Source organism: Mesorhizobium sp. GW821-FHT04C10 (genome assembly GCF_059420305.1).
On the sequence record NZ_JBWKTL010000001.1, the window covers coordinates 2,207,996 to 2,321,471 of the forward strand.

105 protein-coding genes and 1 tRNA gene (2 of these 106 cut by a window edge) are annotated in these 113,476 nt (G+C 63.2%); 47 read left to right on the plus strand and 59 right to left on the minus strand.

Going from position 1 to position 113,476, the window contains the following annotated elements:
• The 8 genes from AC07UC_RS10685 to AC07UC_RS10720 form a co-directional block, all read left to right on the plus strand.
• On the plus strand, positions 1-29 hold the 3' end of the coding sequence (locus AC07UC_RS10685; protein ID WP_140771919.1) for an amino acid permease. The gene continues 1,531 nt to the left of window position 1, outside the view; 29 of the gene's 1,560 nt are visible here — the last part of the coding sequence; its start codon lies beyond the left edge, outside the window; its stop codon occupies positions 27-29.
• Between the two features lie 87 nt (positions 30-116).
• Positions 117-1,487 (plus strand): glutamine synthetase family protein, encoded by a 1,371-nt coding sequence (locus AC07UC_RS10690; RefSeq protein ID WP_056577936.1) that lies wholly within the window; start codon positions 117-119, stop codon positions 1,485-1,487.
• Between the two features lie 178 nt (positions 1,488-1,665).
• Positions 1,666-3,054, plus strand: coding sequence for an aldehyde dehydrogenase family protein (locus tag AC07UC_RS10695; protein WP_494905583.1), 1,389 nt, complete (start codon positions 1,666-1,668; stop codon positions 3,052-3,054).
• An 18-nt stretch (positions 3,055-3,072) separates the two neighbouring features.
• The gene (locus tag AC07UC_RS10700; protein WP_494905585.1) at positions 3,073-4,245 is read left to right on the plus strand and encodes an iron-containing alcohol dehydrogenase; all 1,173 of its coding nucleotides are present in this window, start codon (positions 3,073-3,075) and stop codon (positions 4,243-4,245) included.
• A gap of 242 nt (positions 4,246-4,487) precedes the next feature.
• The gene (locus tag AC07UC_RS10705; RefSeq protein WP_140771915.1) at positions 4,488-5,594 is read left to right on the plus strand and encodes an ABC transporter substrate-binding protein; all 1,107 of its coding nucleotides are present in this window, start codon (positions 4,488-4,490) and stop codon (positions 5,592-5,594) included.
• Positions 5,595-5,658: 64 nt separating this feature from the next.
• Entirely contained in the window at positions 5,659-6,576 is a 918-nt protein-coding gene (locus AC07UC_RS10710; protein WP_140771913.1) for an ABC transporter permease, read from the plus strand.
• Entirely contained in the window at positions 6,573-7,364 is a 792-nt protein-coding gene (locus AC07UC_RS10715; protein WP_140771912.1) for an ABC transporter permease, read from the plus strand. Before AC07UC_RS10710 ends, AC07UC_RS10715 begins: the two co-directional genes overlap by 4 nt.
• A gap of 16 nt (positions 7,365-7,380) precedes the next feature.
• The gene (locus tag AC07UC_RS10720) at positions 7,381-8,445 is read left to right on the plus strand and encodes an ABC transporter ATP-binding protein (RefSeq protein WP_140771910.1); all 1,065 of its coding nucleotides are present in this window, start codon (positions 7,381-7,383) and stop codon (positions 8,443-8,445) included.
• 20 nt (positions 8,446-8,465) lie between these two features.
• On the opposite strand, the gene AC07UC_RS10725 is transcribed toward AC07UC_RS10720, so the two are convergent.
• Positions 8,466-9,092, minus strand: a complete 627-nt coding sequence (locus tag AC07UC_RS10725) for a glutathione S-transferase family protein (protein ID WP_494905586.1) — start codon at positions 9,090-9,092, stop codon at positions 8,466-8,468.
• 123 nt (positions 9,093-9,215) lie between these two features.
• On the opposite strand from AC07UC_RS10725, the gene AC07UC_RS10730 reads away from it, so the two are divergent.
• The 4 genes from AC07UC_RS10730 (at position 9,216) to AC07UC_RS10745 (ending at position 13,796) form a co-directional block, all read left to right on the plus strand.
• Positions 9,216-10,769, plus strand: coding sequence for a cation:proton antiporter (locus tag AC07UC_RS10730; RefSeq protein WP_494905587.1), 1,554 nt, complete (start codon positions 9,216-9,218; stop codon positions 10,767-10,769).
• Positions 10,770-10,987: 218 nt separating this feature from the next.
• A complete protein-coding gene (locus tag AC07UC_RS10735) occupies positions 10,988-11,686 on the plus strand; it encodes a DUF2441 domain-containing protein (RefSeq protein ID WP_494905589.1) in 699 nt (232 codons plus the stop codon).
• Positions 11,687-12,034: 348 nt separating this feature from the next.
• Positions 12,035-12,943 (plus strand): endonuclease/exonuclease/phosphatase family protein, encoded by a 909-nt coding sequence (locus AC07UC_RS10740; protein ID WP_202325960.1) that lies wholly within the window; start codon positions 12,035-12,037, stop codon positions 12,941-12,943.
• 7 nt (positions 12,944-12,950) lie between these two features.
• Positions 12,951-13,796, plus strand: coding sequence for an EamA family transporter (locus AC07UC_RS10745; protein WP_202325961.1), 846 nt, complete (start codon positions 12,951-12,953; stop codon positions 13,794-13,796).
• Positions 13,797-13,802: 6 nt separating this feature from the next.
• On the opposite strand, the gene AC07UC_RS10750 is transcribed toward AC07UC_RS10745, so the two are convergent.
• The 14 genes from AC07UC_RS10750 to AC07UC_RS10815 all read right to left on the minus strand — a co-directional run bounded on the left by AC07UC_RS10750 (position 13,803) and on the right by AC07UC_RS10815 (position 29,903).
• Entirely contained in the window at positions 13,803-15,020 is a 1,218-nt protein-coding gene (locus AC07UC_RS10750) for an MFS transporter (protein WP_140771901.1), read from the minus strand.
• An 89-nt stretch (positions 15,021-15,109) separates the two neighbouring features.
• A complete protein-coding gene (locus tag AC07UC_RS10755; RefSeq protein WP_172348672.1) occupies positions 15,110-15,427 on the minus strand; it encodes a Dabb family protein in 318 nt (105 codons plus the stop codon).
• An 11-nt stretch (positions 15,428-15,438) separates the two neighbouring features.
• Positions 15,439-17,067, minus strand: coding sequence for a GMC family oxidoreductase (locus AC07UC_RS10760; RefSeq protein WP_494905591.1), 1,629 nt, complete (start codon positions 17,065-17,067; stop codon positions 15,439-15,441).
• A gap of 11 nt (positions 17,068-17,078) precedes the next feature.
• Positions 17,079-17,840 (minus strand): 3-ketoacyl-ACP reductase, encoded by a 762-nt coding sequence (locus AC07UC_RS10765; protein WP_494905593.1) that lies wholly within the window; start codon positions 17,838-17,840, stop codon positions 17,079-17,081.
• Positions 17,837-19,351, minus strand: coding sequence for a GMC oxidoreductase (locus AC07UC_RS10770; protein ID WP_494905595.1), 1,515 nt, complete (start codon positions 19,349-19,351; stop codon positions 17,837-17,839). The genes AC07UC_RS10765 and AC07UC_RS10770 overlap by 4 nt, the downstream gene beginning before the upstream one ends.
• Positions 19,352-19,439: 88 nt before the next feature.
• The gene (locus AC07UC_RS10775) at positions 19,440-20,555 is read right to left on the minus strand and encodes an ABC transporter ATP-binding protein (RefSeq protein ID WP_494905597.1); all 1,116 of its coding nucleotides are present in this window, start codon (positions 20,553-20,555) and stop codon (positions 19,440-19,442) included.
• Between the two features lie 21 nt (positions 20,556-20,576).
• Positions 20,577-21,521, minus strand: coding sequence for a carbohydrate ABC transporter permease (locus AC07UC_RS10780; protein ID WP_140771888.1), 945 nt, complete (start codon positions 21,519-21,521; stop codon positions 20,577-20,579).
• Positions 21,518-22,474, minus strand: a complete 957-nt coding sequence (locus tag AC07UC_RS10785; protein ID WP_140771886.1) for a carbohydrate ABC transporter permease — start codon at positions 22,472-22,474, stop codon at positions 21,518-21,520. The genes AC07UC_RS10780 and AC07UC_RS10785 overlap by 4 nt, the downstream gene beginning before the upstream one ends.
• A 153-nt stretch (positions 22,475-22,627) precedes the next feature.
• The gene (locus AC07UC_RS10790; protein WP_056595179.1) at positions 22,628-23,881 is read right to left on the minus strand and encodes an ABC transporter substrate-binding protein; all 1,254 of its coding nucleotides are present in this window, start codon (positions 23,879-23,881) and stop codon (positions 22,628-22,630) included.
• Between the two features lie 58 nt (positions 23,882-23,939).
• On the minus strand, positions 23,940-25,451 hold the full coding sequence (locus AC07UC_RS10795) for an aldehyde dehydrogenase family protein (RefSeq protein WP_494905600.1): 1,512 nt from the start codon (positions 25,449-25,451) through the stop codon (positions 23,940-23,942).
• A 13-nt stretch (positions 25,452-25,464) separates the two neighbouring features.
• Complete coding sequence (locus AC07UC_RS10800) at positions 25,465-26,241, minus strand: enoyl-CoA hydratase/isomerase family protein (protein ID WP_494905602.1); 777 nt, start codon at positions 26,239-26,241, stop codon at positions 25,465-25,467.
• On the minus strand, positions 26,234-27,835 hold the full coding sequence (locus AC07UC_RS10805) for an acyl CoA:acetate/3-ketoacid CoA transferase (protein WP_494905604.1): 1,602 nt from the start codon (positions 27,833-27,835) through the stop codon (positions 26,234-26,236). Before AC07UC_RS10805 ends, AC07UC_RS10800 begins: the two co-directional genes overlap by 8 nt.
• A complete protein-coding gene (locus AC07UC_RS10810; RefSeq protein ID WP_494905606.1) occupies positions 27,832-28,848 on the minus strand; it encodes a Gfo/Idh/MocA family protein in 1,017 nt (338 codons plus the stop codon). Before AC07UC_RS10810 ends, AC07UC_RS10805 begins: the two co-directional genes overlap by 4 nt.
• Positions 28,845-29,903, minus strand: coding sequence for a LacI family DNA-binding transcriptional regulator (locus AC07UC_RS10815; RefSeq protein WP_140771878.1), 1,059 nt, complete (start codon positions 29,901-29,903; stop codon positions 28,845-28,847). The genes AC07UC_RS10810 and AC07UC_RS10815 overlap by 4 nt, the downstream gene beginning before the upstream one ends.
• A 239-nt stretch (positions 29,904-30,142) precedes the next feature.
• Here AC07UC_RS10815 and AC07UC_RS10820 point away from each other — a divergent pair, with 239 nt between their 5' ends.
• From AC07UC_RS10820 to AC07UC_RS10840, 5 genes are all read left to right on the plus strand, one after another.
• On the plus strand, positions 30,143-31,297 hold the full coding sequence (locus AC07UC_RS10820; RefSeq protein WP_494905608.1) for a dihydrodipicolinate synthase family protein: 1,155 nt from the start codon (positions 30,143-30,145) through the stop codon (positions 31,295-31,297).
• Between the two features lie 99 nt (positions 31,298-31,396).
• Complete coding sequence (gmd, locus tag AC07UC_RS10825; RefSeq protein WP_140771874.1) at positions 31,397-32,458, plus strand: GDP-mannose 4,6-dehydratase; 1,062 nt, start codon at positions 31,397-31,399, stop codon at positions 32,456-32,458.
• Positions 32,459-32,471: 13 nt separating this feature from the next.
• The gene (fcl, locus tag AC07UC_RS10830) at positions 32,472-33,446 is read left to right on the plus strand and encodes a GDP-L-fucose synthase (RefSeq protein WP_202325973.1); all 975 of its coding nucleotides are present in this window, start codon (positions 32,472-32,474) and stop codon (positions 33,444-33,446) included.
• Positions 33,447-33,452: 6 nt separating this feature from the next.
• Positions 33,453-34,889 (plus strand): O-fucosyltransferase family protein, encoded by a 1,437-nt coding sequence (locus AC07UC_RS10835; protein WP_494905611.1) that lies wholly within the window; start codon positions 33,453-33,455, stop codon positions 34,887-34,889.
• Between the two features lie 101 nt (positions 34,890-34,990).
• Complete coding sequence (locus tag AC07UC_RS10840; RefSeq protein WP_494905613.1) at positions 34,991-36,409, plus strand: tetratricopeptide repeat protein; 1,419 nt, start codon at positions 34,991-34,993, stop codon at positions 36,407-36,409.
• A gap of 137 nt (positions 36,410-36,546) precedes the next feature.
• Here AC07UC_RS10840 and AC07UC_RS10845 read toward each other — a convergent pair whose 3' ends face one another.
• The 3 genes from AC07UC_RS10845 to cpdR form a co-directional block, all read right to left on the minus strand.
• Positions 36,547-37,788 carry a sulfatase-like hydrolase/transferase gene (locus tag AC07UC_RS10845; protein WP_494905615.1) on the minus strand — a complete coding sequence of 414 codons (1,242 nt, stop codon included), beginning with the start codon at positions 37,786-37,788 and terminating at the stop codon, positions 36,547-36,549.
• Positions 37,789-39,268: 1,480 nt separating this feature from the next.
• Positions 39,269-39,343, minus strand: a tRNA-Val gene (locus AC07UC_RS10850).
• Positions 39,344-39,448: 105 nt separating this feature from the next.
• A complete protein-coding gene (cpdR, locus tag AC07UC_RS10855; protein WP_006199474.1) occupies positions 39,449-39,811 on the minus strand; it encodes a cell cycle two-component system response regulator CpdR in 363 nt (120 codons plus the stop codon).
• A 163-nt stretch (positions 39,812-39,974) separates the two neighbouring features.
• Between cpdR and AC07UC_RS10860 the strand changes: the two genes are divergently transcribed.
• Positions 39,975-40,916 carry an N-formylglutamate amidohydrolase gene (locus AC07UC_RS10860; protein ID WP_140771865.1) on the plus strand — a complete coding sequence of 314 codons (942 nt, stop codon included), beginning with the start codon at positions 39,975-39,977 and terminating at the stop codon, positions 40,914-40,916.
• A gap of 368 nt (positions 40,917-41,284) precedes the next feature.
• Positions 41,285-42,058 (plus strand): histidinol-phosphatase, encoded by a 774-nt coding sequence (gene hisN, locus AC07UC_RS10865; protein ID WP_494905619.1) that lies wholly within the window; start codon positions 41,285-41,287, stop codon positions 42,056-42,058.
• 6 nt (positions 42,059-42,064) lie between these two features.
• Here the strand turns inward: hisN and AC07UC_RS10870 are convergent, their stop codons facing one another.
• The 4 genes from AC07UC_RS10870 to AC07UC_RS10885 form a co-directional block, all read right to left on the minus strand.
• Positions 42,065-42,895: a helix-turn-helix transcriptional regulator gene (locus AC07UC_RS10870; protein WP_494905621.1), complete on the minus strand. Its 831-nt coding sequence runs from the start codon at positions 42,893-42,895 to the stop codon at positions 42,065-42,067.
• Positions 42,896-43,002: 107 nt separating this feature from the next.
• A complete protein-coding gene (locus tag AC07UC_RS10875) occupies positions 43,003-43,248 on the minus strand; it encodes a DUF1127 domain-containing protein (protein ID WP_494905623.1) in 246 nt (81 codons plus the stop codon).
• Positions 43,249-43,251: 3 nt separating this feature from the next.
• Positions 43,252-43,407, minus strand: a complete 156-nt coding sequence (locus tag AC07UC_RS10880) for a hypothetical protein (RefSeq protein WP_171883282.1) — start codon at positions 43,405-43,407, stop codon at positions 43,252-43,254.
• Positions 43,408-43,570: 163 nt separating this feature from the next.
• Entirely contained in the window at positions 43,571-44,548 is a 978-nt protein-coding gene (locus AC07UC_RS10885) for an alpha/beta fold hydrolase (protein ID WP_140771856.1), read from the minus strand.
• A gap of 530 nt (positions 44,549-45,078) precedes the next feature.
• On the opposite strand from AC07UC_RS10885, the gene AC07UC_RS10890 reads away from it, so the two are divergent.
• Positions 45,079-45,546: an Hsp20 family protein gene (locus AC07UC_RS10890; protein ID WP_013893124.1), complete on the plus strand. Its 468-nt coding sequence runs from the start codon at positions 45,079-45,081 to the stop codon at positions 45,544-45,546.
• Between the two features lie 68 nt (positions 45,547-45,614).
• Here AC07UC_RS10890 and AC07UC_RS10895 read toward each other — a convergent pair whose 3' ends face one another.
• Positions 45,615-46,667, minus strand: a complete 1,053-nt coding sequence (locus tag AC07UC_RS10895) for a threonine aldolase family protein (protein ID WP_494905626.1) — start codon at positions 46,665-46,667, stop codon at positions 45,615-45,617.
• Positions 46,668-47,159: 492 nt separating this feature from the next.
• On the opposite strand from AC07UC_RS10895, the gene gltB reads away from it, so the two are divergent.
• Entirely contained in the window at positions 47,160-51,890 is a 4,731-nt protein-coding gene (gene gltB, locus AC07UC_RS10900) for a glutamate synthase large subunit (protein ID WP_140771852.1), read from the plus strand.
• A gap of 143 nt (positions 51,891-52,033) precedes the next feature.
• Positions 52,034-53,488: a glutamate synthase subunit beta gene (locus AC07UC_RS10905; RefSeq protein ID WP_494905629.1), complete on the plus strand. Its 1,455-nt coding sequence runs from the start codon at positions 52,034-52,036 to the stop codon at positions 53,486-53,488.
• A gap of 154 nt (positions 53,489-53,642) precedes the next feature.
• Here the strand turns inward: AC07UC_RS10905 and AC07UC_RS10910 are convergent, their stop codons facing one another.
• The gene (locus AC07UC_RS10910; RefSeq protein ID WP_494905631.1) at positions 53,643-54,878 is read right to left on the minus strand and encodes an SGNH/GDSL hydrolase family protein; all 1,236 of its coding nucleotides are present in this window, start codon (positions 54,876-54,878) and stop codon (positions 53,643-53,645) included.
• A 124-nt stretch (positions 54,879-55,002) separates the two neighbouring features.
• On the minus strand, positions 55,003-56,226 hold the full coding sequence (locus AC07UC_RS10915; protein ID WP_494905633.1) for a lytic murein transglycosylase: 1,224 nt from the start codon (positions 56,224-56,226) through the stop codon (positions 55,003-55,005).
• A 211-nt stretch (positions 56,227-56,437) separates the two neighbouring features.
• On the opposite strand from AC07UC_RS10915, the gene galU reads away from it, so the two are divergent.
• On the plus strand, positions 56,438-57,343 hold the full coding sequence (galU, locus tag AC07UC_RS10920; protein ID WP_027030893.1) for a UTP--glucose-1-phosphate uridylyltransferase GalU: 906 nt from the start codon (positions 56,438-56,440) through the stop codon (positions 57,341-57,343).
• 156 nt (positions 57,344-57,499) lie between these two features.
• Here galU and AC07UC_RS10925 read toward each other — a convergent pair whose 3' ends face one another.
• Complete coding sequence (locus AC07UC_RS10925) at positions 57,500-59,281, minus strand: outer membrane beta-barrel protein (protein WP_494905635.1); 1,782 nt, start codon at positions 59,279-59,281, stop codon at positions 57,500-57,502.
• Between the two features lie 196 nt (positions 59,282-59,477).
• On the opposite strand from AC07UC_RS10925, the gene AC07UC_RS10930 reads away from it, so the two are divergent.
• On the plus strand, positions 59,478-60,479 hold the full coding sequence (locus AC07UC_RS10930) for a KpsF/GutQ family sugar-phosphate isomerase (RefSeq protein ID WP_494905637.1): 1,002 nt from the start codon (positions 59,478-59,480) through the stop codon (positions 60,477-60,479).
• Between the two features lie 283 nt (positions 60,480-60,762).
• On the opposite strand, the gene AC07UC_RS10935 is transcribed toward AC07UC_RS10930, so the two are convergent.
• From AC07UC_RS10935 to AC07UC_RS10970, 8 genes are all read right to left on the minus strand, one after another.
• Positions 60,763-61,227 carry an NfeD family protein gene (locus tag AC07UC_RS10935; RefSeq protein ID WP_056577499.1) on the minus strand — a complete coding sequence of 155 codons (465 nt, stop codon included), beginning with the start codon at positions 61,225-61,227 and terminating at the stop codon, positions 60,763-60,765.
• 20 nt (positions 61,228-61,247) lie between these two features.
• Positions 61,248-62,198: an SPFH domain-containing protein gene (locus tag AC07UC_RS10940; RefSeq protein WP_140771840.1), complete on the minus strand. Its 951-nt coding sequence runs from the start codon at positions 62,196-62,198 to the stop codon at positions 61,248-61,250.
• 121 nt (positions 62,199-62,319) lie between these two features.
• Positions 62,320-63,531 (minus strand): NAD(P)/FAD-dependent oxidoreductase, encoded by a 1,212-nt coding sequence (locus AC07UC_RS10945; protein WP_494905639.1) that lies wholly within the window; start codon positions 63,529-63,531, stop codon positions 62,320-62,322.
• Between the two features lie 155 nt (positions 63,532-63,686).
• Positions 63,687-64,751: a ferrochelatase gene (gene hemH / locus AC07UC_RS10950; protein ID WP_494905641.1), complete on the minus strand. Its 1,065-nt coding sequence runs from the start codon at positions 64,749-64,751 to the stop codon at positions 63,687-63,689.
• Positions 64,752-64,889: 138 nt separating this feature from the next.
• Complete coding sequence (locus tag AC07UC_RS10955) at positions 64,890-67,001, minus strand: 5'-nucleotidase C-terminal domain-containing protein (RefSeq protein WP_494905643.1); 2,112 nt, start codon at positions 66,999-67,001, stop codon at positions 64,890-64,892.
• Between the two features lie 261 nt (positions 67,002-67,262).
• Complete coding sequence (gene omp10 / locus AC07UC_RS10960; protein WP_056577483.1) at positions 67,263-67,640, minus strand: outer membrane lipoprotein Omp10; 378 nt, start codon at positions 67,638-67,640, stop codon at positions 67,263-67,265.
• A 182-nt stretch (positions 67,641-67,822) separates the two neighbouring features.
• A complete protein-coding gene (locus AC07UC_RS10965; RefSeq protein ID WP_140771832.1) occupies positions 67,823-69,268 on the minus strand; it encodes a homospermidine synthase in 1,446 nt (481 codons plus the stop codon).
• Between the two features lie 185 nt (positions 69,269-69,453).
• Entirely contained in the window at positions 69,454-70,200 is a 747-nt protein-coding gene (locus tag AC07UC_RS10970; protein ID WP_494905646.1) for an SDR family NAD(P)-dependent oxidoreductase, read from the minus strand.
• Between the two features lie 107 nt (positions 70,201-70,307).
• On the opposite strand from AC07UC_RS10970, the gene AC07UC_RS10975 reads away from it, so the two are divergent.
• Positions 70,308-71,186 carry a LysR family transcriptional regulator gene (locus AC07UC_RS10975; RefSeq protein ID WP_202325990.1) on the plus strand — a complete coding sequence of 293 codons (879 nt, stop codon included), beginning with the start codon at positions 70,308-70,310 and terminating at the stop codon, positions 71,184-71,186.
• A gap of 6 nt (positions 71,187-71,192) precedes the next feature.
• Here AC07UC_RS10975 and AC07UC_RS10980 read toward each other — a convergent pair whose 3' ends face one another.
• The 6 genes from AC07UC_RS10980 to AC07UC_RS11005 all read right to left on the minus strand — a co-directional run bounded on the left by AC07UC_RS10980 (position 71,193) and on the right by AC07UC_RS11005 (position 77,315).
• Positions 71,193-72,125, minus strand: a complete 933-nt coding sequence (locus AC07UC_RS10980) for a heme-dependent oxidative N-demethylase family protein (protein WP_494905648.1) — start codon at positions 72,123-72,125, stop codon at positions 71,193-71,195.
• Positions 72,122-72,409: a YciI family protein gene (locus AC07UC_RS10985; RefSeq protein ID WP_494905650.1), complete on the minus strand. Its 288-nt coding sequence runs from the start codon at positions 72,407-72,409 to the stop codon at positions 72,122-72,124. The genes AC07UC_RS10980 and AC07UC_RS10985 overlap by 4 nt, the downstream gene beginning before the upstream one ends.
• 13 nt (positions 72,410-72,422) lie before the next feature.
• Positions 72,423-73,085, minus strand: a complete 663-nt coding sequence (locus tag AC07UC_RS10990) for an aminotransferase class IV family protein (protein WP_140771823.1) — start codon at positions 73,083-73,085, stop codon at positions 72,423-72,425.
• The gene (locus AC07UC_RS10995) at positions 73,034-74,191 is read right to left on the minus strand and encodes an aminodeoxychorismate synthase component I (RefSeq protein WP_494908920.1); all 1,158 of its coding nucleotides are present in this window, start codon (positions 74,189-74,191) and stop codon (positions 73,034-73,036) included. The genes AC07UC_RS10990 and AC07UC_RS10995 overlap by 52 nt, the downstream gene beginning before the upstream one ends.
• 157 nt (positions 74,192-74,348) lie before the next feature.
• Positions 74,349-75,116: a helix-hairpin-helix domain-containing protein gene (locus tag AC07UC_RS11000; protein WP_494905652.1), complete on the minus strand. Its 768-nt coding sequence runs from the start codon at positions 75,114-75,116 to the stop codon at positions 74,349-74,351.
• Positions 75,117-75,476: 360 nt separating this feature from the next.
• A complete protein-coding gene (locus AC07UC_RS11005; RefSeq protein WP_494905654.1) occupies positions 75,477-77,315 on the minus strand; it encodes a M3 family oligoendopeptidase in 1,839 nt (612 codons plus the stop codon).
• A 172-nt stretch (positions 77,316-77,487) separates the two neighbouring features.
• On the opposite strand from AC07UC_RS11005, the gene AC07UC_RS11010 reads away from it, so the two are divergent.
• From AC07UC_RS11010 to AC07UC_RS11020, 3 genes are all read left to right on the plus strand, one after another.
• Positions 77,488-79,014, plus strand: coding sequence for a sigma-54-dependent transcriptional regulator (locus tag AC07UC_RS11010; protein ID WP_494905656.1), 1,527 nt, complete (start codon positions 77,488-77,490; stop codon positions 79,012-79,014).
• Positions 79,015-79,516: 502 nt separating this feature from the next.
• On the plus strand, positions 79,517-81,331 hold the full coding sequence (locus AC07UC_RS11015; protein ID WP_244735343.1) for a peptidoglycan L,D-endopeptidase MepK: 1,815 nt from the start codon (positions 79,517-79,519) through the stop codon (positions 81,329-81,331).
• A gap of 177 nt (positions 81,332-81,508) precedes the next feature.
• Entirely contained in the window at positions 81,509-81,685 is a 177-nt protein-coding gene (locus tag AC07UC_RS11020) for a hypothetical protein (protein WP_494905658.1), read from the plus strand.
• A 102-nt stretch (positions 81,686-81,787) separates the two neighbouring features.
• On the opposite strand, the gene AC07UC_RS11025 is transcribed toward AC07UC_RS11020, so the two are convergent.
• The gene (locus AC07UC_RS11025) at positions 81,788-82,681 is read right to left on the minus strand and encodes an AraC family transcriptional regulator (RefSeq protein WP_494905660.1); all 894 of its coding nucleotides are present in this window, start codon (positions 82,679-82,681) and stop codon (positions 81,788-81,790) included.
• A gap of 130 nt (positions 82,682-82,811) precedes the next feature.
• Here AC07UC_RS11025 and AC07UC_RS11030 point away from each other — a divergent pair, with 130 nt between their 5' ends.
• Positions 82,812-83,561, plus strand: coding sequence for an SDR family NAD(P)-dependent oxidoreductase (locus AC07UC_RS11030; protein WP_494905662.1), 750 nt, complete (start codon positions 82,812-82,814; stop codon positions 83,559-83,561).
• Between the two features lie 4 nt (positions 83,562-83,565).
• Here AC07UC_RS11030 and AC07UC_RS11035 read toward each other — a convergent pair whose 3' ends face one another.
• On the minus strand, positions 83,566-84,204 hold the full coding sequence (locus AC07UC_RS11035) for a 2-dehydro-3-deoxy-phosphogluconate aldolase (protein WP_494905664.1): 639 nt from the start codon (positions 84,202-84,204) through the stop codon (positions 83,566-83,568).
• A gap of 228 nt (positions 84,205-84,432) precedes the next feature.
• Here AC07UC_RS11035 and trhO point away from each other — a divergent pair, with 228 nt between their 5' ends.
• The 5 genes from trhO to AC07UC_RS11060 all read left to right on the plus strand — a co-directional run bounded on the left by trhO (position 84,433) and on the right by AC07UC_RS11060 (position 88,311).
• Entirely contained in the window at positions 84,433-85,362 is a 930-nt protein-coding gene (trhO, locus tag AC07UC_RS11040) for an oxygen-dependent tRNA uridine(34) hydroxylase TrhO (RefSeq protein WP_494905666.1), read from the plus strand.
• A gap of 118 nt (positions 85,363-85,480) precedes the next feature.
• Positions 85,481-86,221, plus strand: a complete 741-nt coding sequence (locus tag AC07UC_RS11045) for a tellurite resistance TerB family protein (RefSeq protein WP_494905668.1) — start codon at positions 85,481-85,483, stop codon at positions 86,219-86,221.
• 407 nt (positions 86,222-86,628) lie between these two features.
• On the plus strand, positions 86,629-86,814 hold the full coding sequence (locus tag AC07UC_RS11050; RefSeq protein WP_128363691.1) for a hypothetical protein: 186 nt from the start codon (positions 86,629-86,631) through the stop codon (positions 86,812-86,814).
• 13 nt (positions 86,815-86,827) lie between these two features.
• Positions 86,828-87,442 (plus strand): Fic family protein, encoded by a 615-nt coding sequence (locus AC07UC_RS11055; protein ID WP_494905670.1) that lies wholly within the window; start codon positions 86,828-86,830, stop codon positions 87,440-87,442.
• Positions 87,443-87,555: 113 nt separating this feature from the next.
• Positions 87,556-88,311 carry an SDR family oxidoreductase gene (locus AC07UC_RS11060; RefSeq protein ID WP_494905672.1) on the plus strand — a complete coding sequence of 252 codons (756 nt, stop codon included), beginning with the start codon at positions 87,556-87,558 and terminating at the stop codon, positions 88,309-88,311.
• 30 nt (positions 88,312-88,341) lie between these two features.
• On the opposite strand, the gene AC07UC_RS11065 is transcribed toward AC07UC_RS11060, so the two are convergent.
• Both AC07UC_RS11065 and AC07UC_RS11070 read right to left on the minus strand, forming a co-directional pair.
• Positions 88,342-88,716 carry a YciI family protein gene (locus tag AC07UC_RS11065; protein ID WP_202326003.1) on the minus strand — a complete coding sequence of 125 codons (375 nt, stop codon included), beginning with the start codon at positions 88,714-88,716 and terminating at the stop codon, positions 88,342-88,344.
• A gap of 152 nt (positions 88,717-88,868) precedes the next feature.
• Positions 88,869-90,053: a pyridoxal phosphate-dependent aminotransferase gene (locus tag AC07UC_RS11070; RefSeq protein WP_494905674.1), complete on the minus strand. Its 1,185-nt coding sequence runs from the start codon at positions 90,051-90,053 to the stop codon at positions 88,869-88,871.
• Positions 90,054-90,136: 83 nt separating this feature from the next.
• Between AC07UC_RS11070 and AC07UC_RS11075 the strand changes: the two genes are divergently transcribed.
• The 4 genes from AC07UC_RS11075 to denD all read left to right on the plus strand — a co-directional run bounded on the left by AC07UC_RS11075 (position 90,137) and on the right by denD (position 93,119).
• Positions 90,137-90,823, plus strand: coding sequence for a GNAT family N-acetyltransferase (locus tag AC07UC_RS11075; protein ID WP_140771802.1), 687 nt, complete (start codon positions 90,137-90,139; stop codon positions 90,821-90,823).
• A 32-nt stretch (positions 90,824-90,855) separates the two neighbouring features.
• Complete coding sequence (locus tag AC07UC_RS11080) at positions 90,856-91,827, plus strand: cation diffusion facilitator family transporter (protein ID WP_494905677.1); 972 nt, start codon at positions 90,856-90,858, stop codon at positions 91,825-91,827.
• An 89-nt stretch (positions 91,828-91,916) separates the two neighbouring features.
• Positions 91,917-92,129 carry a hypothetical protein gene (locus AC07UC_RS11085; RefSeq protein WP_140772773.1) on the plus strand — a complete coding sequence of 71 codons (213 nt, stop codon included), beginning with the start codon at positions 91,917-91,919 and terminating at the stop codon, positions 92,127-92,129.
• Between the two features lie 12 nt (positions 92,130-92,141).
• Complete coding sequence (gene denD / locus AC07UC_RS11090) at positions 92,142-93,119, plus strand: D-erythronate dehydrogenase (RefSeq protein ID WP_494905679.1); 978 nt, start codon at positions 92,142-92,144, stop codon at positions 93,117-93,119.
• 36 nt (positions 93,120-93,155) lie between these two features.
• On the opposite strand, the gene AC07UC_RS11095 is transcribed toward denD, so the two are convergent.
• The 4 genes from AC07UC_RS11095 to AC07UC_RS11110 form a co-directional block, all read right to left on the minus strand.
• A complete protein-coding gene (locus tag AC07UC_RS11095) occupies positions 93,156-94,370 on the minus strand; it encodes a nickel/cobalt transporter (protein WP_494905682.1) in 1,215 nt (404 codons plus the stop codon).
• Complete coding sequence (locus tag AC07UC_RS11100) at positions 94,367-95,035, minus strand: DUF1007 family protein (protein ID WP_140771796.1); 669 nt, start codon at positions 95,033-95,035, stop codon at positions 94,367-94,369. Before AC07UC_RS11100 ends, AC07UC_RS11095 begins: the two co-directional genes overlap by 4 nt.
• A 257-nt stretch (positions 95,036-95,292) precedes the next feature.
• Positions 95,293-96,192 (minus strand): LysR family transcriptional regulator, encoded by a 900-nt coding sequence (locus tag AC07UC_RS11105; RefSeq protein WP_140771795.1) that lies wholly within the window; start codon positions 96,190-96,192, stop codon positions 95,293-95,295.
• Between the two features lie 3 nt (positions 96,193-96,195).
• Positions 96,196-97,392, minus strand: a complete 1,197-nt coding sequence (locus AC07UC_RS11110) for an amidase (protein ID WP_494905684.1) — start codon at positions 97,390-97,392, stop codon at positions 96,196-96,198.
• 541 nt (positions 97,393-97,933) lie between these two features.
• On the opposite strand from AC07UC_RS11110, the gene odc2 reads away from it, so the two are divergent.
• Positions 97,934-99,067, plus strand: coding sequence for an ornithine/lysine decarboxylase (gene odc2, locus AC07UC_RS11115; RefSeq protein ID WP_056578400.1), 1,134 nt, complete (start codon positions 97,934-97,936; stop codon positions 99,065-99,067).
• A gap of 152 nt (positions 99,068-99,219) precedes the next feature.
• Positions 99,220-99,789, plus strand: a complete 570-nt coding sequence (locus AC07UC_RS11120) for a GNAT family N-acetyltransferase (protein ID WP_494905685.1) — start codon at positions 99,220-99,222, stop codon at positions 99,787-99,789.
• Positions 99,790-99,874: 85 nt separating this feature from the next.
• Here AC07UC_RS11120 and AC07UC_RS11125 read toward each other — a convergent pair whose 3' ends face one another.
• From AC07UC_RS11125 to AC07UC_RS11140, 4 genes are all read right to left on the minus strand, one after another.
• Positions 99,875-100,159, minus strand: a complete 285-nt coding sequence (locus AC07UC_RS11125) for an SCP2 sterol-binding domain-containing protein (protein ID WP_013529756.1) — start codon at positions 100,157-100,159, stop codon at positions 99,875-99,877.
• A 194-nt stretch (positions 100,160-100,353) separates the two neighbouring features.
• On the minus strand, positions 100,354-100,875 hold the full coding sequence (locus AC07UC_RS11130) for a hypothetical protein (RefSeq protein ID WP_140771792.1): 522 nt from the start codon (positions 100,873-100,875) through the stop codon (positions 100,354-100,356).
• 130 nt (positions 100,876-101,005) lie between these two features.
• Positions 101,006-101,431 (minus strand): hypothetical protein, encoded by a 426-nt coding sequence (locus tag AC07UC_RS11135; RefSeq protein WP_140771791.1) that lies wholly within the window; start codon positions 101,429-101,431, stop codon positions 101,006-101,008.
• A gap of 13 nt (positions 101,432-101,444) precedes the next feature.
• A complete protein-coding gene (locus AC07UC_RS11140) occupies positions 101,445-102,014 on the minus strand; it encodes a rod-binding protein (protein WP_181179797.1) in 570 nt (189 codons plus the stop codon).
• A gap of 242 nt (positions 102,015-102,256) precedes the next feature.
• On the opposite strand from AC07UC_RS11140, the gene AC07UC_RS11145 reads away from it, so the two are divergent.
• Positions 102,257-103,042, plus strand: coding sequence for a DUF1295 domain-containing protein (locus AC07UC_RS11145; protein ID WP_494908921.1), 786 nt, complete (start codon positions 102,257-102,259; stop codon positions 103,040-103,042).
• On the plus strand, positions 103,039-104,067 hold the full coding sequence (locus tag AC07UC_RS11150) for an SAM-dependent methyltransferase (protein ID WP_494905686.1): 1,029 nt from the start codon (positions 103,039-103,041) through the stop codon (positions 104,065-104,067). Before AC07UC_RS11145 ends, AC07UC_RS11150 begins: the two co-directional genes overlap by 4 nt.
• Here AC07UC_RS11150 and AC07UC_RS11155 read toward each other — a convergent pair.
• Entirely contained in the window at positions 104,036-104,650 is a 615-nt protein-coding gene (locus tag AC07UC_RS11155; RefSeq protein ID WP_494905687.1) for a hypothetical protein, read from the minus strand. The two genes, AC07UC_RS11150 and AC07UC_RS11155, sit on opposite strands and share 32 nt — an antisense overlap.
• A gap of 9 nt (positions 104,651-104,659) precedes the next feature.
• A complete protein-coding gene (locus AC07UC_RS11160; RefSeq protein WP_181179857.1) occupies positions 104,660-105,070 on the minus strand; it encodes a DUF2177 family protein in 411 nt (136 codons plus the stop codon).
• A gap of 125 nt (positions 105,071-105,195) precedes the next feature.
• Between AC07UC_RS11160 and AC07UC_RS11165 the strand changes: the two genes are divergently transcribed.
• The 3 genes from AC07UC_RS11165 to AC07UC_RS11175 all read left to right on the plus strand — a co-directional run bounded on the left by AC07UC_RS11165 (position 105,196) and on the right by AC07UC_RS11175 (position 107,930).
• A complete protein-coding gene (locus tag AC07UC_RS11165; RefSeq protein WP_246683029.1) occupies positions 105,196-105,579 on the plus strand; it encodes a DUF2147 domain-containing protein in 384 nt (127 codons plus the stop codon).
• A gap of 155 nt (positions 105,580-105,734) precedes the next feature.
• Positions 105,735-107,081, plus strand: coding sequence for an NAD(P)/FAD-dependent oxidoreductase (locus AC07UC_RS11170; protein ID WP_494905688.1), 1,347 nt, complete (start codon positions 105,735-105,737; stop codon positions 107,079-107,081).
• Between the two features lie 15 nt (positions 107,082-107,096).
• Positions 107,097-107,930 carry a DUF1365 domain-containing protein gene (locus AC07UC_RS11175; protein ID WP_494905690.1) on the plus strand — a complete coding sequence of 278 codons (834 nt, stop codon included), beginning with the start codon at positions 107,097-107,099 and terminating at the stop codon, positions 107,928-107,930.
• Here the strand turns inward: AC07UC_RS11175 and AC07UC_RS11180 are convergent.
• The 4 genes from AC07UC_RS11180 to flhA all read right to left on the minus strand — a co-directional run bounded on the left by AC07UC_RS11180 (position 107,927) and on the right by flhA (position 111,837).
• Positions 107,927-108,532 carry a GNAT family N-acetyltransferase gene (locus tag AC07UC_RS11180; RefSeq protein WP_494905692.1) on the minus strand — a complete coding sequence of 202 codons (606 nt, stop codon included), beginning with the start codon at positions 108,530-108,532 and terminating at the stop codon, positions 107,927-107,929. The two genes, AC07UC_RS11175 and AC07UC_RS11180, sit on opposite strands and share 4 nt — an antisense overlap.
• Positions 108,533-108,615: 83 nt before the next feature.
• Entirely contained in the window at positions 108,616-108,999 is a 384-nt protein-coding gene (locus AC07UC_RS11185; RefSeq protein WP_494905693.1) for a hypothetical protein, read from the minus strand.
• Between the two features lies 1 nt (position 109,000).
• A complete protein-coding gene (fliR, locus tag AC07UC_RS11190) occupies positions 109,001-109,753 on the minus strand; it encodes a flagellar biosynthetic protein FliR (protein WP_140771778.1) in 753 nt (250 codons plus the stop codon).
• On the minus strand, positions 109,750-111,837 hold the full coding sequence (gene flhA / locus AC07UC_RS11195; RefSeq protein WP_140771776.1) for a flagellar biosynthesis protein FlhA: 2,088 nt from the start codon (positions 111,835-111,837) through the stop codon (positions 109,750-109,752). The genes fliR and flhA overlap by 4 nt, the downstream gene beginning before the upstream one ends.
• A gap of 172 nt (positions 111,838-112,009) precedes the next feature.
• Here flhA and AC07UC_RS11200 point away from each other — a divergent pair, with 172 nt between their 5' ends.
• Positions 112,010-112,309: a putative quinol monooxygenase gene (locus AC07UC_RS11200; protein ID WP_140771774.1), complete on the plus strand. Its 300-nt coding sequence runs from the start codon at positions 112,010-112,012 to the stop codon at positions 112,307-112,309.
• Between the two features lie 39 nt (positions 112,310-112,348).
• Here AC07UC_RS11200 and AC07UC_RS11205 read toward each other — a convergent pair whose 3' ends face one another.
• A complete protein-coding gene (locus tag AC07UC_RS11205; RefSeq protein WP_494905694.1) occupies positions 112,349-112,822 on the minus strand; it encodes a MarR family winged helix-turn-helix transcriptional regulator in 474 nt (157 codons plus the stop codon).
• A 62-nt stretch (positions 112,823-112,884) separates the two neighbouring features.
• Here AC07UC_RS11205 and AC07UC_RS11210 point away from each other — a divergent pair, with 62 nt between their 5' ends.
• Positions 112,885-113,476, plus strand: partial view of an NAD-dependent epimerase/dehydratase family protein gene (locus tag AC07UC_RS11210; RefSeq protein WP_494905695.1) — the 5' portion only. It continues 137 nt past the right edge of the window; 592 of the gene's 729 nt are visible here — the first part of the coding sequence; the start codon lies at positions 112,885-112,887; its stop codon lies off the right edge, out of view.

The window sequence follows — 113,476 nt, forward strand, 5'->3', positions numbered from 1 at the left end:
AGGCGGTCGGCGAAACCGGCGGTCACTGATCTCGACCATCAAGGCCATGGCCGGCATCGTGCCGGCCATGGTTTCGTTTATCCCTTTCAACGACCAAGCACTGGAGCGCCAAAGGAATGGCCGGAAATTTCTCGTTCGATCAGTTGAAGAAAGCGGTCTCCAGCGGCGAGATCGACACGGTGCTGGCCTGCATCGTCGACATGCAGGGCCGGTTGGCGGGAAAACGGTTCCTGGCGCAGTACTTCGTCGATTCCGCGCATGACGAAACGCATGGCTGCAACTATCTCCTGGCCGCCGACATCGATATGGAGCCGGTGCCCGGCTACAAGGCGGCGAGCTGGTCGAAGGGCTATGGCGATTTCGTCATGAAGCCGGACCTTGCCACGCTGCGGCGCATCCCGTGGCTGGAAAAAACCGCGCTGGTGATCTGTGACGTACTTGACCACCACACCCATGACGACCTGCCGCATTCGCCGCGCGCGATCCTGAAGAAGCAGGTCAAGCGGCTGCAGGAGCGCGGCTATATCGGCTACTTCGCTTCCGAGCTCGAATTCTATCTGTTCAACGAGACCTACGATTCCGCTCGCAAGAAGCACTGGCAGGGCCTCGATACCGCTTCGCCCTATATCGGTGACTACCAGATCGGCATCACCACCAAGGAAGAAGGTGTCATGCGCCGGCTTCGCAACGAGATGGAAGCGGCCGGTATCCCGATCGAGAACTCCAAGGGCGAATGGGGCCCGGGCCAGGAAGAGATCAATGTGCGCTACGCCGAAGCGCTCGACATGGCCGACCGGCACGTCATCCTGAAGAACGGCGCCAAGGAGATCGCCGAGTCCGAAGGCAAGGCGATCTCGTTCATGTCCAAATACAATTACGGGCTCGCCGGCAATTCCAGCCACATCCACAATTCGCTGTGGAGCGCTGACGGCAAGACGCCGCTGTTCTTCGACAAGAAGGCCGACTGGACGCTGTCGACGCTCGGCCAGCAATGGGCGGCCGGACAACTGAAATATGCCAAGGAATTCACCTGGTTCCTGGCGCCCTACATCAACTCGTACAAGCGGTTCCAGGCCGGCACCTTCGCGCCGACCAAGATCATGTGGAGCGAGGACAACCGCACCGCCGGCTTCCGCCTGTGCGGCGAGGGCACCAAGGGCATCCGCATGGAGTGCCGCATCGGCGGCGCCGACCTGAACCCCTACCTCGCCTTCGCGGCGCTGATCGCCGCCGGCCTTGCCGGCATCGATGAGAAGCTGGAGTTGCAGAAGCCTTTCGTCGGCGATGCCTATCAGGCATCTCGCTTGCCGGAGATCCCGAAGACGTTGCGCGACGCCACCGAGACGCTGGCCAAGTCGAAGATGCTGAAGCAGGCGCTCGGCGAGGACGTGCTCGAGCATTATGTCCACACGGCAAAATGGGAGCAGTTCGAATACGACCGCCGCATTACGGATTGGGAACTGCACAGAGGGTTCGAGCGGTACTAGGTTAGCAGCCAACGCCCGGCGCTGCCCCTCACTCTTTCCCGGCGAGAATGGGAAAGGGTGCGCCAGCGTTGGAGCGCTTCCCTTCCTCGCCACTGCGGGAGAAGGTGCCGGCAGGCGGATGGGGTTAGCGCCAAGCCATGTGATTTTCGATTGTTGTAAAAGTGCGAGGACTTAAAAAATGACCGAAACGGTCAAACTCATTACCCCCATAGACGGCTCGATCTATGCCGAGCGGCCCGTGGCAACGGACCAGGCGATCAATGCCGCTGTCGAGCGCGCCAAGGCGGCGCAGGAGAAATGGGCCGAGACGCCGATCGTCGAGCGCGGCAAGTATATGCTGGCGATGCTCGAAGCGCTGGTGGCGATGACCGATGAGATCGTGCCCGAGATCGCCTGGCAGATGGGGCGTCCGGTGCGCTATGGCGGCGAGTTCGGCGGCGTCAAGGAACGCACCAATTACATGGTCGAGATCGCCGAGGCGGCGCTGAAATCCGTGCCGGCATCCAACCCGAAGGATGGCTTTCGGCGCTATGTGAAGAAGGATCCGCTCGGTGTGGTCATGGTGATCGCGCCGTGGAACTATCCCTATCTGACCGCCGTCAACACGATCGTGCCGGCGCTGATGGCCGGCAACGCCGTCATCCTCAAGCATGCGGCGCAGACGCTGCTGGTCGGCGAGCGCTTCAGCCAAGCCTTCGACAAGGCCGGCCTGCCCAAGGGCGTGTTCCAGAACATCGTGCTCAACCATGTCCAGACCGAGAAGCTGCTCGGCTCGGGCAAGATCGACCATGTCAATTTCACCGGTTCGGTCGGCGGCGGCCGCGCCATTGAAAAGGCGGCGGCGGGCACCTTCATGACGCTCGGCCTTGAGCTTGGCGGCAAGGATCCGGCCTATGTGCTGCCCGACGCCAAGCTGGATCACGCTGTCGCCAACCTGGTCGACGGCGCCTTCTACAATTCCGGCCAGTGCTGCTGCGGCATCGAGCGCGTCTATGTGCACGAGAAGGTCTATGACGAGTTCGTCGAGGGCTTCATCGCCGAGACCAAGAACTATGTCGTCGGCAATCCGCTGGAGCAGGCCACCACGATGGGGCCGATGGCGCAGGCGCGCTTTGCCGACCTGATCCGCGAGCAGAAGGCCGAGGCACTGCGCAAGGGCGCCAAGGCGCACATCAACATGAAGGTGGCTAACGACAAGGCAGGCTCGCCCTATCTGGCGCCGGAGGTGCTGACGCAAGTCGACCACCAGATGAGCGTCATGCGCGAGGAGAGCTTTGGCCCGATCGTCGGTATCATGAAGGTGCGCAATGACGAGGAAGCGATCGCGCTGATGAACGACAGCCCCTATGGGCTGACGGCCTCGATCTGGACCAGGGATACCGAGCATGCGGTGGCGATCGGCAACCGGGTCGAGACCGGCACTGTGTTCATGAACCGCTGCGACTATCTCGATCCGGCCCTGGTCTGGACCGGTGTCAAGGACACCGGCAAGGGTGCGGCACTGTCAGCCATCGGCTACGACAATCTGACCCGGCCGAAATCCTTCCACCTGCGCGAAGCCATCTGATTTTTCGAAAGACAAGCAATGTCCAAGCTGATCTCCAAATGGAACTACCCCACCACCGTCCGCTTCGGCGCCGGGCGCATCAAGGAATTGCCGGAGGTGTTGGCGGCCACCGGCATCAAGCGGCCGCTCTTCGTCACCGATCCCGGCCTGGCGAAACTGCCGGTCGTCGCCTCGACGCTGAAGATTCTCGACGATGCCAAGGTGCCCTACGGCGTGTTCTCGGAGGTGAGGCCGAACCCGGTCGAGTCCAACCTCACCGCCGGCATTGCCGTGTTCAAAAAGGGCAAGCATGACGGCGTCATCGCCTTCGGCGGCGGTTCGGCGCTCGATCTCGGCAAGCTGATCGCCTTCCAGGCTGGCCAGACGCGGCCGGTATGGGATTTCGAGGATGTCGGCGACTGGTGGACGCGCGCCAACTCCGACACCATCGCTCCGATCATAGCGGTTCCGACCACGGCTGGCACCGGATCGGAAGTCGGCCGCGCCGGCGTCATCACCAATGAGGAGACGCACACCAAGAAGGTCATCTTCCATCCGAAGCTGCTGCCTGCGATCGTGATCGCCGATCCGGAGCTGTCGGTTGGGATGCCTGGCTTCATCACCGCCGGCACCGGCATGGATGCGCTTGCCCACTGCCTCGAAGCCTATTGTGCGCCGGGCTACCATCCGATGGCCGACGGCATCGCGGTGGAAGGCATTCGCCTGGTGTTCGAGAACCTGCCGAAGGCCTTCGCCAACGGCAAGGACCTCGTCGCGCGCGCCCATATGATGAGTGCGGCCGCCATGGGCGCCACCGCCTTCCAGAAGGGGCTGGGCGCCATCCACTCGCTGTCGCATCCGGTCGGCGCGCTCTACGATACCCATCACGGCATGACCAATGCCGTGTTCATACCCTATGTGCTGGCCTTCAATCGCGACTCGATCGAGGAGCGTATTGCCCGGCTCGCCGCCTATTGCGGCATCAAGGGAGGCTTCGATGGCTTTGCCAAGGCCATCATCAAGCTGCGCAAGGAGTTGAAGGTGCCGCACGCGCTGCCGGGCCTGATCAAGGGCCTCGACATGGACAAGAAGCGCAAGGCGCTGATCGCGGACATGGCGGTGGTCGATCCGACGGCCGGCGGCAACCCGGTCAAGCTGACAAAGAAGGCGGCGCTGACGCTGCTGGAAAACGCCATCGCCGGCACGATCTGACGGCGTGTGACTGCCAGAAAATTGATCTGGAAAATCAGGGCAAACCAAGGGGGAAGGATGAAATGCAAGGCACAAGGTGATTAGCCGGAAAAATAAGTGACGGCTAATTGCTACAGTCGGTTAAAAAGAGTTAACTTTTTCTGCTGCCGGCCAAGGGTTTCACAAAGCTTTCATCTGGCTGTCACATGAAAACGATACCGCATCGCAGGCGTTCAACAGCGTCAGTTCAACGGAGAGAACACATGTTCAAATTCACGGGGAAGGTGCTTTCCCTTTCGGCCGCGACCCTCATGGTGTCGTCGGTGATTTCGTCCGCGGCTTCGCTGGACGATCTCGTCAAGGCCGCGAAGGCCGAGGGCCAGCTCACCACCATCGCGCTGCCGCACGACTGGTGCGGCTACGGCGACGTCATCGCCGGCTTCAAGGCGAAGTATCCGGAAATCACCATCAACGAGCTCAACCCCGATGCCGGCTCCGGCGACGAGGTCGAGGCAATCAAGGCCAACAAGGACAACAAGGGCCCGCAGGCACCCGACGTCATCGACGTTGGCCTGTCCTTCGGCCCGACCGCCAAGGCCGATGGCCTGCTGCTGCCTTACAAGGTGTCGACCTGGGACTCGATCCCGGATAGCGCCAAGGATGCAGATGGCGCCTGGTACGGTGACTATTACGGCGTTCTCTCGTTCATGGTGAACAAGGACCTGGTCAAGGAATCGCCCAAGGACTGGGCCGATCTCCTGAAGCCGGAATTCGCCAATTCGGTGGCGCTTGCCGGTGATCCGCGCGCTTCCAACCAGGCCATCCAGGCCGTCTACGCTGCTGGCCTTTCCGGTGGCGCGGCTGCTGGTGAAGCCGCCGGCACCGCTGGCCTCGACTTCTTCAAGAAGCTCAACGCCGCCGGCAATTTCGTTCCGGTCGTCGGCAAGCCGGCAACGCTCGCCCAGGGCCAGACCCCGATCCTGATCAACTGGGACTACAATGCGCTCGCCGGCCGCGATACGCTGAAGGGCAACCCGCCCGTCGACGTCATCGTGCCGAAGACCGGCGTGGTCGCCGGTGTCTACGTGCAGGCGATCAGCGCCTTTGCGCCGCATCCGAACGCAGCCAAGCTGTGGATGGAATACCTCTATTCCGACGAAGGCCAGATCGGCTGGCTGAAGGGCTATTGCCACCCGATCCGCTTCAACGATCTCGCCAAGAACGGCAAGATCCCCGCGGACGTGCTGGCCAAGCTGCCGCCGGCGGAATCCTATGCCTCGGCCGCGTTCCCGACGCTCGACGAGCAGGGCAAGGCCAAGGAAGCGATCAGCAAGAACTGGGACGCCGTTGTCGGCGCCAACGTCAAGTAAGACTTGAAATCCACCGGGCGGCCGCGAGGCCGCCCGGCTTTCCCTCGAAGACGGTAGCCGGCGCATGACCGATCTTACGCTTTCAAATCAGGCACTTGCCACCAAACCCGCGCCGCCGAACGAGGCGACCGCCTTCCGCCTGCCGACGCAATGGATCGGCGTGGCGCCGTTCTTCATCTTTGCCCTGATGTTCCTGATCCTGCCCACGCTTTATCTCGTGCTGGGCGCGTTTCAACGCGGTGACGGCTCGTTCACCCTGGACAACATCCTGCAGCTGGTCACCGACCCGTCGATCAGCGCCTCCTATTGGGTTTCGATCAAGATCAGTTTCTGGTCGGCCATCATCGGCGCCTTTGCCGGCCTCGCAATAGCCATCGCGATCGTGCGTGGCGGGCTGCCAAGCTGGACGCGCTCCGCGACACTGACTTTTTCGGGCGTCGCGTCGAATTTCGCGGGCTTGCCGCTGGCGTTCGCGTTTCTGGCAACGCTTGGCCGCGTCGGCATCGTCACCACGCTTTTGCGTGACGTCCTCAATATCAACATCTATGCGATGGGCTTCAATTTCCTCACCACATCGGGCCTGATCGCGGTCTATCTGTTCTTCCAGATCCCGCTGATGGTGGTCATCATCGTGCCGGCCATCGACGGATTGAAGAAGGAATGGGGCGAGGCGGCGGCCACGCTTGGCGCCACGCAGTCGCAGTATTGGCGCATGGTGGTCATCCCGGTGATATGGCCGAGTTTTCTCGGCACCGTCATCCTCTTGTTCGCCAATGCGTTCGGCGCCATCGCCACGGCTTACGCGTTTGCCGGCCCGGCGCTCAACATCGTTCCCATCAAGCTCTATTCGCAGATCAATGGTGACGTGCTGCACAATCCGCAGCTTGGCTACGCCATCGCCTTCGGCATGATCGTCATCACGGGCTTGGCCAACGTCTTCTACATCTGGTTCCGGACTCGCTCCGAAAGGTGGCTGAAATGAAGTCGGGTAAGTTCTGGGCCTGGGTCATCTTCGTTGTCGGCGCGGCTTATTTCTTCATACCGCTGATGGCGACGGTCGAGTTCTCGTTGCGCATGCGCCGCGGCGTTCATTCCTTCGACGCCTATCGGATCGTGCTCGGCGACGCGCGCTTCCAGTCGACCTTCCTGTATTCGGTGATCGCGGCCATCTTCACCATCATACTCGGCGTGCTGATCGTGGTGCCGGCTGCCTATTGGATAAGGCTGCGTCTGCCGCAGCTCAGGCCGATCGTCGAATTCATCACCTTGCTGCCGCTGGTCATTCCAGCCATCGTCATCGTTTTCGGCTATATCAGGATGTACGGTTCGAATTCGCCGCTGCCGTTCCTGGGAAGCAATATGGGTGCGAACGCCCTGCTGGTCATCGGTTATGCAACGCTGTCGCTGCCTTACATGTATCGTGCCGTCGACACCGGCCTTCGCACCATCGATGTGCGCACCTTGACGGAAGCGGCTCAGATCCTGGGTGCCGGCTGGGGCACGATCATTGGCCGTGTCATCCTGCCCAATGTCCTGATTGCCGTGCTGTCGGGCGCCTTCCTCACCTTTGCCATCGTCATTGGCGAGTTCACCATGGCGAGCCTGCTCAACCGCCCGGCCTTTGGTCCTTACCTGCAGAATATCGGCGCCAACCGTGCTTATGAGCCCGCGGCCCTTGCCATCATCGCTTTCGCCATTACCTGGGGCTGCATGTCGCTCATCCAGATCCTGTCCCGCTTCGCGCCGAAATCGGCGAACCGACCGAACTGACCTGAGAGAAAAAGCCATGGCCGAGCCATTTCTGTCCATCCAGCATGTGCGAAAGTCCTACGGTTCCAACACCGTGGTCCAGGATTTCAGCCTCGACGTCGAGCCGGGCGAATTCGTCTCGTTCCTCGGACCGTCCGGCTGCGGCAAGACGACGGTGCTGCGCATGGTCGCCGGCTTCGAGGAGCCGTCGGCCGGCAAGATCGTCGTTGCCGGCAAGGACATTACGCGGCTGAAGCCCAACCAGCGCAATGTCGGCATGGTGTTCCAGGCCTACGCGCTGTTCCCGAACCTGACCGTGGCACAGAACATCGCTTTCGGACTGAAGGTCGCCGGCATGTCGAAGGCAGATGCCGACAAGCGCGTCGCCGAGATGCTCGACATGATCAAGCTGCCGCAGATGGCCGACCGCTATCCCTACCAGCTCTCAGGCGGCCAGCAGCAGCGCATCGCGCTGGCGCGCGCGATCGCGCCGAAACCGAAGCTGCTGCTGCTCGACGAGCCGCTGTCGGCGCTGGACGCCAAGGTGCGCGTGTCGCTGCGCGAGGAAATACGCTCCATCCAGAAGAAGCTCGGCATCACCACCATCTTCGTCACCCATGACCAGGAAGAGGCGCTGTCGATCTCCGACCGCATCGCCGTCATGTATGGCGGCAAGGCCGAGCAGGTCGCCACCCCATTCGAGATCTACAACCGGCCGGCAACCAAGTTCGTGGCGAATTTCGTCGGCACGCTGAACGTGCTCGAGGGCAAGGTCACCGATGCCGCGTCCGGCAAGGTGCAGGTCAACACGCAGGAAGTCTCTCTCAAGGGCAAGCTCAACGGCTCGAAGTCGGGCGACACGCTGTCGCTGGCGCTGCGGCCGGAAGCGATCTCGCTCGGCCGCCAGCCCGGTCGAGACTCCAGCTTGACCGGAGAGATTTCCGAAGTGCACTTCCTCGGCTCGGTGATCCGCGTTCGCGTCGGCATCGGCGGCAACACGGTGTCGCTCGACACCTTTAACAACTCCGCCACCCCGCCGCCCGCTGTCGGCGAGAAGGCCGAGATTTCGTTCTCGTCGGGGGATATGCTGGTCCTTCATTGAAATGCCGTTGAGCGCTGACCTCAAGCCGGCGCGATGAACGGCTGCGATATCTCCTGAAAGACGGCCAAGGCTTCCATACGCTTGGCGTGTGCGCCGAGGGCCGGGAAATCGGCCAGCGACACCAGGCCTGGATGCGCCTCGCCGATAAAACGCAGCACCGCGGCGACCGCGATATCGGCATGACCGATATGGTCGCCGAACCAATACGCTGTCGGACGTTCGGCCCGTTCGGCCTCCAGCACGGCGAGCACCGCCTCTATCTGCATGCGGCAGCGCCCGACCCAGACATGGGAAATCTTCTCGTGCAGCCGCTTCTCGTAGAACAGGCTGACCGCCTTGTCGCCGAGCCCGGTGGCCAGGGCTGAGACCTTCAGCGCCTGATGACGCATGGGCTCGCTCACCGGAAACATCCTGCGATCGGCCGGAACAAGGCTGTCGAGATAGTCGAGCATCAAATGGCTTTCGATCAGCACCTCGCCATTGTCCAGCACCAGGGTCGGCACCCGCGTCAGCGGATTGTAGGGACGGATCTTCTCGGCATCGCCGAAGGCCGACCACGGACGGTGTTCGAAGGAGATGCCATACAGGGTCAGCGCGATGCCGACACGGCGCACGAAAGGCGAGTCATATTGGCCGATGAGGATCATACCGGTCTTTTAAGCGGGAGGTGGTTTGACGCCTACTGCCAGAGGGCTTGAGTTTGATGGCCAATCCACCGCATCCTGCAGGCATATCCGCGCCGGCAATCCCGTCTCACGGAAGCACCGCTCATGGCTCTTTTCGAACTGACGCTTGTCCTGCTTTTGACTGCCGTCGCGCTGACAGCGCTGTCGCGGCGGCTGGAGATACCCTATCCGTCGCTGCTGGCCTTGGCCGGGGTTGCGATCGCCTTCGTGCCCGGTGCGCCGATGATCGAGATCGATCCGGAGCTGGCGCTTGCGCTGTTCATCGCGCCGGTGCTTCTCGATGCCGCCTATGACACCTCGCTGCGCGACCTGAAGCGCTACAGGCTGTCGCTGGTGCTGCTGGCACTTGGCGCCGTTGTCTTCACCACTGTCGTCGTTGCCTTCGTGGGCTGGAAGATGGCCGGCCTGCCAATAGCGGCGGCGATCGCGCTCGGCGCCATCGTCGCGCCGCCGGACGCGGTGGCGGCATCCGCCGTACTGGGGCAATTCAAGGTGCCGCACCGCATCACCGCCATCCTGCAGGGCGAGAGCCTGCTTAACGATGCCACGGCCCTCCTGATCTACCGGCTGGCCGTTTCGGCGGCGCTCGGCTCGATCATGCTGAGCAATGCCATTCCGACGATCTTGCTGTCGACCATCGGCAGTCTGGTCGCGGGGTATGTGCTTGGTCGCTTCTCGCTGCTGACGCTCACCCGCATCGAGGATGCGGCGAGTAGCACCGTGGTGCAGTTTGCCGGAACATTCGGCGTTTGGATCCTGGCCGACAGGCTCGGTCTTTCCGCCATCATCACCATCGTCGTCTACGCCATCACCATCGCGCGCCGGGCGCCGCGCCGCATGTCGGCGAGACGCCGCGTCAGCACCTATTCGGTCTGGGAGTCGGCGGTGTTCGTGCTCAACGTGCTGGCTTTCGTGCTGATGGGCCTGCAGGCGCGTTCGATCGTCGGCCGGCTCTCCGGCGAAGGGCAGGGCGAAGCCTTTCTCTTTGCCGCGACGGTGCTGGTTGTCGTCATCGTGGCACGCCTCGCCTGGGTTGCGAGTTACGTTGCCATCATCCGGTGGTTCGCCCGCTTCGGCGGCGAAGACCGGAGGCGGGACGCGCCGACGTTTCGCGGCGCGGTGCTTGTCGGCTGGTGCGGCATGCGCGGGCTTGTGACGCTGGTGGTGGCCATTGCCCTGCCGGCCGGCTTTCCCGGCCGCGATCCGATCGTGCTTGCCGCCTTCGCCGTGGTCCTGGGCACGCTGGTGTTGCAGGGGATGACGCTGAAGCCCTTGCTGCGGATACTCAACTTCGACCCGGACAGAACGGTCGACAATGAGGTGGCGCAAGCGCGCGTCGCCGTCATGCAGGCCGCACTCGACGTGTTGAGCCGCAAGACGTCAGCCGCGGCGGCTGTCGTGCGCGAGCAGTATGAGGCCCAGCGTGTTATCGCGGAAAACCCGGAGGACGCACAAGCGGCAACCGAATATGACCGGTTGCGCCTCTATGCCATCAATCGCCAGCGCGACACGCTGGAGGAGTTGCGCCGCAACGGCACGATCGGCGACGAGGCCTATCATCGGCTGGAGGAAGAGATCGACTGGGCGGAACTGGCGGCCTCACCGGCGGGCCGGTTCCAGCCGCTGACGACGGATTAGGCCTCAGAAAGGTTGTGACGCTTGATGCAATGGCTACCAGCAATTCTCTGTGGCGGGCGGCATAGCTCGCCTAAGTCAAGGTGCCGATGATGATCTATCAGACCGACTCGTGATGTTACCTCAATTTGGAGAATCCAGTTTGCGCCTGGGCCGCATACCGTGGCGTGCTCGTGCAGGCGCCTGCCGAACCGGGCTTTCTATCCGTATGGATGGCCACGATGTTGGCCGCGAACTCCCGCGAGCGCGCGTCGCGAGAGTTTGCCTTGGAGCGTGTCCGCGCCGCTCGATTCCCCCAGGCCGTCTCTAGGCTACGAGGCATGTATGTCTTTGTTGATCGTCGAAGCGCCGAACTAGCAAGTTCATGGGGCGGATCGTTTACCGCCGAAAATCTGACTGAGCTCAGTCTTGCAGAAGCAACCACATCGGGCATTCAGCACGATGCCAACTGGATTAGCTTCCCTGATGAACAGAACTGGATGGAGAGATATTGGTCCGGTAAGCCTCACCCTAGACACGAGCCGATCTGGGAGGTTCTGGTTGAGGGCAGACTCCTTCTTTTGGGAACAAATCTCCGCAACAGAGCTTTCGACGTTGTAAGTGCCGGGTTTCCTGAGGCGATGGTGCTGTTAGAGACAGCCCGACTTGCAGCATGGATCGGCTCTAACCTGGGAAACGTAGCGGCATACCTCGAAGCAACCCCTCAGGAAGTGTCTCTTCAGTATCTTATAGACATGCGAGACTCTGGTAATCCGAAGTTTCAGAAAGAAATAGTCAAGCTAAGGGATAGTGGTCATCCGATAAATTGGAAAGCAATTCAGCCACTTATTGCTCGCGGAGCCTTCGTGACACCTGATTTTGGCCCGTATGGTTTTGTCCGGCCATCAGTAGAAATGGCTTATCTCGCTGATTATCGGTGACACAAATCCCCTATTCGGTGCCAGACTCTTAGGTGACAAGACATTCCCGGATGTGTTGAGGCTGCCTGTTCCCAACCGTGCAATTGGCTTCAATTTCGTTGTGAGTATCGAGCTTAACTACCTCAGTCTGGCCAGTTACGGGAGCCATGTCTGACCGAAGTTACGGAAAAGGATTCCACGCACCGTTTTTCGGCGCGTGGGGGACAACGACCTGCAAAGGTATCGGTGCATGATCTCGCACAGCAGGCGCAGGGGAGGCTTCTGGCACAAGCCGCTTCCATTCTCCTGCACATTGCAACCAATCCACCGAACCGCTACTGCCATCACCGAAAGTGAGCCGGATAAGCAATGAAGCTGGTCAGCTACAACATCCAGTACGGGTTCGGCGGCGACGGGCGCTACGATCTTTCGCGCGCGGCGCGGGTCGTCGACGGTGCCGACATCATTGCGCTTCAGGAGGTCGAACGCCACTGGCAGCGCAGCAATTTCGACGACCAGCCGGAACTGCTGTCGCGCCTGCTGCCCGGCTATCACTGGGTCTACGGGCCGGCCTTCGACATGGATGCCAGCGAGCGGCGCGATGGCCGCCTGATCAACCGGCGCCGGCAGTTCGGCACCATGGTGCTGTCAAGGCTGCCGATCGTCTGGTCTCGGCTGCATGCGCTGCCGATGCGCCGGACGCTGCGGCCGCTCAACACCCGCAACGCGGCACTCGAATGCATGATCCGCACGCCCGCCGGCCCGGTGCGGGTGTTTTCCCTGCATCTCGCCCATATCGCCGCGGAAGAGCGGCTTGAACAGATCGACTATCTGCTGGCCGAGCATCGCCGCGCGCTATCTGACGGCGGGCCGTGGAGCGGCACTGATGACGAACCTTCGCGCAACTGGACCAGCGGCGAGGCCGAGCCGGAAAATCCGCTGGCGGCGATCTGGATGGGCGATTTCAACATGGAGCCGGGCAGCGCCGAATACCGCCGCATCGTCGGCAGCACGCCCTATCATCGCGGTGCCGCCTATCTCGACGGCTTCGTCGATGCGGCTTCCGTTGCCAGCGAACCGGCGGCGGATTTCCACACGCATGAGAAGATCATTGACGGCAGACTGGCAAAGCGCCGGCTCGACCACTGTTTCGTCGGCGGGGTGTTCGCCGGACGGGTGCGCTCGGTGGGATCCGACATAGGCGAGGTGGCGTCCGACCACTTCCCGGTCCGGATCGATATCGATCTCGAGACGCCCTTCGGCTTGGGAGGTCGATAGACCTGAAATGACGCTTTTCGTCTTCTTCGCGGTGCTTGCCGCCGCTGCCATGCACGCGATCTGGAACGCGCTGGTCAAGGTCCATCTCGACCGCTTCCTGTCGATCACGCTGATGACGCTCGGCATGGGTGCCGCCGCACTCGTGGTGCTTCCCTTCGTCGAAGTGCCGAAGGCCGAGGTGTGGCCCTACATCATCGCCTCGGTCATCTTCCACATGGGCTACCGTACATTCCTGATCGGCGCCTACCAGGCCGGCGATTTCGCCCAGACCTATCCTCTGGCGCGCGGCACGGCACCTTTGCTGGCCGCGATTGGAGGCATGTTCGTCGTCGCCGAAGTGCCCGCGCCGCTCGCCATTGTCGGAATCCTGCTTTTGTCGGCCGGCACGCTGGTGATGTCGTTTCGCGGCGGCGCGCATCTGGAGAAGCTCAATCTGCGTGCGGTCGGTTTTGCCTTCGGCACCTCGGTCTTCATCGCCAGCTACACTCTGTCCGACGGCAGCGGCGCGCGGCTGGCGGCAACGGCGCAGAGCTATGCCGCCTGGCTATTCATCTGCGATGCTTTTGGCGCGCTGGTGCTGTGCCTGATTTTTCGTGGGCCCAAGGCGCTTCCGGTTCTGGCGCGCGACTGGAAGACCGGGCTGTTCACCGGCGTGCTCAGCGGTGCGGCCTACTGGATCGTGATGTGGGCGATGACCAAGGCGCCGATCGCCTCGGTGGCGTCGCTGCGCGAGACCTCGATCCTGTTCGCCATGATGATCTCGGTCTACGCGCTCGGGGAGAAGATGACGGGTTGGCGCGGCGCGGCCGCGCTCAGCATTGTTGCGGGTGTCATTGCGCTGCGGCTGGGCTAGCCGCCTCTAACTCAGCACCGTCATCACCTGGCCGCGCCGTTCCGGGCTGAAGCGGATGACGACGATGATGCAGACGGCGACCACGCCGGCGAAAAGCGCCAGCGCGTAGCCGTAGCTGCCGCCGGGCGCCTCGGCTATGCTTGCCTGATAAGGACCACCATAGGACGCCGCGAGATTGCCCGCCTGGTAGATGAAGCCGGGCAACGTCGCGCGGACCGCACCCGGCGACAGTTCGTTGAGATGCACAGGGATGACGCCCCAGGCACCCTGGACCGCGACTTGCATGACGAAGGCGCCGATGGCGAGCATGAAGGGCGTCGTGCTGTAGGCCCAGAGCGGGATCGACGGCAGGGCGATCAGGCAGGCAAGCGTGATGGCGTTGACGCGGCCGATCTTCTCGGACAGCGCGCCGAACGCCAGGCCGCCGACAATGGCGCCGAGATTGGCGACGATGGTAATCCAGCTCACCGTGTGCGGGTCGAAGCCGTGCTGCTTCTTCAGGAAGGTCGGGTAGAGATCCTGCGTGCCATGGCTGAAGAAGTTGAAGAACATCATCAGGACGACGGCATAGAGCGCGACGCCCCAGTGCTTCTGCAGCGTTTCCAGCAGCCCCGGCTTCACCGATTTCTGCGCCTCGACGAAGGCGGGCGATTCCGGCACATGCGAGCGGATGAAGAGCACGATCAGCGCCGGCACGAAGGAGAGCAGGAACATGGCGCGCCAGCCGATCGTATAGCCGCCGATGGTCTGCTGATAAAGCAGGCCATAGACCACCGCCGCCAAGAGGTAACCTGCCGGATAGCCGCATTGCAGGATGCCCGAGACCATGCCGCGGGCACTCGGCGGGATGGATTCCATGGCAAGCGAACTGCCGAGCCCCCATTCGCCGCCCATGGCTATGCCGAACAGAGCGCGCAGCGCTAGGAAAATGCCGAGATTGGGCGAGAAGGCGGCGAGCGCGCCGATCACCGAATAGCTGACGATGTTGAGCATGAGCATGGGTTTGCGCCCATATTTATCGGCGAGCATGCCAAAGAAGAACGCGCCGATGAAGCGCGTCGCCAAGGTCAGGAACAGTGCCTTTGAGACTGCCGGGACATCTGTGTGGAATTCACTCGCAATATCGGTGAGCAGGAATGTCAGAAGGAAGAAATCAAAAGCGTCGAGCGTCCAGCCCAGAAATGAGGCCAGAACGGTTTTCTTCTGCTCACCAGTGAGATTCAAGGCATCCTCCTTTGGTCCCCCAAAGGAACGATATGTCGCCCTGCTCGCAAAAGAGAACAGCGATCAGCCGGCTTTCGAAGAGCCGCCGGTCACTTTTTCGTAAGATCGAGATCGAAGACCATCAATCCATCGGTGCCGCCTTCGAGTGCGGCGACCAGTCTTGCGCCGGCGCGCTGGTGCGCCTCATGCACGAGATAGGCGTCGCGCGCGGCGGCATCGCGGAAATCGATGGTGAAGCCGTGATTGAAGCCGCGCGCAAAAGGCTCCGGGCTGACATTGGCGCTGAAGTGGACGGTGTCCATGCCGTCGATCACCTGTCGCAGCGCTTCCAGGTCGGCATGGATCGCCGCGCGCTCGCTGTCGGGGACATCATCGCGAAACCTGACGAAGACACAGTGCCTGATCATTTTGTTTCCTTTCAAGCAGCCCGGTTTCCGGAAAACACAGCCGGTGGCAGCGGTTCGCGACCGAGGATCAGGTCGGCGCCCTTTTCGCCGACCATGATCGTCGGTGCATTGGTGTTGGAGGAGGGCACGCGCGGCATCACCGAGGCGTCGCAGACGCGCAAGCCTTCGATACCGCGCAGCCGCAGGTCCGGTGTCACCACGGCCATGTCATCATGGCCCATGCGACAGGTGCCTACAGGATGGTGATCGGTCTTCGAGGTGCGGCAGGCATAGTCGACCAGCTCGTCATCGCTGGCCAGCGACGGGCCAGGCAGCACTTCGCGCAGCACGTAGGGGGCAAGCGCCTTCTGCCGCATGATCTCGCGCGCCAGCCGCAGCCCCTTCAGTGACATGGCCCGATCATAGGGGTCGGACCAGTAGTTCGGGTCGATCAGCGGATGGTCGGCCGGGTCGGCGCTCTTCAGCCGCACGGTGCCGCGCGAGCGCGGCCGCAGGAAGGCCGAGTTCAAGGTAACACCAGGGTTGTTCAGCTTCTCGACGCCGGCCTCGATGCCCGAGCCCAGGCCGAGATGGAACTGGATGTCGGGCGAGGCGGCGGTCGGATCGGCGTACCAGAAGCCGCCGGTCTCGAACAGGCTGGAAGCCACCGGCCCCTTCTTGAGCAGCAGGTACTGCAGGCCAGCCCAGGCCGTGCGGTGCAGCTTGGCGTAGTTGTCGTAAGTATGGTCGCCGGTGCACTCGGCGATGACGAACAGATCGAGATGGTCCTGCATGTTGGAGCCGACGCCGGGCAGGTCGTGCACCGGCGTGACGCCGACCGATTTCAAATGATCGGCCGGACCGATGCCCGATTGCATCAACAGTTTCGGCGAGCCGATGGCGCCGGACGAGACGATCACCTCGCGCTCGGCACGCAGGATTTTCTTCTCGCTCCCGGGTCTGTCGACGATCTCGACGCCAATGGCGCGGCCCTTCTCGACAATGATGCGGGTGACCAGCACGTCGGTTCGGACGGTGAGGTTCTTGCGCGCGCGGATCGGCTTGAGATAGGCGACCGAAGCGGATGAGCGCCGGGCGTCCTTCTGCGTCAGCTGGTAATAGCCGACGCCTTCTTGGGCAGCGCCGTTGAAATCCGGATTGAAGGGAATACCCATCTCCTGGCCGGCGCGGAAATAGGCCTCGCAGATCGGCAGCGGCGAGATCGGATTCGACACGCCCAGCGGTCCCTGGTCACCGTGGAAATCGTTGGCGTAGCGCTGGTTGTTCTCGGCGCGTTTGAAGTAGGGCAGCACATCGCGATAGCCCCAGCCGGCGAGGCCCTCTTCCTTCTCCCAGGCGTCGTAGTCGCGGGCGTTGCCGCGCGTGTAGATCTGGGCGTTGATGGAGGAGCCGCCGCCGACCACCTTGGCTTGCGTGTACCAGAAGACGCGGTCCTTCATGTTTTTCTGCGGCACGGTCGACCAGCCCCAGGACGCGATGCCCTTGGTCATCTTGGCGAAGCCCGCCGGCATATGGATGTAGGGATGCCAGTCCTTGCCGCCGGCTTCGAGCAGCAGCACGGAATTGCCCGGATCCTCGCTCAACCGGTTGGCCAGAACACAGCCGGCCGGGCCGGCGCCCACGATGATGTAATCGGTCATGTCGTTTCCACCTACAATCGCGGCACGGAGAGCGCGCCATCGACATTGATGATCGAGCCGGTCGAAAAGCCGAGCTTGCCGGTGGCAAGCGTCGCCACCACCGAGCCGATGTCGGATGCCTCGCCCCAGCGTTTGGCCGGCACCAGTCCGCCCTCGATCAAGGCATCGTATTTGGCGGTCACGCCTGCCGTCATGTCGGTGCGGATAATGCCCGGCCGCAGCTCGAAGACGCCGATGTTCTCCGGGGCAAGCCTGAGCGCCAGGTTCTTCACCCACATGGAAAGGCCGGCCTTGGAGATGCAGTAGTCGGAGCGTTCCGGCGAGGCCATGTCAGCGCTGACCGAGGTGATGGTGATGATCGATTGTGTGCGGTCGCCCGGTGTGGCCAGCATCGCCTTGGCGACGGCCTGGCTGAGAAACACGGTGCCGCGCAGGTTTATGCCGAGCGTACGGTCGAAATTCTCCGGTTTCAGCTCCATCAGGTCGCCGCGCACCACGGCACCGACGCCGGCATTGTTGACGAGGCAGTCGATGCGGCCGAAGGCACGCAATGTGGCATCGACGAGTGCCGCGTGGCTGGCAAGATCGGCGATGTCGCAACGGACATAAGCGAATTTCGCGCCGCGTGCCGTGATGTCGGTCGCCAGATCGTCCGGCGCCTGTTCGGCCAGATCGGCGACCAGAATGTCGAAGCCGGCATCGGCCAGGGCCTGGGCACAGGCAAGACCAATGCCGCGCGCGCCGCCGGTGACGATGGCCGCGGGGCGGGTCATGCGGCAAGCTCGCTCTTGCGGATATGTTCGGCCACCCGCAGCGCTTGCGCTGCGATCGACAGGGCCGGGTTCACCGCGGCCGATGTCGGCAAAAAACTGCCGTCGACGACGAACAGGTTCTGGTGGTCAAACGACCGGCAGAATGGATCGAGCGGCGAGGTCGCCGGATCGCCGCCCATCTTGATCGTGCCGCACTGGTGCGAGGGCGTGCGTTTGTCGAAGGGGCGCGACAGCACGATGGGATAGCCGCAGGCGCGGAAGTTTTCGCGCATCACCTTGGTCAGCCCGTCGAGCGACTGCATGTTGGAGCGCCGCCACTGCATGACGATGTCCTTGCCGTCGACCATGATGCGGCTTTCCGGATCGGGCAGGTCCTCGCACATCAGGTACCAGTCGACGGCATGGCCGGCCATGTAATCCAGCGCGAATCTCGGCATCGTCTTCACATTGGCCTTCAGCATGTTGCCGTCGATCTTGCCGAGCAGTTGGACATTGCCCAGTGGTTTGCCGCCCTTGCCGTCCGAGAGGTAGTAGTCGTTCAGCATCAGCGTCTTCTGGTAGACGGCATCATTTCTGCGGCGCGGGTCGATGGCCAGCATGGCGCTGGAATTGTGGTTCATGAAATTGCGGCCGACCTGGTCGGAGCGGTTGGCAAGGCCCTTGCCGCCCTTGCCGTTGCTGGATGATGGCGAACGCAGCAGGATGACGGCAGAGTTGACCGCGCCGGCGGACAGGATGACCAGTTTTGGCGTGACTTTCTTCGCCTCGCCCTTCTGCCGGTAGTGAATGGCGGCGATGGTTTTACCATCGGGCGCCGCTTCGAGATATTCGACATAGCAGCCGGTCTCGAGCCGGATGTTGCTGTCCTTCAACGCCGCCGCGAGCGGTGCCGTCTGGGCGTCCATCTTGCCTTGACCGGTGTTTGGAAAAGCGTCCCAGCCGGTCCTGCCTTCTTTCAGCCAGGTGTCGATGTCGACGCCGAGCGGCAGCGAGGCCGGATGCAGGCCCAGCCCCTTGAGTTCGGCGCGGGCACGCGCGATCGGCGTTTCGTCGGGCACTGGCTTGTAGGCGTAGGGGATCGAGTGGAACGGCTCGGTCGGGTCTTCCCCCAGCGTGCCGCGCACACGAAAGAGCTGCTCTGCCTTCGAATACCAGGGTTCGAACTCGTCATAGGAAAACGGCCATGCCGGCGAGACCCCGCCGAAATGCTCCATGGCGGAGAAATCTTCCTTGCGGTAGCGGATAAGCACCGCCCCGTAGAATTTCGAATTCCCGCCCACATAATAGTAATTGCCAGGATTGAAGGCGGCTCCGCCGGCTTCGCGCCACATCTCCTTCGGCCGGTAGTGGCCGTCGACGAAGATAGAGCGCGTGTCGCGCGCATGCGGCGTTGCCGGCAAGGGCTCGCCGCGCTCCAGCATCAGGATCAAGGCGCCGCTGCCGGCCAGACCGGAGGCGATCGTGGCGCCGCCGATGCCGGAGCCGATGATGACGATGTCCGGATTTGTCATGGCCTAAATCGCGTCCCGACGCGCTTCAGGTTTTTGTTTTGATGCATATCGTTGCCCCAAAACCGGATCCACTTTTGGGCGGCATACATCAGCGTATGCGGTTCTCGGTCGCCGGATCGAAGAACACAGCCTTGGTCAGGTTGAAGGCAAGTGGCGTGTTGGTGCCCGGCTGGATGTTGGCGTCGGCGCGCAGACGCGCGACCACGCCCTTGCCGCCGAGATTGGTGACGGCGAAGGTGTCCGAGCCTGCCGGTTCGACAACCTCGATGTGGCAGTCGGCGGTGGCGATATGCGAGGCGTTGCGCTCCGCGCCCTCCGGATCGGTCAGGGCCTCCGGCCGGACGCCGAAGATGACCGGCTTGCCCTTGAACGCCGACAGTCCGGCTGGCGCATTGGCCATCGGCAGCGATATAGGCTGCCGCGCCTCGCGGTCGAGCACGACAGCCAGATCGCTGCCGTTGCCGCCGATGGTCGCCGGGATCAGGTTCATCGCCGGCGAACCCATGAAGTCGGCGACGAAGACATTGCTCGGGTTATTGTAGATCTCGGCCGGCGTGCCGAATTGCTGCACCTCGCCGTCTCGCATCACGGCGATCTTGGTGGCCAGCGTCATCGCCTCGATCTGATCGTGGGTGACGTAGACGATGGTTGTGCCTGTCGTGGCGTGGAGGCGCTTGATCTCGATGCGCATGTCGACGCGCAGCTTGGCGTCGAGGTTGGACAGCGGCTCGTCGAACAGGAACAGTTTGGGGTCGCGCACCAGCGCCCGGCCCATGGCGACACGCTGGCGCTGGCCGCCCGAAAGCTGGCTTGGCTTGCGCTGCAGGAGATGGCCGATCTGCAGGACCTTGGCCACCTTGTCGATCGCCTTCTGGCGCTCGTCGGCGGGTACGCCGCGCATTTCCATGCCGAAGGAGATGTTCCCGGCCACCGTCATGTTCGGGTAGAGAGCATAGCTCTGGAACACCATGGCGATGTCGCGCTTGGACGGGTGCAGATCGTTGATGGCGCGGCCGTCGACGCGGATCTCGCCCTCCGTGATCTGCTCCAGGCCGGCGATGGTGTTGAGCAGAGTGGACTTGCCGCAGCCTGACGGGCCGACCAGCACCAGGAAGCCGCCCTTTTCGAGTTCGACATTGATGCCCTTCAGGATCTCAACATTCCCGAAGCGCTTCTTCAGCCCATCAATTTCCAGAAAAGCCATGGTCGTTCCTTCTGAATGTGGTCAGCCCTTGACCGCGCCCGCCATCAGCCCGCGCACGAAATAGCGGCCGGCGACGACATAGACGATCAGGGTGGGCAGAGCCGCGATCATCGCGGCTGCCATGTTGACGTTGTATTCGACGACGCCGGTCGAGGTGTTGACGACGTTGTTGAGCGCCACCGTCATCGGCATGGCGTCACCGGTGCCGGCGTAGGCGGAAGCGAACAGGAAGTCGTTCCAGATGTTGGTGAACTGGTAGATGACGGTGACGACGAAGATCGGCATCGAGTTCGGCAGCATGATGCGGCGGAAGATCTGGAAGAAGGAGGCGCCGTCGACTTGTGCGGCCTTGATCAATTCGGTCGGGAAGGCCTCGTAATAGTTGCGGAAGAACAAAGTGGTGAAGCCGATGCCGTAGACGACATGGACGAAGACAAGGTTGACCGTCGGATTGCCGAGGCCGAAGCTGGTGCCGACCGAGTTCTGCAGCGAGACGCCGAAGCGGCCGAGGCTGCCGAGGATCGTCGCCATCGGCAGAAGCACCGACTGGAACGGGATGAAGCAGGCGAACAGCATCAGCCCGAACACCAGTGTCGCGCCGCGAAAACGCCATTTGGTCAGCACGTAGCCATTGAGTGCCCCGAGCATGGTCGAGATCAGCACGGCCGGAACCACCATCTTGATGGAGTTCCAGAAATAGCCCTTGATGCCGGCGCAGGTGAGACCGACGCAGGTCTCGCCCCAGGCCTTCAGCCACGGGTCGAAGGTCGGCGCCTTGGGCAGCGCCAGCATGTTGCCGTTCTGGATCTCGTCCATGGTCTTGAACGAGGTGACCAGCATGACGAACAGCGGCATCAGGTAGAACAGCGCAAACAGCGCCAGAAGCCCGTAGATGACGATGCGGTTGACGAGTTTGACGTTGACGCCGCCTGAAGCCTGGCGGGCGGGAGTGGTGACAGCGCTCATCGCGGCTTCTCCCTGAGTTCGGAATAGAGATAGGGCACGATGATGGCGACGATGGTCATCAGCATGATCACGGCACTGGCCGAACCGACAGCCATCTCGTTGCGCTTGAATGTGTACTCATACATGAAGTTGGACGGCAGCCAGGCCGAGCCGCCGGGGCCGCCGCTGGTCAGTGCGACCACCAGATCGTAGGACTTGATGGCGAGGTGGGCGAGCACGATGAAGGCCGACAGGAAGATCGGCCGCAGCAGCGGAATGACGATGCGGCGGTAGAGCTGGAAGGTGGTGGCGCCGTCGATCTGCGCCGCCTTCATGATCTCGCCGTCAATGCCGCGCAGGCCGGCCAGGAACATCGCCATGATGAAGCCGGAGGCCTGCCAGACACCGGCGATGACCACGGTGTAGATGACGAAGTCCTTGTTCTTGATCCAGTCGAAATGGAAGCTCGTCCAGCCCCATTGATGCAAGGTCTGCTCGAGGCCGAGTCCTGGATCGAGGAACCATTTCCAGGCGACGCCGGTGACGATGAAGGACAGCGCCATGGGATAGAGGTAGATCGGCCGCAGCACGCCTTCGCCGCGAATCTTCTGGTCGAGCAGGATGGCCAGGAACAGGCCGAGCGCCAGGCAGATCAGGATGTAGAGAAAGCCGAAAATGCCCATGTTGGTGATCGACGTGTACCAGCTCGACGGCGGGTCGGTGTCGAAGGTCCAGCCCCACAGCCGCTGATAGGCGCGCGCGCCGGTGATGACATAGGACGGGAAGGTCTTGGAATTGGTGAAGGACAGATAGATCGTCCACAGGATGAAGCCGTAGACGAAGACGATGGTGATGGCGAAGCTCGGCGCCAGTACGATCTTCGGCAAGGCGTCCTGCAGGCGCGAGCGCACAGAGGCACGGGGGCGTGCATGCTCCGGCGTCAGCTTGATCTGGCTTGTTGCTAGCGTGCTCATGAGCTCCTCCCGTTTTCGGGTCGTCTCTGCGCTGCCGTCAGGCGGCAAGGCGGCCCGTGCGGACGGGTCCTTGGTCGGCATGGTGTCGAGCCGGCCAATCGTGGGATGAAACCTTCCCCGCCGAAGCGGGGAAGGTGTTTTCGAGGCCGGCGCTTACTTGGCGTCGTCGATCGCCTTGACCAGTTCGGTCACGGCTTCGTCCGAGGTCTTGATCTGGCCATGGACGAACTTCGAGACGACGTCCTTGTAGGCATTGGCGACCGCCGGAGGCGCGCCATAGCCCTGAGCCAGCGAGCCGAACAGCGTGCCGCCGTCATTGGCTGCCTTCAGGTCGGCGATGCCCTTCTTGCCGCAAGCGTCGAAGTCGGTGTCGGGAACGTCGGTACGGGCCGGAACCGAACCCTTGACGACGTTGAAGGCCGACTGGAAGCTCTTCGACAAGGTGGCGGTGGCCAGTGCGACCTGGGCGGCCTTGCGGTCGTCCGGAACGTTGAACATGCCGAACATGTCGGAGTTGTAGATCACGGAGCCGTCAGTGCCCGGGAAGCGGTAGCACAGGAAGTCCGTGCCCGGGGTCTTTTTGGCGGCGTGGAACTCGCCCTTGGCCCAGTCGCCCATGACCTGCACCAGAGCATCGCCCTTGATGACCATGGCGGTGGCAAGGTTCCAGTCACGGCCCGAGAAGTTCGGGTCGACATAGGTGACGAGCTTGGCCAAATTGTCGAACGACTTCTTCATCGTGTCGGACTTGAGCGAAGCGTCGTCGAGGTCGTTGAAGGCCTTCTTGTAGAACTCGGGTCCGCCGGTCGACAGCACGACCGAGTCGAACATCGTGGCTTCCTGCCAGTTCTGGCCGCCGAGAGCGAGCGGGATCACGCCTGCAGCCTTGGCCTTGTCGAGCAAGGCAACGAAGTCGTCGAAGGTCTTCGGCTCGGTGCCGCCGATCTTGTCCATGACGGCCTTGTTGATCCACAGCCAGTTGACCGAGTGGACGTTGACCGGAGCCGCGACCCACTTGCCCTCATAGACCGAGAATTTCTGCAGGGCGGCCGGAACCGACTTGTCCCAGCCTTCCTTCTTCGCCGTCTCGGTCAGGTCGCCCATGACGCCGGCCGCCGCATAGTCGAGCACGGTGTAGCCGAGCATCTGCGAGGCGGTCGGATAATTGCCGGCCGCGACCATTGCCTTCAGCGCGGTCATGGCGGCGTCGCCGCCACCGCCGGCCACCGGCACGTCCTTCCAGGCATAGCCTTCCTTGGCCAGATCGCCCTTCAAGACGTTGAGGGCAGCCGCTTCGCCGCCCGACGTCCACCAATGCAGCATCTGCACTTCCTTGACGTCCTCGGCATGGGCGGCGAAGGCCAGACCCGATGCGAGAGCCGTTCCGATAAGCAGTTTGCGCAACATGTACTTCCTCCCTTGTTGCATTACACGACCGGTGGAAGCCCACCGGGTTCTTCCAAACTCAGCCGACCCACCATCCTGTGCGCTGGCCGCGATGAAACTGGATTGTCTTTTCCTCGGTATAGTCCTCGACGGCGCGTTTGCCGAGTTCGCGTCCAAGACCGGACTGCTTGTAGCCTCCGAAAGGCAGCTCGGGATAACCTTCCATGAATGTGTTCACCCAAACCGTCCCCGAACGCACCCCACGCGCCACCGACATGCAAGTGTCGATGCTGGCGCTCCACACGCCCGCAGACAGACCATAGGGCGTGTTGTTGGCGATGTGCAACGCCTTTTCAATCGTTTCAAAAGTCAGCACGGAGAGCACCGGCCCGAACACTTCTTCGCGTGCGATGGCCATGTCCTCGGTGACGCCGCGGATGATGGTCGGGTTGAGATATTGGCCGGCATTGGAGGCCAATTGCCCGCCGCCGCTGTAGACATTGCTGCCGCCGCTTGCAGCTGCCGTTACGTAACCGGTCACCTTGGCCAGATGGTCGGACGAGATCATCGCGCCGACCTTGGTTCGATCGTCCAGTGGATCTCCCACTGCTACTCTCGACGTAAGTGCCTTTACGGTGGCAAGAAAATCGTCGGCTATCGCCTCGTGCACGATCAGCCGGCTGCCGGCATTGCAGCATTCGCCGGCATTGAAGAAGCCGCCGAACACCGCCGCGTCGGCGGCCGCTTCGAGATCGGCATCGGGGAAGACGATCTGGCCGTTCTTGCCGCCGAGCTCCATCGAGACCTTCTTGAGCGACTGCGCAGCGGACGCCATCGTCATCTTGCCGACGCGGGTAGAGCCGGTGAACGACACCATCTCGACCAGGGGATGGCTGACCATCGGCGCACCGACATCACCGCCCAGGCCGGCAACGATGTTGACGACGCCGGCGGGCAGGCCGGCCTCAAGCAGGATGTCGCCGAGCACGAAGGTCGAGGCCGAGGTCATCTCGCTCGGCTTGACCACGGCCGTGCAGCCGGCGGCAAGCGCGAAGGGCAGTTTCTGGCTGACGATCAGGAACGGGAAATTCCACGGCGTGATGATCGAGACGACGCCGATCGGTTCGCGCACGACCACGCCCAGCATGGCGTCGCCGAGATTGGCGTAGCTCTCGCCGTGCAGCGTGCGGGCGAGCGAGGCGGCATAGCGCCAGATGTCGACGGCGCCGCCGATCTCGCCACGCGCCTGGGCGATCGGCTTGCCCGATTCCAGTGCATCGAGCCGGGCGATGTCTTCCAGCCGCGTCTCGATCAGGTCGGCCGCCCTGAAAAGGATCGCGGCGCGCTCGGAGGCCTTCATGCGCGGCCAGGGGCCGGTCTCGAACGCCCTGTGCGCGGCTTGCACGGCCGCTTCCACCTCGGCCTCGCCGGCCTGCGCATAGCGCGAAACGGTGAAGCCATGGCCAGGGCTCTTGCGCTCGATCGTGCGGCCGTCGCGCGCATCGACATGCTTGCCGTCGATCAGCAGCCGATAGGTTTTCGGCGCGGCTGACGCCTCGGCGGGCATGGCGATGTTGAGGGGGGCGTTCATCAGGATTTTTTCTCTAGCTTCTTGAAAATGCTGGTTTCTGCTTGGTCTTGAAGGCGCTTACACCAGCCTTGAGGTCTCCGGAGAGCGCGATGAAACCGCTGGCCAGTGCTTCCGTTGCCGCCGCACTGTCCTCGCCTTCGGCCACGGCGATCATCAGCTTGGCGGCTTCGGTCGCCAACGGCCCGCGCTCGGCGATTTTTTCGGCCCAGCTTTTGGCCTCGGCAAAGCCGTTGCCGGTTTCAACCACCCTATCGACCATGCCAAGGGCCAGCGCTTCGAGGGCGAGAAGTATCTCGCCACCCAACGCCAAGCGGCGCACGGTCTGGGCGCCGAAGCGGCGTACGGCGCGCTGCGTGCCGGACCAGCCGGGCACGACGCCGATCGAGGTTTCGGGGAAACCCAGTTTCACCTGCGCCTCGGCGACGCGAAAATCGCAGGCGACGGCAAGCTCCAGCCCGCCGCCCAGCGCATGGCCCGACAGCACGGCGATTGTCGGCTGCCGCAGCCGCGCCAGCCGGTCGAACACCCGGTGGCCGTAGCGCACCCATTGCACCTGGAAGTCGGCCGCGTTCATCTGCGCCCACGCCTCGACATCGCCGCCGGCGCAAAAGCCCTTGCCTTCGCCGCGCAGCAGCACGACGCGCACGCCATCAGCGGCCTCGGCCGTGTCGAGCGCCGTTTCCAGCGCCCGCAGCATCGGAATATCCAGCGCGTTGAATTTTTCCGGCCGCCGCAAGGTGACGATGCCGATGGCGCCGTCCTGTTCGAAGGTGACGAGAGGCTCAGCCATGCGTGCCTCCGAGCGAGGCGCCGCCATTGAGCGACAGGCCGATTGGCCGATCCTGATAGAGCGCGGCCGGAGTCACCTTGAGGTCGTTGGCGACGCCAAGCGGTGTTTCCGACTGCGCCAGCACGTCGCGCTCGAGATCGATCCCCGGTGCCAGTTCCGTCACCATCAGCCCGTCAGGCGTCAGCTTTATCACGCAGCGCTCGGTGACATAGGTGATGTCCTGACCCTGGGCGACCGCGCGCGTGCCGGAGAAGGAGATATGCTCGACCTCGTTGACGACCTTCTTCACCTTGCCCTCCTGGTCGATGCGGATGCCGCCATCGGCCAATGAGAGTTTCGCGCCGGCATTGAAGAAGCCGGAGAAGACGATCTTCTTTGCCCGCGACGTGATGTCGACAAAGCCGCCGGCGCCGGCGGTGACATGCGGCCGGGCTGAGAGTTTCGACACGTTGACCGAGCCGTGGCGGTCGATCTGCAGGAAGGACAGCAGCGAGGCGTCGAAGCCGCCGGCCTGGAAATAGATGAACTGGTGCGGCGAGGGCATGATCGCCTCGGCATTGGAGGCACAGCCGAACTTGAAGTCGAGCAGCGGCACGCCGCCGACCGCGCCCTGCTCGATCACCCAGGTGACCTTGCCGTGCTGGCCTTCTTCCAGAAGGATGCGCGGCACATTGGCCGAGATGCCGAAGCCGATGTTGACGGCCATGCCGTCGCGCAATTCCATGGCGACGCGGCGGGCGATCACCTTCTGCACGTTCATCTCGGCATTGCGGAAGGTCGACAGAGGCCGGAAGATCTCGCCCGAAATCGCCGGGTCGTAAGGCGTCAGCGTCGTCTGCAACTGGTCGGGCGCGACAACAATATGGTCGACCAGCACACCGGGCACGCGCACATCATGCGGCTTCAGCGTGCCGTTCTCGACGACACGCTTGACCTGCGCGATGACGACGCCGCCATTGTTGCGGGCGGCGAGCGCCTGCTCGAGGCCGCCAAGATAGGCGCCTTCATGCTCATAGGTGAGGTTGCCGCGCTCGTCCGCCGTGGTGGCGCGGATGATCGACACCTGCGGCACGATCGAGCGGAAATAGAGCCATTCCTCGCCGTCGAATTGCTGCACGGAAACGATCGGCTCGCTTGCCGCCGCGTTCATGGCGCAGCCCTGATGGCGCGGATCGGCAAACGTGTCGAGACCGACCTTGGTCAATACGCCCGGCCGCTTGGCGGCGGCTTCGCGGTGCATGTCGAACAGGATGCCGGACGGCACATTGTAGGCGGCGACTGAATTGTCGCCGATCATTTTCCAGATCTGCGGCGGCTCGGCGGAGGAGGGGCCGGATGGATAGGAGCCGCACAAAGTGCGCTTCAAAAGGCCGGGCTTGGCAAGGTGATCGATGCCCTTGATGCCATACATGTCGCCGGCGGCGATGGGGTGCAGCGTGGTGATGTTCTTCGGGTGACCTTCCGCGTCGAAACGTTCGCCGATGGCGGCCAGCACCGCGTCCGGACAGCCAAGGCCGCTCGATGACGACACGGACACGACCATGCCGTCCTTGATCAGGCTGGCTGCCTGCGCCGCGGAAACGACCTTGCTCACTTCATGCTCCCGAGTTTCGGGTCGATCTTGACGGCCTTGCCGGAGCTAGCCGATTGCAATGCCGCCTCTGCCGCGGTGAGCGACCAGATGCCGTCTTCCCCGGTGGCGGAGGGCCGGCCGTCGCCGTGGATCGCGGCATGGAACTGACGCACGGACCTGACGTAGAGATCCTCGCGGTCGAAGCGAAGCTCCTCCTCGCCCTTGGCGGTGCGCAGAATGACCGAGCCGACCGGCTTCTGGGTCATGACATTGCCGGCGATCAGCGAGCCTTCCGAGCCGTGCACCTCGAAACCGGTGCCGGCGAATTTGGTGGTGAAGCCCTCATGCGACTGGGCGATAAGGCCCGATTTGAAGCGCCAGATGCACATGGCGCCGTCTTCCAGCCCGCTACCGGCCATGCCGGCGGCTTGCGTGAAGGCCGATACCTCGACCGGATCGTCGCCGAGCACGAAGCGCAGCGTGTCGGCATCGTGCACGGTGATGTCGAGCACCACGCCGCCGCCCGCTTCCGGCTTGGTGATGCGCCAGCCCTGCAGGTTCTCCGGCAGGTAGACGGAATGGAAAACGCGTGCGGCGATCGGCTTGCCGATGCGGCCGGTGGCGATGGCGTCCCGCATGGCGCGATGCGCACCGGCGTTGCGCAGATGATGGTTGGTGCCGAGCACGACGCCGGCGGCGCTGGCGGCCGCGACCATCTTGCGCGCGTCGGCGCTGGTCAGCGCCAGCGGCTTCTCGCACAGCACATGCTTTCCGGCCTTGATGGCGGCAAGCGCCTGCTCGAGATGCAACTCGTTGGTGGTCGAGATGTAGACGGCGTCGATGCCGGATCCAAGCAAGGCATCGAGGCTCGACACGGCGGCTGGAATGCCATTTTCCCGCGCATAGGCCGTGGCGCGTTCCGGGCTGGAACTCATCACCGTCGCGACCTCGCCATCCTCTTGCGCACGAATGGCATTGATCATGAATTGCCTGGCGATCGTGCTGGCGCCGATCAGTCCCCACTTGACGCTCATGCCGCGCCTCCCGTTCCTGCAGGCCTGTTTCGTGTGCGGCGATCCGGGCCGCAGCTTTCCCTGACAACGAGATTGACCGCGCCGATATGGTCTTCGGCACGCGTGGTGCGCGACTGGATCATCTTGAGCATGACGTGTGCGGCGCGTTCGCCGAGACCGGCTGTGTCAACCGCGACGCTGGTCAGCGCCGGCATGTAATGTTCGGCCTCGACCACGTCGTCGAAGCCGACGACGGCGAAATCTGGTCCCGGCTCAAGCCGGCGCTTGCGCAATGCCAGCATCACGCCGAAGGCGACGGCATCGTTGAAGCAAAGCGCCGATGTCGGCGGCTCGGCCATTGCGAGTGCGGTTTCCAGGCAAGCAATGCCGCCCTTGCGGCTGGTCTCGCCCTCGATGACGAGCACGTCGCGAGTGGCGATGCCCAGCGTCTCGCAGGCTTCGCGAAAGCCGCCCAGCCGTTCCTGATAGACCACCAGGTCCGATGTGCCGCCGAAGAAGGCCAGCCGGCGATGGCCTTTGCCTATGAGATGAGCAGCGGCAAGATAGGCGCCGCGATGATTGTCGGGCGCGATCACCGGGATGCGGCTTTCAGGCAAGCGGCGCATGGCGAAGACAACCGGCACGCCAGCCATCTCCAGCCGCCGGAAAGCGCCCGGCGTGGTGCCGCGCGCCGGTGACACGATGAGGCCGGCGACGCCTTGCTCCATCAGCGACTTCAGCACCTCTTCCTGGCGTACCGGATTCTCCGCCGTATTGGCGATGAAGGGCACGATGCCGGCCGACTGGAAGACGCGCTCCATGCCAACCGCCAGTTCGGCGAAGAACGGATTGGTGAGATCATTGATGACCATGCCGATGACGTTGGAATGGGCCTTGCGCAGATTGGCGGCGCCGCGGTTGTAGACATAGCCGACATCCTCGATCGCCTTGCGCACCTTGACCGCCGTCTCGGGCCGGATCAGCCCGCTGCCCTGGAGCACGAGCGACACCGTCGATTTGGACACGCCTGCCTCGCGGGCAATGTCGAAGATCGTCGCCTTGGCCCGGCTGGCCATCCCGATATCTCCTCCCGGTTTCGGTTCAAGTTTATTGGAACGTTCTAATCACTGCTCCAATCGAGAGTCAATCGGGATTTTTTCTCGGCCTGAAGAATCGATAGTTTGGCGCTATAGGCCCTGTTCAGCAACGAGCGGCGTGCTGCGATGCAACATTTTACAGACGGCCGCTCGTGAATCTTAAAGGTTCTTGATTTATTGGAACGTTCCATTTATAGGCGCGGTAAAGGGAGAGCTCGATGGATATTGCCTTGCCTGGTGAGGGTGGCTACAGCAGCCGCTACGCGCTTGTCGGACAGCCGGTGCAGCCGGTAATCGGCGCGCGGTTTTCGCGCATCGCCTATGCCGCCGCGCATGTCGTTGCCGATGCCCATGAAATGACCGATCCATGGTCGCGGCCCGTGGTCGACTGGGACAGGACGATGGCGTTCCGCCATCATCTGTGGCGGCTCGGCTTCCGCATTGCCGAGGCGATGGATACGTCGCAGCGCGGCATGGGTTTCGACTGGCCAAGCGCACGGGACTTGATCCGCAGGTCGATCGCCGAGTCCCGCACGGTCGATGGCGCCGGTCTTGCCTCGGGCGCCGGAACCGACCATCTGGCGCCGGCGTCGGCCAGGACACTGGACGATGTGATCGCCGCCTATGAGGAGCAGTTCGCTTTCATCGAAGGACAAGGCGGCAAGGCGATCATGATGGCCAGCCGCGCATTGGCGGCGGTGGCGAAGGGACCGGACGACTACGCCACCGTTTACGACCGGATTCTCGCCCAGGCCTCCGGCAAGGTCATCCTGCACTGGCTGGGCGACATGTTCGACCCGGCCTTGAAGGGCTATTGGGGCAGCGACGATTTCGAGACCGCGCTCGATACGGTGGTCGCCATCATCGAACGTCACGCAAACAAGGTCGAAGGCATAAAGATATCGCTGCTCGATGCCGGCAAGGAGGTTGCGCTCCGCGATAGGCTGCCGCACGGCGTCGTGATGTTCACTGGCGACGACTTCAACTATCCCGAACTGATCGCCGGAGACGGCCGTGGGCATTCGCACGCCTTGCTCGGCATTTTCGACGCCATCGCGCCGGTCGCCAATGCCGCCCTGGCAAGGCTCGCCGAGGGCGACCGGGCCGGCTATGACGCGCTGATGGCGCCGACGGTGCCGCTGTCACGAAAGATCTTCGAGGCGCCGACCGAATATTACAAGGCCGGCATCGTCTTCATGGCCTGGCTGAACGGCCACCAGGATCATTTCACGATGATCGGCGGCATGCAGTCGGCGCGCGGCATCCGCCACTATGCGGAGGTCTTCCGCCTTGCCGACCAGGCAGGCCTGCTGGCCGATCCCGACCTTGCCATATCGCGGATGAAGAGCCTGTGCGCCGTGGCGGGCGTCTGAGCCGCATGAAATTCGGCTAGAAGTATCCCCCGCTTGGGAGATTTGCGATATTGGTCTCAGCCCGTATTGGGGAAGCGCGGATCAGTGGACCAGTAGCCGATGGCAGACAAAGTGGCCCTCATAACCGGGGTAACCGGCCAGGACGGGGCCTATCTCGCGCAGTTGCTGCTGCGAAAGGGCTATATCGTTCACGGCGTCAAGCGCCGTTCGTCCTCGTTCAACACCGAGCGTATCGACGATATCCATGTCGACCCGCATGAAGGCGACACCAGCTTCTTCCTGCACTATGGCGATCTCACCGACGCCACGAACCTGATCCGGCTGGTGCAGGAGACGCAGCCCTGCGAAATCTACAATCTCGGCGCCCAGAGCCATGTCCAGGTCAGTTTCGAGACACCTGAATACACGGCCAATGCCGATGCCCTGGGGACGCTCAGGCTGCTCGAGGCAATCCGCATCCTGCGCCTGGAAAAGACGGTGCGCTTCTACCAGGCCTCGACTTCGGAACTTTACGGCAAGACCCTCGAGGTGCCGCAGCGCGAGACGACGCCCTTCCGTCCCCGCTCACCCTATGCGGCCGCCAAGCTCTATGCCTACTGGGCGACGGTAAACTATCGCGAGGCCTACGGCATGTTCGCGGCCAACGGCATCCTGTTCAACCATGAGAGCCCGGTCCGCGGGGAAACCTTCGTGACCCGCAAGATCACGCGAGCAGTTGCCTCGATCCACCATGGCCGCCAGGAAACGCTCTATCTCGGCAACATCGATGCCAGGCGCGACTGGGGTCATGCACGCGACTATGTCGAGGGCATGTGGCGTATCCTGCAGCACGACGAGGCCGACGATTTCGTGCTGGCGACCGGCGAGGAGCACTCGGTGCGCGAATTCGCCGAACTGGCCTTTGCCGAGACCGGGAGGACCATTCGCTGGCAGGGGCACGGTGTGGACGAGATTGGCGTCGACGCCGGCTCGGGCGCCGTTCTGGTGCGTATCGATCCGCGCTATTTCAGGCCGGCGGAAGTCGACCTGCTTGTCGGCGACCCGTCCAAGGCCAGGACCAGGCTCGGCTGGTCGCATGTGACCGGGTTCAAGGATCTGGTGGCGGAGATGGTGCGGTCGGATCTGGCCCGCGCCGACAACAGGCCCAGTGGCCGTTCCTGACGGAGGCAGTGCGATGAACGAGACCTTCGATCTCAAAGGCAAGCGGGTTTTCGTGGCCGGGCATCGTGGCATGGTCGGGTCTGCCGTCGTGCGCAGGCTGGCGGTCGAGGACTGCGAGATCCTGACCGCGACGCGCGCCGAACTCGATCTCCTCGATCAGGCCGGCGTGCGGCGCTGGATGGCCGACCGTCGGCCGGATGCCGTGGTGATGGCTGCGGCCAAGGTCGGCGGCATCCTTGCGAATGACCGGTTTCCGGCCGATTTCCTCTATGACAATGTCGCGGTGCAGACCAATCTCATCGAGGGCGCCTTCCGCACCGAAGTGGGCAAATTGCTGTTCCTCGGTTCATCCTGCATCTATCCAAAACTGGCGCCGCAGCCGATCCCCGAGGAGGCCTTGCTGACCGGCCCGCTCGAACCCACCAATGAATGGTATGCGATCGCCAAGATCGCCGGGTTGAAACTGTGTCAGGCCTATCGGCGTCAATACGGCGTCAACTACATCTCGGCGATGCCAACCAATCTCTATGGTCCAGGTGACAATTTTCACCTTGAATCCAGCCACGTCATACCTGCGTTGATGCGCAAGGCACATGAAGCAAAGCAGGCCGGCCACAAGACCCTGCAGGTGTGGGGATCGGGCACGCCGATGCGCGAGTTCCTGCATGTTGACGATGCAGCCGATGCCCTGGTCTCCCTCCTGAAAACATACAACGGGGAAAGCCATGTCAATGTCGGTTCGGGTCAGGACATCACCATCGCCGAATTGGCCAGGACGGTCGCCTCGATCGTCGGCGGAGACGTGGAGATCACGTTCGATGCGACCAAGCCGGATGGCACACCGCGCAAGTTGCTGGACGTTTCGCGGCTGTTTGCCACGGGATGGCGTCCCCGGTACTCGCTGCACAGCGGGCTGGAGCAGACCTATGCATGGTTCCTCCGGCATATCGAAGCCGGCCAGGTCCGGCTGACAGCACTGGAAAGTTAATGCCGCTTGAGTGATTTCTCGACGAAGACATTGGCGGCGACCAGGGCGGATGGCCTTGGAGGACGCCTGCTTGCCATGGTCAATGCCAAATGTCTCGCCGACAAAATGGGGTGCCGTTTCGGCTTCACCTGGAACCGCCGGTCCATCGACGACATGCAATTCCATATAGTCGATTCCGTCGACAAGGTTTTTGCCGCCGAGTTCATCGAAAGACACTGGCTGGGTGAGAAGATCGACACTGCCCGGTTCGGCGTCCTCGATGGAACTCGGTTCACCCGGTCCAGCCTGGCGGCCGACGCCCTTCAAAACGGCTTCCAGGGGTGGATCTGCGATGATTTCCGCATCCTGAGATCGTTCCGGCAGGGCTGGTTCAGGACGATGCTGCCCGCCAACAGGTCGGCCCGATCGAGGCATCGGACGTTTGGCACGTTTGGCTTTTCCGAATCCGTGAGAGCCACGATCGCCGCCGCCGGCAAGCCTCGGTTTTCCCGGCCGATGGCCGCGCTGCATCTGCGCAGCGGCGACATCATCCACGGGAATTATCGCTCGGAGCTGGAGTTTTGCGACAAGGTCATTCCAGCACCTCTAGCCAAGGCGATCGTATCGAAACTGGCGTCAAAAGGCCTGGCGACGCTGGTGATCGGCCAGGACCGGGCAACGCTCGACTATCTGAAATCGGAGACCGGAGCCTTCCTCGCCGACGATTTCGGCGCGAGCCAGTTTGAAGACGAGACGCTCAAGGCGTTTTTCGAAATGGCATTGATGGCTCGGTGTCGACAGATCCATGCGGGAAGCAGCGTCTTCGCGACAATCTCGTCGGTGATGGGCGGCATCCGGGTCATCAGGCCAAGAGCCTTGTTCGGCAATCGCGGGACAGCGACGGTCATTCTCGACGAATTGAAGGCTCGGCAATCCGATTACCATCCGCTGGAGGCCGCCTTTGGTTATCAGTCGGCCTTCGTGCTGACGGAACACAGCACCAGCCCGGCGCAGGCGAGGGGAATTCTCGAAAAGGCGGCCGCGCTCGATCCACAAAACCCCGCCTATGCATTGAAGATGGCGGCCGGCTATTTTCGAGACCGGAATTATCAAGGCGGCGAGGCGGTTCTGAAAGCGTTCATGCTCAAGGAGGTCGACGCCCGCGCCGAAAATCCGATGCGGATTCTGCAGGTTCTGACCCGCCCCTCGGCGCGCGGCCACATCATGGCCGGTGACTTCGAACTCTACCTTGCCGCGGCCAAGGCAGGATGCCCCTACGCCGCGGCATGCTCGGCCCAGATCCTTCACGCGGCTCTGGGCAGAACCGAGGCCGCCTTGGCGATGGCCACGCTGTCTCTCAAGACGGAACCCGCCAATCGGCTTTTCCAGGAAATCGAATCGGCGGTCCGGGCAAGCGCGACGGCAAGCGACAGCCCGTCCGTGCGGCAACTGGCCGGCGGTTGACGCGTTCGGACCTCGCGGTGGATTGGAACAGACATATGCATGGTTTCTCCGCCATATTGAAAAGGGCGACGTCCGGCTCGGGGCCGCGTGACGGAGGATCGATGCTGATTGTCGTCAACAGGGAAGATGGGCTGGGAGGCCGACTGCTGGCGATGGCCAATGCGAAAGCCCTTGCCGACAGGCTCGGCTACCGCTTCGGTTTCATCTGGAGCAGCCGGGATATCATCGATCAGGAATCGCATACGGTCGACGTGGTCGGGAAGATCTTCTCCGCGGATTTCATCGACAAGCACTGGCTGGGCGATACGATCAAGGTTGCCGACTTCGGTGTCCTTGGCGGCACGGCCTTCGCACCGTCGGACCTTGAAGCGGCGGCAAGAGGGGGAAAGCTGCGCGGCTGGATCTGCGACGACTTCGACGTTCTCGATTTCTTCCGTGACCAGGGTGTTCAACCGGCTCGGTCCGAAGCGCTGCGGGCCTTCGGGTTCGCGCCGGCCGTGCGGCAGGCCCTGGATGCCGCCGGCAAATGCCGCTTTCCCGGCCCGATGGCCGCCTTGCATCTGCGCAGTGGCGATATCGTCTACGGCCACCATCGCAGAAGGCTGGTTTTCGCCGACAAGGTCATCCCTTCGACCCTGGCCAAGGCAGTTGTGTCGGAGCTCTCGTCGAAGGGCCTGACGACGCTCCTTGTCGGCCAGGACCGCGCGACGCTCGATTATGTCAGCGCGCAAACCGGGGCAATGCGGACCGACGATTTCGGTGCCGCGGACTTCAAGGGAGAGGAGGCGCTCAGCGCATTCTTCGAGATGGCGCTGATGGCAAGGTGCCAGCAAATCCATGCCGGCAACAGCATCTACGCGGCGGTGGCGTCCGTCATGGGCGAGGTCCCGTGCCTGGACATCAGCGCGCTGTTCAGCAAGCCGCGCGCGTCGGAAATCATCATGCAGGAATTGCAGGCGCATCAAGCCGACTATCATCCCCTTGAAGCCGCCTTTGGCTACCAATGGTCGTTCCTGTCGCTGGAAGACAAGATCGATCCGGCGCGGGCGAGGGAGTTGCTGGAAAAAGCCCAGGCGCTGGATCCGGAAAACGACGCTTATGACCTGAAGCTGGCGGCGGCGCATTTCCGCGAAGGCAACTATCCGGCCGGCGAGGCCATGCTGAAATCGCTGATGATCAGCCAATCCCGGCTGCGCTCCAAAATTCCGTTGCCGATGATGGATATCCTGACCGACCGGATTGGCGGCTTCCTGACGATGGCCAGGGATTTCGAGGTCTTCCTCGCGGCGGCAAGGGCCGGCTATCCCTACGCCATGGCGTGCTCGGCCTATGTCCTGCTCGAAGTGCTGGACGACAGGAAGTCGGCGGTGGAGATGGCGGCAAGGCTGGTGAAGATCGAGCCTGGAAATGCGATCTTCAGGAGAATCAGGCGGCGGGTCGAGCTTGGCAAGAAGCCGAAATCCGGTCGGCTGGCGAAGGCACGGTGGCGGCTCGGCCGGCTGAAGACGTTCTGGATCTGACGCCTCACGGTGCGATTGCCGAGCGCCGCATCGGAGACCCGATCTATGACAGGCGATACAGGTACCACCTGCTGGCCCACTGGCGTGATCAGGTGTCCGGGATCAAGCCCGCCAAGCTCATTGCAATGTAACCCCCGTCAGGGGCCATCAGCCTTCGCTGACGCCATATCCGGCAGCAATCTTTGTGCATCAGGCTCGAGGTAGTTCAGTGACAGATCTATCGAATTCCAATGCACGGAGTCGGAGAACAACCCGAAGATGTCACCGCTGGTGAATTGCGGGGAGCGGGACGTCGCGGCGAAGAGCGACTCGTCGTATTCGGACGCGATGTCGGCGGGACGATACCCCATCAGCTCCAGCACGGTGGGGACGATCTGGAAATGGCTCGCCTTGTCGCGATTGGCCGCGGCGCCGGCTGCGAAACGCGCCCTCAGCGCCGGATCGGCGGCATAGGCCATCAATGGAACAAGACCCACACGCGGATCGGGATCATAGATGGTGCAGTGGGTCGATTTGCCGACGTTCAGCGCCTGTCCGTGGTCGGACGTATAGATCATCGCGGTATTCGAAAGATCGGCGCTCTCGAACAGCTTTTTCATGAAGAGGTCGACCGACCAGCGGACCGCATTGCGGTACGACGCCAAGCGTGTCATGGCCGTGTCCTTGCCGGCCGACGCGACTGTCGGTCCGTAGACGGCTTCCGATGCAGGATAGGACCAGTCATAGGGAAAATGAGCGCCGTTCTTATTGGCGTAAATGAAGACTGGCTGGCTGCCGGCCAGCTCGCCGCGCAGGATGTCGATCAACCGGAAATCGGCGCGGTCCATCCGTACGTCGTCCATGAAATAGGTCTTGTCGATGTCGCGCTTTTCTCGCACCGTCATGAAATTCGTGCTCCCCAGGAGGACGGCTGCCTTGGCGGTCGACTGCGCGTCGATATATACCGTCCGGTATCCGGCCTTCTTCGCGTACTGCCAGATCGTTGGGTTGGTGTTGACGGAATGGGCGAGATCGCGGCGCGACGCCGTGAGGCGCAGTATGGCGTTCGAATAAACACTGCAGTCGCCGCCGGACACGGCGGGACCGAAATCGACGAATCTGTCGGCGAGGGCGGCGATGTTCGGTGTGTACGAATTGCCAGGCGAGAGATCGACGAAATCGGCGCGAACGCTTTCGTCGATCATCATGACGATGTTGCGAGGCCTGGCCTGCGCCGTGGCGTTCCATGTGACGGCGCGTCGCTCCGGGGCGCCTTGTGTCACGATCCGCTCCGCGGCCATCGCGGACAGAGCCAGCGGAGCAAACTGCTTCGGCAGGCCGGAGGAGCCGCCTCCGTCCTTGGCATAGACCACGGCCGCGATAATCAGGATCGGCAGCAACGGGAGCCACGCCATGCGCCTTACCCATATCGAGAGCCGGGCGCCTGTCACTGCCGGTGGAATCGAAATCGACGTCACGCCAAAGGCCATGATCGCCACGGCGGGCCAGATCAGCCGATCGTAGAAACCGGCGGCCTCGCCGATGGAATTGCGGCTTGCCCAGAGGGAAAGGATATCGAAGACCGACAGATCGGCGTGACTTACCTGGAAATAGACCCAGGCTGCCGCGCTCGACAGTGCAAGCGGCACGGCCCATAACAGGCGTGTGACGAGCCGGGGCTGGAATGACGCAAACAACAACGCCACCATGGCCAGTCCCCAGATTGCGAGGAATGGAGCCAGCGTGGTGAAGCGCCCGTTGGCGAACAGATTCCCGACGCGATCCCAGAAATCGAAATTGGTGACCGCCACGAAAATGGCGATCATGGTCAATTTGACACATATGGCTGTAACGCCCCAGCGACTGCGATGATGGGCCGGAGCCTGATCGATGCGTTCACCCGCGCCAGGCATGACGACCCCCCGTATTTTGTAGAGTTTTGACGACAAGGCCGCGGTGATCGTTGCGTTGGACGTGCACCGGTCTCGGAGACGATTCCGAACTGCGGACAACCCACTCGGCCGCCCCTGGAAGACGGCCGTTCAGACAGCGTTCCAAGAAGCTGCCGCCCCGCATCGGGGCCTTATTCGGTGGCCGGCGGTCAGCGAAGCGTTCGCTGGTACAGCTTGGTTCGTGCGTCGACCGACGACGGAACCATTGGCCAAACGCTCGCATGCGCTGCAGTTCTTCGAACTCCAGCCGCGATACTCCTCGCCACGTTGAACCGATCCCCTGGCGTAGCATCAGCGTTTCAAGATCGCTGCCATTGCGCTTGATCAGTTGGCGAGGTTGGTCTTCCGGTATGCTCCGTGCTCCACCAGGTAATCATAGTCTGCAGCCACCTGCCATGCGTATGCGGTTGTCCGGCGGCCACGCAATGGCGGGTGGGCCTTTAGCAGCCTAACTAACCTGATGCCTCATGGGCCTTCAGTTCCAGCAATATGTGCTGATCTGAAACCCGTAGCTTCATTCATATGAAGGAGGCCGGTGTGCGATCCCCCGGCTGCTGGTTTTCGCGACAGCCGCCTCTACCTGGACCCCAAGCGAAAAGAGTGGGTCGGGTCGGCAGCCAATGCGGCGCGATGCATTGGGGAGGGGCGTTGCGGAAACGAACAAGCGTCAGCCGCCGGTGCGGCCGGGAGGGCGAATCAGCGCACACTTGCGCCGATGGAAGATGCTCGACGACATCGCGCGTGACGAAGCCGCCGGGCAGGCCGGTGAACCCGTATCGATCCATTTGAATGTCGTGAGCCAAATGGGGCGCGGCGTGGCGATGAGGTCCGTGGCCACCACCACGTTGATCTTCAGAAGAACGCGGCCGAGGTTGGACCGGGTTTCTGGGCCAACCGGCACAAGGTCTTAGCCAAGTATCTGAAAGGATGGTGGGCGTGACAGGGATTGAACCTGTGACCCCTGCAATGTCAATGCAGTGCTCTCCCGCTGAGCTACACGCCCATCCGAAGCCGCGCATACACCACTTTTGGTCCGGCGCGTCAATAGCAGGAAAAAGGAAAGAAGGCGTCGTCTCGCCGCAGCGGCGATGCCCTTGTGGAAAGCGGCTCAGGCCGCCTGCAGCATCTTCTCGACCTCATTGACGAGATCGCGCAGGTGGAAGGGCTTCGACAGCACCTTTGCGTCTTTCGGCGCCTTGGAATCCGGGTTCAGCGCAACGGCGGCGAAACCGGTGATGAACATGACCTTGAGGTCGGGATCGATCTCGGTGGCGCGTCGTGCCAGCTCGATGCCGTCCATCTCCGGCATGACGATGTCGGTCAGCAGGAGCGAGAACGGTTCCTCGCGCAGCCGCTCATAGGCGCTGGCGCCGTTGTCGAAATCGCTGACCTGGTAGCCGGCGCGTTCCAGCGCCTTGACGAGGAACCGACGCATATCGTCGTCGTCTTCCGCCAGAAGAATGCGTGCCATGATATCCCGTCCGAATCACCCGCCCGAGACTGCCGCCCGGGCAGCCCGTTAACCATCCTGTATATGAGGAGGTGACGGTAAACATCAAGTGAACGCGGCGAAGCATTATCCGCATTTGGCAAGGCGATGAGGACGGCGAAATGCTGGACATGCGGCCAGCAAGGTGGCACTTTCATGCGATGATGCATTGGTGTTTTCGGGTTCGTGCAAATTGAAGACGGCAGCCGAGGATTTTTCGGTCGTTCAACCCTTCGAAATCCGATCGGGCGCCGAGCAGCGCGTCCCCTTCCTGTTCAACTCACCACATAGCGGCCGCTACTATCCGGAACGCTTCCTTGCCATGGCAAGGCTCGACCGCAACGCCATCCGCCGCTCGGAGGATTGCTACGTCGATGAATTGTTCGGCGGCGCCGTGGCGCTGGGCGCGCCGATGCTGGCGGCGAATTTCCCGCGAGCCTATCTCGACGTCAATCGCGAGCCATGGGAACTCGACCCGCGCATGTTCGCCGAGCCGGTGCCATCCTTCTGCAACATCCGCTCGGCGCGGGTGGCGGGCGGGCTTGGCACCGTGCCGAAGCTGGTGGGCGAGGGGCTCGACATCTATTCCGGCCGCTTGCCTCTGGCCGAAGCCGTTGCCCGCATCGAGGCCGTGTACAAACCCTATCACGAAACGCTGAAGCGGCTTTTGACCAGGACCCATGCCCGTTTCGGCTTTGCCGTGCTGATCGACTGCCATTCGATGCCGGCGAGCATCCGCGTCGGCGACAGCGGACTGCGGCCCGATTTCATCATCGGCGACCGTTTCGGCATTTCGGCCACCGCTGCCCTGACCGAGACCGCGATCGGCCTGCTGACCGCCATGGGCTATACCGTCGCCCACAACAAGCCTTATGCAGGCGGCTTCATCACCGAGCACTATGGCCGCCCGGCGCGCCATCTGCATGCGTTGCAGATCGAGGTCAATCGCGGGCTCTACATGAATGAGCGGACGTTTGAGAAGGCCGCCGGCTTCGACGCGCTGGCCGATGACCTGACGCGATTTTCAGCGGATCTGATGGCAATGCCTGACCATCACTTCATCGACCTGCCGCTGGCGGCGGAGTGAAATCGGGTCTTGTTCGTGCATGTCGTTGTCCCGAAACCGCCAGGCGCTCTTGGGTGACATGCCATTGAAACCGCAGTGTAAAAAAAGACCGCATCGTTTGCACGATACGGTCGAAGTCTAGGGAGGAAACGCCCAAGGAGGGCATGGACAGGAAAACCTGTCCGAGGTCGAGGGTATTGTGCGGTGCACAAATGTCAAGCGATCTTCAGGCTTTTTTAATTCAGAGTGATGTGGAAACTGCGTTTCGATGACGTTGATGTGACATTTGGGCAACAGCCGTCGCGACGAATAAATCGATAAACAGGCTTGTTTTGGCGGGAAAGTGTCGGCAGAGCCCGGTTGGGCACTCTGCAATGCGGGAGAATCAGTTGGACGTCAGCATCGATTTCATGCGCCGCATCGCGCAGGCGGCAGCGGCGGAAACCCTGCCGCGCTTTCGCGCCCAGGGTGCGGTGGCCAACAAGGAGCAGGGCAGTTTCGATCCGGTCACGGAAGCCGATCGCGAGACGGAACGCGCCATCAGGGCGCTGATATCGGCGCATTATCCCGACCATGGCATTCTCGGTGAGGAGCACGGCAGCGAGAACATCTCCAGCCGGCATGTCTGGGTGATCGATCCGATCGACGGCACGCGGGCCTTCATCTCCGGCCTGCCGGTGTGGGGGACGCTGGTCGGGCTGACGGTCGACGGCGACGCGGTTGCCGGCATGATGGCGCAGCCCTTCACCGGCGAACTGTTCTACGCCAACGCCTCCGGTTCGCACTATGAAGGGCCGGGCGGACCGCGCAAACTTTCCACCCGCAAGACGACAAGGCTCGACGAGGCAACGCTGTTCACCACCACGCCGGCGCTGTTCAAGGGCGAGGCGCGCACGCGCTATGACGCGTTCGAGAAACAGGTCCAGCTCGCCCGCTACGGTGCCGATTGCTATGCTTTCGCCATGATCGCCTCGGGAAGCGTCGACATCGTCGCCGACCCCGGCCTGAAGCCCTACGACATCGTGGCGCTGATCCCGATCATCGAGAAGGCGGGTGGTGTCGTCACCACCTTCGACGGCGGACCGGCGGAAAAGGGTGGCGATGTGTTGGCGGCGGCGACGCCGGAGCTTCACGCGGCCGCCATGGCTGCCCTGCGCGGCTGATCGGCCTCAGCGCGATCTGATCGAGCGCTGGAATTCCGCGGGCGTACGGCCATACACCTGCTTGAACGACGCGCTGAAATGGCTGTGGCTGGAAAAGCCGAGGTCCATGCCCAGCGTGGTCAGATTGTCGTAGCGGCCGAGCAGGTCGAGCCCGCGCGCCAGACGCAGGCGCAGATGATAGCGATAGAGCGGCATGGCCTCGACCTGCTGGAACACCTGGGTCAGATAGACCGGCGAAACGCCGACCTCGGCGGCAATCCCGGCCAGCGTCCAGCGCCGCGACAGGTCCGACGACAGCACGAGCTTGGCCCGGTCGACCAGCTTCTGCCGTCCCGGGCTGGCACCCGCGACATGCGAGGTGCGCTCGCCGAGCGAGCGCCGCACCAGTGTCAGGGCAAGCGTCTCGGCTTCCAGTGTTTCGGCGATATTGCGGCTCAGGCTGTGGCGCAGCATTGCCACCAGTGCCTGCGCACGCGGGTCGATGCGCCGGCGCTGGCGCCGAAACGCCAGGCGGTCGGCTGGGCGCAACTGCTCCTTCGGCGCCAGTTCGCGCAACTGGCCTTCCTCCATGACGAGATCGAGGCAGGCATCACCGCCCTCGACGGGGTGGCTGACCTGATAGGGCTCGGCCTCATTGAAGAACAGCAGCTGGTTGGCTTCCGCGACAGCGTCATTGCGGCCGACATGGCGCACGAAGACGCCTCGATAAGGAAACACCAAATGCGTGGACGACGTGCATTCCTCATCGCTCCTGTGACGGCATTCGCCGCTGCAGACGACGTCCCGCACCTTGACGATGCCGGTATCGAGAAGCGGCTGAACCGTGAATTGCGACATGGCCGTTGCGCTTTCTTCTCACGCCGAAAAATCACTCCGGCATCGCGATGGGCACTTTACGTGAACGGCCTGCCCATTCCTGTCAGGAGACTTCTCGAAAACGCCTCTCAGTTCCGCAATTGGCGCTTGAACTCCGAATAGACCTGGCCGCGTGACAGGCCGATGTCCTTGAGTTGTTCATCGCTCATTTCGAGCAAGGCAAGGCGGCTTCGGCGTTTCTCCATCTGACGGCCAAGCCATCTGGCCACGGCAACGCATTGGGCGAGCAGGGTCCGCCGGAGGGTTTCGGTGCGGATTACCGGCGCCGGGCCTGGGCCAGCCAGGCGTTGCGCCGCGGCATGATCGGGGCGCATGGCTCAATCCTCGCTCACGCCGGACGCCGAGGCGCCGGCTTCATTCAGCGCCTTGGCGCATTCCTCGCAGCAGACCTCGACGGTCTTGCCGCCGACCTTGACGCGGATCGGGTTGGCGTCCAGCTGGCAATCGCAGGCGGCGCAGGTTTTCTCGGTCATGATCTCATCTCCATGGCGTTCAATTCGACGCATGCAGATGAGCATTCCCGGGTGGACCGGGCTGTCAGAATCTTTAGCACTTTGCGTGCTGCTCGGCTGGACGAAGCCCCCTTCCTGACAACGCTGTGTCAGCTATGCCTGCCCATGGAGGACAGCGCCATGGTCAGGCCGTCGGGTCGTCGGAGCCGGGAATGAAGGCGTCGAAGGCGGCCAGGAATTGCTCGCGGTAGAGGTCGACTTCCTGCAGGATTTCATGCTTGGAACCGTCGATCATCAGCAGGGAACCGAGCCGCAGACTTCTGGCATAGGTTTCGACCGCCTTGGTCGAGACGACCTGGTCGGTACCGGCGGCGATGATTAGCAAGGGCACCTGGATCCGGGCCATGAAGTCGGGGTCGCTGATCGCTTCCGACGCCTTCGCCGCTGCCTGCAGCCAGCGGATCGTCGGGCCGCCAAGCGCCAATTGCGGATGCTCTTCGTAGATGCGCGTGTTGCGCCGATAGCGCTGAGGGTCAGACGTCACCTTGTTGGCCTCGAATGGCAGTGTCTGTCTCGGCCGCGGACCCCACGCGGCGTAGAGCCGGCCGAGCCCCAGTGCACAGAAAAACGAACATACACGGCGGACCGTCCCGATCGAGACCGGCAGGTCGGGCAAGGTCAGGAACGGCGCGATCAGCACCATGCGGCGCACACGGTTCACCATGGACGGCGCGGCAAGCAGCGTGATCACCGCACCCGCCGAGTGGGCCAGGATATAATACGGCCCGCGACAGTCAGGCAGCACGATCTCCTCGAAGAACTGCTCGAGGTCCGCGGTATAATCGCGGAAGGACCTGACATAGCCGCGCTGGCGATCGCGGATCAGCCGGTCGGAATCGCCCTGGCCGCGCCAGTCGAGCGTGGCGACACCAAAGCCTCGGGCGGCAAGGTCGCGGATGGTCTCGAAATATTTCTCGATGCACTCGTTGCGGCCGGACAGCAGCACCACCGTGCCGCGCATCGGCCGCGCCACCGCCGCGAACAGGCCATAGCGGATCTTCTTGCGATCGCGCGTGACGAAGAAGCCGCCGGTGGCGTTTTCCGGTCGCGGATTGCCCTCGGTTTCGTGGAAAAGCGGCGTGTCGTGGAGAAGGTCCGTCATTCGGCGCTTTGTGCTCGGCGTCTCACCAGCCTTTCGCGGCTGGCCTCGTCAAGGTGATAGACGCCAATGCGTCAAAAGCAAAGGAATTCCGGGCGAGGGGAGACCGGCAACGGGAAAGCCGGAAGCCGCTTGAGAGCGTACTTCCGGCCCCTGTCGATCCGGGAGGAAGGGACGTTAACACCCGGTTCGGCCTCGTTGCGGCGCCTTTGTTTGACGCAATTCCGGACGGAAAACCGCTTCACACTTTTCCTGGAATTGCTTCAAGCAATCCGGCGCCGCCAATCCTTGATCTTGAGGTCACTCTAGCGGCACACGTCTGAACGCGCGCCGAAGGTCCGGTTCATCTGCCGTTCATCAAGGGGGCGGGCGGCGTGGTTTTTTGCCATTCGGCGAAACTTGAAATGCATTCGGGCGCTCCCCAAATGTGGAATGCGGTCGCCAATGTCGGGGCCGCTGGTCTTCCCGAAACGCCGCTCAAGGGTTTCGCACCGACCATACGCAAACCATGTTGCTCAACAGGAGAACACCTCATGCGTCACGTTGATTTTTCCCCGCTTTACCGTTCGACCGTCGGCTTCGACCGTCTCTTCACCATGCTGGATTCGCTTGCGCAGCCGGATGGCGCGCAGACCTATCCGCCCTACAACATCGAGCGTACCGGTGAGGATTCCTACCGAATTTCGATGGCTGTCGCCGGCTTCTCGGACGAAGAGATCTCGATTGAAGCCCACCGCAACGTGCTGACCGTCAAGGGTGAGCGCAAGGACGAGGGCACCGGCGAAGGCTCCGAGCTGCTCTATCGCGGCATTGCCTCCAGGGCCTTCGAGCGCCGCTTCCAGCTTGCCGACCACGTTGAAGTCGTCGGCGCCGCGCTGAAGAACGGCCTGCTCTTCGTCGATCTCAAGCGCAACATTCCCGAGGAACTGAAGCCGCGCAAGATCGCGATCACCTCGGCCCCGGCCAAGGCCAAGCAGATCGAGGCCAAGACCGCTGCCTAACGTTTAAGTCTCCTCCCGAGACGGAAGCGGCGCCGAAAGGCGCCGCTTTTTTGTTGTCCGCAGGTCGCCTATCCGGCGATCAACTGGCCAAAGCGGTCGACTTCCTCGGCTGACGTCGCAAAGCTGGTGACGAAGCGATAGAGCAGCTCGTCCTCGCCGACATGGCCGTCAAATCCATGCGGCTTGTGCCAGTCGTAGAAGGCGGCACCGGCGGCTTGCAGCCTGTCGGCTTCGGCTTTCTTGATCACCGCGAACACCTCGTTGGCCTGCGGCAGCCAAGCCAGCTTCGCATGGGCCGAATCCTCGATTGCCGCCGCGAGACGTGCGGCCATGGCGTTGGCGTGGCGCGCGGTATCGAGCCACTGATCGTCCTTGAAGTAGGCTTCGAACTGCGCCGCGACGAAGCGCGACTTGGAAAACAGCTGGGCGGCGCGCTTGCGCAGGAAGGCCAACTCCCTGGCGCGGTCGAGGTCGAACAGCACGATCGCCTCGGCGCACCAGCAGCCGTTCTTGGTGCCGCCGAAGGACAGGATGTCGACACCGCGTTTCCAGGTCATTTCGGCCGGCGTCGTCTCGAGCGCAACCAGCGCATTGGCAAAGCGGGCGCCATCCATGTGCAAGGGCACGGAATGCTGCTTGGCGATGGCCGAAATCGTCTCGATCTCGTTCAGACCATAGATGGTGCCAACCTCGGTCGACTGGGTGATCGAAACCGCCATCGGCCGTCCCCAATGGACTATTTCGGGCGCGAAGCGGCCAATGGTTCGCTCCAGATTGTGCGGGTCGATCTTGCCGAGCGCGCCGTCGATGGCATGCAGCCGCGCGCCGCCGGAAAAATATTCCGGCGCACCGCACTCGTCTTCGATGACATGCGATTCGCGGTGGGCGAAGGAAATACCACCAGGCTTGTTGAAAGTGGTCAGCGACAGCGAATTGGCGGCGGTGCCGGTCGCCACGAAGAACACCGCGACCTCGCGTTCGAAAATCTCGCTGAAGCGCTGGTAGACTGCCTGGTCGAGCGCGCTGTCGCCGTAGGCGGCGGCAAAGCCGGCGGACGCGGCCGACAGGCCGGCAACGATATTGGGATGGGCGCCTGCCCAATTGTCGGAAGCGAAGAACATGCATCTGCCTGTGTTGGGGAAATCGGCGCGGAGTTGACCGGTTTAACGCGTCAACCGCAAGAGCCAGATGCTGGAAAACCGTTAAAGCCAGCCGTGGCGGCAGGCGGGAAACGGCGACTGAAGCTTACGTTTTCTCTCAACTTCACGTAATTTTATGTCGCGGAAGCCTCAAGTTTTTTGTGAATCGGTCTTGTGTGCGCCAGGGAATTCTGCCATAAAAATTTAGGACAGTAGTGCTGTCTTATTTTGTCGCACAAAACAGGCTGGATTGGCGTAAAATATTGGCCTCTCCGGCTGTTGCCGCGAGCGACAGGTGGACGGCCAGACGCTGGCCTGTACGATACCAGATGCGAACCATGCGGAAAGCCGCCTGGTTCGGCAAGGATTTCGCAAGACGTGCCGCAAGGATCAGGGTGAGCCAAGCGCTTGCCGAGGCAAATTAGCGACCGAAGAATGGCCAGCGCCTGAAGGGCTGGAATGGAGGACAGGACAATGACGGACATGACGCTCTCTGCGACGAACGGCCAGGCCGCGCAGACGAAAGCGGCTGCCGTCAAAAATACACCTCGAACCGACATTGGCCGAACCGGTTTTGCCTCTCAGGGCCTCTACGATCCGCGCAACGAGCATGACGCCTGTGGCGTCGGCTTCATCGTCAACATGAAGGGCGTGAAGTCGCATCAGATCGTCAAGGACGGCCTTGCCGTGCTCGAAAACCTGACGCACCGCGGCGCCGTCGGCGCCGACCCGCTGGTCGGCGACGGCGCGGGTGTGCTGGTGCAGCTTCCCGACCAGTTCTTCCGCGAGGAAATGGCCGCCAACGGCATCGAACTGCCGCCGGCTGGCCAGTATGGCGTCGGGCACTGGTTCATGCCGCAGGACGCGGCGCTACGCGCCCATATCGAGGACATCATCGCCGAATCGGCGCAGTCCGAGGGGCTGCCTCTGCTCGGTTTCCGCGACGTGCCCGTCGACAATTCGTCGCTGTCGAAGGCGCCCGACATCGTGGCGTCCGAGCCGTTCCACCGCCAGGTGTTCATCGGGCGCACGGCGGACATTCCCGATGATGAAGAATACGAGGCCCGGCTCTATCTGCTGCGCAAGGTCATTTCGGGCCGCATCTATGCCGAGAACGACAACAAGGATATCGGCGCCTATTGCGTGTCACTGTCGGCGCGCACCATCGTCTACAAGGGCATGTTCCTGGCCTATCAGGTCGGCGCCTATTACAAGGATCTCAAGGACCCCCGGTTCGAGACGGCGCTGATCCTGGTGCACCAGCGTTTCTCGACCAACACCTTCCCGTCGTGGAAGCTGGCGCATCCCTACCGCATGGTCGCGCACAATGGCGAGATCAACACGGTGCGCGGCAACAACAACTGGATGGCTGCGCGCCAGGCGTCCGTCGATTCCGAACTGTTCGGCAACAACATCTCGAAGCTGTGGCCGATCTCCTATGACGGCCAGTCCGACACGGCGTGTTTCGACAATGCGCTCGAGTTCCTGTTCCAGGGCGGCTACAGCCTCAGCCACGCCATGATGATGCTGATCCCGGAAGCCTGGGCCGGCAACAAGCTCATGGATGCCGACCGCAAGGCTTTCTATGAATACCATGCGGCGCTGATGGAGCCGTGGGACGGGCCGGCCGCGGTTGCCTTCACCGATGGCCGCCAGATCGGCGCCACGCTCGACCGCAACGGCCTGCGCCCGGCACGCTACATCGTCACCGACGATGACCGCGTCATCATGGCTTCGGAGGCCGGCGTGCTGCCGGTGCCGGAGGAGAAGATCGTCCAGAAGTGGCGGCTGCAGCCCGGCCGCATGCTCTTGATCGACCTTGCCAAGGGCCGCATCGTGCCTGACGAGGAGATCAAGTCGGAGATCGCCACCAAGCATCCCTACAAGACCTGGCTCGCCAACACGCAGCTCATCCTGGAAGATCTCAAGCCGGTCGAACCGCGCGCGCTGCGCAAGGATGTCAGCCTGCTCGATCGCCAGCAGGCATTCGGCTACACCCAGGAAGACACCAAGCTGTTGATGTCGCCGATGGCGACCACCGGCCAGGAAGCCGTCGGCTCGATGGGCACCGACACGCCGATCTCGGCGATGTCGGACAAGTCGAAGCTGCTCTACACCTATTTCAAGCAGAACTTCGCCCAGGTCACCAATCCGCCCATCGATCCGATCCGCGAGGAACTGGTGATGAGCCTGGTGTCCTTCATCGGGCCGCGGCCGAACATTTTCGATCTTGTGGGCAGTTCGCGCCGCAAGCGGCTCGAAGTGCGCCAGCCGATCCTGACCAATGGCGATCTCGAAAAGATCCGCTCCATCGGCCACACCGAGGACCGTTTCGACACCAAGACGATCGACATCACCTATGGTTCGAACGAAGGCGCCGCCGGCATGCAGGGCGCCATCGACCGGCTCTGCGAACGCGCGGAGGCGGCGGTTGCCGGCGGCTACAACATCATCATCCTGTCCGACCGCCAGGTCGGGCCGGATCGGATCGCGATTCCCGCCCTGCTGGCGACGGCCGCTGTGCATCATCACCTGATCCGCAAGGGGCTGCGCACCTCCGTCGGCCTGGTCGTGGAATCCGGCGAGCCGCGCGAAGTGCATCATTTCTGCTGTCTCGCCGGCTACGGCGCCGAAGCGATCAACCCTTACCTTGCCTTCGACACGCTGCTCGATATGCACAAGCGCGGCGAGCTGCCGGAAGAGGTAGATGCCTACGAGGTCGTGTCGCGCTACATCAAGTCGATCGGCAAGGGCATCCTCAAGGTGATGTCCAAGATGGGCATCTCGACCTACCAGTCCTATTGCGGCGCGCAGATCTTCGACGCCATCGGGCTGAAGACCGATTTCGTGCAGCAGTATTTCACCGGCACCGCGACGCTGATCGAAGGCGTCGGGCTGGATGAGGTCGCGGGCGAGACCGTCAGCCGCCATACGGATGGTTTCGGCAGCGATCCGGTGTTGCGCAGCAGCCTGGATGTCGGTGGCGAGTACCTCTTCCGCATGCGCGGCGAGGCGCATATGTGGTCGCCCGACGCGGTCGCCACCTTGCAGCACGCCGTGCGCCAGGGCTCGTGGGAGACGTTCAAGGACTATTCCGCGCAGATCGACAGCGAGACGGCCCGCGCGCAGACCATCCGTGGCCTGTTCAAGATCAGGCTGGCGGACGAGACTGGGCGCAAGAAGGTCGCGCTCGACGACGTCATGCCGGCGGCCGACATCGTCAAGCGCTTCTCGACCGGGGCGATGTCGTTCGGTTCGATCTCGCGTGAGGCGCACACCACGCTGGCGCGCGCCATGAACCAGATCGGCGGCAAGTCGAACACCGGCGAGGGCGGCGAAGAGGCCGATCGCTATCTGCCGCTGCCTGGCGGCGGCAAGAACCCGGAACGCTCGGCGATCAAGCAGGTCGCCTCGGGCCGCTTTGGCGTGACGGCAGAATACCTCGTCAATTCCGATGTCATGCAGATCAAGGTCGCGCAGGGCGCCAAGCCTGGCGAGGGCGGTCAGTTGCCCGGCCACAAGGTCGACGCGACCATTGCCAAGGTCCGGCACTCGACGCCTGGCGTCGGCCTGATCTCGCCGCCGCCGCATCACGACATCTATTCGATCGAGGATCTGGCGCAGCTGATCTACGATCTGAAGAACGTCAATCCGGCGGCCGATGTATCGGTCAAGCTGGTCTCGGAAGTCGGTGTCGGCACGGTCGCGGCGGGTGTCGCCAAGGCGCGCGCCGACCACATCACCATCTCGGGTTATGATGGCGGCACGGGTGCCTCGCCGCTGACCTCGCTCAAGCATGCCGGCTCCCCCTGGGAAATGGGCCTGGCCGAAACGCACCAGACGCTGGTGCTTAACGGTCTGCGCAGCAGAGTCGCGCTGCAGGTCGATGGCGGCTTGCGCACCGGGCGCGACGTCATCATCGGCGCGCTGCTCGGCGCCGACGAGTTCGGCTTCTCGACCGCACCGCTGATCGCGGCCGGCTGCATCATGATGCGCAAGTGCCACCTCAACACCTGCCCGGTTGGCGTCGCCACCCAGGACCCGGTGCTGCGCAAGCGCTTCAAGGGCACGCCCGAACATGTCATCAACTTCTTCTTCTACGTGGCGGAAGAGGTGAGGGCGCTGCTGGCCGAAATGGGCTTCACCCATATCGACCAGATCATCGGCGACGCCGACCTTCTGGAGAAGCGCGACGTGATCCAGCACTGGAAGGCGCAGGGCCTCGACTTCTCCAAGATGTTCTACAAGCCCGATGTGCCGCATGAAGCGGCGCACTGGACCGAACGCCAGAAGCATCCGATCGACGACGTGCTCGACCGCAAGCTGATCGAACTGGCCAGGCCCGCGCTGGAGGCCAAGCAGCCGGTCAAGATCGAGGTCGACATCCGCAATGTCGACCGTTCGACGGGCGCCATGCTGTCGGGCGAAGTCGCCAAGCGCTTCAAGCACAAGGGCCTGCGCGAGGACACCATCCAGGTCAAGCTGACCGGCACCGCCGGCCAGTCCTTCGGCGCCTTCCTGGCGCGCGGCGTCTCGTTCGAACTCGTCGGCGCCGGCAACGACTATGTAGGCAAGGGCCTGTCGGGCGGACGCCTTGTCATCCGGCCACCGGAAGAGGCCAGGATCGTCGCTGCCGACTCAATCATCGTGGGCAATACGGTGCTCTATGGCGCTACCGAGGGCGAAGCCTATTTCGCCGGTGTCGCCGGCGAGCGTTTCGCGGTGCGCAATTCGGGCGTCGCTGCCGTCGTCGAAGGCGTCGGCGACCATGGCTGCGAATACATGACCGGCGGTGTCGTCGTCGTCATCGGCAAGACCGGCCGCAACTTCGCCGCCGGCATGTCGGGCGGTGTCGCCTATGTGCTGGACGAGGCGGGTGATTTCGCCGAGCGCTGCAACATGGCGATGGTCGAGCTGGAGCCAGTGCCGGAAGAAGACGATTTGATGGAAAAGCTGCTGCACCATGGCGGCGACCTCGACCACAAGGGCCGCGTCGACGTCACGGGCGACATGACCAGCCATGACGAGGAGCGGCTCTACCAGCTGATCTCGAACCACGTGCACTACACGGGTTCGGTGCGCGGCCGCGAGATCCTCGACGACTGGACGACGTTCCGGCCGAAATTCCGCAAGATCATGCCGGTCGAATATCGCCGCGCGCTGATCGAGATGGAGCGCATGCGCATGGGCGTAGCGGCCGAATAGACCTATGAGAACTGCCGGGGAGCCCAGGCTTCCCGGCCCACCTTCATCGACAGTTTGACCTCCGGGGCAAGGTTGCCATGGCTGCCTCAAGAGGTTAACGGGTGCGGCGAGAACCGCACCATCTGGACAGCAGGAACTGGACTATGGGCAAGGTAACAGGCTTTCTCGAAATCGACCGGCAGGTGCACAAGTACCAGCCGGCCTCCGACCGCATCCGGCATTTCCGCGAATTCACGCTGCCGATGTCGGACAAGGAGGTCGAGAAACAGGCCGCGCGCTGCATGGATTGCGGCATTCCGTTCTGCCACGGGCCGACAGGCTGCCCCATCCATAACCAGATCCCGGACTGGAACGACCTCGTCTACAACCGGGACTGGGACAACGCGATCCGCAACCTGCATTCGACCAACAATTTCCCGGAATTCACCGGCCGCATCTGTCCCGCGCCCTGCGAGGAAGCCTGCACGCTGAACCTCGAGGACATTCCGGTCGCCATCAAGACGGTGGAACAGGCTATCGCCGACAAGGCCTATGAGACTGGCCATATCAGGCCCTATCCGCCGGAGAAGAAGACTGGCAAGCGGGTTGCCATCATCGGCTCCGGCCCGGCCGGCATGGCGGCTGCGCAGCAGCTCGGCCGCGCCGGCCATGACGTCCATGTCTACGAGCGCGAAAGCCGCCCGGGCGGGCTGATGCGCTATGGCATTCCCGACTTCAAGATCGAGAAGCACTATATCGACCGGCGCATCGAACAGATGCAGGGCGAGGGCGTGACCTTCCATTGCGGCGTCAATGTCGGCGTCGACAAGCCTGTCGCCGAACTGCTCGCCGAACATGATGCCGTGCTCTATTGCGGTGGCTCGGAAACGCCGCGCGCGGCCAATATTCCGGGAGACGATCTCGGCGGCGTGCATGACGCCATGCCTTATCTGGTGCAGCAGAACCGCCGCGTCGGCGGCGAGCCGATCCAGTCGGTGGCGTGGCCGTCGCATCCAATCATCGCCGGCGGACAGCATGTCGTCGTCGTCGGTGGCGGCGATACCGCGTCCGACTGCGTCGGCACCGCCTTCCGCCAGGGCGCGGTGCGGGTCACCCAGCTCGACATCCGCCCGCAGCCGCCGGAGAAGGAAGACAAGCTCGCGGTCTGGCCCTATTGGGCGACCAAGATGCGCACCTCGTCCTCGCAGGCCGAGGGTGCGGAGCGCGAGTTCCAGGTGGCGACACTCGAGTTCATCGGCGAAGACGGCCAGTTGACCGGCGTCAAATGCTGCGAGGTTGACGAGAAGCGCAAGCCGATCGCCGGCACCGAATTCGTCATCCGCGCCGATCTCGCCTTCATCGCCATCGGTTTTGCCGGCCCGGCGACGGCCGGCGTGGCGAAGGAGCTGGAAGGTGAGATGAAAATCATCACTGACAGCCGACGCTCCCGGAATGTCGAGGCCAATGACCGCGACTACCGGACCAGCGTCGACCGGCTCTATGCGGCGGGCGATGTCCGCCGCGGCCAGTCCCTGGTCGTCTGGGCGATCCGCGAGGGCCGCCAGGCGGCGCGCTCGATCGACGAGGCGCTGATGGGGTCGACCGTATTGCCACGCTGATACCGTTTGGAAACTCTACTCCTGCGGCCATCTGAGGGCGTTTTCTGTGCTTCCGGTGCTCACGTACTTAAATGTACGCTCTGCTCCGGTTCTCGAAAACACCATCATATGACTCGCAGGAGCGAGTTTCGAAACGGTCCCGGAGGCTCCGCTACTAAGGGGTGATCGCCGTCGTCGTGTCGGCCGCAGCGGCTGTCGCCGGCGGCTCGGCCTTGGGCGGCCAGGAAAAATCGTCGGCGCGTCCTGGCGACGCCTCGGAAGCCTTGCCCTCGATCACCAGTCGTTCCCCCGGAAGAGCCGGATTGGCTTTTGCCGGCGGCGCGGCGCCGAGCAGTTCGGTGCCGCCGTCGAGTGCGGGGTCGCTGAGCAGCATGGGTGCGGTGCGGTCGATCACGATGGGTGCCGCGGCCGGCGCCGGGGCCTCGACGGGCGCACCCGCCGGTGCCGTCGCCGGGGCCATGCTGCCGGGCGCGGCCAGGCCCAGGATCTTCATCAGCGGCTTTTCGGTGTAGAAGGCGAGCTTGCGCTTGCCGGCCTTGGAGACGTTGATGCCGTCATCGGCGCGCAGCCGCACAGGCTGGCCGTTCATGTCGGGGCCGGTGGTGACGAAGGCGCCGTTCTCATCGACGAACCCATCCCAGACATCGACGAATTCGCCGCCATGGCTTTCAGCGGCCTGGTGATAGATGTCGTTGAAGGCCAGCATGTCGGAGGTCATCTTCGGCACCCGGAAGGCCGGCATGCCGACCCAAAGGAAGGGCACCTTGGCGGCGGCGATAGCCTTGCCGAGTGCGTCGGTCCGGCGCTCATATTCCTTGGTCCAGTTCTCGGACCGGGGTTGCTCGCGCACGTCCCCCACCTTCATCTGCTGGCGATCGTTGGAGCCCAGCATGACCACCACCGCGGCCGGCTTCTCGGTCTCGATCAGCGATTTGATCTGTTCGGGCCAGTTGTAGAAGTCATCGCGCACGAAGCCAGACGAGCCATTGCTGCGCACGACGATCCTGACGCCGGGATTGTCGGCGAAGGCGGTGTCCAGGCCTTCGGCAAGGCCGGACGCCATGAAGTCGCCGACCACCAGCACGGTGCGGGCGTCCGGCGCCTTTTCGACGACTGGGGTTTCAGGCTCCGCCGGCGGGCGCGGGGCCCGCGGTTTCTTGGGCTTGGGTTTTGGTTTTGCCTTTTCGATATCGAGCGGTGGCTCGACGCGCTCGCTGCGGCGCGGGAAAAGCAGATCGCGCAACGACCAGCCACGGTTTTGCTGCGGCTGTTCCTGTGCCATGGCCGGCGCATGGAAGGCAGCGGCGGCGCCGACCGCCAGCAGGACGATCGCCAGAAAAAGGATCGGCGTGCGACGAACAAGGATCGCGATACGCGCGGCCGAAACCAATCACTCCTCCATCCCCTTGCGCCCGATCCCGCAAACCGGAGCCGGTTTTGCGGCCGGGCGCAAGTTCAAAGTGCCATGGCGCCGGATGCGTGCGCCAAAAATGCGCGCGGCGGCGTGGCTGGCTCTATTTTTGCCTGAGCCATTTGAGCACTTCCATGCTCGGATAGCCGTCCTGGGTCAAGCCGACCTTTGCCTGATAGGCCATGATGGCGGTTTTCGACCCGTCGCCGATCTTGCCGTCGAACTTGCCGTCGTAAAGCCCGTGCTGCGAAAGCCGCTTCTGCAACTCCTGCCTTTCCTCGAAGGAGAGCTTGGTGAAGGGCCGCTTCCAGTCCTGGACAAGGCCGTTGCCACCGGCGATCTCGTCGGCGAGAAGACCAACGGCAAGGGCATATTTGTCGGCGTTGTTGTAGGCCTTGATGACCGAGAAATTCCTGATCATCAGGAAAGCCGGGCCGCCACGGCCGTCCGGCACCTTCAGCGTCGCCTTGTCGGTGAGGTTCTTGAACGGCTTGCCGCTGGCCCTGACGACGCCGAGCGATTGCCATTGCGCCAGCGTCTTCGAGCCGCCCGGCAGTTTGCCGGCCGGTATGGCGACTTCGTAGCCCCAGGTCTTGCCGGCCTGCCAGCCATTCTTCTTCAACAGATTGGCTGACGTCGCCAGCGCATCGGGGATGGAATTCCAGATGTCGCGCTTGCCGTTGCCGTCCATGTCGACGGCATAATGCTGGTAGCTGGTGGGGATGAACTGGGTCTGGCCCATGGCGCCAGCCCAGGAGCCCATCAGGTGGCTTTCGTCGATGTCGCCGGTCTGCAGGATCTTCAGGGCCGCGACCAACTGGGTGCGGGCATATTTGGACCGTTTCGGGTCGCCATACCCCAAAGTCGCCAGCGAACGAATGACATTGCGCATGATGTCGTCGCGCTTGAGGATTTCGCCATAGTTCGATTCCATCGACCAGATGGCGAGCAGAATGTAGCGGTCGACGCCGAACCTCGCCTCGATCCTGTCCAGCCAAGGCTTCCACTTTTTCGCCATCTGCTGTCCGACGGCGACGGACTGGTCGTGGACGCGGTTGTCGAAATAATCCCAGGCGGGCGCGGTGAATTCGGGCTGGGTGCGCGCCTTTTCCAGCACCACCGGATCGGGCTCCTTGATGTCCCGGAAAGCCTGGTCGTAGACCGCGCCGGAAACGCCGCCCGCGACAGCAGTGGCGCGGAAGCCGGCGACCCATTGCCGGAAACCGGCGTCAGCGAAAGCCGGACCGGTGGGCATCAGCAGGGCGAGCGAGAGGCTGGCTGCCGTCATGACGCTGGTCAAACGTTTTGCGGCATTGCGAACGGACATGTTTTCCTCCTTCTCTGTCTCAGGAAAGACCATTCATCGCCGAACCGGGTTAGGAATTAGTTTACCATAGGCGTCGCCTGGAACGAAAAGACACCTCGATGCTTTAACCGGTGGAAGTTTCCCTCACCCGCTCCAGTAATCTTCAATTCCGGCGTGAAAATGTCGCCAGGCGGGGATTGCGGAGCCGGCCTGCAAACGGATAATTGAAAGCATGAAGAGAGTTCGCAAGGCAGTTTTCCCGGTCGCCGGTCTCGGCACGCGGTTCCTCCCCGCCACCAAGGCTGTTCCCAAGGAGATGCTGACCGTCGTCGACCGGCCGGTCATCCAGTATGTGGTGGATGAGGCGCGGGAAGCGGGCATCGAGCATTTCATCTTCGTGACCGGCCGCAACAAGGCGGTCATCGAGGACCATTTCGATATCCAGTTCGAGCTCTATGACACACTGGCCCAGCGCGGCAAGGACGAGCAGCTGGCCCGCCTGCAGCGGCTGCAGCCGGCGCCGGGGCAGACCAGCTTCACCCGCCAGCAGGTGCCGATGGGGCTCGGCCATGCCGTCTGGTGCGCGCGCGAACTGGTCGGCGACGAGCCGTTCGCGCTTTTGTTGCCCGACATGATCATGCAGTCGGAAAAGAGCTGCATGAAGTCGATGGTCGAGCTCTACGAGGAAACCGGCAACAACATCATCGCCGTGCAGGAATGCGATCCGGCTGAGGCCCACAAGTATGGCATCGTCGGCCGTGGCGAGGATACGCATCACGGCTTCCGCATCACCGAGATGGTGGAGAAGCCGAAAACCGGCACAGCACCCTCCAACCTTTACATCAACGGCCGCTACATCCTGCAGCCCGAGATCTTCAAGATCCTCGAAGGCCAGGAAAAGGGCGCCGGCAACGAGATCCAGCTCACCGACGCGATGCTGAAGCTGGAGAAGCAGCAGGCCTTCTACGGCTATCACTATCAGGGCCGCACCTTCGACTGCGGTTCGCCGGAAGGTTTCGTCGAGGCCAATGTCGCCTTCGCGCTGTGGCGCAGCGACATGAACGAGAACATGGCCGGTGTCATCCGCACGCTTCTCGATGAGATGAAGCCATCGGAGCGGCGTGGGGCCGCGTTTTAGGGTACGCCGATATTCAGGTGAGGCCGGCCTGCGAATGGCGGCGTTCTGCGCTTCCGGTGCTCACGTACGAAAAGTACGCTCCGCTCCGGTTCTCGAACACCACCATTCTCGGCTTGGCCTGACCTGAATCTCGACATACCCTTGGCGCGAATGCGTTCAGCGCTGCACTTTGAGGCCAAGGTAGATGCTGTTGGCGGTGTAGTCGCGGCCGGGCAGGTTGCTGGTCAGCTTCTCGGTTCTCACCCGGCTGGTGAGACCGGCATAGCGGTTCAGCCACCAGGTCAGTCCGGCCTCGGCGCTCAATATCCTGTCATGGCCATCGATGCCGATATAGTCTCGCCAGTCGAGCCCCAGAGCCGCATTTGCGGTGAGGTTGGCACGGATCAGCCGTTCCCCCGTCAGGCGGCCGGAATAGAGGATATCGCCGCTTTCGCCCGCGGTGGTCGTGGTTTCGACGGTGGTCTTGCCTGTCAGGCCGATCGTGGTTCCGCGCTGCGGCGACCATTTGAGGTCGGCGTTGACGGTGGCGCCCGAAATCGCTTCCAGGCTCTTGTCATCGATAGCTTCCCTCAGCCAACCGGCGGAGAATTCACCCGACAGCTTCTCACCCATGTCGAGTTGCAGGCCGGCGCGCGCGCCGAGCCGCGTCGAGGAGCGCTCGAAGCCTTCATTGTCGATGCGCTGATCGTAGACCCGGCGGCCGGCCTCGATTTCGGTGAACGGGGTGAGGGCCGGAGAGATTTCGTAGCCGGTGCGCAAGGTCGCCGTATAGAGCGTGTTGTCCTGATCCTTCTGCGACAGCGAGGTGCCGTCCGAAAGCTCCGCGTCGCCATAGAAGTCGTGCGAGACCGCGCCGGTCAACGTGTACTGCATCTTGCCGGCGGCCTTTTCGACACCGAGGCTGCCGTCGATCGTCTGGCGCAGCGGCTGGGTACTGACGCCGGCAATGGCGTTGGGCGATGACGCCGTTTCCGGCACGGCTTCGTAGCCGAGCTTGGCGATGGCGCGCAGTTCATTGTCGAGATCGACATTGAGCTGGCCTTCAATGCGGCCCTGCGCGTCGTGGACCGGGTAGCCCGACACGGTCTCGCGGAACAGGCCATAGCCGTCGATGGTGGCGGAGTTCTCGCGCCAGTCGGAGATGGCGGAAAAGCGCAATGCCGTTTCCGACAGCAGTGCCGATGTGCCGGCACTGCTCGAATCGCCGTTCGTGGTGGCGGTCAGACCCTGTTCGATCGACGGCCGGATGACGAAGGATCCCCATTTGACGCCGGTGGCGGCGAATGGATCGTCCTCGGCTTTCTTGTTCTGGCCTTCGATGGCGGCGGTGCGCTCGGCGCCAGGGTCGAGTTTCTGCCTGTCGGCGCTGTCCACGGTCAGGGCGCGGCGGTTGGCTGCTTCCTGATCGGTCGTGGCGTTGTCGGCATCGTCTGTCGCGGCGGCGGCGGTGTCGCTGGTCGCGGCCGTCGTGTTCTTTTTCTTTTTCGATTTGCCGGTCGTTCTGGCGTCCGTCCTGGTCTTGTCCTGATCCGCGGCAGTCTGCCTGGCGGTCGATGGACGGCGCCGAGGCTTGGGTGGCGTCGGAGTGTCGGTCGAGGCGTCGTCGGTCGCCTGCGGTGGATCGAAAATGCTGCCGGTGGCGGCGTTCGTGTCGGTGTCGTCGGGGACGGCGCCGGCGCTGGCCGGCAAATAGGTGCGTGGCGGCGTATCGTCCTGCGCGGCCGGCGCCTGCTGGCCCTGGGCGGCAAGGGCGAGTTGCCTTGCCTTGCGTTGCTGGTCGGACAGGATCGCCGATTCCGAAACCTCGCCGCGCAGCTCCGTTTCCTGGGCATGAAGCAGGCCCGGACGCGTCAGCGCAAAGATGCTGGTCGCCAGCAACAAGGCGCATACCGCCTTGCCCTGTCGTCCTCTTGATTTTTCTGGCTGGGCCCCGGACATCGCCACCACTGCTTGCGCGGCGCTATGCGCGCCATACTTACCGAACCGTAAATGGGGATGGTTAACGGAGGGTTGAGGCGGTTGCCGTTCGGCCGGTTAAAGCGGGGATCGCGCGGCGCGTGGCAAATCCCCGCCCGGGGGCATCGGTGCCATTTCCGTTGGACAGGCGGACGGCAAAGCGCTAATCGCATCATCCATGCATGCGAGACCTCTCGATAAGAAGCCCCTGGACCGGCAAGCGTCGATTGATTCGGCCCTGAGAACGGTGGCGACCGAGCAGGCGGGGATCGCCGCCCTTGCCGAAGCGCTCGAGAATGGACTGGCCGCGCCTTTCGCGCAGGCTGTCGACATGATCTCGAACATCGAAGGCCGGCTGATCGTCACCGGCGTCGGCAAAAGCGGCCATATCGGCTCGAAGATCGCGGCCACGCTGGCCTCGACCGGCACACCGGCCTTCTTCGTCCATCCCGTCGAGGCCAACCATGGCGATCTCGGCATGATCGCCAGGGACGACGCCATCATCGCCATCTCCTGGTCGGGCGAGAGCAAGGAGATGATGGGCATCGTCGCCTATTCCAGGCGCTTCTCCATTCCGCTTATCGCCGTCACATCCGGAGAGACATCGGCGCTGGCGCGCGCCGCCGACGTCGTGCTGCTTTTGCCGCGCGCCCCGGAGGCCTGCCCGCACGGCTTGGCGCCGACGACGTCGACGCTGCTGCAACTGGTCGTCGGCGACGCGCTGGCGATCGCTCTGCTCGAGGCGCGCGGCTTCACGCCGGACCATTTCCGCACCTTCCATCCCGGCGGCCAGCTCGGCGCCAACCTGACCATGGTCTCCGAGATCATGCGGGTCGGCGACCAGATGCCGCTGGCCGCGCTCGGCACCAAGATGCCGGAAGCGGTGATGACGCTGTCGCAGAAGAAGGTCGGCTGCGTCCTGATCGTCGACACTAATGGCGAATTGGCCGGGATCATCACCGACGGCGACGTGGCGCGCAACCTTCACCGCAACCTGGCCGACGTCATCGTCGACGAGGTGATGACCCGCACCCCGAAGACCGTTGACCCGCAGACGCTTGCGGGCACCGCGATCGCGCTGCTCAACGAGCACAATATCGGCGCGCTGGTGGTGACCAAAAACAACATGCCGCTCGGCGTGGTGCATTTCCACGACCTGCTGCGCATCGGCGCTGCCTAGGCATGCCGATATTCAGGTGAGGCCGGTCTGCAAACGGCGGCCTCCTGCGCTTCCTCGTTCTACTGCGTCGCAGTAGAACTGAGCTCACGTACAAAAATACGCTCCGCTCCGGTTCTCGGAAGCCACCGCTTTCGACTCGGCCTGACCTGAATCTCGACACACCTAGAGCGTTTCACGGAATCGCAGAACCGCTCTAACTATTTGTTTTTACGCAATTCCGGACGGAAAACCGTTTCACACTTTTCCTGGAATTGCTCTAGCGAGGTGGTCTGCTGTGAAAAAATCAGACCCGCTCCACCGTCAGTTCCAGGTCGGTATCGGCTGCCCCGGTGACACGCACCTGCGTGCCGGCCGGCAGGTCGGGGCCGGAGACACGCCATAGCGTGTCGCCAAGCTTGATGCGGCCACGGCCGTCCCGGATCGGTTCGGCAAGCGTTGCCATCCTGCCGACCAGTTGGGCGCCGCGCCGATTGAGCAGCGGCTGGTCCGTCGGGTCGTGGCGCCGGCTGACCCATCGCTTGCCGACATAGGCCGAGAGCAGCGACAGTGCCAGGAAGGCGAGGACCTGAACCTGCCAGGTCCAGATCGCCGCATCCCAGATCAGCAGCGATATTGCGGCGATGATCAGGGCAGCAATGCCGATCCAGAGCATGAAGATGCCCGGCGCGATGATTTCCATGACCAGCAGGACGAAGCCCAGAACCATCCAGGTCCAGGGTCCGAGTTCGGAGATGACGCGATCGAACATAAGAGGGACCTCCTATGGACTCAGTTTTCGTTCGGCCGCACGACGGGCGGGCGGGCGGCCTGGCGCTGGGCGCCGGTCGTGCCTTCGCTGCGGAAGACTTCCTTGGCGATCTCGCCAATGCCGCCAAGCGTGCCGATCAGCGACGAGGCTTCCAGCGGCATCAGCACCACCTTGCTGTTGGTGGCCGAACCGATTCTGGTCAGGGCCTCGGTGTATTTCTGGGCGACGAAATAGTTCAGCGCCTGCACGTCGCCCTTGGAAATGGCTTCAGACACCACCTGGGTGGCGCGGGCTTCGGCCTCGGCCGAACGTTCGCGCGCCTCGGCGTCGCGGAAAGCGGCTTCCTTGCGGCCTTCGGCCTCCAGGATCTGCGACTGCTTGAGGCCTTCGGCGGCGAGGATCTGCGCACGCTTGTTACGCTCGGCGGTCATCTGGCGGCCCATCGATTCGATGAGGTTTGCCGGCGGGTTGATGTCCTTGATCTCGACGCGTGTGATCTTGATACCCCACGGATGCGCCGCCTCGTCGACGACGCGCAGCAGGCGCTCGTTGATGGCGTCGCGGTTCGACAAGAGCTCATCGAGGTCCATCGAGCCCATGACGGTACGGATATTGGTCATAGTCAGGTTGAGGATGGCGTTCTGCAGGCCGGCAACCTGATAGGCGGCCTGTGCCGCATTGAGGATCTGGTAGAAGGCGATGCCGTCGACACCGACGATGGCGTTGTCGCGGGTGATGATCTCCTGGCTCGGAACGTCGAGCACCTGTTCCATCATGTTCATCTTGGCGCCAATACGGTCGACGAACGGCGTGATGATGTTGAGGCCGGGGCTCAGTGTCTTGGTATAACGACCAAAGCGTTCGACGGTATAGTTATAGCCTTGCGGAATTGTCTTGATGCCTTTGAACAGCACCAGCACGACAAGCGCGACAAGAACAATGATCGCAATATCGAAACCACTGAAATCCATTTGGCTCTCCCTCAGAAGCGGGCCGCGAGAGCCATTCCCGCGCAGCCGACTTCACCAAAGACTTAAGTGTGTTTCAGGTGCGTTACAATCAGGTGATGAGGGATTGTTTGTAGGTTTGCAATCAACGGTTGAAGGCGAACAGCTCTGCATCCGTGTCGGCCATCCCTTTGATCGAAGCGGAAACAATTTCGGAAGCGATGCGCGAGAAAGTGATGCCATTGCCGCCATAACCCATGACGGCATGGATGCGAGGATGCCTGGGGATGGCTCCGATATAGGGCAGACCGGTGGTGGTTGTGCCGAAGGAGCCGGTCCAGGCGAATTCGGGCCTGACATCGAGTTGCGGAAATACAAGGCCAAGCTTTTCGGCGATGCGTGCGGCCTTGTCGGCGATCAGTTCATCGCGCCGCGTCTCGTCGACAAAATCCTCGTCCTCGCCGCCGCAGATGACGCGACCGTCGGCGGTCGCCCTGACGTAGAGATAGGGGTCCGACGCTTCCCAGATGAACGCCGCGCCCGGCCAGAGCTTTCGCGGTTGCGGGCGGGTTGCGATCGCCCAGGTCGAGATGATCTGGTGTGCGGCCGCCGGCACGATGTCGACCAGTTCATAGCCGGTGGCCAGAACAACCTGCCGTGCGGTGATGGTCGGGCCGTCCTTTGTGGCCACGACCACCTCGTCGGTACTGTCCTTGATCGCCGTCGCTTCAACGGGAGTGTAAAACCGTGCCTTTCGCGCCAGCGCCTTGAGCAACAACCCGGCCGTCAGCTTGCGCGGGTCGAGCGCGATATTGCCATGGCTGAGGATGGCGCCATCGCGGTCGATGCCGAATGTCTCCGCCAGAGGCCGCGGTGTCAGATAGGACGCGGCAATGCCCGCTTGCCGCCGCGCTTCGGCTTCATCGCGAAGTTCCGAGGGGCCGAGCATCGTGCCAGCCAGATAGAGCGACTGGGTGAGGCGCAGGCGGCAGTCGATTGCGAGATCCTCGATACGGCCAGCCAGGTTGGAAACCGCGAGCCGCGAGCGCCGCCAGGCCTGCTCGGCGCGGGCCCTGCCGATCATCTTCGAGAGCATGGAAAGCGGCTGGTCGATTTCGAACTGAACGAGCGCGGTGGTCGCTGCGGTCGAACCCTTGAGCGGCCCACGCCGGTCGATGCAGATCACGGAGTGACCATCCGCCGTCAGCGCCTCGGCCATCATGGCGCCGCTGATGCCCATGCCGATGATCAGGACGTCGGTCTTGACGTCCCGGGTCAGCGCCGACGTCGGCACGGCCGGCGCCCGGTAGGCGGACCAGACGGTCCGGCCAGTTCTGAGGTCGAGTTTGCGGGGCATCGAATTCTCCGGAAGGTGCGGCTCAACGCTCCGGAGCGGCTGTTGTTCCGGTGTTAGAGGGGCTCACCGCTTCACGGAAACGGCGAGCCGCTCTAACTCTTTGTTTGACGAAATTCCGGACGGAAAACCGTTTCACACTTTTCCTGGAATTTCTTCTAGACCCAGCCGGACAGTTCGCGTCGCACCATCGCCTCGATCACCGCCATGCCCTCGGCGCTGTCGTTGAGGCAAGGGATATGGGCGAAATTCTTGCCGCCGGCGTGATGAAACGTCTCGGCCGCCTCGCGGCCGATCTCGTCCAGCGTCTCGATGCAGTCGACCGAAAAGCCGGGATTGACGATGGCGATCGATTTCACGCCGTCCTTGCCGAGTTTCTCCACGGTCTTGTCGGTGTAAGGCTGTAGCCATTCCTGGGCGCCGAAACGCGACTGGAAGGTGGTGATGAGCCTGCTCTCGCTCCAGCCGAGCTTTTGGCGCAGCAGCCGCGTCGTTTCCAGGCAATGCGCCTGGTAGGGGTCGCCCTTGTCGGAATAGGGTTTCGGGATGCCGTGATAAGAGGTGATGACCACCTCCGGCTCGAAATCGAGGCTCGCCAGATGCCGCTTGATCGAGTGGGCCAGCGCTTCGATGTAGACGGGCTCGGCATAATAGGGCGGCACGCTGCGGATGGCCGGCGCCGCCCGCATCTTCATCAGCGCGCGAAACAGCTGGTCATTGGCCGTGGCCGTCGTGGTGGCGGAGTACTGCGGGTAGAGCGGAAACGAAACTATGCGGTCGCAACCCTGGGCGACCAGCCTTTGGGCCACGCTTGCCGTCGAAGGGCTGCCGTAGCGCATCGCCCAGTCGACGACGACATTGGGAAGGTCGCGCAACGTCTCGGCCAGCTTTTCGCCCTGGGCGCGCGTGTAGGTGCGCAGCGGCGACTCGTTCTTCTCCTGGTTCCAGATCCTGGCGTAATTGGCCCCCGACTTCTTCGGCCGCGTGGTGAGCACGAGCCCATAGAGGATCGGATACCAGATCGCCTTGTTGAGCTCGATGACGCGCGGATCGGACAGGAATTCCCTGAGATAACGCCACATCGGCTTGAACTCGGTGCCGTCGGGCGTGCCGAGATTGACCAGCATGACGCCGACCTTGCCGGCCTCGGCCGGTTGGGATCCGGTAGGCTGCGGACCGGAGGCCTTCACGGCTTTGGGGTCGACAGGAGTGGAAAGCGTCATAATTGGTCTCCGAACACGGCGCGAAACTAGCGATGCCACGCCGGTTTTCAATGCAGCGTCTGGCCGCACCTTACCTGAAAACGCAAAACCCGCCCGGTTTCCCGGACGGGTTTTGCGTCAAAGAACCCTGAAGCGGTGTTATTTCGGCGGGATGGTCAGCGTCGCGCCGGGGGTAAGCCGGTGCGGCCTTTGACCCTTGTTGGCGTCATAGATGAGTTTCCACTTGGTGGCGTCGCCATAGGCCTTCTTTGCCAGATCCCAGTAGGTATCGCCGGTAACGATGACATGGCTGCCTGTTGCCGGTGCGGCGTCGGCCGGTTTTGCCGGTTCCGCGGGCTTCGCGGGTTCCGCCGGGGCGGGTGCCGCTGGCGCAGGAGCAGCTTCGGCCGGTTTTGCCGGTTCGGCTGGTGCAGGGGCTGGAGCAGCGGGTGCCGGCGGGGGAGGCGCTGCCTCTGTCGAGATTGCCGGTGGCGTGTTGGCGATGTCGCCTGAGTTGGCAGGCAGTTCGGGCATCGCGGGTGCGGCATCGGCGGGCTTTGCCGGTTCTGCCGGTTTCGCGGCCTCGGCCGGCGCTGTCTCCGCCGGCTTTGCGGGTTCGGCTGGCTTGGCCGGCTCGGCGGCGGGCGCCGCCGCGACAGTCGCGGCGATCTCGGTGATGCGGCCGTCGAGCTTGGGTGTGTAAGGCCGGTGGGCACCGAGGTAGTCGGCAACGACCTGTTCGAGGCCGGGGCCGTAATCATAGGCGTTCTTGGCCTTGTCGGCGAAGACCTTGTAGCCGTCGCCGCCCTGGCGCACGTAATTGTTGGTGGCGACGAGATAGTCCTTGTCGGGATTGATCGGCACCCAGGCGCCGTTCTCCATGACCTCGACGGACTTGACGCGGCCCGCATTGGGCGCGACCGACTTGTCGAAGGAATATTTGAGGCCCGCCACCTGCGGGAAGCGGCCGGCGCCGTCCTCGATCTGGCTAAGACCGCCTTCGAGGCCGGCGACCAGGTCCTTGCCGGAAATCTGGAAGGTGGCCAGCGTGTTCTGGAAGGGCAGCACGGTCAGCACCTCACCCATGGTGACGGTGCCCTTGTCGATCGAGGCGCGCAGCCCGCCGCCATTGGAGATGACGATCTCGACGCCCTGTCCCTTGACGCGGTCGAGTATGGCGTCGGAGACGAGGTTGCCCATCGCGCATTCCTTGGCGCGGCAATTCTCGCGGCTGCCGTCGATGACGTCGGTGGTCTCGGCCACTTCCTTGTTCTTCAGGGCCTCGATCGGCGCGCCGAGTTCCTTGATGCGGGCGAGCACGGCGGGATCGGGCGTGATCGACTTGTCGAGATAGATGGGGTCGCCGCTCGCCGACTTGACGACGCCATTGTCGTCGAACACCACCTTGAACTCGCCGAGATATTTCGAATAGGACGCCGCCTGCACCACCGGCACCTTGTAGCCGTCCGGGTTGTCGACCATCGTCGGGTAGGGGCCTAGCGCCTTCGGATCGGTGTTGGACAAAAGCGTATGGCTGTGGCCGCCGACAACCACGTCGATGCCCGGGATCCTGGCGATGACATCGCGCTCCCTGTTGTAGCCGATATGGGTCACCGCGATTATCTTGTTGACGCCTTGCGCCTTCAGCTTCTCGACTTCCGCCGTGATCGACTTGACGTCGTCCGCGATGGCGATGTTCGGGCCGGGGGAAGCGAGCTCGGGCGTGTCGTTGGTGACGGCACCGACAATGCCGATCTTCTGTCCGCCGACCTCGACGACGATCGACGGCTTGATCTTGCCTGCCGCGCCGGACTTGTCGTTGGGCACGACATTGGCACTGACGATCGGGAACTTCGCCTTGTCCAGGTAAGGCACCAGCGCGCTCTCGCCGTCGTCGAATTCGTGGTTGCCGAGCGTCACAGCGTCGGGCTTCAACTGATTGAGGAATTCCTCTTCGACGGCGCCCTTGTAGGTGGTGTAGAACAGCGATCCCTGGAAACTGTCACCCGCATTGAGAAGCAGCACGTTCTGCCCTTCGAGCTTCTTGCGTTCCTGGGCGATCGCCGTGATCAACCGGCCGGCGCCGCCGATGCACTCGCCCTTGGTCTCCTCGTCGGCCGAACAGGTCGACTCGTATTTGTTGTTGCCTTCGATGCGGCTGTGCCAGTCATTGAAATGCAGAATGTTCAATGTGTAGTCGGCAAAAGATGCGCCGGCCGACAGGCCAAGCGCCGATGCGGACAGGGCCAGAATGGCGGCAATCTTCTTCATCTTCGTCTCCCGGTAGGCTGATCAGAAGCGTTTAACGCCCTTGCTTGACTGGGATATAACAGCCAGCGTTTTGACCATGTTCCCATCGCGTTCCGGCTGACGCAAGCAGAAATGCCGTCGGTATTTTCTTGCGAAAAACCGGGGGTATTTTCTGGCGAAAAACCTGGGGTATTTTCTGGCGAAAGTTCTGGTGAAAGCCCGGGGCGCAAAAAAGAACGGCGGCCAGTGGCCGCCGTCCCGATGAGTCCTGTGTTCGCCGGTTCAGGCGCGTCGCGTTAGCACGAAGTTCTGGCCGGATGAACTGGTGCAGTTCAGCTGGCTGGTGGACACCAGCAGGCAGTTGAAGCTAACCGGCGTCTGGCGGATCAGCGACGTGCCGTTGATCTCGACCGAGGTGGCGCCGGTCATCGTGTAGCTGCCATCGGCCAGCTTCTGGCCGGTGTCGGTGGCGACGGTCGTGAATTTACCACCTGTCAGCGTCGACAGGCCGGTGCCCTTGGCATCGATCCACGAGCCCTCGACGCCTTTCGGCGCGGCTGCCATCGGCGGTGCATCGGGACCGCTTGTGGTGCAGGCAGCGAGCATCACGGCAAAGGAACCCGCCACGCCCATCGAAAGAATTTTGCGCGCAATAGTCATCTGAAATCCTCTCCAAACGCACCGGCCCAAAAATCGGATTCGATTTTGGAAGGCATGATGCGAACGTCCAAAGTGCTGGAACGGGCGTGCGTCCCGCAAGACGCACGCTGCCCCAGGCCGCATCTCTTCAATCGCCCGATTTCCGGGCGATTGCAAGGCAATGGCGCAGGGTGTGCGCGATGCTATCGGACGAGGATGTTGCGGAATTGCCACGGATCGCTGCGGTCGAGGTCCTCGGGGAAGAGCCCCGGGCGTTTGTCGAGCGGCGTCCAGTCGGTGTAATGGCCTTCGACCGGCCCGAGATAGGGCGACTGCACTTCCAGACAGCGCCGGTAGTCCATCTCGTCCGCCTCGACGATGCCGGCGTCCGGATTTTCCAGGGCCCAGACCATGCCTGCCAGAACCGCCGAGGTGACCTGCATGCCAGTGGCGTTCTGATAAGGCGCCAGCTTGCGCGCCTCGGCGAGCGAGAGGTGCGAGCCGAACCAGTAGGCATTCTTGTCGTGGCCGTAGAGCAGGACGCCGAGTTCGTCGACGCCGTCGACCAGCTCGTTCTCGTCAAGCACATGGTGCACCGGCTGAGGCTTGCCGGCGGCACCGAACATCTCGTCCAGCGACAGCATCGCGTCGTTGCAGGGATGGTAGGCGTAATGGCAGGTCGGCCGGTATTGCACCTTGCCCTTCTTGGAGCGCACGGTGAAGAAATCGGCGATCGAGATCGCCTCGTTGTGCGTCACCAGCAGGCCGTATTGTGGGCCCGGCGTCGGGCACCAGGAGCGCACGCGCGTGTTGGCGCCGGGCTGCTCCAGGTAGATCGCGGCCTTGGAGCCGTGCTTGTGCTTCTTGGCGTTCTTCGGCATCCATTTCTCATGCGTGCCCCAGCCGAGTTCGGCCGGCTGCAGGCCTTCGGAGATGAAGCCCTCGACCGACCAGGTGTTCCAGAACACATCCATCGGCTTTGGTTTCTTGGCGCGCTGGGTGTCGCGTTCGGCGATATGGATGCCCTTGACGCCGGCCTTCCTCATCAGCTTCGCCCAGCCCTCGCGGTCTTCCTGTGCGGGCTCGGAAAACTCAAGGCCAAGATCGGTGGCGAGGTTCACCAGCGCCTGCTTGACGAACCACGAGACCATGCCGGGATTGGCGCCGCAGGTGGAAACCGCCGTAGCGCCGCCCGGTTTGTCCTGCTTTTCCTTGATCAGCGATTCGCGCAGCGCATAGTTGGTGCGGCTGGCATTGTCGGCGTTGGCGTCGAAATAGAATCCAAGCCACGGCTCGACGACGGTGTCGATGTAGAGCACGCCGAGCTTGCGGCAGAGCCGCATCAGGTCGACCGAGCCGGTGTCGACCGACAAATTGACGCAAAAGCCCTGGCCGCCGCCATTGGTCAGCAACGGCGTCAGAAGCTTCTTGTAGTTCTTCTCGGTCACTGCTTCCTGGACGAAGGCGATGCCGCGCTCGTCGAGCAGCTTGCGGTCGGTGTCGCGCGGATCAAGGACCGTCATGCGCGACTTGTCGAACTTGAAATGGCGCTCGATGAGAGGCAGCGTTCCCCGTCCGATCGAGCCGAAGCCGATCATCACCACAGGGCCGGTGATCTCGCCGTAGACTGGCCAGTTTTCATTCGCCATTTTATCGAGCACTCCTTAAAAATCACTCCAGAACAGCCGCTTGGCCGCGGCGCGACAAACCATAGATCATTGTCACAATAAAGGGAAAAGCAGCGAAACGCCTGGGAACGCCGCTTTGGAAGTGCTCCGCGAGGCCACCGGGAGGCCATTGCCTGCCCGATGGCGGATGTTGAGCCGGCGTCGTATCAACGAGCGCCGCCGGACGCGTTGATGCGTTCGCCGGTCAGCCACGCCGCCTCGTCCGAGGCGAGGAAGGCCACTGTCGGGGCGATGTCGTCCGGCTTGCCGAAGCGCTGGCCAAGGGGGACGCCGGCGATCAGCATATTGCCGAAATCGGTGCCGACCATGCCTTCGGTCATTTCGGTGTGGGTATAGCCAGGAGCCACGATGTTGACACGGATGTTGCGGACTCCGAGTTCTCTCGACAGGCTGAGCGTCAGCGTATCGATCGCCGCTTTGCTGGCGGAATAGAGGCTGGTGTTCGGCACCGGATTCCAGCTCGAGATCGTGCCGATATTGACGATGCTGCCGCCAGTCTCGGGGAAGTGGCGCATGGCCGCCTTGGTGGTCAGGATCGTGCCCAGCACGTTGGTGTCGAACAGCCGCCGATAGTCCGCCTCACTGGCTTCCTCGAAAGTGCCGAAGCTGGCGGTCGCGGCGTTGTTGATCAGAATGCTTGGCTTGCCGAATGCGATCTCGGCGGCCTCGAACATCTTCTCGACTTCGGCGGCCTCGGCCACGTTGCCCTGAACCGCGGTCGCCTTGCCGCCGGCGGCGACGATCTCCTTGACCGTGCGTTCCGCAGCCTCGCGGCTGGAGGCGTAGTTGACGACGACAGCGGCGCCTTCCGCCGCCAGCCGTTTGGCGATGCCCGCACCGATGCCTCGCGCGGCGCCGGTGACGATGGCGACCTTGTTGTTGAGCTTGCCCATTTTGGTTCTCCGAATGGATGGATGGATTTGACAACCGCCAATTGGCCATTCCTGGATGGGTCAGGTAGAGTGAACAAAACCATATAACTAATTCCAAGGTGGAATAAATGGACAGGCTCATGGTGATGAACACCTTTATAAGGGTCATCGAAACCGGCTCGTTCTCGGCGGCCGCGCGACATTTGCGCGTCGGGCAGCCAGCCGTCTCGAAGGCCATCGCGCAGCTTGAGGAGCGGCTCGGCGTTCGCCTGCTGTCGCGCACCACCCGAGGTCTGTCGCCGACCGATGCCGGCCTCAGCTTCTATGAAGGCGCCAAGCGCGCGGTCGACGAGGCCGACGAAGCGGAGAACGCGGCGCGTGGCACCGCGGCGGCGCTTACCGGTTTGCTGCGCATCGGTACGTCGGTAACCTTCGGCCGCCTGCATGTCGTGCCGAAGCTGAAAGCCTTCCTGGACGCTCACCCAAGGCTAGACGTCGAGGTGGCGATGGACGACAGGAACGTCGACCTCGTCGAGGAAGGGGTGGATGTCATGCTGCGTCTGGGTGAAAGCTTCGCCCCCGCTCATATCGGGCGCAAGATCGCCACCTGTCGTCGTCTGGTGGTAGCGGCACCCTCCTACCTGGCACGCGAGGGCGAACCCATCGCGCCGGATGAGCTGTCGCGGCACGAGGCGATCCTCTTCGTCCGGGCAGGCACTTCCAGCCGCTGGACGTTCCGGCGCGGCGCCGAAGAGGTTTCGCTTGCCGGCCAAGGGCGGCTGCGCGTGACTTCCGCCGAAGGGATACGTGAGGCGGTGCTTGCCGGCATCGGCTTCACGGTCGGCTCCGAATGGATGTTCGACGCGGAGCTGCGCAGCGGTGCCGTGCGGCCGATCCTGGTCGACTGGGCGCTGCCGCCTGTCGAATTGTGGGCGCTGTTTCCAGCCGGACGCAAGGCCAGCGTCAGGGCAAGGACATTCGTCGATTTCCTGGCGGGCAGCCTGTAGCCGGCTTCAGCCGGCCATCGTCTTCAAATGTTCGATCAGCCGGTCGCGGTCCGATGTCAGGCCCTTGTAGTCGAGCTGGTCGAGATCGAGCGCTTCGAGCTGGGCGGCAAAGGACAGAGCAAGCGTCGCCCGATCCGGGTGCCGCTCCAGCACGGCGAGCGGGTCGAGGTGGATGCGGATGGTGAACAGGATGTCGCGCGAGGCGGGCAGCTTGCGCAGCGTCTGGCGCTCGACGCGGATGAAGGCGTGCGCCTTGACGTCACCATCGGGGAACCGTGTCGGCCGGCTGGTGGCACGGTCGATGCGCTCGACATTGGACAAGGGATGGTAGAGCGCATTGTCGGCCTGGATCGACCAGTTGAAGCGCTCGACCGCCTGGCCCTGCAGGCCGTCGAACATGCGGTTGATGAGTTCGGCGGGACGCGTGCCCGGGCCGAAGCCGGGCACCGGCTCGTGAATCTGTTGCAACGGCTTGCCGAATTTTTCGAGCAGCGACCAGGACGAGGGAAAGCACAGCGAGCCGGCGGCGAGCCGCCAGCCGCTGTCGTCGCGGCGCATCAGGATCAGGTCCTCCTGGACCAGCAGCGAGGCCGCGACCAGCGGCGCGTCGGCGAGACCCATAGGCAAAGCAGGGTGGTTCGCGGCGCCCACCAGCTCGATGCCCGCATCGGTGCGGCGATGGGTGCGCGGAAATCGCTCCGGCAGATAGGCGCCGAGCAAGTCGAGCACTTCCTGCTGGGCGTCTCGCGTGCCGTCTTCCTCTACGAAAACCCGTTCGGGAATCTCGGCATAAAGCCGGCGCTTCTCGGCGAGATAGGGCAGGAGATGACCATCGACCTCGATCCAGTTCGCGGGGTCCAGCGGCTTCAGCCCGATGTTGAACAGCTTCGAGGAACCGTCATAGGGGGTATGGGTGGGCAGGGCTTCGACCAAGCTCATGCTTCCTTGAAGGCTTCGAGAGCGGCGGCGGTCATCCTCGCCAGGAATTCGGTGACGTCGTAGTCCGCGGCGCCTGCCTTGGCGAAGGGGTCCGTGGCCAGCCTGGCATCGAGGATCTCGCGCGAGCATTGGGCGACGATGATGCCGCCGGTCCTCGGCTTCTTCGGTCCGGAGGCAATGAAGACGCCCTCTGCATAGCAGGCCTTCAGCCATTCGACATGCGCCGCCTGCAGGCGGTCGATCTCGGTCAGAGGCACCTTGTAGTTCAGCGAAACGACGAACATGGCGTTCTCCCGGTCACACCAGCCTTGCGGGGATCAAGCCGCGCAGCGAATTGCCGACAAAGAGAGCCTTGGCCGACTTCAGATCGTCAAAGGTGTAGATTGCTTCCGCCGCCCGGCCTTCATCCAGAAGCGCTGCGCGCAATACGCCAGGCAGCAGGCCGCAGTCCAGCCGGGGCGTAGCCAGCACGCCGTCGCCGAAATCGGCGAAGACATTGGTGATGGTGCCTTCGCAGATCTCGCCGCGCTCATTGGCCAGGATCACCTCGTCGGCCTGGGTGACGAGATATTCGGATCGGGCATGGGTGTAGAGCTGGCGCCGGCTTGTCTTGTGGCGCAGCAGCGTATTGCTCGAATCGAGCCTGGTCCGTGCCAGCCGCAGCACCCAGACCTTGTCGGCGGCGAGCGGTTCGTAGGGTTGCGCCGAGGCGGTGGCTTCGCCGTTGCGCGCCAAGGCGAGCCGCGTGCGCATGGCGGTACGGGCGCCGTCGACCGCGTCGCCCAGCACGGCGCCAACCTTTTGCGGATCGCAGTCAAAGCCGAGTTCCGCCGCCGAGCCATAGAGGCGCGCAAGGTGGCGGTCGAAGCGCAGGAAGCCGGTCTCGGGCTGCCAGCGCATGGTCTCGATCAGCTCGAAATCGGCGGGGTCCCCGTCGCGAAGCGGGCCTTGAGCAGACACTCCTGATACTCCTCCTGCGCCGTCGAATCGAAGACGATGCCGCCGCCGACATTGTAGACGGCCTCGCCGCTGGCAAAGAGCGATATGGTGCGGATCGCCACGGAAAAGCGCATCGTGCCGCCGGGCGCGATCCAGCCGATGGCGCCGCAATAGACGTCGCGCGGCGTGCCTTCCAGATCGTGCAGGATCTCCATGGCGCGGATCTTCGGCGCCCCGGTGATCGAGCCACAGGGAAACAAAGCCGCGAAGATCTGGCGGATGGTGAGGCCAGGCAGCAGCTTCGCCCTGACGTCGCTCACCATCTGGTGGACGGTCGGGTAGCTCTCGATGCGGAACAGTTCGGGCACCTCCAGCGTGCCGACCTCGCTGATCAGCGAGATGTCGTTGCGCAAGAGGTCGACGATCATCCGGTTCTCGGCCTGGTTCTTCTCGTCATGGCGCAGGAAGGTCTTCTGCCGCTCGTCCTCGTCCCTGGTCGCGCCGCGCGGGGCCGTGCCCTTCATCGGATGCGTCTCGATCATCCCGGCGGCATTGATCTCGAAGAACAGTTCGGGCGAGCGCGACAGCACGATGGGATCGCCAAGCGCCACCAGTGCGCCATACTTCACCGGCTGGCGTTCGGTCAGCGCATCGAAGGCGGCAAGCGGGTCGCCAGACCATTGCGCCTGCACCGGGAAGGTCAGATTGCCCTGGTAGCAATCGCCTTGCCTGATGTGTTGATGCAGCCGCGAGAAACGCTTCTCGTAATCCTCGAACGACCAGGCCGCCCTTGCATCGAAGATCGGGCCGTTGGTGGCCGTTGCGTTGCGTGGCGGCACGGCGTCCTCGACCGGAGCGTCGAAGACGCCCAGGCAGATCAGCGGTGCGCGGCGCCGGCCCGGCAGCAAGGGAACGAGTTTCGGCTCGAGCAGGTAGCCCGCCTCATAGGAGAAATAGCCGGCCAGCCATTTGCCGGCGTCGTGCGCGGCCTGCGCTGCTTCCAGCGCCGGCAGGAAATCACGCGCCTCATGCGCCACGATGATGTCGGCCGGCCGGTCGAAAACGAGCTGACGCGCGCTTTCGTCGTTGCGGAAAATGGCGGCGGGCAGGGACATGGGGACCAGGATCGATGAAGCCGTCGATCGCTCTATATGGGGGGCCGCCCGCGTGCAATCGAGGGAACGGCACCTTGCCCCTCAAAGCCGACCTCTTGGCGGCCTTGTCCGCCAAAAAGAAATCGGCGGGGCCTGTGGCCCCGCCGGCTTGGTGATCTGCCTGTGCGGTTCAGGTGTTGCTGGCAGTCCCGGCTGTCGGAAACTGCTTGGCGAATTCCTTCTCGTCACCGGCGGCGAGCAGCTTGGCTTGCTCGATCCAGTGTTCGCGCGCGATGCGGCCGTCGAAGTTCATCACGTCCTCGATCCGCTTGATGTCGGCCGCCGTCCAGGCGGCGATCTGGGCGAAGGTGGTGACGCCCTGCGCCTTGAGCAGCTTCTCGTTGACCGGGCCGATACCGATCAGCCGGCGCAGATTGTCGGGCTTGCCCGTCGCAGGCTTGGCTGCCGCCGGTGCGGCCTTCTTGGCGGCTGCCGGCTTGGGCGGGGCCGAGCTCTTTGCCGAGGAAGCGGCGGAGGCCGCGGTTTTGCTTGCAGCGGGTTTGGCGACCGCTGGCTTCGGCGCCGCCGACTTGGTGGCGGCGGCTTTTGCTGGCGCGGCAGGTTTGGCAGGCGCAGCCTTGGCCGCGGGCGGAGCGGATTTGGCGGCGGCCGGCGTCGACAGCAGGGCTGCCGGGGGTTGGCTGGCGGCCTTTCCTCCGCCACCCGTTGAAGCCTGCGCGTCGCGCAACTGGCGCTCGAGGTCGGCGCGGGTCTTGCCGCATGCATTCAGTTCGCCGGTCAGCCGGTCGCTGTCGGCACGCAGCCGGTCGCGCTCGCCGCGGGTTCGGTCGAGGTCGCCGCGAAGGCTGTCGAGTTCGCCACGCAGGCGACCCCAGATGAACCAGCCAACCAACACGCCTACCAGGAACGCCAGGACCACATAGAAAAAAGTGCCCATTGTCTCTCTCCAGTCAGATCCGTCTGCCGTGGGTCATGACCTTCGGCGATGGACTACTCGGTGATGTTTCCGCGGGTTCGCAGAACAGCCGGCTTCGGTTCGAGCTGTTGGCAATCGGCTTTGCTTGCCCATGGCCAACGGCCGTTGTCGCGTTCGCCTGAGCGGCACGGCCGGCTAGGATTTCCCTCGCCGATCCGCATGCGCTCCGGCTGAGCTTGGAGCGAAGGCTATCATAGAGCTTACGGAAAGCTATGGGAAAAACTTCTGCCTAGAGTTCTTCAAGAACAAATATTTAGCGCAAGAATACTGCAATCCCAACATGCATTCCGGCTAAACTGTTCTGCCGATGCGAGACGCGTCTCAGCTGTCGAGGGATTCCAGCTCGTCGATCAGGCCGCTGATCACGCCAAGCCCGATCTGCCAGAAGGCGGGATCGGTGGCGTCGAGGCCGAAGGGCGCCAGAAGCTGCGAATGATGCTTTGTGCCGCCGGCGCGCAGCATCTCGAAATACTTGTCCTGGAAGCCGCGCTCGGCGTTCTGGTAGACGGCGTAGAGCGAGTTCACCAGGCAGTCGCCGAAAGCATAGGCATAGACGTAGAAGGGCGAATGGATGAAGTGCGGGATGTAGGTCCAGAAGACCTCGTAGCCTTCGCGCAGCTTGATCGCGGGCCCCAGGCTTTCGGCCTGCACTTCCAGCCAGAACTGGCCGAGCCTGTCGGACGTCAGTTCGCCGTTGCGGCGCTCGGCATGCACCTTGCGCTCGAATTCGTAGAAGGCGATCTGGCGCACCACCGTGTTGATCATGTCCTCGACCTTCTGGGCGAGCATGGCCTTGCGCTCACGCCTGTCGGTGGTCCGCTCGAGCAGCGAGCGGAAGGTCAGCATCTCGCCGAAGACGGAAGCGGTCTCGGCCAGTGTGAGCGGCGTCGAGGCCATCAGCGCGCCCTGGCCGGCGGCCAGCACCTGATGCACGCCGTGGCCGAGCTCATGCGCCAGCGTCATCACATCGCGCGGCTTGCCCATGTAGTTGAGCAACACATAGGGGTGCGCCGACGGCACGGTCGGATGGGCAAAGGCGCCAGGCGACTTGCCGGGCCTTACCGGCGCGTCGATCCAGTTGCGGTCGAAGAAGGTGCGCGCGATCTCGGCCATCTCGGGCGAGAAGCTCTGATAGGCGGACAGCACGGTGTTCCTGGCCTCGTCCCAGCCGATCACCGCTTGCGGCGTCTCCGGCAGTGGTGCGTTGCGATCCCAGTGGTTCATCACCTCCATGCCGAGCCACCGCGCCTTCATGGCGTAGTAGCGGTGCGACAGGCGCGGATAGGCCTCGCGCACCGCGGCGGCCAGCGCATCGACCACGCCGCGCTCGACACGGTTGGCGAGATGGCGTGAATCGGCGATGTCCTCGAAGCCGCGCCAGCGGTCGGATATTTCCTTGTCCTTGGCCAGCGTGTTGGTGATCAGCGTGAAGGTGCGCAAATTCTTGCGGAAGGTCGCGGCCAGCGCCTCGGCGGCGCGGCGGCGCACCTCGCCGTCGGCATCCTGCAAACGGTTGAGCGCCGGCTCGAGTGTCAATTCCTCGCCATCGATGTCGAAGCGAAGGTCGGTCATCGTCTCGTCGAACAGGCGGTTCCAGGCGCCGCGTCCAGTGATCGACTTCTCATGGAAAAGCTGCTCGACTCGATCCTCGAGCTGGTAGGGCTTGTCCATGCGCAGGTCGAGCACCCAGGGCCGGTAGTGGCCGAAAGCGGGATCGCCGGCGAGCGCGCTTTCGATCGCGGCGTCATCGATCAGGTTCAGTTCGAGCGCGAAGAACAGAAGATGCGCACTGGCGTCGGTCATCCTCTCCTGGATGTCGCCATAGAGCTTGGCGCGCTGCGGGTCGGCGGTGTTGCCGGCGTAGACCAGGCCGGCATAGGAGACGATGCGGCCGATCAGTTCCTCCAGCGCCTCGTAGGCGACCAGCGCCTCGCCCAACCTGCCGGCGCTGCCGCGCCCGGCCTCGGCGGCGAGCGTACCCTTCCAGCGGGTCTCGAAAGCGATCGCGTCGGCGGCGGCCCTAGCGATGTCACGCTTCAGTTCCGGGGCTTCCATGCCGGCATAGAGGTCGGCAAGGTTCCATTCCGGCAGATCGCCAAGCTCGGCCGCGCCCTGACCGGACGCTGGTGCCGCAAGCCGCCGACCAAACATCATGCGCATCGACATACCTTCTGTGAATCACGGGGTCAGAATCAAGTGGCCAGAATCGGGGAGAATGGAGAAGCCGGTCAAATCCTAAGGAATTCGTTCACCGGGTTTTTTGAAACCTTGTTTAGAACCCTGTGCCAAGATGATCCATGGGGATTTCGGGCGCGGGCAAATCAAGACAGTCATGACAGGTTCCATACTCATAGTCGATGACGATCCCGTGCAGCGCCGGCTGCTCGAGGCCGCGGTGACGCGCTTCGGCCACCCGGCAATCGTCGTCGACGGCGGTGCCGCCGGCCTTGAAGTGCTCGACGGGCCAACGGCCCGCGACGTTTCGGTGGTGATCCTCGACCTGGTCATGCCCGGCCTCGACGGCATCGGCGTGCTGAAGGCGATGCGTGAACGCGACATCACCGTCCCGGTCATCGTCCAGACCGCGCAGGGCGGCATCGAAACCGTTGTGTCGGCGATGCGCCATGGCGCCTTCGATTTCGTCGTCAAGCCGGCGTCGCCCGACAGGTTGCAGGCGTCGATCGCCAACGCGCTCAAGGTCGAAGCGGTCGGGGGCGAGGTCAAGCGCACATCGCGCAGGCGCGGCGGGCTGCTGACCTTCAGGGACATGATCACCCACAGCCCGGCCATGGACAGGGTGATACGGCTTGGCCAGAAAGCGGCCGCCTCCAACATCCCGATCCTGATCGAAGGCGAATCCGGCGTCGGCAAGGAGCTGGTGGCACGCGCCATCCAGGGCAGCGGCGACCGCCGCTCGAAGCCTTTCGTCACCGTCAATTGCGGCGCCATCCCCGACAATCTGGTCGAATCGATCCTGTTCGGCCACGAGAAGGGCTCGTTCACCGGCGCCACCGACAAGCACACCGGCAAGTTCATCGAAGCGCATACGGGCACGCTGTTCCTCGACGAGATCGGCGACTTGCCACTCGACGTCCAGGTCAAGCTGTTGCGCGCCGTGCAGGAGGGCGAGGTCGATCCGGTCGGCGGCCGCTCGACCGTCAAGGTCGACATAAGGCTGATTTCGGCGACGCACCGCAACCTCCTGCAGCAGGTCAAGGACGGCAAGTTCCGCGAGGATCTGTTCTACCGGCTGAATGTCTATCCGATCTTCGTGCCGCCGCTGCGCGACCGCCGCGACGACATTCCGCACCTGGTCACGCATTTCATGGAGAAGGTGGCACCGGCCGACCCGCGCCATCGCCTGCAAGGCATTTCGGCGCCGGCACTTGCCGTGCTGCAGGCCTATGACTGGCCCGGCAACATCCGGCAGCTGGAAAACGCCGTCTTCCGCGCTTCGGTGTTGTGTGAAGGCGACGTGCTCGATGTCGATGATTTTCCACAGATCCGGGCGCAGGTCGAAGGCACCGTCAATCTCGAAACGGATGTCGCCACGCCACCGCCGCTGGAACCTCGCGACGATGATATCCTGGCCGGCGAGGCAGCCTCGATGACCGAGGCCGAACTGCCCCCGCAGCTTCAGCCTCGCTTCGGCACCCTGCGGGCGCTCGACGAACGCGGCAATGTGCGGGCGCTCGCCGACGTCGAACTCGAGATGATCAAGCTCGCCATCGACCATTACAACGGCCAGATGAGCGAAGTCGCGCGCCGCCTCGGCATCGGCCGTTCGACGCTTTACCGCAAGCTCAAGGAATACGGCATCGACCCGGAGACCGGCCGCGTGGAACGGCTGGCGTCCTAAATCGCATCGCGCCGAACCGGATAGCCGCCGCGTGTCAGGCCATGTCCCCTTGCATGTCGTTCGCCCCGAAACCGAGGCCACGTTTGGGCAACATGCATCGGACGCAAGGCCGGGACCAGCTTGCGATGCCAGAGTTTGTCCCGCTGTCAGCGGGGTTCGGCCGGAATATGGCAAGCCCGTGGACAGCTCTGTTCACGCATTAAGGCTAATGGTAACAGATCGTGTTCTGTCAAAAGCCGGAATCCTGATCTAAACCAGCGGTTTACCAAGAAACCTTGTGAACAATTTTTGACGGGATATCGCCATGGTGTTACCGCATTTCGGCTTCAATAAGCGATGATTAACCATTAGGATTGATATTCGGATGTGAAAACCACACGTCCGTTTGGGCAAATCCGGGGACAAACGGCAGCCTGCAAGGCCTTTTGATTTGAACAGAATCGAACGACTCACAAACGGGCGGCATCATCATCTGAGCGTCTGGCCGAGATGGCTGGCAGCGGTGATTGTCGCTTTTGGTTTTGTTGCCGCGGCCGCCACCGGCGCCCAGGCCGAAGTTCGTTCGCTGAAGCTCTACCACCTCCACACGCACGAGAAGGCGGAGATCGTCTACAAGCGCAATGGCCGCTACGATCCGGAGGGCCTGAGGAAGATCAACATCATCCTGCGCGACTGGCGCCGCAACGAGCCGACCAAGATGGATCCGCGCCTGCTGGACCTGGTCTGGGAGGCATATCGCGAAAGCGGCGCCACCGACTATATCCAGGTCGTCTGCGGCTACCGTTCCCCGTCGACCAACTCGATGCTGCGCAGCCGCAGCCGCGGTGTCGCCGAGAAGAGCCAGCACATGCTCGGCAAGGCGATGGATTTCTACATTCCCGGCGTGCCGCTGAAGAAGCTGCGCAACATCGGCCTGAAGATGCAGGGCGGCGGCGTCGGCTACTATCCGACCTCCGGTTCGCCGTTCGTCCATATGGATGTCGGCAATGTGCGCCACTGGCCCGGCATCAGCCGGCAGGAACTGGTCAGCCTGTTCCCCAACGGCAAGACCCTGCATGTGCCGAGCGACGGCCGGCCGCTGCCGGGCTATGAACAGGCAATGGCCGCCTACAAGGCGCGCAAGGGTGCCGGTACGCCCAATGTCGAGCTTGCGAGCGCCGGCGGCAGCGGCAAGAAGTCCGGTGGCTTCCTCTCCGCCTTCTTCGGCGGTGGCGGCGACGATGAAGCCGACGACAGCGCCGACGTCGAGACCGCTTCGGCTGCCCCTGCGCCCAAGCCTAGAAACCTGAAGCCGGCCGCGACCGCCAAGAGCAGCAACCTGCCGGGCATCGCCATCGTGGCGCCCGAGAACGCACAGCGCGCCAACATCCCGCAGATTGCCGACGAGCAGGCTCCGGAACCGGTGAAGGACACGCCGGAAACGATCATCGCCGCGCTGCCGGCCAAGGAGATTCCGCTGCCCGATTTCGCGCCGCGGCCGAAGGCCGATGTCGGTGCGCAGCCTGAGAATGTTCCGTTCGCCATGGCGGACGCGACTGCGACGACCGAACAGGCCGTGGCGACCGCGCAGGCGCCGGCGAACATGCCGTTCAGCAAGGCTGATCCCACCACTGTGACGGCGGCGGCCGCGGCGGCCGATCCGGCGCAGGTTGCCGTCAACAACATCCCCTTGCCGACGTGGCGTCCCGAACGCACGCTTCCGGCCGATCTCGCACCGCCGCCCAGCAAGGATGTGCTGATGGCGCTGGCGGATACGGCCGAACAGGGCAAGACCGCGTCCGATGCGTTCTCGGTGCTGCCGACGGCGCGTCCCGAGCCGGCCAAGCCGGACGCCGTCAAGGCTGTGCTGGACGAGGCCAATGCCCAGGTCGGCAATGCCGACGAATACAAGGTTGCATCGCTGTCGGAAGAACCGCGCTCGGCCTTCAACGATCCGTCAGGTGTCGATGCCGCATCGCCACGCCAGGCGGTTGCCGCCCGCCCGGCCGGTTCCGATCCGGCCGCCGCGATCGGCGCCGGCGTGAAGACGACCCGCAAGGAAGCCAGGGCCACCGCCCGTGACCAGAAGCCCGGCCCCAGGGCCATGGTGGTCGCCGCGGCGCCTCAGGCCGCCCGTTGGGCGCTGACCAGCGGCGAGAACGTCGCCACCGCTTCGAGTGCGACGACGGCGCCGGGCTACGCCTACAACATCGTCCATACGCCGCCGAGCGAGGTCTATACGGCCGGCTTCCAGCCGAGCAACCAGGTGGCCGACGCCAACCGGTTCACGGGCAACGCCGTCAAGTTCATGTCGGTGGCACGCTTCCAGACGAAATAGCCTGCTGGCCAGACGAGACAAAGCCGCGCCGGGCGACCAGCGCGGCTTTTTGCTGTCCGGGCGTGATGCGTGAGGCGCCCAACCCCGCGGATCACGCGCGGCTGAACTTCTCGTGAGGCCGGAACGGCCTGGCTGTTTGCGGGTTAGCGTGGGTACGTTCCAACCCTGGGGAAATTCATGAAGAGAATTCTACTGGCATCCGTTCTGGCATTGGTTGCAGCATCTGCCGGGATCGCTCCATCGCAAGCCGAAACCGTGATCATCAAGAATGGCAAGCATCACTGCAGGACCAAGCTGGTCACGCACTGGGTGCACCATCACAGGGTGACCGAGAAGGTCAAGGTCTGCCGCTGATCCGGAACCGCTGGGATCCGGGAGAATTGGCCCGGTCGACGAGAGTCGGCCGGGCTTTTCATGTGCCAGCCCACGCAGCGCTTACGCTTGGTTCCGAGCGCTTTAGTCGATTTCCAGCGTGGCTGCTTCGCCCCTGGCCAGAAGCCGCGCTGCGTCGCGCGCCGGCGGAAATCCGAAATGGCGCGCATATTCCCGGCTGAACTGGGAAGCGCTTTCATAGCCGACGGCAAAGGCGACACGCGTGGCGCTGCCCGGCTCCGCGATCAGCAGATGACGAGCCTCCAGCAGACGCACCTGCTTCTGATACTGGATCGGGCTCATGGCGGTCGCCGCCTTGAAATGGCGATGGAACGAGGCATTGCTCATATGCGCGAGTTCGGCCAGCTCCGTCACATCGATGGGTTCGTTGTAGTGTGCTCGTATCCAGGCGGTGGCGCGGCGTATCTGTGACAGGCGGCCATCAGCGTGCGCGAGCTGCCGCAACTTCGCCCCTTGCGGACCCTGCAGCAAGCGGAATGCGATCTCGCGTTCGAGCATGGGCGCGAGCACGGGGATTTCGGTTGGGCGGTCGAGCAGCCGCAGCATGCGGCGCCATGCATCGAGCAGTTCGTCATCGGCCCGGTTGGTCACGAAGCCGTCGCCGTCGACCGCCGGCTTGTGGTCGATGATCAGGGCGGCGATCAGACCGACATCGAGAGCGAAGGCTATGGCCGTGTAGGGACGGGCGCTGCTCGCCTCGATGAGCTGGCTGGTGGCCGGCGTCTCCACCGCATAGATGAAATAGCTGCCAGGACCATAGCGAAGCGTGCGGTCGCCGATCAGCACCGTCTTGGTCCCCTGCAGCACGAACAGCGCCGTCGGTTGGCAAAGCTCGGGCAGCGGCGGGGTCGCAACCTCGCTAAGGCCGATCGTGACGCGCGGGATCGCCGTTTTCGTGCGCCGCCCATGCGCATGGCGGCCGGCGATGCCGATCAATTCCTGCAAAACCTCTTCCATTCTTCAGCATTGCCGATCCGGGTGGCCCGCGCAACTGGTTGAGAGGATTAGGCAAGAGGACGCGAGTATCCGGCGCGCGAAACCGGCCGAGGCACGTCATCTCTAGGTCACCAAAGAAGGAGACATCGATATGACGACGCAGAGGAATGCGCTGGTCACCGGCGCCAACAAGGGTATCGGCCTCGAGACCGCTCGCCGGCTGGGGACAAAAGGGTTCAAGGTCTGGGCCGGCGCCCGCGATGCCGGGCGCGGGGAGGCCGCGGCAAAGGCGTTGCGCAACGAAGGGTTCGACGTCAAATGGCTCGAGCTGGACGTCGCCAGCGACGACAGCGTGGCGGCCGCGGCCAAGGCCCTGACAGCGCAGGTATCCAGCCTCGACGCGCTGGTCAACAATGCCGGCATTGCCCCCGGCTATGTCGACGCGCTGGGACCGGACGGCCGCTACGAACGGCCCCCGAGCCGCGAGGATGTCGCCGATATGAAGGCCACCTATGACGTCAACGTCTTCGGCCCGGTTCGCGTCACCCAGGCATTCCTGCCGCTGCTCCTGGCATCGCCCGCCGCCCGCATCGTCATGGTCAGCAGCTACCTCGGCTCGATCGCGCGCGCCGCCGGCAACAGCCAGTCGCCCAATGTGATGAGCTATGGCAGCTCGAAAACAGCGCTCAATGCCATCACCGTGGCCTTCGCCCGGGAGCTCTCGCCGCGCGGCATCATGGTCAACGCCGCCGCTCCCGGCTACACCGCGACGGACCTCAATGCGCATCGGGGCGGGCGTACGGTGCAGCAGGCTGCCGGGATCATCGTGCAATTGGCGACGCTGCAGGCGGGCGGGCCCACCGGCGGGTATTTCGATGAGAACGGTCCGCTGCCCTGGTGATCGGTTATTTCCTGAGCTTGCTCGCTTCACGTGCAAGCGCTTCGATCTCGTCCCACTTGCCCGCCTTGACCATGTCGTCAGGCGCGACCCAGGAGCCGCCGACGCAGATGACATTGGGCAGGCTGAGATAATCGGCGGCATTCTTGCCGGTGATGCCGCCGGTCGGGCAGAATTTGACGTCGGCGAGCGGCGAGGCGAAGGCCTTCAGCGAGGCGATGCCGCCGGACTGCTCGGCAGGGAAGAATTTCAGGAAGCGCAGGCCAGCCTCGCGCGCGGCCATGATCTCGCCGGGCGTGATGGCGCCGGGCAGCAACGGGACGGCGCTGTCTTTCGCCGCGGCCAGAAGCTGGCTGGTGATGCCGGGGCTGACAATGAATTTCGATCCAGCGGCTCCCGCTTCGGCGAACTGGCGGGCGTCGAGAATGGTGCCGGCGCCGACAATGGCGTCCTCGACTTCGGCGGCAACGCGGCGGATCGCTTCCAACGCATCGGCGGTCCTCAGCGTGATCTCGATCGCCGGCAGGCCGCCACGTGCCAGGGCACGGGCCAGCGGCACCGCATCGGCAACATTGGCGATCTTCAGCACCGGTATGACCGGCTGGCCATTGAGGAGCGACAGGAGTGTTTCGGTCTTGCTGGGCATCTGTCTCTCCGTATCCTAAGCGCGTCGCGTGAATCCGTCTCGGCGTGGCGCGCTCTAGTTCATTTCAACCGATTAGCAGACGGGTGTTTGCCTGTCCACGAAACCGGTCGCGTCGCGATGTCACGCGCTGTCGGACAGTTTATCGGCTCTTCCCCGACAGGGCCATGACAGGCACCAAAGCCCGTTTGACCTTGAAACAGCATTTACGAGCGTCTAGTTGCTCTGGCAATGACACCGTCCACACCAACCCAGCCCGTCCGCGTCGCCGCGCTCTACCGGTTTGCCCGGCTCGATGCCTTTGACGAACTGCGCGCGCCGCTCGCCGCCTTCTGCTGCGGCCGTGGCATCAAGGGCACGCTACTCCTGGCGCATGAAGGCATCAACGGCACGGTCGCGGGCAGCGAAGCAGCGATCGCCGAACTGATCGATCATATCGAAGCCATCGACGGGCTGGCGGGCCTCGAGGTCAAGTACAGCGGCGCCGCGGAAATGCCCTTCCACCGCATGAAGGTGCGGCTGAAGCGCGAGATCGTCACCATGGGCATCGAGACCATCGACCCGGCGACGAGTGCGGGCACCTATGTGGCACCGGCGGATTGGAACGCGCTGATTTCCGAGCCCGACACGATCGTCATCGACACGCGCAACGCCTACGAAGTTTCGATCGGCACCTTCAAGGGCGCGGTCGATCCGGCGACCGCGAGCTTTCGCGAATTCCCGGCCTGGGTGGAAGCGCATCGAGCCGAGCTCGAAGGCCGCAAGGTGGCGATGTTCTGCACCGGCGGCATTCGCTGCGAAAAGGCGACGGCCTATGTGAAGTCGCTCGGCTTCGAGGACGTGTTCCACCTCAAGGGCGGCATTCTCAAATATCTCGAGGAGGTTCCGGCCGCGCAGAGCCTGTGGCAAGGCGAGTGCTTCGTCTTCGACGAGCGGGTTTCCGTTTCGCACGGCCTCGCCGAGGGAGACGCGGAACTCTGCCGTGCTTGCCGCCATCCGCTGACGGCAAGCGAGCTGGCGTCGCCGAAATATGCGGCCGGTGTCTCGTGCCCGCATTGCTTCGATGCCCGGTCGGACGAGGACCGTCAGCGTTATGCCGAGCGCCAGCGGCAGGTCGAGCTTGCCGAGGTGCGGGGCAAGGGGCCGCATATCGGGTCCTGACTGAGGCTCCAGAGCCGCGGCAAAGCGGCGGCCTGTCATTGCAATGTCAAGTTCCGGGACCTACGTCTTCGGCGTTCGAAACCTGCCCGTTCGGCCGGGCACATGCTGGAGGCACTGAATGTTCGATCCCAAGAAGCTTCTCGACGATCTGCTCGGCTCGCAAATTCCCGGCACCAGCGGCACCGTCCGCGACAAGGCTGGCCAGGCCGTGCAGATGGCCAAGGACAATCCGCTTGCGGCCGGCGCGCTCGCGGCCGTGCTGCTTGGAACCGGCGCCGGGCGTCAGGTGACAGGCACCGCGGTGAAGCTCGGCGGCCTGGCCGCGATCGGAGGTCTCGCCTACAAGGCCTACCAGAACTACAAGGCCGGCAATACCCCGGAGCAGGCGCCCGCGGCCGGCGAACCGGAATTGCTGCCGCCGCCCAAGGACACCGCCTTCCACCCTTCGCAGGCGCCGCAAGGCGAGGATGAGTTCACGCTGACGCTGGTTCGCGCGATGATCTCGGCGGCCAAGGCCGACGGCCATGTCGACGTCGAGGAGCGCAAGAAGATCGCCGGCAAGCTCAGCCTTGCGGGGATCGGCGCCGATGCCGAGAAATTCCTGATGGCGGAGCTGGAAAGCCCGCTCGACCTCGACACGCTGGTCGCGGGTGCCCGGACCGACGCGCAGAAGCTCGAGCTCTACACCGCATCGCGGCTCACCATCGATCCCGATACACGCGCCGAGCGCGGCTATCTCGACCTGCTGGCCGGCCGGCTCGGTTTGCCGGACGCGCTGGTCGACCATGTCGAGGCGACGGTTTCGGCGGCCAAGGTTCCGGCTGGCAAGGCAGGCACCTCGCCCAACCCGCGCTGGTAGGCCAAAACGGCACAGAGAGCCGTTTACCTTTCGTTAACTCAGGAAGCGCATGATTCTACACAGTCGGATCGGCTTTTCCTCCTCCCAAGCCCGGTTCAGATCAGGGCGGTCGCCAATGACCGCCCTTTTTGTCGGCCCTTGCCGGGCTTTCTTCGAAAACCTGGTTCCACTTTTCGAGGGCATACCCCGGCGGGTAGTGTCTCAGTTTGAAATTGATGTCGCGCATGTCGCGGACCGCGCCGTCGCACACGTTTTGGTCGATGAGCGATCTTTGCGCGAAGATGGACGCGATAGCGTGGAAGCCGGGAAAGCGTGGGCCGTACAAAAAGCGTGCCAGTGGCGATTAGCGCATTGGCAACTTCTTGCGTACACACTATGTTCTAGTGACAAATCAGCAGGAGGCACGAATGGACGACCACAACCTTTCTAGACTCGTTGAGCTAGCAAAGGGCGTTCACATGAACGACGAGCAGCGCAACGAACAGCGCAACAGCTTCGTGTACGGAAACACGAAGATCGAAAATAGCAATGTGACGCGTGAACTGGTGGAAGAAATCTCACATCGTGTGCCGAGAGAAGCTGTCCACGGCTGATAGAGGGTAAAGCGTGGCGGTCGATCACAACACACAGCTTGAGATCGAAAATGGATTCCGCCAGTACGACCTAACGCTAGATGTCATTCGATACTATTTGGAACCCGATCGGCCATTCGCCCTTCGGGTTCCTTTAATTTTGGACCTACAGCGAGAGGCTGTTAAGGGAATTGAAGCGGAGCCTGGGGAAATACGCAAAAACCCTGTCGGCATTCATAAGAGCAAGCATACGCCGCCGCCGCCCCATTTGGTGACAACTCATCTCACCGAATTTTGTGATTACATAAACGACAATTGGCATGAGCGAACTGCATTTTACCTGTCGGCGTATGCCATGTGGAGGCTGAATTGGATTCATCCCTTCACAGATGGAAACGGCCGCACCTCGAGAGCACTATCATACGTATTGTTGAGCATTAAATTGGGTTACGTAATGCCAGGGTTCCCGGCCATCCCTCAACAGATTGAGACCGATAACAGCCATTACATTGAAGCTCTCGAAATGGCCGATGAGGCTGCTCGCAATGGCGAGGAGGACATCAGTGAGATGGAGAAAATGATTCGCGCGATGCTCGCGAAACAGCTCCTCTCCGTTATAGACCAAGCTGGCGGTCAAATTTCAACCTGAGGCACTACCTCCTGGCGGCCGCGCTTGCCATCGCTGCCGTCATTTGCGATGCCTTCTGCCGAGCAAAATCCCTGAAAATCAGGCACGCGCGGCGCAGCCGGAGGATATCTGTCATGACCGAGCAAAAAACCGCCATCGTCACCGGCGCCGGGACGGGTATCGGCAAGAGCGTTGCCACGGCGCTGCTCAAGACCGGCTGGAACACCGTGTTCTGCGGACGCCGCAAGTCGGTGCTGGATGCCGCCATCGCCGAGGCCGGCCGGACCGAGGCCAGGGCTTTGGCGGTCGCCTGCGACATCAGCAAGGCCGGCGAGGTCGACGATCTGTTCGAGACGGTGGCGGAGGCCTTCGGCCGTGTCGACCTGCTCTTCAACAATGCCGGCATGGGTTACAAGTCGACGCCGATCGACGAGATCCCGGTCGAGGTCTGGAATGATATCGTCGGCGTCAATCTCACCGGTTCGTTCCTGTGCGCCCGCGCCGCCTTCGGCGCCATGCGCAAGCAGCGGCCGATGGGCGGCCGCATCATCAACAACGGCTCTGTGTCAGCCTATGCGCCGCGCCCGGGCTCGGTGCCCTATACGGCGACCAAGCATGCCATCACAGGACTGACGAAGACGCTGGCGCTCGACGGGCGACCCTATGACATCGCTTGCGGCCAGATCGACATCGGCAACGCGCTGACCGACATGGCGCAGCCGATGACCGTCGGCGTGCCGCAGGCCAACGGCTCCATCGCCGCCGAAGCGGTGATGGACGTCCAGCGCGTCGCCGACGCCGTCGTGCACATGGCGAGCCTGCCGCTCGACGCCAATGTGCTGTTCATGACCGTGATGGCGACCAAGATGCCGTTCGTCGGGCGTGGTTGAGCGGAGGGCACCGGCAGGGCTTTCGCCGCTTCATTTTCCCGCCAGCGGTACGCCGGGCTTGAAGAGCAGAATGGGCCTGATCTCGTAGACGGCGGTCGGATTGACGCGGCGAAGGTCGCGGGCGATGGCGATTGCCTCGTCCCGCGTGGCGCAGTCGACGACATAGAGGCCGAGCAACTGTTCCTTGGTCTCGGCGAACGGGCCGTCGATGATCACGCCGTCGCCAGGGCCGCGCAAGGTGCAGGCATCCTGTGTCGCTCCCAGACGGGCGGACGGTCCAAGCGTGCCTTCCTCATGAAGCCGGGTGTTGATCTTGAACAGCTCGGCCATCAGCGCCGCATCTTCTTGCGGCGTCAGCGCCTTGATCGCGTCTTCCACGTGATAGGCAAGGATTGCATAAAACATCTAAGGGCATCCCGGTTCGATCCTGATCTCAGGACCGTAACCGTTCCCGACATGGACGCACAGTCTTGGCCGTGAGCCTCCGGACGGATCATGACATCGACATGGCGGCCGGCCGCAAACCATCCGAAAATGGCTCCGGCCTGCTTTGAGGCCTACTTGGCCAGGAACGCCCCGATCCGCTCCAGCGCGCGCAAGATGTTCTCCTCGGAATTGGCGTAGGAGAGCCTGACATAGCCTTCGCCGAGAATGCCGAAATCGGGGCCGCCGATCAGCGCCACGCCGGCGTCGTCGAGCAAAGCGGAGGCGAGCTTCTTTGCCTTCCAGCCGGTCTTCGACACGTTGGGGAAGGCGTAGAATGCGCCCTTGGGCGTGATGCAGGAAATGTTTGGCAGAGCGTTCAGTCCCTCGACCACGACCTTCCTGCGGCGGTCGAAGGCGCGCATCATGGTGTCGACGTCGTCCTGCGGGCCGTCGATGGCGGCGATGCCGGCGAACTGGCTCGGCGCGTTGACGCAGGACCAGCAATTGACCGCCAGCTTGCGCACCTTGTCGTAGAGACGCGCGCCCTTGTCGCCGTTCGGCCAGATCGACCAGCCCATGCGCCACCCGGTCATCGCCCATGTCTTGGACCAGCCATTGAGCACGATCAGCCGATCGCGGATCTCGGGATAGCCGAGCAGCGAGCAATGCGTCTCGCCGTCATAGGTCATGACGTCGTAGATCTCGTCGGAGAGGATCGCGACATCAGGATGCTTCTCCAGTCCCTTGACCAGCTTTTCGATCTCGGCACGCGGCGTGACGCCGCCGGTCGGGTTGGCCGGCGAGTTGAGGATCAAGAGCCTGGTCTTCGGGGTGATCAGCGCCAGCGTTTCTTCCGCCGAGAAGGCAAAGCCGTTTTCCTCGCGCATCGGCACGGGAATGGGGGCGGCACCGGTGAATTCGATCATCGAGCGGTAGATGGGAAAACCGGGATCCGGATAGAGGATTTCCGCGCCGGGTTCGCCGAACATCAGGATGGCGGCGAACATGGTCGGCTTGCCGCCGGGCAGGATCATCACCGTCTCGGGCGAGACCTCGACGCCCGTGGTGGTCAGCGTGCGGCGAACCACCGCTTCGCGCGTTGCCAGAATCCCGTTGGCGGGTGTGTAGCCGTGATGGCCGTCACGCAGCGCCTTGATCGCAGCCTCGACGATATGCTGTGGCGTCTTGAAGTCCGGCTGGCCGATGCCGAGATTGACGATGTCGCGGCCCTGTTGGGCAAGTGCGGTCGCCCTCGCGAGCACCGCGAAGGCATTTTCCTCGCCGAGACGGTCGAAGGCCGAAATCGTGTGGAGCATTTTTCCCGTCCATGTGGTTCTTGCTGTGAGGTCGTGTTTTTGTGAGCTTCGGCCCGCAAAAGTCAAACGGATTGGAGTCTTCGGTGTCGGAAAATCTCGCGAATTGGCAGCCTCGCCCGCGTCCGGAGCGCAAGGCGATCGACGGTCGCTATGTCCGGCTTGAACCGCTGAGCGCCGCAAGGCACGGTGATGGGCTCTATGAAGCGTCTTCCGTGTCCGATGTCGACGGCCGCTTCGCCTGGCTGCCCGACTATCCGCCGGAAACCCGCGCCGCCTTCCAGCCCTGGCTGGACAAGGTCGAGGCCAGCGAGGATCCGCTGTTCTTTGCCGTCATCGACAAGGCCAGCGGCAAGGTCGCCGGACGCCAGACGCTGATGCGCATCGATCCCGCTTACGGCGTCATCGAGATCGGCAACATCTATTGGGGGCCGCTGATCTCGCGCAAGCCGGGCGCGACGGAAGCGCAGTTCCTGTTCATGAAATATGTCTTCGACGACCTTGGCTATCGCCGCTACGAATGGAAATGCAACAACCGCAACGAACCGTCGAAGCGCGCCGCGGAGCGGTTCGGCTTCAAGTTCGAGGGCATTTTCCGCCAGCACCTCATCGTCAAGGGTGAAAACCGCGACACCGCATGGTATTCGATCATCGACAAGGAATGGCCGGCCCTTCGCAAGGCCTATGAGGCGTGGCTCGATCCGGCCAATTTCGATGGCGACGGCCAGCAGAAGCGGCGGCTCGAGGATTTTCGCTCGCAGTTCGGGGCGTGAGCTGAATTCAGGGCTCAACGGGAGTTTGCCATTTGGCGCATACCCATTCCCACGACCACGGCGGCCATGATCATGGCGGTGCCGGTCACGTGCATGGCTCCACCGACAAGAAGCGTGTGCTGGTCGCGGCCTGCCTGACGGCAGGGTTCATGGTGGCGGAAGCGCTTGGCGGCCTCTTCACCGGGTCGCTGGCCCTGCTGGCCGATGCCGGCCACATGCTTGCCGACGCCATCGCGCTTGGCCTTGCCTGGTATGCCTTCCACCTTGCGGGGCGGCCGGCGACCGGCCAACTCACCTACGGTTTCGGCCGGGTCAAGACCCTGGTGGCCTACACCAACGGCATCGCCATCTTCGTCATCGCGCTGTGGATCGTCTACGAGGCATGGAGGCGCCTGCAAATGCCTGCGCCGGTGCTGGGCGGACCGATGCTGGCGGTGGCGATCCTCGGCCTCCTGGTCAATATCGCCTCCTTCCTGGTGCTGCATGGCGGCGACCGCGAGAGCCTCAACATGCGCGGCGCCATCCTGCATGTACTGGGCGACCTGCTCGGCTCGGCGGCGGCGATCGTGGCGGCATTGGTGATCCTGGCGACCGGCTGGACGCCGATCGACCCGATCCTGTCGGTGCTGGTCTCGCTGCTGATCCTGTCGACGGCATGGTCGCTGATGCGCGCCGCAGCGCACGTGCTGCTGGAGGGCGTGCCGCCAAGCCTCGACCGGGATCTCATCGCCAGTGATCTCGCGGTAACGGTGAAAGGCGTGCGCGAAGTGCACCATATGCATATCTGGTCCATCGACGGCTCAAGCAACATGGCCACACTGCATGCCTGCCTCGACGAGGGCGTCGACGCGCATCAGGCGGTCAGCACCATAAAGAAGCGGCTTGCCAGCGAGCACGGCATCAGCCATGCCACCGTGGAGCCGGAATTCGGCCAATGCGCCGACGAGGGCGACGACCACGATCATGGGCACGATACGGCCCCGCATCACGACCACCACCACTAGGTTCGATCCGTTGATATCGATCGGCCTTGCCTCAGGAGTTCCAAAGCTTTGAAAGCCAGCCCGACGAACGCCTGCTGTCCCGGTGCCGCATGATGGACCGCGACACCAGGAACGCGGCTATTGCCGCGCTGTGGATCATGCTTCTGTTCGGCATCGCGGCCTTCTACCTGCCGACTGTGATGCTGGCACTCGGCAGTTTTTCGACCGTGCTGGCCGGCATCTTCGGCATCGTTTTCGTGCTGGCGTTTTTCCTCGTGTTCTGGCTGCGCGCGCGCAGCCAGCGCAAAAATCAGGGCAAGTAAGGGATATCTGACATGCGCATTCTGATCACCGGCGCCGCGGGCATGGTCGGCCGCAAGCTCATCGCCAGGCTGGCCAAGGACGGCACGCTGCGCGGCAAAAAGATCACCGCGCTCGATTTGCATGACATCGTGCCACCGCAGGCCCCGGCCATGGATGGCGTGAGCATCGACACCCATACCGGCGACCTTGCAGAAGCGGGCGCCGCCGAGAGCTTGGTGGCGTCGCGGCCGGATGTCATTTTCCATCTCGCCGGCATCGTGTCGGGCGAGGCGGAATCGAATTTCGATCTTGGCTACCGCGTCAATCTCGACGGTACGCGCGCCCTGTTCGATGCCGTCCGCCTGGCGGGTTTTGCGCCGCGCGTCGTCTTTACCTCGTCGATCGCGGTGTTCGGCGCGCCGTTCCCGGATGTCATCCCCGATGAGTTCCATCCGACGCCGCTGACCTCCTATGGAACGCAGAAGCAGATGAGCGAGGCGCTGCTGGCCGATTATTCCAGGCGCGGCTTCTTCGACGGTATCGGGATCCGGCTGCCGACGATCTGCGTGCGGCCCGGCAAGCCGAACAAGGCGGCCTCTGGCTTCTTCTCCGGCATCATCCGCGAGCCGTTGAGTGGCCAGGAGGCGATCCTGCCGGTGCCGCGCTCGGTCGTGCACACCCATGCCAGCCCGCGCTCGGCGGTGAACTTCCTGATCCATGCGGCCGAGATCGACGGTGCCGCCGTCGGGCCGCGCCGCAACCTGACGATGCCTGGCGTCGCCGTTACCGTCGGCGAGCAGATCGAGGCGCTGGAGCGCATCGCCGGGCCGAAGACGGCAGGCCTGATCCGCGAGGTGCCAGACGAGACGATCTGGGCGATCGTCAAGGGTTGGCCGACCCGCTTCGAGGCAAGACGCTCACGAGAACTCGGCTTCAGCGCCGAGAAGAGTTTTGACGAGATCATCCGGGCCCATATCGAGGACGAGCTGGGCGGCAAGATTCCCGGTTAGGAGTTTACCATCCCCATCCCATTCTTATGGGATGGCCTAGACGCTGCCCGTCAAGCTCGCCGACAAAAGCAGCAATCCGAACAGGAAGACAAAGGCGGCGCCGCCGATCTCGACGATCGAATGGATGCGGTTGCCCATACGGCCGTCGCCTGCGAAATACACCGCCCAGTTCTTGGCGGTCACGGCGAGCGTCGCCAGGGCCGAGACGGTAATGGCGGTGCCCAGCGACATGGCCAGCACCGACAGCAGGCCGCCGAGCCAGAGCCCGTTGAGCAGCGCGAAGCTGAGCACGATCAGCGCGCCGGAGCAGGGGCGGATGCCTACGGCCGCCACCGCCGACCAGGCGGTGCGCCAGTCGAAGCGATCACCCGACAGCAGCGCCGGATCGGGCGCATGCGAGTGGCCGCAGGTTTCGCAGACCTCGCCCGCCGCATGATCGTGATGCGCATGGTCGTGATGTCCATGATCGTGTGTGCCGTGATCATGATGGTGGTCATCCGCGCCATGGCCGTGATGGTCGTGCGAATGGTCATGAACATGGTTGTGATCGTCATGCACCTGCAGCGCGTGCGAACGGGCATGCGCCGAATGGCTGTGCGCGGCATGCGAATGGCCGGCGTGGGAATGACCGGCATGGGAGTGGCCCGCATGAGCCGCGGAAAGACTGTAGGCAGGTGCTCGGCCGAACAGGCGCAGGATGGAAGGGCCGAGCTTGCGCCACAACAGCCAGGCGCCGAACAGGGTGACCAGGGCAAAGCTCATGATCTCCATGAACCAGGCCGCGTCTGTCATCGAGATGGTGGTGCCGCGCAGGACGAAATAGGCGAGCAGCATGACCACGATCGCCGTCAGGCCCTGCAGCAGGGCCGAGACGAAGGACAACAGGATGCCGCGCCGCAGCGCCACTTCATTGGCGACCATGTAGGACGAGATCACCGCCTTGCCGTGGCCGGGGCCGGCGGCATGGAAAATGCCATAGGCGAAGGACAGGCCGATCAGGATCCAGATTTTGCTGCCATCCTGGCGCATCGCCTTCATGGCGCCGGCAAGAGCGCGGTAGAATTCCTGCTGCCGCAGGTTGATCCACATCAGGATGTGGGCGAACGGACCGGTGGTCGGCGCCATGCCGTCATTGACGCCGATGCCGAGCGAACTCTGGGCGTGCGCGGCGTTGGCGAAATGCATCGCGGCAAAGGTGAGGGCCAACAGGCCGAATGCCAAACGCAGGGACGGTTTCGTCACCGGCTTCATCCTTCTGGCTGACAGGTCAGTTCGAGCTTGGTGGCAAAGATCTTGCTCATGTCGGTGCCTGTCGGGTCGTTGAAGAAGGCATCCGTCAGTGTCTTCTGGTTTTCCTTGATGGCCTCATCCGGATCCGGACGGATCACCTTGCTGGTGCAATTCGACGGCAGGCCCTCGACCGTGATGTTGGAATCCTCGGTGAAGTCGATCGCCGTGTAGAAAGTCGGATCATAGACGCCGATGTCGATCGTGCCGGTCAGCTTGATCGGCGCCTTGGGTTCGGACTCGAACAGGATGATCAGCTGGTCGTTGTCGAAATTGGCCATCAGGTGTGGAGGCGGCACCATCGTCACGTCCTTGCCGTTCTGCGTGACGAGCTGGAAATAGTTGAATTCGGCCAGAGAGGCATGGACGGTGTCGGCGACATCCTTCAGCTCCTTGTCGTCAAGCTTCAGGTCCGAGTTTTTGTCGAACTCCATCATGACAGTACTCGAAAACAGGTCGTCGAAGCGCCAGAGATGGCGCAGCGCTTTCACACTTTGGTGATCCGGGGACAGGATCACATCGAGCCGCGCCTCGGCGAAGACGTGCGGATGCACGTAAGCCGGTCCCGTGGCGGCGAAGGTCGCCACCAAGGCCGAAGCCAGTGTGATTGCGTGCCGCTTGAGATGCATTCCCGGTCGCGATTCCCTTGGCTTTGGAGAGGAACCGAAGGTCACCAGAAAGGGGGCGAAATTGGGACCGCCAGTGCGTGTCACCCAAAAGTGCGCAGCGGTTTTGGGGCGACGACACGCACCAAGCCCAAAGCGTGTCACCCAAAAGTGCGCAGCGGTTTTGGGACGATGACACGCACCAAGCTCAAAGCGTGTCAGCCAAAAGTGCGCAGCGGTCTTGAGGTAACGACGGGCACGCTGCGAGAATTCGAGGCCGCTCACGCGATCTCACGCGTCCTGAACCACTGCACCAGGAAGTCGACGAAAACGCGGACCTTGGCCGGCAGATAGCGGCGGTGCGGGTAGACGGCGAAGATGCCGCCGCCCGACAGGATTCGGTCATCGAGCGCCGTCACCAGCTGGCCGCTCTTGAGATCGGGAGCGGCGATGAAATCCGGCAAGATGCAAAAGCCAAGTCCGGAAATGGCGGCGGCCCGCGCCGCCATCGGGCTGTTGACCTCGATCGGACCCGACACCGCGACGCTCAGCTGATCGTTGTTGTCGCCCTTGAACGGCCAGTTGTTCAGCCCGCGGCCATTGGTGTCGACGATGCAGGGCATGTGGCCGAGATCCTGCGGCCGCGTCGGCATGCCATGCTTGGCGATCAGTTCGGGAGAGGCGCAGAGTTTTATCGAGAATGGCGCCAGCCGCCTGGCGATCAGCGACGAATTCTCCAGGCGCGAGATGCGCACCGCGAGGTCGAAGCCTTCCTCGACCAGGTCGACGAAGCGGTCGTCGAGCTGGATGTCGAGCACGATGTCGGGGTGCTGCTTGGCGAAGTCGATCAGCGACTGGCCGATCGGCGCATCGGCGAAAGTGCGCGGCGCCGACAATTTGATCCTGCCGCGCACGTCGCCGGAGGATTCGCGCACGGCGTCCGCCAGGCTGTCGACCTCGCGCACGATCTCCGAGGCGCGCCGGTAGTAGGTGTGGCCGGCCTCGGTCATCGAGAACTGGCGCGTGGTGCGGTTGAGCAGCAGCGCGCCGAGTTCGTCTTCCAGTTCGCGCACATATTTCGACAGCAACGCCTTGGAGCGGCCGATCTTGCGCGCCGCCGCCGAAAAGCCCTCGGCCTCGACGACGTCGATGAAGGCGCGCATGCGGGTCAGTGTGTCCATGGTTCAGGCCCTCTTTGCTGCGTCGAGAAGTTTTCGGCCGAGCCGTATCAGGGCAACGTCGCTGCCGGAAGGGCCAAGCAGCGACAGGCCGAACGGTGCGCCGGCGACAGAGCCGATGGGCAAGGTGATCTGTGGAAAGCCTGAGAGCCCGGCCAGACACAGAAGATGCAGGGCTCGCTCGCGATAGGCCTGGAACTGCTCCGGCGTCGAGTCGACATAGGGCGCCGGGCCCGGCACCGTCGGCAGGATGAGGAAGCCGTCCTTGCCGAGCAGGGCGGTCAGTTCGCCGCGAAAGGTCAGCCGGCGCACCTTCTCGGCCTGCGCTGTCCGGTCGTCGACGGCGCGGCCGAAGCCGAAACGCTCCTCGACGCCGGGGCCAAGGTCGCGCTCGCCGCTGGTGATCCATTCGCCATGCACGCCCCAGGCTTCCTTGGCCTGCAGGCGGCGAAAGCACCAATAGAGTTCATCCGGGGAAGAAGAGAAGTACGTCGTTGGCGTCGCCAGCGCACCGAAAACCGCGCCCGCCAGTGCCTTCATCCTGGCATATTCGATGAGCGCAGGGCGCGCCACCATCTCGTCCAGCCAGGTGAGCGACAGCGGGCGGTCCAGCGAATGCAGGTGAGGGTCGCGGCCAAGCAGCAGTTTGCCGACGGTCTCGTAGGTCTCGATGTCGTCGGCGAACCAGCCGAATGTGTCGAAGCTTGGTGCCAGCTTCATCGTGCCATCGAGCGAAATGCGGCCATGCGTGGTGCGCAGCCCGATCAGCCCGCAAAAACTCGCCGGCGCACGGATCGAGCCGCCGGTGTCGGAGCCGGTGGCAATGTCGGCCAGCCTGCCCGCCACCGCCGATGCCGACCCCGACGAGGAGCCGCCGGTGACGCGGTCGGGGGCCGCGGGATTCACCGGAAACGGAAAATGCGCGTTCTGGCCGAACAGCGCGAAGGCAAGCTCGTCGGTCTGGGTCTTGCCGGCGAAGCGTGCTCCGGCCTCGAGAATCGTCTGCACGGCGTGCGCCGTGCGCGAGGCGGCCTGGCCCTCGGCGAACTTCCGCAAATTGCCACAGCCGGTGCGGTAGCCGGCAACATCGTAGATGTCCTTGACGGCCAGCCGCAGGCCGGCGAGCGGGCCGAGTTCGGCGTGCGCCACCGGCATCTGGCGAAGATCGAGGAAGGCGTTGTAGGGGCCGTGCGTGCCTGTCATCGTTCGATATCCGGATACGGTTTTCCCAACATTGTTCGATGCCAGAAATTTTACAACCTGCGATACGATTTTTATTGATTGTGAAACCCTTCGCTCCTATATCGCGCTTGCCCAAAGTCGCACGTGCCTGTGGGTGTCCGCCGATCCTCGAATGGTGAGGGAAATCGGTAAGGTAACTGGAGCTAACCCCTCCAGTCGGTTTAGCGGCCAACCGCCAGACCGAGGACACCTTGAAGCAACGACGGTGCGGGCCTTTCTGGTTCTCTGCCGGTTGTCCAAAGACCGGGGTTACTGAAGAGGCACACCTTCATTGCCGGCAGTGCGGAACGGGGTTCTCCCAATCCAAGCCAAGGCAGACAAAGCGAACCGAAGCCGGGCAAGGCTAGGTTCATCGCCGCGAGACGGCGTTTCATGGTTCCGGGGTCTCCACCGGCTGGTTCCATGGAATTTTCGTCCCGCCTTTGTTTGACCGCGTGTTCGCGAGGCCGACAGCCCGCGTCCGCACCCTTGTGTGCGCCGAAAGGCGTGATGGAGAAACCCGATGGCTACTCAGCGCATCCTCGACTTCCTCGCCACCCGACGTCCGTCCGGCCCCTGCCTGGTCGTCGACCTCGATGTCGTGCGCGACAATTTCCGCGCCTTCGAGAAGGCGCTGCCCGATTCCAAGATCTACTATGCGGTGAAAGCAAACCCGGCGCCGGAAATCCTGCGCCTCCTTGCTGCGATGGGCTCGTCCTTCGACACCGCTTCCGTTGCCGAAGTCGAGATGGCGATGGACGCGGGTGCGCCCGCGGACCGCATCTCCTTCGGCAACACCATCAAGAAGGAGCGTGACATCGCACGCGCCTACCAGCTCGGCATCCGCCTGTTCGCGGTCGACTGCGTCGAAGAGGTCGAGAAGATCGCCCGCGTCGCTCCCGGCGCGCGCGTGTTCTGCCGCGTGCTGACCGACGGCGAAGGCGCCGAGTGGCCGCTGTCGCGCAAGTTCGGCTGCGTGCCTGCCATGGCCGTCGACGTGCTGCGTCATGCCAAGGGCCTTGGTCTCGATGCCTATGGCGTGTCGTTCCACGTCGGCTCGCAGCAGACCGACCTGACCGCCTGGGACCGCGCGCTGGCCGACGCCAAGAAGGTGTTCGCCACGCTCGCCGAGGAAGGCATCGTCTTGAAGATGGTCAATATGGGCGGCGGTTTCCCGACCCGTTACCTCAAGGACGTGCCGGTGGCACAGGCCTACGGCCAGGCGATCTTCTCGGCGCTGCGCAAGCATTTCGGCAACGCGCTGCCCGAGACCATCATCGAGCCGGGTCGCGGCATGGTCGGCAATGCCGGTGTCATCAAGTCGGAAGTCGTGCTGATCTCCAAGAAGGCGGACAATGACAATGTGCGCTGGGTGTTCCTCGACATCGGCAAATTCGGCGGCCTCGCCGAGACCATGGACGAGGCGATCCGCTACCCCCTCGTCACCCGCCATGACGGCTCGGAGACCGCGCCTTGCGTGCTCGCCGGCCCGACCTGCGATTCGGCCGATGTGATGTACGAGAAGACGCCATATCCGCTGCCCTTGTCGCTGACCATCGGCGACGAGGTGCTGATCGAAGGCACCGGCGCCTACACGACCACCTACTCGGCGGTCGCGTTCAACGGCTTCGAGCCTCTCCGATCCTACGTGATCTGACGGCGCTTTCTCAGCGCATTTTCGAACGGCGAACCGGTCACAACTTCGCCTGAAAATGCGCTGAGAGCCGGTCGGATCATCCCAGGTGGGCGCTTGTCGTCCACCCGGGTCTCGCTTGTGGAACAGATCTCCGCTCGTGAAGGATTGCGGAAATGGAAATGTCAGTTGAAATCGTAGCTCATGCGCCGGCCTTCTCCATGGTCGCCGAAACCGCCGCCGACATGGCTATGCGCGAAGCCTTGCTCGATCGTGCCATGGGGCCGAAGCGCAAGACCAAATCATCGGAGAAGCTGCGGCGTGGCCGCCGGCCCTCGGAAGGCCTGGCCTTCGTCGCGCGCGATGCGTCGGGCGGCGTGGTCGGCACGGTGCGGCTGTGGGATGTCACGCTGGGCGAGGGTGGTCCGGCAGCGCTGCTGCTTGGCCCGCTCGCCGTCGATCCGTCGCTCAAGAATGCAGGCATCGGCTCGGCGCTGATGCGGCATGCCGTGGCCGAAGCAGCGCGTCTCGGTCACGCGGCGATCCTGCTAGTTGGCGATGCGCCCTACTATGGACGTTTCGGCTTCTCGGCCGCCAGGACCGGTTCGCTCGCCATGCCGGGACCTTATGAGCGGCACCGCCTTCTGGCGCTAGAGCTGGTGGGCGGCGCGCTCGACGGCGCGCACGGCACGCTGAAGGCTTCCGGTCGCAAGCTGAAGGCGCCGGCGCCGACAATGGCGGCCTAAGCGCCAAGCCTGCTCAAAACAAAACGCCGCCCGAAAAGGCGGCGTTGTTCGTGGGCCATGAGCCCATCGCTGCAATGGAGTCGGCTCAGCCAATCAACTGGCTGAGCGCCATGGCGACGGTCATGTCGCCTTCGACTTTGATCTTGCCGGTCATGAACGCCATGGTCGGGTTCAGATCACCGGCAATCAGCGAGTCGAGATCGTCGAGCGAGAGCTTGATGGTGCAGTCGGTCGGGGCATCGGTGTTCGAGACGGTCGCGCCGTCGATGACGATGACGCCGTCGCTGCCGGTGTCGAATTTCACGGAACGATCGAATCCGCTGCTGGCCACGCGCGACTTGATCTTCTCGGCAATCTCCTGAACGCTCACGCTGTTCTCCCTGTCTGGTTGCATCTATCGCGCAGGGCATTTCGGTCCGGCTGAAGCCCACGCAGCACTTCGCGATCATGGTCGCTGGCGCATATAGCTTTGGATTGACGTTTACGTCAACGCGGATTGCGGAGACTGGTTCCTATCGCCGCACCGGGTGAAGTGTCGGGACCAGCCATGCCGGCCAGTGCCGCTCAATGCGCGCTGGCCGGCTTGGCCGCCTCGGGCGCCGTGGTGCCGGCATCCTGCCGGCGGCGCAGCCAGTTGTCGCGGATCTCGTCCTTGCTCAGGAAATTGACCTGGTCGATCAGAACCTCATGCACGAGGGTTGAGCCGACGCGGGTGTTGACGGTGTCGCGGATCGCGGCGCGGAAGGCGTCGAGGTCTATCGCCTCCTTCTTGCCGAAGTCGATCTGGGGGTGTGCGTAGAGATAGCTGTAGACCTCGTCGGTGATCAGCGCCTCGGCCGGAATCGACAGTTTTTTTATCTGCTCCGGCTCGACGGTGTAGACGAGCTTGGCCAGGAAGTAGCCGTCGATCCTGGAATCGTGGATCAGCGGCACCGAAATGATGTCGGTCTTGACGTAATCCAGCCCACCCAGCATCGGCTTGGGTTTCTCGCCGACGCCGCGGTCGCCCGCGGCCTGGAACGAATAGAAGACCGCGCCGAGCGTGGCGGCGCAGACCCAGACCGCGATGGCGATGACCTTTATCATTCGGAACTCGAGCCCGGCATCACCGCGCTCTAGAGCCTGTTCCATCCCGATTCAATCGGGATGGGGCTCTATCTCTTTGTTTGAGCATGATCTTTTCCAAAAACCGGCATCCACTTTTCGGAATCATGCTCTAGCCCTTCATCCGGCCGAACTCGCCGGCGGAGTAGGTGCCGTCGGTTTCGGCGCGCTGGATGGCGCTGCGCAACAGGTTGGCGACCTCGTTGACGGCGCTCAGATGCGCCAGGATCGCCGCCTCGTTCTTCACCAGTTTCTGGCGCAGCCGGGTCAGGCCCTCGCGGTGCTGTTCGAGGAACTCGGCTTCGCTGCCGCCCTTCATGGCGCGGGTCAGTTCGTAGAGATAGCGGCTCTTGCGGGCGTTGGAGGCCTTGAGGTCATAGCCGGTATCGCTGCGGATGCCGGCGGTCTCTTCCTCGACCACCTCCTCGATGCGGCCAATGATGGCGGCAAGGTTTCCAGGCCGCGCGAACGGGATCGGAGCCTCCGGCGCGGTCGTGCGCGCTGGCAGGTTGGCGGTGAATTCGGAAGAGTCGGCCATGGTGTTTCCCAGTCTAGATCTTCGTGTCTGTTTTTATGGTTGTCTCGTCGCCGGTCATCGACCTTGCGGCCTTGCGCTGCAATTCCTGGACGAGCGAGGTGGACAGACGGGTTTGCTGATCGATCTCGGTCTTTTCCGGTCCATTTGAAACCGGGCCGATCGGCACCTTGCGCTTGCCGTCGAGATAGTGGTCGGCGAGCAGCGACTTGGCGATCCCGATGCCGCCGCGCTCGGCCATGACGTCGGCGACGCGCTCGGCCAGCTGCGATTTCCACATGTCGCCGGCAAGACCCGTGCCGTAGACGCCCTCGGTGTCCTTGGGCAGCATGTTCTGGATGAAGGTTTGCAGGACCATCGCCTCGAACTTCTTGAATTTCTTGGCCGGATCGGTTCCGGCCGCATGCTCGGCGGTGGCGCGCGACAGGATCGAGCCGGCATCGACCGATGCGGCGGTGTCGACCGAGAACGTGCCGGCAGCGCCGCCCGCACGCTTCGTCAGCGCGGCACGGGCAGCCTCGATGTCCGCTGGCTCCGCGGCTCGGGCGACATCCATAACGATGTCGCTGGGTGGAGAAATGGCCAAGAAGGTCCGCCTTTTTGCCAGGTTTCCTTGGCCAGACCATGCCTCAACAAGCTTGTGGCAGGCTTGCCGGTTTGCATTTTGCCGTTCGGCCGCGATGCGCGTCCGGCAAAACTGCAAGGGCGCGAGAAACTTGCCACCGTGTCGACCCGTAACTCACCCAACAGATCACAGTGATCGTGCAGGGCCATATTGTGACGTTTGCAATCTTGTTTATCGGTGTCGGCATTTGCGTTTTTCTCGCCATGTCGGTCGCCTGGGTGGTTGCGATTAGAAGCGGCAAGTCCGGCTGGGTGGATGCGATCTGGTCGTTTGCGGTGGGCGCCGCCGGCATCGCCATGGCGATTGTTCCATTGCCCGGCTGGCAGCACGCGTCGACAAGGCCGCCGATCGTCGCCCTGCTCGCGGCGATCTGGTCGATCCGGCTTGGCCTGCATATAGTCGTCAGGACCCTGAACGGTGGTGACGATCCGCGTTACGCGCAACTGCGCAGCGAATGGGGTGGGGATTTTCCGCGCCGGCTGTTCTGGTTTCTGCAGGTGCAGGCCTGCGCTGCCTTGCTGCTCTCACTTTCGATCTTCGCTGCCGCCCGCAATCCGGTACCGCAACTGCAAATCGGCGACTGGCTAGGCATCGTCATTTTGGTGATTGCCATCCTTGGCGAAGGCGTGGCCGACCGCCAGCTCGCACGGTTTCGCGAAAACCCGGCCAACAAAGGGAAAGTCTGTGACGCCGGGCTTTGGGGACTTTCGCGCCATCCCAACTACTTCTTCGAGTGGTTCGGCTGGCTGGCCTATGTCGTGATCGCACTGGATTTGACCGGCGCCTACGCATGGGGCTGGGTGGCCGTGTCCGGTCCGCTCTTCATGTACTGGCTCCTGGTCCATGTGTCCGGCATCCCGCCGCTCGAAGCGCACATGCTGAAATCACGTGGCGACGCGTTCCGTGCCTACCAGGCGCGCGTCAATGCATTCTGGCCGGGACTGCCCCGCCATACCCCTACACGAACTTCGAAAGGTCCGGCATCATGAGCCTCATCGCATCCGCCATACGTACCGTCGAACGCAACCGGTTTCCTGATCCCGTGACCCGGACGGGGATTGATTTTCTGGTCGGACGCACCCGCCGAAACCTGCTGGAGAGCCCCGCCACGCATGAGCAGGCCTTCGTCCATACCATGGCAGACCATCCGATTGCAGAGCACACGGACGCCGCCAACGAGCAGCATTACGAATTGCCGCCGGCTTTCTTTGGCCTGGTTCTCGGGCCGCGGCGCAAGTACTCCTCATGCTTCTACCAGCGTGGTAACGAGACCTTGGAGCGGGCCGAGGTGCTTGCGCTGGAGGAGACCGTCGCGCACGCCGATCTGGCAGACGGCCAGGACATCCTGGAACTCGGCTGCGGCTGGGGTTCGCTGACGCTGTTCATGGGAGAGCGTTTTCCCGCCGCCAAGGTCACCGCGGTCTCCAACTCTGCCCCTCAAAGGGCATATATCGAAGCGCGGGCCCGGGAGAAGGGCCTCGCAAACATCCGCGTCACAACCGCCGACATGAACAGCTTTCATCCGAACGGCATGTTCGACCGGATCGTTTCGGTCGAGATGTTCGAGCACATGTCGAACTGGCAAAAGCTGCTCGAACGCGTGCATTCCTGGCTGACGCGGGAAGGGCGGCTCTTCATCCATGTCTTCACCCACAAGAGCCGGTCCTACCGTTTCGACCATCGCGACAAGTCCGACTGGATCGCGCAGCACTTCTTCACGGGCGGCATCATGCCGAGCCACGAACTGATCCGGCATTTTCCAGCACTGTTCGAGGTCGAGCAGGAATGGCGATGGAATGGGCGCAACTACCAGCGCACCGCAAACCAGTGGCTTGCCAATCTCGACACCAACCTGCCCGAGATCGACCGCATCCTTGCTCAGGTCTACGGCAAGGACGCCTTGATCTGGCGCCGGCGCTGGCGTCTGTTCTTCCTCGCGACCGCCGGGTTGTTCGGACATGCGAACGGCGAGGAATGGGGCGTCAGCCACTATCGCCTGCGGGCGGCCAGGTAGATTGGCAACGCCGGCCCGATCGAGAGTGCTGGGGGCAGGCTGGCAGGCGGCGAAGGCCTACTTCGCCGATGACGATCCTCTCGTTGCCGCCGCCAATCTGGTCGCGCTTGTCGTGCTGTGGAACCAGCCCTTCTATCCGCTCTATGTCTACTGGGCGGTCGGTCCCGATATTGCGCCGACCTTCTACACATTCATCTCGACGCCGTTCTTCCTCGCGGTGCCGGCTGTTGGGCGCATCAACGCCCGGGCCGGCCGTGCGCTGCTGCCGCTCGCCGGGATAGGCAATACGGTGCTGAGCGCCAAGGTGTTCGGCGTCGCCTCTGGCGTGGAGGTTTTTCTGCTCCCTTGCGTGCTGCTCGGCTTCGTGCTGTTCCGACCGAGTGAACGGATCATTGCGATCGCCATAGCGATCGTCGGTATGCTGGCCTTCACGGTCCTGCATGGGCGCTACGGCGCACCCATCCACCTCTATTCGATCGAGGAATATGCGGGTTTTCTGAAAATGAACGCACTTAGCGCCGGCACGCTTACAGCCTTCATCGGTCTTCTCGTGATGAACCTGATTGGCCTCTCGGCCAAGCACTTACGGCCGCTACGCCGTTCGCGACAGAGCACTGCAGACGAGAAACCCCGCTGTTGCCGCGATAGCGGTGAGCACGGTTCCCCAAAAGATATCCGCGATGGTGACCGCGACGGGCCAGTTCCTCAGCGTCGCCTGGTTGGTCAGATCGTAGGTGGCGTAGGCGCAGAAGCCGAACACAGCGCCGTGCACCGCCGCGGTCGCCCACGATCCGGTCTGCAAGGCTGGCTGCACCGCGAAATAGACCGCGCCGCCGATGTAGATGATGTAGAAAAGTGCTGCCGCCTTGACGTCGAAACTGTCGAGCAGGATCGGCCCCAGCAACGGCTTGTAAAGCCGGCTGGCCATCACCGACAGCCAGACGGCGTCGACACACAGGAACACGATCGCCGTCGTCAGATAGGCGATGCCGTAGGTCTTGATCATTTTCGCTCCCGAATTCGCGTTGGCTGTCGTTCAGCAACGGTTTTTATCGGCGATAGTTTCGAGGGGACGAAACTCACTCTGCCTGTCGACCGTACCTTCGCAAACAGATGACAGGGTGAGTGATGAACCGACTGGCAGCGGCGGCAGTTCTGGTATTTTGCGTCCCGCTCTGCGGATCGGCGTTTGCGGCATCGGCGCCTGACCCCAGCGGCACGTGGAATCGCGGTGATGGCAATGCGAAGGTCCGGATCGCTCCATGCGGCTCGAACATCTGCGCGACCAATGTCTGGATCAGGGATACCAGCGGCGGCGAAGCCGTAGGCGACAGGCTTGTGATGACGCTGCGGCCGAAGTCCGCCGACACGCTGGCCGGCAAGGCCTTCGATGCAAAACGCGCGCTGACCTATGCGATCCAGCTCAAGGTGGCCGGGCAGAGGCTGGTCACGCGTGGCTGCGTTGCTGGCGGGCTGGTTTGCAAGTCGGTCAACTGGTCTCGCGCCCGCTGACCGTGCGAGCGACCGGTTCAGTTCGGCACCTCTTCACCTCGCGATGAAATAGCTCGACCTCACAGTGAAACTCACGCCGCATCCTCCCGTATCTACAAAGTTACCTCCGGGCGCTGCCAGTGCCTTACAGGATTGATTTCCAACAAGGATTCTCGATGAACATCGTGCCTATCAGTCGTGGTCGTCCGGACGGCAAGAAGAAAATCGCTGTCATCGGTTCAGGGATTTCCGGCGCTGCCGCCGCATGGGCTTTGCATGCGAGCGCAGACGTTACTCTTTACGAGGCATCCCACCGCGCCGGCGGCCATACAGCCACAGTCGACATCGACTATGACGGCACACCGATTTCGGTTGACACCGGCTTCATCGTCTACAATGAGCTGGCCTATCCGGATCTGACCGCGCTGTTTTCGCATCTTGGCGTGGCCACGCATGAGAGCGACATGGGCTTTTCGCTTTCGCTCGACGGTGGCAAACTCGAATGGTGCGGCTCGACGCTGCGCACCATATTCGCCCAGAAGCGCAATGTCTTTTCGCCCGGCTTCCTGTGGATGCTGCGGGAAATCCTGCGCTTCAACAAGGCGTGCATCGCCGAGCGCGACTCCGGCACCTTGGGCAACGTCTCGATCGGAGATTATCTTCGCACCCGCGGCTTCTCCGCGGGTTTTCGCGACAATTATCTCATGCCGATGGCGGCGGCGATCTGGTCGACTCCGCGCGCCAAAATGCTGGACTATCCGGCCGCAAGCTTCATCAGCTTCTTCGAGAACCATCGGTTGATCGACAATGATACGCGGCCGATGTGGCGCACGGTGAGCGGCGGTTCCCGCAACTACCTGCAAAAACTCTTGGCGCCCCTCGGGTCGGCTTTGCGCCTGTCATCGCCGGTCAAGACGATGGTGCGCGATGCGTTCGGCATTACCGTCTGGGCCGGCAATGACACGCCGGAGCGCTTCGACAATGTCATCATTGCCGGCCACAGCGACCAGGCACTTGCCATGCTCGGCGATGTATCGAGCGTCGAAGAATCGATCCTGTCAGCCATACCGTATCGGCCCAACCGGGTCGTGCTGCACAGAGATCCCCGCCTGATGCCGAAGCGGCGGGCCGCCTGGGCGGCCTGGAATTATCTGCGCTGCTCTTGTGACAGTGCAGAACCGGAGGTGTCGGTCACCTACTGGATGAACCGCCTGCAAGGGATCGATGCCGCAAAGCCGCTCTTCGTTTCACTCAATCCGGTCGTCGAGCCGCGCCCGGAACTGGTCTTCGGCGAATGGATGTTCGACCATCCCCAATACGACGCTCGCGCCTTGTCCGCGCAAGCCCGCCTCGATGACATACAGGGCGCGCGCGGCACCTATTTCGCCGGTGCATGGACCGGCCACGGCTTTCATGAAGACGGTTTACGGTCGGGCCTTAACGCGGCGATTGCACTTGGTGCTGAAGTGCCGTGGCGGCGCGGCGTGGAGGCTTTGCCCAAGGCGCTCATGGCTGCGGAATAAAGGCCTTTGCGAGCTATGGAGCAACGCGTCACCACCCTGGAGCAAAATGGTCCGCCGCCACTGGCGGCGGGCGTGCTCTATCCGGGTGAGGTCATGCATGCCCGGCTGAAGCCGTTCGGCCACCGCTTTGTCTATCGCGTGTTCTCATTGCTGGTCGACATAGACAGGCTTCCCGAACTCGACCGCATGACATGGCTGCTGGGGGTCAACCGGCCCGGCCCAGTCTCTTTCCGTGAGAGTGACCACGTCGGGATTCCAGGCGAAACCCTTCGGGTTTTCGCCGACAGGCTGCTTGCCGATGCAGGCCTTGGCAAGCCGGCGGCGCGTGTGTTGTTGCTCGCCTATCCCCGTATCTTCGGCTACGTCTTCAATCCGATCTCGGTCTATTTCTGCTACGACGAGGCCGGCGCGCTGATCGCCTTGATCTATGCCGTGCGCAATACCTTCGGCGGGCGGCATTTCTACGTCGCGCCGATCATGTGCGGCGAACTCGGCCCCGGAGGGGTGCGCCAGACAAAAGCCAAGCTCTTTCACGTCTCGCCCTTCATCGGCATGGATGCGCGCTATCATTTTCGCATCCTGCCGCCCGGCAGGACGGTCAGGCTTCGCATCCATGAGACTGAAAATGGCGAGCCATTGCTGTCGGCGACCTTTGCCGGAAGCGCGCGCCCGCTTGCCACGCTGAACCTTTGCGCATGCCTGATCAAGTTTCCGCTGATGACCTTGAAAATCATTTTCGGCATTCACTGGGAGGCACTGAAATTGTGGCTGAAAGGCGCACGGTTTCATCCGAGCCCTGAAACCCCGAAGGTTGCCGAGCCGCAAGCGGATGTTTCGTTGCGGACCTAGACCGCCCGCAGTGAACATCCGTTGCCTGCGTCGAGCGCAAAACGTTCGCAGCGCTCGCCGTCGGACTCATCGATGAAGCTCTCGATATGTTTGAAGCCGAGCTTCGCCAATATTCGCAGCGACGCGAAATTGCGCGTCGCCGCCTCTGCCGTCACCTGTTCGAGCTCCAGGGTTTCAAAGGCGTAGCGCAGCACTTCGCGCGCCGCCTCGCTGCCCAGTCCGTGCCCCCAACACGCACGCGCCAGCACAAATCCCAATGCGGCTGCCCTGGCGCCGGTTGCGTCGAAGGACAGGGTTATCGTTCCGATCGCGTCCGATACTCCTGTTTGGTCCATGGACCATTGGATCGCCTTGCCGTCGGCGAACCGCTGACGCGAACGGGCGAACCATTGCTCGCCCGCGTCTATGTCGTCGGGAACGGGATCGCCGGCCAGCGAGGCGGATTCGACATCCGTCGCGCGCGCGAACCATGCCGGGATATCGCTTTCGCTCGGCGCCCGAAGCACGAGCCTTGGTGTCGTGAGCCTGGGAAATCGGACTGCTTCCATGGGGGCATTTTTGACCTGAGTCTGCGCCGATGCAACGGCGCCGGCAGACCGCACCGGTGGAAATGCGAAACGCAACCTTGTTCGACGAACCAGGACGGTTGCCCGAGGACAATCGGGTCCTCGCCAAATTCCCTCAGCTACTCCTCGCCCCGCTTCTGCGCGATCAAATCAAGCCGCTCGCGGTCGGAGCGTTCGCGTTCGTCGCGGTTGCGCACATCCTTGTAGGCGCGCTCGACCATATTGGTGCGCGCATTTGCCGTGGCGATAAGGCCGACCTCCTGCCTGGCGCTTTCCAGGCTCTTCTCCTGGCGTACCACCGCCTGGGCGATGCGGCGGTGATAGAGATCGGGGAACAGGCCGGAGAGGGAATTGTCCTGGTCGAAATGGCCAATCAATTCCCTAGCCTCGACCTCGGCGGCGTTTGCCGCGGCAAGGAAGGTGGCGTGGCGGGTCTCGTGCAGCGCCTTCAGCTGCTCCTGCACCTTGACCAGTTTCCGCAGGCGGTCCTTGCGCGTGCTCATGTCACCTCGCCAGAGTCAGGTCGACGAAGCCGTCGACGAACAGCGACAGCATGGTGCCGACGGCGAAATAGAAGATGATCATGCCGCCGGCGATGACGAAGGGCTGGGAGATGAAATAGATCGGGATCTGCGGGGTCAGCTTGTTGACGAAGCCGATCGTCAGATTGACCAGAATGGCATAGGCGACAAACGGGCTGCCGAGGCGGATGACCAGGAAGAAGGTATCCGACACGGTGTCGGTGATGTCGACGAGCGCCGCCTGGGGGTTGAAGAAGACGTTGACCGGCGCGACCGTGTAGGATGCCACCAGCGCGCGCACGATCTCGTGGTCGAAATCGAAGACGAACAGCATCAGCAGGGCCGAGAACGAGATGATCGCGGCAAGGGCGGCCTGCGGTTCCGGTTCCTCGATCGCCGGTCCGCCCGAGCCGCCATAGCCGATCAGCATGGCGATGGCCGAGCCCATGAAGCGCAGCGCCTCCATGTAGAGCCTGGTCATGGCACCGATCAGCCCGCCGACCAGAAGCTCCGAGATGATCATCGGCACCAGGATCTGCGGGCGCGGATCGACGAAGGGAATGATGCGGTCCCACAGGAAGGCGAGCAGGCCGCCAGTGGCAGCGACCGCCACGAACAGCCGGACCTGGACCGGCACGCGGGCGCTGGACAGGCCCGGCATCAGCATGAAGCAGGCGCCGATGCGGCAGAAGGCCAGGAACGCCGCGATGACGACGCTCTGCGAGAGAACGCTCACGATATGGTTCCGAGCACCTTGATCTCGACGCCCTTGGCGATTTCGACATGGGAGAGCACCGGCAGCGTGGTGAACAGGCGCTCGATGATCATGCGCACATAGGGGCGGGCGTCCGGGGCGGTGACAAGGACGAAGCGCTCGCCAGCCTCGAGGAATTTCTTGATCGCCTTGGTGGCGTCCTGGCCGAATTCCTCGAGCTGGCGCGGATCGATGTCGAACTCGCGCACCTCGCCCTTGGCGTCGCGCTTGAGGCTTTGGTGGAAGGCGAGGTCCCAGCGGTTGCCGAGGCGCAGCACCTTGAGCACGCCGCCTTCCGAAAGGTCGCCGCAGATCTGCTGCGCCATGCGGATGCGGACATGTTCGACGATCTGCTCTGTGCGGCGCACATGCGGCGCGATCTCGGCGATGGCCTCGATGATAAGGTGCAGGTTGCGGATCGAGACGCGCTCGGCGAGCAGCAGCTTCAGCACCGCCTGCAGGCCGGGATAGGAGATGTGCGTGGTGCAGATCTCATCGGCGAGCTTGCGGTACTCCTGGTCCTGGCGTTCGAGCAGGGCCTTCATGTCCTTGTAGGACAGGAGCTGCGGCAGGTTGTTGCGGATGACTTCGGAAAGATGCGTGAGCAGCACCGACATGTTGTCGGCGAAGGTGTAGTTCTCGCGCTTCAAATCCTCGGCGAAGGTTTCCATGACGGAATAGGCGCGCATGCCGAAGGCCGGCTCGCGGATTTCCTCGCCTGGTATTTCTGGCACGTCGCGGCTGCCGAGCAGCACCATGATCTCACCGACGCGCATCGAATATTCGGCCACCACCGTGCCGTGCACCTTGATCTGGTAGCTCTTCGGCGGAATGGCGAAGTCGTCGGCAACGCGCACTTCCGGCACGACGAAGCCGTATTGCTGGGCGAATTTCTTGCGCATCTTGGCCATGCGGAAGACCAGCTCCTGATGTGAGACCAGGAGGCGGGTCGACAGCTGCTTGCCGATCAGCAGTTCGATCTCGGCGGTGGCGAGCGAAGCCTTGACCGAGTTCTTCTCTTCCTCGGCCTTGGACACTTTCTCCTGGGCCTTCAGCGCCTCGGCCTCGGCGACTGCCCGGTTGGCGCGCAGCGGAATGATGTAGCCGAGGCCGGCCATGCCGCCGGCCAGCGCGAAGAATGGAAACAGCGGCAGGCCGGGCATCAGGCCGAGCAGCACCAGCAACGCCGCCGCGACGTAAAGCGCGCGCGGATGGGCGCCCAGCTGGCCGAACACGGCCTGGTTGGTCGAGCCGCGGGTGCCGCCCTTGGAAACCAGCAGGCCGGCGGCGAGCGAGACGATCAGCGCCGGAATCTGGGTGACCAGGCCGTCGCCGACCGACAGCTTGATGAACACGTCGGCGGCCTCGCCCATGCCCATGCCGTGCCTGATGTAGCCGATGGCGATGCCGCCGACGATGTTGATGGCGGTGATGATGAGACCGGCGATGGCATCGCCGCGCACGAATTTCGAGGCGCCGTCCATCGAGCCGAAGAAGGAGGATTCTTCTTCCAGTTCGCGGCGGCGCAACTGCGCGGTCTTGTCGTCGATCATGCCGGCGGAGAGATCGGCGTCGATCGACATCTGCTTGCCCGGGATGGCGTCGAGGGTGAAGCGGGCGCCGACCTCGGCGATACGCGTGGCACCCTTGGTGATGACGATGAAGTTCACCACGATCAGGATCATGAAGACGATGAGGCCGATGACGAAGTCGCTGGCCATCACCAGCTTGGAGAAGCCGGCAATCACGTATCCGGCGGCATGCGTGCCCTCATTGCCATGTGACAGGATCATGCGCGTGGTGGCGATGTTGAGCGATAGCCGCAGCATGGTGGCGATCAGCAGCACGGTCGGGAACGAGGAGAAATCGAGCGGCCGCTGGATCCACAGCGCCACCATCAGGATCAGCACCGAAAGCGCGATCGAGAAAGCGAGACCGATGTCGATGAGGAAGGCCGGGATCGGCAGGAACAGCACGGCCAGGATGATGACGATGCCGAGCGCGAAGAAGATGTCGCGGCCGTTCTTGGCCACCGCGCCGGGCTGGATGCTTTCGCTGATCGCCATTTAAGTCCTCGAACCATGGGCTGCCGCGCATACGACAGCCCGGCGAGGGTAGCTGGCCAAGCTTGCGCGAGGGTGGGAGACCTTGTTTTATGCATGTCGTCTTCCCAAAACCGCGGCCACTTTCGAGCGACATGCAGTAGGCGGATAGACCATCTCGCAAGAAGGAAAGCCCATGCTGCTGATCATCGGCACGATCCGTCTGCCGCCCAACAGGTTCGAGGAGGCAAGGTCCGCGATGGAGCGCATGATCTCGGGCAGCCGTGCCGAGACTGGCTGCCTCGAATACTCCTACGCGCGGGATGTGCTCGACGCCGGGCTGATCCGGGTGACCGAGGTCTGGCGCGACAAGGCGGCGCTCGATGCGCATTTCCGCTCGCCGCACATCGCCGAGTGGCGCTCGAGCTGGCCGGCGCTTGGCATAGGCGAGCGCAACCTCGTGCTCTATGAAGCCGGTGAGCCGATGACAACCTGATCGGCCGCCGCTCGACAATCGTCAGCCGCCGGCAAACGATCAGGGCACGGATGTGTCAGCCGTGGCGACGCCGACCAGCCAGCGCCTGACGGCTCTTTCTTCCTCGGACGACAGGCCTTCGGTCAGTTCGCGCTCGATGGCATGCACCCGCTCGCGGCATTCCCGCAGCAGCGCCTGTCCGCTGTCGCTGAGCTCGATATGCTGGATACGGCCATGGACGGCATGCGGCCTGCGTACCAGCGAACCGGCCCGTTCGAGATTGGCGACGATGACGCTGAGCGTTTGCGGGGTGAGCAGCGCCAACCGGGCCAGATCGGCGTTGGAGAGGCCGGGATAGGCGCCAAGCATGGTCAGCGTGGCAAATTGCGGCTGCGTCACGCCGAGATCGGCCAGCGCCCTGTCGACCCTCAGCCGATGCGCGCCGGCGGCCTGCCGCAGGAGATAGCCGAGATAGCCTTCCTCGCCGCGTTTGCCTTCGCCCGGAGCCGGAACTGTCGGATTTGCCTTGCGCATGATATCAGAGCTCTTATATGTTATTCGTGTGCTGATACTACGACGATGTGGAGTTCATGACGATGGGGCATCGAATTTTCCTTGCAGGCGCTTCCGGCGCCATCGGGCAGCGGCTGATCCCGCAGCTTCTGGCCGCCGGCCATCATGTGACGGGTACCACGCGCAGTCCTGACAAGGCCGCGACATTGCGTGCCCTCGGCGTCGAACCGGTGATCGTGGATGTCTTCGATGCCGAGGCCCTCTCGCGCTGCATGCTTGCCGCCCGGCCGGACATCGTCGTCCATCAGCTGACAGACCTGCCGCCGGGGCTGGATCCGAGCCGGATGGGCGCGGCGGTCGTTCGCAATGCCCGCATCCGCGAGGAGGGTACCCGCAATCTGGTCGCGGCGGCCGCCGCGTCCGGCGCCCGGCGCATGGTCGCCCAAAGCATCGCCTGGGCCTATGCGCCAGGACCAGAGCCGCATGGCGAAGCCGACCCGCTGGACGGCGGGGCGAGCGGCACTCGCGGCATCAGCGTCGGTGGCGTCATCGCCTTGGAAAAGGCTGTTCTCAACGCACCATTCGCCGGTGTCGTCCTGCGATATGGCCAGCTCTATGGACCGGGAACGGGAACCGATGCGGCTACCGGCGCCTCGCCTGTGCATGTCGATGCTG

What these genes read in the sequence shown, in the direction of transcription:
- AC07UC_RS11005 (WP_494905654.1), bottom strand. Translation starts at nt 77,315, where the DNA reads ATGCGCATGATGTTTGGTCGGCGGCTTGCGGCACCAGCGTCCGGTCAG.
- AC07UC_RS10695 (WP_494905583.1), top strand. Translation starts at nt 1,666, where the DNA reads ATGACCGAAACGGTCAAACTCATTACCCCCATAGACGGCTCGATCTAT.
- AC07UC_RS10885 (WP_140771856.1), bottom strand. Translation starts at nt 44,548, where the DNA reads ATGACGGACCTTCTCCACGACACGCCGCTTTTCCACGAAACCGAGGGC.
- hemH (WP_494905641.1), bottom strand. Translation starts at nt 64,751, where the DNA reads ATGACGCTTTCCACTCCTGTCGACCCCAAAGCCGTGAAGGCCTCCGGT.
- AC07UC_RS10755 (WP_172348672.1), bottom strand. Translation starts at nt 15,427, where the DNA reads ATGATCAGGCACTGTGTCTTCGTCAGGTTTCGCGATGATGTCCCCGAC.
- AC07UC_RS10890 (WP_013893124.1), top strand. Translation starts at nt 45,079, where the DNA reads ATGCGTCACGTTGATTTTTCCCCGCTTTACCGTTCGACCGTCGGCTTC.
- AC07UC_RS10760 (WP_494905591.1), bottom strand. Translation starts at nt 17,067, where the DNA reads ATGACCGATTACATCATCGTGGGCGCCGGCCCGGCCGGCTGTGTTCTG.
- AC07UC_RS11065 (WP_202326003.1), bottom strand. Translation starts at nt 88,716, where the DNA reads ATGTTTTATGCAATCCTTGCCTATCACGTGGAAGACGCGATCAAGGCG.
- AC07UC_RS10720 (WP_140771910.1), top strand. Translation starts at nt 7,381, where the DNA reads ATGGCCGAGCCATTTCTGTCCATCCAGCATGTGCGAAAGTCCTACGGT.
- AC07UC_RS11110 (WP_494905684.1), bottom strand. Translation starts at nt 97,392, where the DNA reads ATGACAGGCACGCACGGCCCCTACAACGCCTTCCTCGATCTTCGCCAG.
- AC07UC_RS10880 (WP_171883282.1), bottom strand. Translation starts at nt 43,407, where the DNA reads ATGACCGAGAAAACCTGCGCCGCCTGCGATTGCCAGCTGGACGCCAAC.
- AC07UC_RS10705 (WP_140771915.1), top strand. Translation starts at nt 4,488, where the DNA reads ATGTTCAAATTCACGGGGAAGGTGCTTTCCCTTTCGGCCGCGACCCTC.
- AC07UC_RS11025 (WP_494905660.1), bottom strand. Translation starts at nt 82,681, where the DNA reads ATGGAAGAGGTTTTGCAGGAATTGATCGGCATCGCCGGCCGCCATGCG.
- AC07UC_RS10770 (WP_494905595.1), bottom strand. Translation starts at nt 19,351, where the DNA reads ATGACAAATCCGGACATCGTCATCATCGGCTCCGGCATCGGCGGCGCC.
- AC07UC_RS10985 (WP_494905650.1), bottom strand. Translation starts at nt 72,409, where the DNA reads ATGTTCGTCGTTTCGCTGAACTACAAGGTGCCTCTGACCGAGATCGAC.
- AC07UC_RS11150 (WP_494905686.1), top strand. Translation starts at nt 103,039, where the DNA reads ATGAGCCTCATCGCATCCGCCATACGTACCGTCGAACGCAACCGGTTT.
- omp10 (WP_056577483.1), bottom strand. Translation starts at nt 67,640, where the DNA reads ATGACTATTGCGCGCAAAATTCTTTCGATGGGCGTGGCGGGTTCCTTT.
- AC07UC_RS11145 (WP_494908921.1), top strand. Translation starts at nt 102,257, where the DNA reads ATGTCGGTCGCCTGGGTGGTTGCGATTAGAAGCGGCAAGTCCGGCTGG.
- trhO (WP_494905666.1), top strand. Translation starts at nt 84,433, where the DNA reads ATGACACCGTCCACACCAACCCAGCCCGTCCGCGTCGCCGCGCTCTAC.
- AC07UC_RS10945 (WP_494905639.1), bottom strand. Translation starts at nt 63,531, where the DNA reads ATGCCCCGCAAACTCGACCTCAGAACTGGCCGGACCGTCTGGTCCGCC.
- AC07UC_RS11130 (WP_140771792.1), bottom strand. Translation starts at nt 100,875, where the DNA reads ATGATAAAGGTCATCGCCATCGCGGTCTGGGTCTGCGCCGCCACGCTC.
- AC07UC_RS10955 (WP_494905643.1), bottom strand. Translation starts at nt 67,001, where the DNA reads ATGAAGAAGATTGCCGCCATTCTGGCCCTGTCCGCATCGGCGCTTGGC.
- AC07UC_RS11050 (WP_128363691.1), top strand. Translation starts at nt 86,629, where the DNA reads ATGGACGACCACAACCTTTCTAGACTCGTTGAGCTAGCAAAGGGCGTT.
- AC07UC_RS10810 (WP_494905606.1), bottom strand. Translation starts at nt 28,848, where the DNA reads ATGAGCGTCAAGTGGGGACTGATCGGCGCCAGCACGATCGCCAGGCAA.
- gmd (WP_140771874.1), top strand. Translation starts at nt 31,397, where the DNA reads ATGGCAGACAAAGTGGCCCTCATAACCGGGGTAACCGGCCAGGACGGG.
- AC07UC_RS10710 (WP_140771913.1), top strand. Translation starts at nt 5,659, where the DNA reads ATGACCGATCTTACGCTTTCAAATCAGGCACTTGCCACCAAACCCGCG.
- AC07UC_RS11045 (WP_494905668.1), top strand. Translation starts at nt 85,481, where the DNA reads ATGTTCGATCCCAAGAAGCTTCTCGACGATCTGCTCGGCTCGCAAATT.
- AC07UC_RS11030 (WP_494905662.1), top strand. Translation starts at nt 82,812, where the DNA reads ATGACGACGCAGAGGAATGCGCTGGTCACCGGCGCCAACAAGGGTATC.
- AC07UC_RS10940 (WP_140771840.1), bottom strand. Translation starts at nt 62,198, where the DNA reads ATGGATTTCAGTGGTTTCGATATTGCGATCATTGTTCTTGTCGCGCTT.
- AC07UC_RS10765 (WP_494905593.1), bottom strand. Translation starts at nt 17,840, where the DNA reads ATGACCCGCCCCGCGGCCATCGTCACCGGCGGCGCGCGCGGCATTGGT.
- AC07UC_RS11085 (WP_140772773.1), top strand. Translation starts at nt 91,917, where the DNA reads ATGATGGACCGCGACACCAGGAACGCGGCTATTGCCGCGCTGTGGATC.
- AC07UC_RS10820 (WP_494905608.1), top strand. Translation starts at nt 30,143, where the DNA reads ATGGATATTGCCTTGCCTGGTGAGGGTGGCTACAGCAGCCGCTACGCG.
- AC07UC_RS11095 (WP_494905682.1), bottom strand. Translation starts at nt 94,370, where the DNA reads ATGAAGCCGGTGACGAAACCGTCCCTGCGTTTGGCATTCGGCCTGTTG.
- AC07UC_RS11035 (WP_494905664.1), bottom strand. Translation starts at nt 84,204, where the DNA reads ATGCCCAGCAAGACCGAAACACTCCTGTCGCTCCTCAATGGCCAGCCG.
- AC07UC_RS11135 (WP_140771791.1), bottom strand. Translation starts at nt 101,431, where the DNA reads ATGGCCGACTCTTCCGAATTCACCGCCAACCTGCCAGCGCGCACGACC.
- AC07UC_RS10980 (WP_494905648.1), bottom strand. Translation starts at nt 72,125, where the DNA reads ATGAGCTTGGTCGAAGCCCTGCCCACCCATACCCCCTATGACGGTTCC.
- AC07UC_RS11000 (WP_494905652.1), bottom strand. Translation starts at nt 75,116, where the DNA reads ATGGGCACTTTTTTCTATGTGGTCCTGGCGTTCCTGGTAGGCGTGTTG.
- AC07UC_RS10875 (WP_494905623.1), bottom strand. Translation starts at nt 43,248, where the DNA reads ATGCGCCCCGATCATGCCGCGGCGCAACGCCTGGCTGGCCCAGGCCCG.
- AC07UC_RS10935 (WP_056577499.1), bottom strand. Translation starts at nt 61,227, where the DNA reads ATGTTCGATCGCGTCATCTCCGAACTCGGACCCTGGACCTGGATGGTT.
- AC07UC_RS10965 (WP_140771832.1), bottom strand. Translation starts at nt 69,268, where the DNA reads ATGGCGAATGAAAACTGGCCAGTCTACGGCGAGATCACCGGCCCTGTG.
- AC07UC_RS11100 (WP_140771796.1), bottom strand. Translation starts at nt 95,035, where the DNA reads ATGCATCTCAAGCGGCACGCAATCACACTGGCTTCGGCCTTGGTGGCG.
- AC07UC_RS10725 (WP_494905586.1), bottom strand. Translation starts at nt 9,092, where the DNA reads ATGATCCTCATCGGCCAATATGACTCGCCTTTCGTGCGCCGTGTCGGC.
- AC07UC_RS10690 (WP_056577936.1), top strand. Translation starts at nt 117, where the DNA reads ATGGCCGGAAATTTCTCGTTCGATCAGTTGAAGAAAGCGGTCTCCAGC.
- AC07UC_RS10925 (WP_494905635.1), bottom strand. Translation starts at nt 59,281, where the DNA reads ATGTCCGGGGCCCAGCCAGAAAAATCAAGAGGACGACAGGGCAAGGCG.
- AC07UC_RS11105 (WP_140771795.1), bottom strand. Translation starts at nt 96,192, where the DNA reads ATGGACACACTGACCCGCATGCGCGCCTTCATCGACGTCGTCGAGGCC.
- AC07UC_RS11185 (WP_494905693.1), bottom strand. Translation starts at nt 108,999, where the DNA reads ATGAGCACGCGCAAGGACCGCCTGCGGAAACTGGTCAAGGTGCAGGAG.
- AC07UC_RS11165 (WP_246683029.1), top strand. Translation starts at nt 105,196, where the DNA reads ATGAACCGACTGGCAGCGGCGGCAGTTCTGGTATTTTGCGTCCCGCTC.
- AC07UC_RS11205 (WP_494905694.1), bottom strand. Translation starts at nt 112,822, where the DNA reads ATGCGCAAGGCAAATCCGACAGTTCCGGCTCCGGGCGAAGGCAAACGC.
- odc2 (WP_056578400.1), top strand. Translation starts at nt 97,934, where the DNA reads ATGGCTACTCAGCGCATCCTCGACTTCCTCGCCACCCGACGTCCGTCC.
- fcl (WP_202325973.1), top strand. Translation starts at nt 32,472, where the DNA reads ATGAACGAGACCTTCGATCTCAAAGGCAAGCGGGTTTTCGTGGCCGGG.
- AC07UC_RS10785 (WP_140771886.1), bottom strand. Translation starts at nt 22,474, where the DNA reads ATGAGCACGCTAGCAACAAGCCAGATCAAGCTGACGCCGGAGCATGCA.
- AC07UC_RS11010 (WP_494905656.1), top strand. Translation starts at nt 77,488, where the DNA reads ATGACAGGTTCCATACTCATAGTCGATGACGATCCCGTGCAGCGCCGG.
- AC07UC_RS10715 (WP_140771912.1), top strand. Translation starts at nt 6,573, where the DNA reads ATGAAGTCGGGTAAGTTCTGGGCCTGGGTCATCTTCGTTGTCGGCGCG.
- galU (WP_027030893.1), top strand. Translation starts at nt 56,438, where the DNA reads ATGAAGAGAGTTCGCAAGGCAGTTTTCCCGGTCGCCGGTCTCGGCACG.
- AC07UC_RS10730 (WP_494905587.1), top strand. Translation starts at nt 9,216, where the DNA reads ATGGCTCTTTTCGAACTGACGCTTGTCCTGCTTTTGACTGCCGTCGCG.
- AC07UC_RS10740 (WP_202325960.1), top strand. Translation starts at nt 12,035, where the DNA reads ATGAAGCTGGTCAGCTACAACATCCAGTACGGGTTCGGCGGCGACGGG.
- AC07UC_RS11120 (WP_494905685.1), top strand. Translation starts at nt 99,220, where the DNA reads ATGGAAATGTCAGTTGAAATCGTAGCTCATGCGCCGGCCTTCTCCATG.
- AC07UC_RS10780 (WP_140771888.1), bottom strand. Translation starts at nt 21,521, where the DNA reads ATGAGCGCTGTCACCACTCCCGCCCGCCAGGCTTCAGGCGGCGTCAAC.
- AC07UC_RS10800 (WP_494905602.1), bottom strand. Translation starts at nt 26,241, where the DNA reads ATGGCTGAGCCTCTCGTCACCTTCGAACAGGACGGCGCCATCGGCATC.
- AC07UC_RS11175 (WP_494905690.1), top strand. Translation starts at nt 107,097, where the DNA reads ATGGAGCAACGCGTCACCACCCTGGAGCAAAATGGTCCGCCGCCACTG.
- AC07UC_RS10895 (WP_494905626.1), bottom strand. Translation starts at nt 46,667, where the DNA reads ATGTTCTTCGCTTCCGACAATTGGGCAGGCGCCCATCCCAATATCGTT.
- AC07UC_RS10905 (WP_494905629.1), top strand. Translation starts at nt 52,034, where the DNA reads ATGGGCAAGGTAACAGGCTTTCTCGAAATCGACCGGCAGGTGCACAAG.
- AC07UC_RS10975 (WP_202325990.1), top strand. Translation starts at nt 70,308, where the DNA reads ATGGACAGGCTCATGGTGATGAACACCTTTATAAGGGTCATCGAAACC.
- AC07UC_RS10930 (WP_494905637.1), top strand. Translation starts at nt 59,478, where the DNA reads ATGCATGCGAGACCTCTCGATAAGAAGCCCCTGGACCGGCAAGCGTCG.
- AC07UC_RS10790 (WP_056595179.1), bottom strand. Translation starts at nt 23,881, where the DNA reads ATGTTGCGCAAACTGCTTATCGGAACGGCTCTCGCATCGGGTCTGGCC.
- AC07UC_RS10745 (WP_202325961.1), top strand. Translation starts at nt 12,951, where the DNA reads ATGACGCTTTTCGTCTTCTTCGCGGTGCTTGCCGCCGCTGCCATGCAC.
- denD (WP_494905679.1), top strand. Translation starts at nt 92,142, where the DNA reads ATGCGCATTCTGATCACCGGCGCCGCGGGCATGGTCGGCCGCAAGCTC.
- AC07UC_RS11060 (WP_494905672.1), top strand. Translation starts at nt 87,556, where the DNA reads ATGACCGAGCAAAAAACCGCCATCGTCACCGGCGCCGGGACGGGTATC.
- AC07UC_RS11020 (WP_494905658.1), top strand. Translation starts at nt 81,509, where the DNA reads ATGAAGAGAATTCTACTGGCATCCGTTCTGGCATTGGTTGCAGCATCT.
- AC07UC_RS11200 (WP_140771774.1), top strand. Translation starts at nt 112,010, where the DNA reads ATGCTGCTGATCATCGGCACGATCCGTCTGCCGCCCAACAGGTTCGAG.
- cpdR (WP_006199474.1), bottom strand. Translation starts at nt 39,811, where the DNA reads ATGGCACGCATTCTTCTGGCGGAAGACGACGACGATATGCGTCGGTTC.
- AC07UC_RS10815 (WP_140771878.1), bottom strand. Translation starts at nt 29,903, where the DNA reads ATGGCCAGCCGGGCCAAGGCGACGATCTTCGACATTGCCCGCGAGGCA.
- AC07UC_RS10840 (WP_494905613.1), top strand. Translation starts at nt 34,991, where the DNA reads ATGCTGATTGTCGTCAACAGGGAAGATGGGCTGGGAGGCCGACTGCTG.
- AC07UC_RS10870 (WP_494905621.1), bottom strand. Translation starts at nt 42,895, where the DNA reads ATGTCGCAATTCACGGTTCAGCCGCTTCTCGATACCGGCATCGTCAAG.
- AC07UC_RS10915 (WP_494905633.1), bottom strand. Translation starts at nt 56,226, where the DNA reads ATGTCCGTTCGCAATGCCGCAAAACGTTTGACCAGCGTCATGACGGCA.
- AC07UC_RS10700 (WP_494905585.1), top strand. Translation starts at nt 3,073, where the DNA reads ATGTCCAAGCTGATCTCCAAATGGAACTACCCCACCACCGTCCGCTTC.
- AC07UC_RS11170 (WP_494905688.1), top strand. Translation starts at nt 105,735, where the DNA reads ATGAACATCGTGCCTATCAGTCGTGGTCGTCCGGACGGCAAGAAGAAA.
- flhA (WP_140771776.1), bottom strand. Translation starts at nt 111,837, where the DNA reads ATGGCGATCAGCGAAAGCATCCAGCCCGGCGCGGTGGCCAAGAACGGC.
- AC07UC_RS10970 (WP_494905646.1), bottom strand. Translation starts at nt 70,200, where the DNA reads ATGGGCAAGCTCAACAACAAGGTCGCCATCGTCACCGGCGCCGCGCGA.
- AC07UC_RS10735 (WP_494905589.1), top strand. Translation starts at nt 10,988, where the DNA reads ATGTTGGCCGCGAACTCCCGCGAGCGCGCGTCGCGAGAGTTTGCCTTG.
- AC07UC_RS10775 (WP_494905597.1), bottom strand. Translation starts at nt 20,555, where the DNA reads ATGGCTTTTCTGGAAATTGATGGGCTGAAGAAGCGCTTCGGGAATGTT.
- gltB (WP_140771852.1), top strand. Translation starts at nt 47,160, where the DNA reads ATGACGGACATGACGCTCTCTGCGACGAACGGCCAGGCCGCGCAGACG.
- AC07UC_RS10795 (WP_494905600.1), bottom strand. Translation starts at nt 25,451, where the DNA reads ATGAACGCCCCCCTCAACATCGCCATGCCCGCCGAGGCGTCAGCCGCG.
- AC07UC_RS11070 (WP_494905674.1), bottom strand. Translation starts at nt 90,053, where the DNA reads ATGCTCCACACGATTTCGGCCTTCGACCGTCTCGGCGAGGAAAATGCC.